The following is a 113,618-nucleotide window of genomic DNA, read 5'->3' as shown; positions in this document are numbered from 1 at the left end:
CGCCGCCGGCGACCCGGCGCCAGGCGTCGGCGAAGTCGGCGTTGCCGGTGAAGAGCCGGTAGGTCGCGGGGTCGACGGCCGCGAGGTTGTAGACCTTGTTCTCCAGCGGCACGTTGGCCAGCGAGATGACGTCGACGGACTCGACGCCCTCGAGGTCGCGCACCCGCTGCACGACCTCCTCGCTCAGCGTCCCCTTGCCGGAGACGAGCACGTCGGCCACGGTCACCGGTCCGCGGCGCTTGCCCGGCGGCGCGACGGCGTACGCCGGGTCGGCCGCGTCGGGGGCGGGCGTGCCGGCCGCGCTCGGGGCGGCCCCGGCGGAGGGCGCGTCGCCCGACGCGCCGTCGGTGGCCGACGGCGTCGCGTCGCCCTCGCCCGCCCCGCCGGAGCACGCGGTCGCCACGAGCACGGCCGCCACCGCGACCGCGCTCCAGGCACGCCTCGTCCGCATCTCCATCCCTCCCGCCCAGAAGGGTAGATCGGGGCACCGAACGGCGGGCTGGTTCGGGCCCACCCGTCCCAGCAGGCGGCCCAGCACGCGGCCCAGCAGGCGACTCAGCGCAGGACGCGCGCGGCGATCCAGGCGATGTCGTCGGCGGTGGCCCCGGCGGGCGCGCTGGGCTGCATGACGTGGCTGAGCACCACCCGGACGACCATGTCGATCGCGGCGTCGAGGCGGTCGGGACCCAGCGGCACGGCGTACGGCGCGATCCGCTCGCGGATGACGTCCTTGGCCGCGACGAGCAGCGACTGCGCGTGGGTCGTCAGCAGCGGCAGCAGCTCGGTGTCGGCACCGTGGGTCGCCGAGACCACCGCGTGCAGGAGGGGGTTGCCGTGGGCGAGGTCGAGCACCCGCCGCGACGCCTCGCGGATCGCGTCGACGATGTCGTCGGGGTGGGCGTCGAAGGCGAGCTGGACGACCCCGAGGAACCGGTCGAGCTCGCGCAGGATCATCGCCTCGGCCAGGCCGGGCTTGGTGCCCAGCTCGTTGTAGACCGTCTGGCGGCTCACGCCGACGGCGTCGGCCAGCTTGGCCATGGTGACCTGCGACCAGCCGACCTCGCTGGTCATCCGGACCGCGGTGTCGACGATGCGCTCGCGCGTCGAGAGCCCGCCGGTCTCGATCCGCTGGTCCACGCCGACCAGCGTAGGCACGGCGGGGCCGGACGCGTCAGTCGACGAGCGAGAGGGCGAGCACCGGGCAGGCCTGGGTGGCGGCGTGCACGTGGGCGCGGTCGGCCTCCGGCACCTCCTCGCGGAGCACCGAGACGGTCTCGTCACCGTCGTCGGTCTCGACGACCTCGAACCAGTCCGAGGCCATGGCCTCGCACATCCCGAGGCCCTCGCACCTCTCCCGGTCGACCACGATCCGCGGCACGTCACGCCACCTCGCGCTGGGAGTCGGTGAGGGGGACGAAGTCGACCTTCTCCCGCACCCCGCAGTCGGGGCAGCACCAGTCGTCGGGGATGTCCTTCCAGGCGGTCCCGGCGGCGAAGCCCTCGAGCTCGTTGCCGACCTCGACCTCGTAGGTGTGGCCGCAGCCGGGGCAGCGCGCCGCGAGCACCTCCTCGGCGGCCAGCGCCGCGGCGGCTGCGGCGGCGGCGTCCTCGCGGGCGATCCGCTCGGCCTCGAGCACGGCGGCCGGCCGGGGGTAGCGGGCCAGGTACCTCTCCCGCTTCGACGGCTGGACGTTGGCCAGCGTCACGTCGCCCCCGAAGTGGTCGACGACCCGCTGGTCCATCGCCTTGCGGAACAGCGGCGGCACCAGGGCGAGCACGATCATGCCGGCGTACCCGGTGGGGAGCACGGGGCTCTCCTCGAAGTCGCGCAGCGTCTGGTAGCGGCGGGTGGGGTTGGCGTGGTGGTCGCTGTGGCGCTGCAGGTGGTAGAGCAGCACGTTGGTGGCGATGTTGTTTGAGTTCCACGAGTGCGAGGGGTCGACCCGCTCGTAGCGCTGGCGGTCACCACGGCCGACCTTCTGGCGCAGCATCCCGTAGTGCTCCATGTAGTTGACGACCTCGAGCAGCGAGAAGCCGATGACCGCCTGCAGCACCAGGTAGGGCAGGATCCCGACGCCCAGCCAGGCGACGAGCCCGCCGAAGAGCACGGCCGACATCAGCCAGGCGTTGAGCACGTCGTTACCGAGGTGGAAGGGGTGGGTCTTCTTGCGGGCGTACCGCTTCTGCTCCAGGTGCCAGGCGCTCTTCAGCGAGCCGGCCACGGTGCGCGGCCAGAAGGCGTAGAAGGTCTCGCCGAGGCGGGAGGACGCCGGGTCCTCGGGGGTCGCGACGCGCACGTGGTGGCCGCGGTTGTGCTCGATGTAGAAGTGGCCGTAGAAGCTCTGGGCCAGCGCGATCTTCGACAGCCAGCGCTCGTTGGCCTCGCGCTTGTGGCCGAGCTCGTGGGCGGTGTTGATGCCGATGCCCCCGATGCAGCCGATGGAGACGGCCAGGCCGATCTTGTCGAGCGTGGTCAGCTCGCCCAGGCCGAACGGCGCGCCGTTGGCCACCACGTAGAACGCCCCGACGAACCCGACGTACTGGATCGGCAGGAACAGGTAGGTGATCCAGCGGTAGTAGCGGTCCTTCTCGAGCGCCTCGATCGCGTCGTCGGGCGGGTTGGTGCGGTCGAGGCCGGCGACGAGGTCGATGGCCGGGACGATGCCGAGGATGACGATCGGCCCGATCCAGAACCACACCCCCCACCCCGTGAGCGCCCACATGCCGAAGGCGATGAAGGCCAGGGACGGGACGACCAGGCCGATGAGCCAGAGGTAGCGCTTGCCGTCGCGCCAGGCCTCCGTCGAGCCCTCGGGCACGGTGCTGTGCGGGATCTGCTCCGTCGGGTGCTGGGGTGCGTTCGTCATGGCCGACCTCCTCTGCGGTTGACAAGAAGGTAGGGGATGTAAAGCGCCTTGACAAGACCTCCGCGTTTGTAAAGTCAGCGCGTCCGACGGGCCAGGTCGACGAGCTCGGCCAGCTGCTCGGCGCCCGCGGCCGCGCTGCCCTCGGCCCGGCGCAGCTCGTCGAGGCGGGCGTCGAGGTCGTCGAGGCTGACGCCCCGCTCGGCGTACGGCGACGCGTCCTCGAGCAGCTGCGCGAGGTCGGCCGCCGCCGTGGCCAGGGCCAGGTCGTCCGACGGCTCGGCCCCGGGGTCGGCGGCGACCAGCTCGGCCCGGGCCTCCTGCGGCTCGGCCTCCTCGGTGCCCGGTCCGGTGGGCCGCCACAGCACGGTCGCCTCGCCGATGCGCGTGCCGGGCTCGACGCCGTCGGCCAGCCGCACCTCGTACAGCGCGGTCGCGTGGTGACCCGCGCCCAGCTCGCCGGCGTCGACGCCGAGGTCGGTGAAGTCCTCGTCGGCGAGGTCGCGGTTCTCGTAGCCGACCAGCCGGTAGGACGACACGAGCCCGGGGTCGAAGGCGACCTGCGCCCGCGCCTCCGCGGCGACGGGCACCAGGGTCGTGGTGAGCTCGGTCCCGAAGAGGCGCTCGGCCTCCTCGTAGGTGTCGACGTAGGAGTAGAACCCGTCGCCGGTGTCGGCGAGCTGCTCCATCATGTGGTCGTCGTAGTTCCCCATCCCGAAGCCGACCGTGACCAGCGCGATGCCCTCGCGGCCCTGCTCGGCGATGGTCTCGGCGATCGAGCCCGGCCCCGTGGAGCCGATGTTGGCCACGCCGTCGGAGCAGAGCACCACCAGGTTGGTCTCGTCGGGGTCGAAGGCCTCGCGGGCCGTGCGGTAGCCCTCGCGCAGGCCCGCCTCGAGGTTGGTGCCGCCCCCGGGGGTCAGCTCCTCGACCGCGCCCAGGACCGCCTCGCGGTCCCGCACCGGCGTGGGCCCGAGGATCGGCACGGCGCCGTCGTCGAAGGAGACCACCGCGACGGTGTCGTCGGGGCGGAGCTCGTCGGCCATCAGCGCCAGGGACGACTGGACCAGGCCGAGCCGGTCGCGCACGTCCATCGAGCCCGACCGGTCCACGACCAGGGTCACGTTGACCGGTGGCCGGTCGTCCGGGTCGACGTCGCGGGCCCGGACGCCGACCCGCACGACCTGGGTCCCGTCGTCCAGGGTCGGCGCCAGGCCGGTCTCGGCCGTGACGCCGAGGTCGCCCCGGGTCGGCGCCGGGTCGTCGTAGGAGAGGGAGTTGACCCACTCCTCGGGCCGCACCGCGGCCGCGGGGACGGCGTACCCGTCGGCGAGCAGGCTGCGGGCCACGCCGATGGACCCGGTGTCGACGTCGAGGGCGAAGGTCGACCGGGAGTCCTCCGCGGTCGGCACGAACCCGTTGCTCCCGGCCTCGACGAAGGTGTTGTCCTCGTCGGGCGCGGGCACCTCGGTCGGCTCCACCGGCGGGACGAGCGGCTGGGACTCGTCCGCCGCGCTCGGGGCCGGGGCGCCCGCCGCGGCGTCGCCGTCGGTCTCGCCGTCGGTCTCGCCGTCGTAGGACTCGTACCAGGACTCGGGGTCGGATCCGGAGCCCTCGTCGCCGCCGGCGCAGGCGGCGAGGGCGAGGGGCGAGGTCACCGCGAGCACGGTGAGCAGGGGCAGCAGGCGTCGGGGGCGGCGAGCGGGTCGCGGGCGCTGGGTCATGCGGGCTGGGACGGGCGCCGGCGGAGTCCGGTTCCCGGTCCTGACCGGGCCGGGTGATGATGTGCGCATGCCGGACCGGCCCAGCGTGACGTCGTACGACGACGCGCCCCACCCCGACGAGGTCCGCGAGCGACCCCTGGCGCTCCGGGTGCTCCGGCGGCTGCGGGGGCCGATCGTGCTCGTGCCGCTGCTCGCCGCGCTGCTGGTGGCGGCCGGTGTCGGTGCGGGCAAGCTGTTCGAGGAGGTGCCCGAACGGGCCACCCCCGACCGCGAGGTCACGTGCTGGGACGGCGTCGTCCGGCCCACCGGGGCGTGCCCCGAGCCGGCGGGGCGGGCCGGGCTGAAGTGGGTCTTCCCGGCCCTGCGCCCGACCGAGCAGGGCTGCACCCAGGTCCGCCGCCCCAACCGCCCGCTGGAGCTGCGCTGCACCACCAGCTTCGACCAGCGGCCGGTGACGCTGACCTACGCCGTGCTCGCCTCGACCGAGTCGGGCCATGCCTTCTTGACCAAGCGGTGGGGCGAGCCCACCGAGGACGCCGACGGCGACCGGCTCGTGTGGAGCCCCGAGGAGCCGGTCGAGGGCGACGACGGCGACCCGGCGCAGTGGACCACGACCGTCGGCTACGCCGAGCACCCGTTCGCGGTCACGGTCACCTCGACCGACCGCGACGTGCGCGACGAGGCGCTCGACGAGCTGGTGCGCTTCCGCGACGCCGCCGACGTCCGCTACGTGTCCTGACCCGACCGCAGGACGCCGGGCGGCGGCCTCACTCCTGGCGGTCGCCCCGGATCGCGGCGGCGACGGCCTTCGGCACGTTGGGGTCGAAGACCGAGGGGATGATGAAGGTCGGGTTGAGCTCGTGGTCGCCGACGCTGTGGGCGATCGCGTCGGCAGCGCGCAGCAGCATGTCGACGGTGATCTCGTGGGCCCGGGCGTCGAGCAGCCCGCGGAACACGCCCGGGAAGGCGAGCACGTTGTTGATCTGGTTGGGGTAGTCGGAGCGGCCCGAGGCCACGACGGCGGCGTGCTTGCCGGCCTCACCGGGGTCGACCTCGGGGTCGGGGTTGGCCAGGGCGAAGACCACGGCCCGGTCGGCCATGTCGGAGATCCACTCCGGCTGCAGGATGCCGGGCGCGCTGACCCCGATGAACACGTCGGCACCGCCATCGGCGGCCAGCGCGTCGTGCAGGGACCCGGTGACCTTGCGCGGGTTGGTCGCCTCGGCCAGCTCGCGGTGGGCGGGCGAGATGCCGTCGAGGTCGGGCACCAGCGCGCCGGCGCGGTCGACGACCACGACGTCGGTCACGCCCGCGGCGACGAGCAGGGTCACGATGGCGGTGCCGGCGGCACCGGCCCCGGAGAGGACGACGCGCGCGTCCTCGAGCCGCTTGTCGACGACGCGCAGGGCGTTGGTCAGGGCGGCGAGCACCACGATCGCCGTCCCGTGCTGGTCGTCGTGGAAGACCGGGATGTCGAGCCGCTCGCGCAGCCGCTGCTCGATCTCGAAGCAGCGGGGGGCGGCGATGTCCTCGAGGTTGATGCCGCCGAACCCCGGCGCGATCATCTCCACGGCCTTGACGATCTCGTCGGTGTCCTGGGTGGCCAGGCAGATCGGCCAGGCGTCGATATCGGCGAACCGCTTGAACAGCGCCGCCTTGCCCTCCATCACCGGCAGTGCCGCGCCGGGACCGATGTTGCCCAGGCCGAGCACGGCCGAGCCGTCGGTGACCACGGCCACCGAGTTGCCCTTGATGGTCAGGCGGCGGACGTCCTCGGGGTTGTCGTGGATCGCCATGCTGACCCGGCCCACGCCCGGGGTGTAGGCCATCGAGAGGTCGTCGCGGTTCTTCAGCGGCACCTTGGAGCCGACCTCGATCTTGCCGCCGAGGTGCAGCAGGAACGTGCGGTCGGAGACCTTGTAGACCTCCACGCCCTCGACCTCGTCGACGGCCTGGCGCAGCGCCTGGGCGTGGTCGGCGTCGCCCGCGGAGCAGGTGACGTCGAGGACGAGCCGGCTGTGGCTGGACTCGGCCACGTCGATGGCGGTGACGATGCCGCCGGCCTGGGCGATGGCGGTGGCCACCTGGCCCACGACGCCGTGGTCGGGCGCCGTGTGCAGGCGCATGGTGATCGAGTACGACGACGTGGTGGCGGTGCGGGACACGACGGCCACCTTGTCACCGCCCCCGGGTTACAGGCGAGTAACGGTCGTTGCGGTCGCAGGCGGAGCCGGTCCGGGGCCGTGGTCTGCGGGGCGCTCGCCCGGGCCCGGTCCCGCCTCAGACGCCGAGGTGGTCGAGCAGGTTCTTGGAGAACCGGTCCCCCATCTGCGCGGTCACGCCGCGCATCGCGGTGCGCACCGCGGGGCCCGAGACCCTGGGCAGCGGCAGGTCGACGCAGATCTCCAGGCTGATGGCCAGCAGCACGCCCTGGTCGTGGTCGGCCAGGTCGTACCAGCCGTGCACGCCGGCCCGCTCCTTCGCGCCCCGCGGCGGGTCGTGGTCGAACTCGATGCGCTTGCCCTCGTCGAGGGTCATCCGCTCGGTGAACGTGGCCGAGAACCCGCGGCCGAGCACCTGCAGGCCGCTCATGTGCCAGACCCAGTGGTCAGCACCGTCGGTGGTGATGGAGGAGATGAACGGCGTCAGCCGGGCGACGAGGTCGGGGTCGGTGAGCACGTCCCAGACGCGGGCGCGCTCGACCGGCACGACCGCCTCGGCGGTGGTGGAGGAGGTGAAGGTGGCCACGACGGCCCGGTGCCCAGCGCCCGGTTGGCGAGTCAGCCGGGCCTCAGGCCTTCAGGGCCTTCTCGATGTCGCCGGAGATCTTCTCGGGCTTGGTCGTCGGGGAGTAGCGGTCGATGACCTGCCCGTCCTTGCCGACGAGGTACTTGGTGAAGTTCCACTTGATCTTGCTGCCGAGCAGGCCGCCCTTCTCCCCGCGCAGCCACTGGTAGACCGGGTGGGCGCCGTCGCCGTTGACCTCGACCTTGCTCATCATCGGGAAGGTGACGCCGTAGTTCTTCTGGCAGAACGCGCCGATCTCGTCCTCCGACCCGGGCTCCTGCCCGCCGAACTGGTCGCACGGGAAGCCGACCACGACGAGCCCCTGGTCGGCGTACTGCTCGTGGAGCTTCTGCAGGCCCTCGTACTGCGGCGTGAACCCGCACTGCGAGGCGGTGTTGACCACGAGGACCACCTTGCCGGCGTACGCCGCGAAGTCGACGTCCTGCCCGTCGAGCGAGGTGGCGTGGAAGTCCTGGAGCGTCGTCATGCCCCCGATTCTGGCAGGCGGGCCCTCACCTGTGCGGGTTGCTCGTACCCGACGGGGTTGGCGTGGCCGTCGAGCTCGACCCGCACCGACCGCGCGCCGGTGTCGATGACGACCGCGTCGAGCTCGCGGACGCTCACCTCCCCCACCACGAGGTACGTCGCCTCGTCGACCTCCTCGAGCCGGCCGCCGGGCCGGGCGCGGGTGACGTCCTCCAGCGCGACCAGGCGCAGCGGGCCGCCGCCGCGGCGGCGCACGACGAGGACGAGGGCGAGCAGCAGCACCACGTCGGCGAACCCGGTGAGCACGAGGAGCAGCCCGGTGCCCTGGGCGCCCTCGACGAGGTAGCGCCGCGGGTCGCCCGGGACCACCCGGACCTCCACGGTGCCGTCGTCGACCGCGCGGGCGAAGGCCGGCTGCTCCAGGGCGGCCCGCCAGGTCGCCTGGTCGGGGTCGACGTCGGGCGCGAAGCGGAAGTCGACGAGCCCCCCGGGGCCCGGGGCGTCCTCGGTGGCGGTGACCTCGGCCACCACGTCGACGCCGGCGACGCGGACCTGGCGGTCGGTCCAGGCGCCGTGCACCAGCGGCAGGTTGACCAGGGCGAGCAGCGCGACGACGACCACCACCGCCACCCGGCGCGAGCGGCGCGGGTCGGCTACCCGCGCCACGGCCGCCAGCCGTCGACGTACGCGATCTCGGCCAGGGGGCGGCGGCTGCGCTCGCGACGGTCGCGGTCGGCGTCGCGCTCGTCGACCTCCGCCGGGTCGCCGGGCACCCCGACGGCGATGCCCGCCACGAGCCGCACCGAGTCGGGGACGCCGAGGGCGGCCGCGGCCGCCTCGTGGTCGAACCCGGCGAACTGGTGGGTGTGCAGGCCCATCGCCCGGGCCTGCAGGGTCACGTGGGCCACGGCCTGGCCGAGGTCGTGCCGGGCGACCTCGGGGCTCTTGACGTCGACGACCTCGCAGCCGGCGACCAGCACGAGCGAGGCCCGCGGCACCCAGCCGCTGTTGCCGCGCGAGAGGTGGGGCAGCAAGGCGGCATGGGCCGCGCTGCCGCGGGGGGCGACGACGAACCGCCACGGCTGGCTGTTGCCGGCGCTGGGCGCCCACCGGGCCGCCTCCAGCAGCAGGGCGACCTCGTCGTCGGTCAGCGTGTGGGCGGCGTCGTACACGCTCGGGCTCCAGCGCGAGCGCAGCGGCTCGGCCAGGCCCTGGGCGTCGGGCATCGGGGCGTGGGACACCTGGCCATCCTGTCCCACCCCGCGGCAGCCGGTCCGCGACTACCGTCTCGTCATGGCCCACCACCGCCTCGGCCTCCTGGCCGCCCTCGTGCTGGCGCTCGGCGGCTGCAGCCTGGCCGGGGAGGGTGACGCCCGCGCCGGCCGGGCCGCCGAGGGGGCCGGCGGGGGCGACCCCGAGCGGGCCGTCGACCGCACCCAGGAACGGTCGCGGGACGTCCGCGAGCCCGACCCCGAGCTGCGCGCGGGCCAGGAGTGGGCCGAGAGCACGCCGGCCCGGCGGATGGTCGTCGAGGCCGTGCGGCAGCTGCGGGCCACCGACCGCGTCCGCATGCAGGTCGACGGCTCCAACAGCTACGGCCGCGGCACGGGCGCCGACGTCCGCTTCGACGGCGAGCGGTGCGCGGGCACCCTCACCCTCGACCAGGACCCGGAGCTCGAGATCGTCGAGGACCGCGACACCTGGCTCACCCGGACCACGGCACCGGGGTGGGAGGCGCTGCTGCGCCGCACCGAGCCGGACCTCACCGACGGCGAGAGGGCGGCGGCCGCCGAGCCGCTCGTCGACCGATGGGTGCTCGGCGTGCGGGAACGTCGCTACTGCGACCTCCGCGAGTCGGTCATGCCCCGGGCCGACCAGGTGACCGAGAAGGGCCTGCAGGTCGACATGGGCACCGAGCGCGGCATCGCCGTCTTCCTGCGCGGCGGCCGGGCCGTCATCGACCTGCGCCCGCCGCACGTCCTGCTCGAGCTGGAGGACGACGAGGCCACCGTCACCTTCAGCGAGCACGGCGCGGGCGACCCGATCCGCCTGCCTCCGGCCGACGAACGCCTCGACCTGCGCGACGCCGGGCCCGCGGCCTGACGTCGGGCCCGGGTCCGGTCAGGGCCAGGTGGTGCCGGTCGCGGCCGCGACGTACGTGGTGAAGCGGCGCCGGGCCGCCGGGTCGGGCCGGCGCTGCACGGGGTACGTCGTGGGCCGGGGCGCCCGGTCGTGCCAGAAGTGGTGGGTGCCGGTCGAGTCGGGGCGGGTGGCCACCAGCCAGACGGCGGTGTCGGCGCCGGACCGGGCGTCGCGCAGCAGCGGACCCATCACCTTGTCGAAGCCCGGGAGGCTGTCGGTGACGCCCGGGGTTGCCGCCCAGCCGGGGTGGCAGCTCTCGACGCGCACGTCGCCGCCGCGCAGCCGGTCGTTCCAGGCGTCGGCCAGCTCGATCTGCATCCGCTTGGTGCGCGCGTAGGCGTAGGTCCCGTGGTAGGGGCCCTCGCAGTACTCGATCTCCTCCGCCGTGGAGCGCAGCCCGGCCGAGTAGGCGCCGCCCGAGCTCATCCACACCACGCTGCCCCGGCCGGCGTCGAGCCGGTCGAGCAGCAGCTCGGTCATCAGGTGCGGCCCGAGGACGTGGACCGCGAGGCCGGTCTCGTGGCCCTGGGCGGTCTCGCTGCGCTCCTGCTCCAGCACCCCCGCGTTGTGCACGAGGCCGCGCAGGGCGTCGACCCGGACGGCCAGGTCGGCGCACCAGGCCCGGACGGCGTCGAGGTCGCCGACGTCGCAGACCTCCTCGACGAGCTCGGCCGTCGGGCGGGCGGCGCGCACCTCGCGCACCACGCGGGCGACCTTGTCGGGGTTGCGGCCCAGCACGTGCACGACCGCCCCGAGCTCGGCGAACATGGTGACCATGGCCTCCCCGAGGCCGCTGGTCGCGCCCGTGACGACCACGTGCTCGCCGGCCAGGCAGCCGGGCTCGGGGTCGGCGGGCCACCAGCGGCGGCGCAGCGCGGGACCGACCTTGGTGTAGCCGAGCACCAGCGAGCGGTCGAGGGCGCCGTCGAGGACCCGAGTCAGGAGCGGGGCGCGCATGGCGCGAATCTAGGGACCAGCGGGGTCCCACGAGAGGTCCTGAGGGGTGAACCGTCCCCCGCTCTCCCCCCACGGTCGAGCGGGGGACGGCCCGACAACTCTAACGGAGCGGCAGGCCCCCGGGTCACCCTCTGCACGTTCAACGTTTGCGCAAGAAGGCGCGTCGCGGCTGGAACGTTCCGACCCCCGGGGGTATGTGGGTCGAGCTGCCTCCCGAAGGGGCAATCCTCCCGTTGCGCTCCACGCCGACCGGCACGCCACTACCGTCGATCCATCGTGCTCGGGACCCACTCCCGTTCGGAAGGATCGGAAGAGACAAACCGTGACCAGGTCTACGGCCTCCACCGGCGGCCAATCCCGCCGGGCGCTGCTGCGTGCCGCCGCAGTCGCCGGGTTGGCGGCCGCGGCGTCGTCCTGCAGCTCACCGAACGAGCCCGCACCCGGCACACCCCGGCCGAGCGCCGCCGGCGGCGAGCGGGCGACCGGGGGCCGACCGGCGCAGGTCACCCCACCCAACATCGTGGTCGTGCTCGTCGACGACCTGGGATGGGACAGCCTCGGGTGCTACGGCAACGACTTCGTGGACACACCAGCCATCGACGCCTTGGCCGCCTCTGGTGTGCGCTTCACCCAGGCCTACTCGGCCGCGCCCGTCTGCTCACCCACCCGTGCGGCGCTCGTGACCGGTCTGTACCCCGCCCGCACCGGCATCACCGACTACCTGCGTCCGGTTGATGCCCTCACTGACGCCTTCCTGCCCCCTGACGTGCCGACCCTGCCGGACCTCGTCCGTCCGCAGGGGTACACCACCGGCCTGATCGGCAAGTGGCACCTCACCGAGCGGTACGACGAGCCCCTGAATCGCCGAACGGGCGGGCCCGCCGCGCACGGTTTCGACGACGTTCGGCTGACGGAGGAGCAGTACATCGACGTGGGTGACTACGTCGCGCCGTACGCCTTCATGCCATCGGTCCCTGCCAAGCCCGGGGAGCACCTCACCGACCGCCTCGCGCGCGAGGCGGTCGACTTCATCGACGACCACGCCGACGAGCCGTTCGTCCTGCTGCTCTCGGACTACGCGGTCCACGACGACCTCGTTGCTCGGCCTGACCTGCTGGCCAAGTACGAGGCCCGGACCGGGGTGGGCCGCCCCGGTCGCGACCCCGCCTATGCCGCCATGGTCGAGGGCGTCGACGCCCAGGTCGCCCGCGTGGTCCGAGCGCTTCGCCGCCGCGGGATCGCGGAGCGGACCCTGGTGATGGTGACTGCCGACAACGGGGCCCAGGACAGGGCAGCCAACCGACCTTTGCGCGGGGGCAAGGGCGAGCTCTACGAGGGCGGCATCCGGGTCCCTCTCGTGGTGGCCTGGGCATCGGTGCCCGGCTCGACCACTGCGGAGAGCGAAGGACGAGTGGATGCCACCGTGGTAAGCACCGTGGACCTGCTCCCCACCATCTTGGCGGTGACAGGCCGGCCCGAGTCACCCGCGGGGCTCGACGGGCTCAACGCAGCCGGGCTGCTGCCCGGCGGGGACGGCTCGGTGGCGTCGCGCGACGCACTGTTCTGGCTCTACCCACATCACATCGGGGGCACCCACCCCCATGCCGCCGTTCGGTCGGGGGGCCTCAAGCTGGTGGAGCAGCTACGTGACGGCTCGGTCGAGCTCTACGACCTCGACCGCGACCCCGGTGAGCGCGTCGATCTCGCGTCAGCTCGTCCGAGCGACGTCGACCGGCTCCGGGGCATGCTCGACCGCCATGTCGTCGACGTCGGGCTGCTGCCGGGCCCTCCCGCCTCGGACACCCCGTCGGCCGTGACGACGTGGGAGTCGGGGCGGGTCCTCCGCGTCCCCGACGGGTCGGTGGTGGGGGGCGCCCGGGTGGAGGGCGGGCGCCTCGTGGTCCCTGCCTCAGGAGCGACGGTGCTGGTGCGCTCGACGCAGGCGGTCGCCGCACGACCGTGGTCGGTCCTGTCGACCGCTCCCTCCCTCGGCCGCGGCGGCAGCTCGGTGATGCTCGGGCTGGCGGTCGACGCCGGCAACCACGTGCTGTTCCACTATGACCACACCAAGCGGTCTGTCGGCTGGGACCTCCGTGTCGACGGAGTGGTCCTCAACCTCGGCAAAGAACCGCTCGCGGGACTGGACGGCACCCTGGACCTCTCCGGACCCGGTGCGCGGATGGGTCTCAGCGGCCGGGGCGCGCGCCTCGCCGCGTGGGCCGACCAAGGCCGAGGTGCGGGCTGGGAGTTCCTCTTCCTCGTCGACATCGCGCGATCGCCCCTCGACCTCTCCAATTTGCGCACCCGGCGTCGGCTCCGGCACGCCGTGGCGTTTGACGCCGACGCCAGGCCGACGGTCCTCGGTGAGCTGCTGGTCGGTGCGTTGCGCTGAAAGCAGGCTCAGGGCCGGTCGAGCCTGATGATGGCGATCTGCGGCGCGCCAAATCCCGCCGGGACACCTCCACTGACGGCCACCACGGTCCCGCCATCAGGCGCGAGCGCGACGTACCGGGGCGTGAACGGGAGCGACAAGCGGTCTCGTACCTTCCGCTCCATGGTGTCGACCAGGACGACCCGGTCCCGACCGGCGACGACGGCGGTCCGGGGTGCATCCGCCTCGGTCGCGAACACGACCTCGGCGCCCGTCCTCGCGCCCAGGGTCATGGTGCTCGCGATGAAGGCCCCGCCGCCAGTGCCGCGTTCGTAGACCGTGACCGTGGTGTTGCTCCGGGGCAACCACAGGTCACCCGTGGCCGGATCGGTCCGCACCAAGCCGTTCGACCGCGGCGGCGGCACGCTGTCGCGGCTCACCACCCGCCCGTCGCCGACGTCGACGGTCACGAGGCCGGACGTGGTGGTCACGTAGGCGTAGAGCCCGTCCGCCTGAACCTGCACACCCGTCGGGTCGGCGCCGAGCTCGACCTCGGCGACCCGCCGCATCTGTCCGGGGTCACTCACGTCGAGGACGGTCAACCGCCCGTCGGTTCCGGACGCGTCCGATCCCCCGTCCGGGACCACCGCGCGGCGCCCACCGTCCAGGAGGTGGACGAGGCGGGTCTGGGCCGGGCCCTCGACCCGACCGAGCTCGACCATCGTCGTGGTGTCGACGGCGACGACCTCCCTGCTCACCGGCAGGAACAAGATGGCGCCGTCGGCGGACAACCGCATCGGCCCGACGTTGGGCAGGGCCAGTCGTCCGATGACCGAACCGGCACCGTCGGTGTCGAGCTTGACGACGGAGTCGGCGCACTGCACGTAGAGGATGGATCCGGTCGTGCCCGCGACGACTTCTTCAGGGTCGGTGCAGACGGAGATCCGGCGCACAGCGCCGGTCTGGTTGTCGACCACGGCGATGTCCGAGACACCGTCGTCCTCGTTCGGGACGAAGGTCCGTCGACCGTCGGACGACACGATCGGACGGGTGGGCTCGCCGAACAGCGCTACGTCGAGAGTCGCCTCCCCGGCCACGGGGCCACTGGATCCGTCAGGGCCGGTCCCCGCTGGAGGCGCCTCCGTGGTCGGGGCGCCCGCTGGCCCGCCCGACGTGACCTCCGTTGGCGCCGCGATCGCTGTCTGCGCAGCACTCTCCTCCGGGGCGTCCGCGCCCCCGCTCGCCAAGACGACGGCCCCGCCGATCGCGAGGAGCACGGCGACCACGGCGCCCGCCATCACGCGGGATGACGTACGTCGTGGAGCGCCTGGCTCGGTCTGGAACGCCGGCACGGTGGTCGGGACGGTCGTCGGCGCCGCCGGAGCGACGGTGGGGGGCGCGAGCGACTTCTTGATCGTCGTGTCGGCGGTGGAGGGCCCGAGCGATCGACGTCCCGGCTCGCGCAGGAGACCGCGCAGCTCGTAGGCAACCTCCCCCGCCTGCGGGCGAGCCTGTGGGTTGCTGCGGAGCATGCGGACCAGCAGATCGGTCATGGGCCCGGCGCGCCGAGGAGCCGGCGCCTCTTCGTTGAGCAGCCGCACCAAGATGCTGGCGAGGCTCGGTGAGTCGAGGGCGAAGGGCGCGTCCCCTTCGATGGCGGCGTATGCCGTCGCGGCGAGCGACCAGACGTCGCTCGCCGGGGTCGCGCCCTCGCCGCGGGCGACCTCGGGCGGGAGGAAGGCCACTGTGCCCACCAGGTCACCGGCACGCGTCAGGGCGGTGTCTCCCTGGGCGCGGGCGATGCCGAAGTCAGTCAGGAAGACGGCACCGTCACGGCCGATCATGATGTTGCCCGGCTTGACGTCCCGGTGCAGGACGCCGGCCCGGTGCGCGGCTGCCAGCGCGTCGGCGACGTCGGCGGTGGTGCGGGCGACCTCGGTCCAGTCCAGACAGCCCGTTCGTTGCACACGTTCGGCCAACGACTCGCCGTCCACGTACCGCATGATCAGGTGCGGCTGTCCATCCACCCGGACGAGGTCGTAGAGGGTGACGATGGAGCGGTGGTCGAGCCTGGCCAGGACTCGCGCCTCGCGCAGCATGCGCTCGACCATCTCGACGTCCGCCAGTCCGCCGGTGACGGTGCGGAGACGCTTGACCGCGACCTGCCGACCGAGGTCGAGGTCGGTCGCCAGCCAGACATCACCCATGCCGCCCGAGCCGAGCGGGCGCTCGCGTCGGTAGCGGCCGGCGAGCACGTCATCCACGTCACGTCTCCGATCTACCGCGCGATCGTAGGTCGGCGACGGCCGTGGCGTCCTGCGTTCTCGTGAGCCCGACACCCGCCGCGACCCGGACGCACGACAGCCCGGACCGTGTGGTCCGGGCTGTCGGGTGGTGTGCGCGAGGGGGGATTTGAACCCCCACGCCCTTTCGGACACTGGCACCTGAAGCCAGCGCGTCTGCCGTTCCGCCACTCGCGCAAGTAGCCCGTGGAGACTATCCCAGCGGGTCGGCGGGGCCAAAACCGGTGGGTCGCCACCGGGACCGCCGGGCGCGTGGGCCACGCCACGAGGTGGTCAGGACCGCGGGCGGGTTGCGCGGCCCACCCCGAGGGGATCGCTACGATCGAGCGAACCTCCGGTCGACCGACCGGCGGTCGCCATGCCTTCACCCACGCACGACCCAGCCAGACCACACCGCAGGACCAAGACGAGCGGCGCCGACCCGGTGCCACCCAGCCGAGGACGAGGAGGTGCGCACGATGGGCGGGTTGCAGCGCTTCGAGCGGCGCCTCGAGTCGATGATCTCCGGCGCCTTCGCCAAGACGTTCCGCAGTGCCGTGCAGCCGGTGGAGATCGCCGCCGCCCTCGAGCGCGAGGTCGACAACAACGCCCAGGTGCTCTCGCGCGAGCGCCGGCTGGTGCCCAACAGCTTCCACGTCGAGCTCTCGGGCACCGACCTGGACCGGCTGGCGCCGTACGACTCGACGCTGGTGCGCGAGCTGTCCGACCAGGTGCAGGAGCACGCCCGCACCCAGGGCTACGTCTTCCCCGGCCCGGTGCGGATCGCCCTCGAGGCCACCGACGACCTCACCACCGGCCGCTTCCGCATCCGCAGCCGCGCCGAGGCCAAGGTCGTCGGCACCGCCACCCACACCCAGGTACGCCGGGCGGTGGCGATGATCGAGGTCAACGGCAGCCACCACCCGCTGCCGCCGCCGGGCCTCGTCGTGGGCCGCGGCACCGACGCCGACCTGCGCATCAACGACCCCGGCATCAGCCGCCGCCACCTGGAGTTCATGGTGACCGCGGGCCGCGAGGGCGAGGACCCCGTCGTCGAGGTGCACGACCTCGGGTCGACCAACGGCATCGCCGTCGACGGCCGCAAGGTGCCGCGGGCGGTGCTGCGCGAGGGCTCGCAGGTCCGGGTCGGCACCACCACCATGACCGTGCACATCGTGCGCGACGACCTGCACGGGTCGGGCGCCCAGGAGGCCACCGGTGTCTGAGCTGACCTTCTTCCTGATCCGCATCGCCTACCTGGCGATCCTATGGATCTTCGTCCTGGCCGCGATCTCGGTCATCCGCTCCGACATGTTCGGGGCGCGGGTGCCCGAGGCGCAGCGCGCCGTGCCCGGCCCGGCGCCGAGCCGCCAGCCCAAGCAGAAGGCGTCCAAGCGGCGCGGGGTGCCGACCCGGGTCGTGGTGACCCAGGGCAGCAGCACGGGCGCGACGGCCGCGCTCGACCAGGCCCCGATCCTCATCGGCCGCGGCAGCGACGCCGCGATCCGCCTCGACGACGACTACGCCTCCACTCGCCACGCCCGCATCGCGGCCAGCGGCGACCAGTGGTTCGTCGAGGACCTCGGCTCCACCAACGGCACCTACATCGGCAACGTCCGCATCACCCAGCCGACCACGATCACGATGGGCACCCAGGTCCGCATCGGCAAGACCGTGCTGGAGCTGCAGAAGTGACGGCCGACCGCACGCCGACGATGGCCACCTCGGCGCCGGCCACCTCCGCCGGGCTGCGGCTGTTCTACTCCGCCATCTCCGACGTGGGCCGGGTCCGCAAGGACAACCAGGACTCCGGGTACGCCGGCCCGTGGCTGCTCACCGTGTGCGACGGCGTCGGCGGGGCGGCCCGCGGCGACATCGCCTCCTCCACCGCGGTCTCCGAGCTGCGCTCCCTCGACGCCGCGCCCCCCGAGCCCGCCGGCGCCGCCACCACGGCCCCGCCCGCCACCGCGGCCGACCTCAACGACACCGAGTCGACCGGGACTGCCGCCACTGCGGGCGCCGCCGGCGTCGAGCCGACCCGTGAGGTCGCCCTCGACGCCACCAACCCCCGCGGTCGTGCGGTCGACGCCACCGCGCCCGCCCCGGGCAGCGGGCCGGAGCCGGCGATCCTCGACCGGGTCGCCTCGGCGCTGCACGCCGCCCACGAGCAGATCGGTCGCCTCGTCGACGCCGACCCGGCGATCAACGGCACCTCGACCACGGCCACGGTCGCGGCGTTCGACGGCCGCCGGCTCGGGATCGGCCACGTCGGCGACAGCCGGGCCTACCTGTTCCGCGACAACGAGATCAGCCAGCTCACCACCGACCACACGTTCGTGCAGAGCCTCATCGACGAGGGCCGCATCACCGAGGCCGAGGCCCGCACCCACCCCCACCGCAACCTCATCCTCAAGGCCCTCGACGGCGTCCACGAGGCCGAGCCCGACCTGTCCACCATCGAGCTGGTGGCCGGCGACCGGCTGCTGCTGTGCAGCGACGGGGCCTGCGGCGTCCTCGACGACGGGCGGCTCGCCGACATCCTCTCGATGGGCTCGCCCGACTTCGCCGCCGTGGAGCTGGTGCGGGCCAGCCTCGAGGCCGGCAGCTCCGACAACGTCACCTGCATCGTCGCCGACGTCGTCACCGCCGACGCGGCCGCCGCCGACCCGGCGTACGCCGAGCTCGAGCCGATGCTCGTCGGCGCGGCCGCCGAGCTCAAGCGCAAGAGCCCCCGCGGCCTGTTCCGTGGCCACCGCTCCGGTGACACGGGCGAGCTCGAGCCGATCGAGGCCGAGATCCCCGACGAGCTGCCGTTCGCGGTGGCCTCCGACCCGCTGGTGCCGGTCGACCCCGAGGCCGCCCGCTACGCCCCCCGGGCCCGGCCGCGCTACACCTGGCTGCGCCGCGCGATGGTGGTGCTCATCGTGCTCGGCCTGCTCTGGATCGGCGCGGCCGCCGCCTGGTCCTACGTCCAGCGGCAGTACTACATCGGCGAGGCCGACGGCGTCGTGGTCATCAACCGCGGCCTCGACGCCTCCCTGCCCGGCCTCGACCTGTCCGAGGTCGTCGTGGTCACCACGATCAGCGTCGACGACCTCGAGGAGTACGACCGCGACCTGGTGCAGGACGGCATCCCCGTCGACGGCCTGGCCGAGGCCCGCGACCGCGTCGAGGAGCTGGCGACCAAGCGGGTCGCCGGCACCGCCGGCGACGGTTTCGCCACCGACGACCCCGTCGCGCCCGGAGCGGGCACCGAGACCGGCTGAGGAGGCCCCGTGACGACCACCCCGGGCGCCGCCGCGCCCCAGTCCGCCCTGATGGGCTTCGTGCACCGCCGCCGCCGTGGCGCCGAGCTGTTCCTGCTCGTCATCGCCCTCGCCGTCGGCGTGGGCGGGTACGCCGCCGTCGGCCTCGGCGTCGAGGGCCAGGTGCCGGCCGACATCGTCGGGTACGGCGGCTGGCTGGCCGCCCTCATGGCCGGCGCCCACGTCGTGGTGCGGTTCGTGGCGCCGTACGCCGACCCGGTGCTGCTGCCCGTGGTGGTCGCCCTCAACGGCCTGGGCCTCGCGGTCATCCACCGCCTCGACCTGACCGACGACACCACGTTCGCCCGCCAGCAGCTGACCTGGATGACCCTGGGCGTGGTGCTGTTCGCGGTCGTGCTCGTCGTGCTGCGCGACCACCGCACGCTGAGCCGCTTCACCTACACCTCGGGCCTGGGCGCCATCGTGCTGCTGCTCCTCCCGCTGGTCCCGGGTCTCGGCACGACCATCAACGGGGCCCGCATCTGGATCCGCCTCGGCCCGTTCAGCTTCCAGCCGGGCGAGGTGGCCAAGGTGATGCTGGTGGTCGCCTTCGCGGGCTACCTCGTCCAGCACCGCGACGCCCTGGCCCTGGCCGGGCGCCGGCTGCTGCTCGTCGACCTGCCGCGCGGCCGCGACCTCGGCCCGATCATGGCCATGTGGCTGATCAGCCTGGGCATCCTGGTCTTCCAGCGCGACCTCGGCTCCAGCCTGCTGTTCTTCGGCCTCTTCCTCGTCATGCTGTACGTCGCCACCGAGCGGCCGGGGTGGTTGGTCGTCGGCGGCCTGCTGTTCGCGGGCGGCGCGGCCCTGGCCTACCGGATGTTCGGGCACGTGCGCACCCGCGTCGACACCTGGCTGCACCCCTTCGACTACTACGACGGTCCCCCGGGCCAGAACAGCTACCAGCTCGTCGAGGGCATGTTCGGCATGGGCTGGGGCGGCCTGATCGGGCGCGGCTTCGGCGAGGGCGACCCGACCCGCATCCCCTACGCCGAGTCCGACTTCATCATGGCCGCCATCGGCGAGGAGCTCGGCCTGACCGGGGTCCTCGCGGTGCTCCTGATGTACGGCGTGGTGGTCGAGCGCGCGCTGCGCACCGCGGTGATCTCGCGCGACAACTTCGGCAAGCTGATGGCCGTCGGGCTGGCCAGCGTCTTCGCGCTGCAGCTGTTCGTGGTCATCGGCGGCGTCACCCGCCTCATCCCGCTGACCGGCCTGACGACGTCGTTCCTGTCCTACGGCGGGTCCTCGCTCGTGGCGAGCTGGGTCGTCGTCGCGCTGCTGCTGCGCATCTCCGACCAGGCCCGGCGCCCCGCGCCGGTGCTGGTGAAGGTCGACGAGGAGCAGGAGGCCGAGGAGTCGACCCAGGTGATCAAGCTGTGAGACCTGCTCGTCCGACCCGCCGACCACACCGAGCCCCGCCAGGAGGTGCCACCGCGTGAACAAGCCGATCCGCAGCGTCGCGATCTTCTGCCTGTTCCTGTTCCTGGCCCTCATGCTCAACGCGACCTACCTGCAGTTCTGGTCCGCGCAAAGCCTCGACGACCGGCCCGAGAACCGCCGGGTCAGCGAGGCCGCCTACTCCAGCGCCCGCGGCCCGATCCTGGTCGGGCGCACCCCGATCGCGGAGTCCGAGCCGGTCGACGACGAGTACCAGTACCTGCGCACCTACGAGCGCCCGCTGCTCTACGCCCCCGTCACCGGCTACTTCTCCTTCGGCTCCAGCAGCGGCATCGAGCGGTCCCAGAACGAGGTGCTCTCGGGCGAGGACCCGCGGCTGTTCATCGGCAGCCTGGTCGACCTGCTGTCCAACAAGGCGCCGCGGGGCGGGTCGGTCCAGCTGACCCTCGACCCCGACGCCCAGCAGGCCGCCTACGACGGCCTCACCGGGCTCACCGACGGCGTCGAGGGCGCCGTGGTGGCCCTCGAGCCCGGGACCGGCAAGATCCTGGCGATGGTCTCGGCGCCGACGTACGACCCCAACAAGCTCTCGACGCACGACTTCGCCGCTCGCGACGAGACCTTCCAGCGGCTCGAGGACGACGAGCGCCAGCCGCTGGTCAACCGGGCCATCCAGACCCGGCTCTTCCCCGGCTCGACCTTCAAGCTGGTCACCGCGGCCGCCGCGCTGGAGTCGGGCCAGTACCAGGGCGCCGACGCCCAGGTGCCGGGCGGCAACACCTACCAGCTGCCGCAGACCAGCGGCGACTCCGGTGAGATCGACAACGAGGGTCGCTACTGCCCCGACCCGCTGACCCTGCGCCTGGCCATGGAGCAGTCGTGCAACACGACCTTCGCCAAGCTGGCCGTCAACGTCGGCGCCGAGGCGATGCTGCGCCAGGCCGAGAAGTTCGGGTTCAACAGCGACTACCTCGACGACCTGCCCAACCAGGCCCGCTCGGTGTTCCCGACCGAGATGAACCCGCCGCAGACCGGGCAGTCCGGCATCGGCCAGTACGACGTCCAGGCCACGCCCCTGCAGATGGCCATGGTCGCCGCCGGCATCGCCAACGACGGCGTCGTCATGCGGCCCTACCTGGTCAACGAGGTCCAGTCGGCCGACTTCGACGCCCAGCAGACCGACCCCGAGGAGCTCAGCCAGGCGGTCTCGCAGAGCACCGCCGACGCGATCACCGAGGCCATGGTCTCCACCGTCGACGAGGGCACGGCCGAGCCGGCGCAGATCCAGGACGTCCGGGTCGCCGGCAAGACCGGCACCGCGCAGCGCGGGGTGCCGGGCGAGCCGCCGTACGGCTGGTTCGTCTCGTTCGCACCGGCCGACGACCCCCAGGTCGCGGTGGCGGTGATGATCCAGGAGGCCCCCGGCCGGGAGATCGCCGGCGGTGCCCTCGGCGGGCCGATCGCCAAGGCCGTGATGGAGGCGGTGCTGCAGTGAGCCCGACCGCGCCCACGACCCCGCCCGTCCGACCCGAGACCGAGAGGAGCGCACGATGACCGACTTCGCCGACGACGGCGGGCGCTACCGCCTCGACTCCCGCATCGCCACCGGCGGGATGGGCGAGGTGTGGCGCGCCACCGACACCACGCTGGGCCGCCAGGTGGCGGTCAAGCTGCTCAAGGCCGAGTACGCCGACGACGCGACGTTCCGCGCCCGGTTCGAGACCGAGGCCCGGCACGCCGCGGCCCTGCACCACCCGGGCATCGCGGCCGTCTTCGACTTCGGCGAGCGGGCCGCGACCGACGGCTCGGGCACCCCGCGCCCCTACCTGGTGATGGAGCTGGTCGAGGGCCAGCCGCTGTCGTCGCTGATCGGCGCCAACAGCGGGGGCCGCGACCTCGACCCGCGGGCGCTGCGCGACCTGTTGATCCAGACCGGCGAGGCCCTCGGCGCCGCCCACCGCGCCGGCATCGTGCACCGCGACGTCAAGCCCGCCAACCTGATGGTCACCCCCGACGGCCGGGTCAAGGTCACCGACTTCGGCATCGCCCGGGCCGCCGACGGCGTCGGCATCACCCGCACCGGCGCGGTGATGGGCACCCCGCAGTACCTCTCCCCCGAGCAGGCCGAGGGCCGCCCGGCCACCGCGGCCTCCGACGTCTACGCCCTCGGCATCGTGGCCTTCGAGTGCCTGGCCGGCTACCGGCCCTTCGACAAGGAGTCCTCGGTGGCCACCGCGCTCGCCCACGTGCGCGAGCCGGTGCCGCAGCTGCCGTCCTCGGTCGAGCCCGACCTCGCCTCGGTCATCACCCGCGCGCTGTCGAAGGACCCCGCCGAGCGGTACGCCGACGGCGCGGCCTTCGCGGCCGCGTTGCGCGACCCGGCCACCGCGGCGATCCAGCGGCCGCGGGTCGTGCCCGCCCCGGTCCCCGTGCCCGACGCCGGGTCGACCCAGGTGCTCCCCGCGACGCCGTACGAGCCGGTCGACGCGGTCGTCCCACCGCCGGCGACGCCGGTCGAGGAGCGCAACCGGCGCCGCAACCCGTGGCCGGTCGTGCTGGTGGTGCTGCTGCTCGTCGCGCTCGCCGTGGTGCTGACGCTGCTGCTGACCGGCGGTGACGGCGAGGAGCCCACCGACGGCGCCACGACGCCCAGCGCGACCACGCCCACGCAGACCGAGACCACGCCCTCGGAGACGACGACGACCGAGGAGGGCCCGGCGACCGTCCGGCTCGACCCGGGCGACTTCGTCGACCGGCCGGTCGACGACGTCGAGGCCGACCTGCGGGACCGGGGCTTCGACGTCGAGCTCGACGCGGTCGAGAACGACGACCCCGACAGCAACGGCCTCGTCACGGGCATCGACCCGAGCGGCGACGTGGAGGAGGGGTCGCTCATCACGGTGACCTACCTCGACGACGCGCCGGAGGAGACCACCGAGCCGGAGCCGTCGGAGACGCCGAGCGAGACCCCGACCGAGGAGACCCCGACCGAGCCGGCACCGGGCGACGGTGGACCCGGAGGGGGCGGACCCGACGGCAGCGGACCACCCGGACAGGAGCAGACCCCGTGAGCGAGCACGGCGACGGCTCCAGCCGGCCCACGGTCGGCGGGCGCTACGAGCTCGGCGAGCTGCTGGGCCGCGGCGGCATGGCGGAGGTCCGCAAGGGCACCGACACCCGGCTCGGGCGCATCGTGGCCGTCAAGCGGCTGCGCACCGACCTGGCCAGCGACGCGACGTTCCAGGCCCGCTTCCGGCGCGAGGCCCAGTCCTCGGCCTCGCTCAACCACCCGGCGATCGTCGCGGTCTACGACACCGGCGAGGAGGAGGCCACCGACGGGTCGGGCGTGGCCCAGCCCTACATCGTCATGGAGCACGTCGCCGGCCGCACGCTGCGCGACATCCTGCGCGAGGGTCGCAAGATCCTGCCCGAGCGGGCCCTGGAGATCACCAGCGGCGTCCTGTCGGCGCTCGACTACAGCCACCGCGCGGGCATCATCCACCGCGACATCAAGCCCGGCAACGTGATGCTGACCCCCACCGGCGACGTCAAGGTCATGGACTTCGGCATCGCCCGCGCGATGAGCGACGCCGCCAACTCGATGACCCAGACCGCCGCGGTCGTCGGCACCGCGCAGTACCTCTCCCCCGAGCAGGCCCGCGGCGAGCAGGTCGACTCCCGCTCCGACGTCTACTCCGCCGGTTGCCTGCTCTACGAGCTGCTGACCGGCCGGCCGCCGTTCGTGGGTGACAGCCCCGTCGCGGTCGCCTACCAGCACGTGCGCGAGCAGCCGGCGCCGCCGTCGGACCACGACACCGACCTGCCGCCCGAGGTCGACGCCATCGTGATGAAGGCGCTGGCCAAGCGCCTCGAGGACCGCTACCAGTCCGCCGGCGCGATGCGCACCGACATCGAGCGCTACCTGGCCGGACGCCCGGTCGAGGCCGTCGTCCCGACCCCGCCGCCCGAGCCCGTGGCCCGGCCGGTCGCGGCCCCCGTCCCGGTGGCCACCCCGCCACGCCGGCCGGAGCCGGCCGACCTGCCGCCCGCCGACGACAACCCGCGCACCGGGCTGTGGGTGGTGCTCGGGCTGCTGGTCATCGCCCTGCTCGTGGCCGGGTGGTTCCTGGTCAAGGACTCCCTGTTCCCCGAGTCGCCCGAGCGCACCGCCGTGCCCGAGGTGGTGGGCCTGACCGAGCAGCAGGCCCGCGACGAGATCGCCGACGTGGGGCTCGCGCCCGAGGTGACCTACGAGAACAGCGACACCGTCGCCGTCGACCGGGTCATCGAGCAGGACCCCGAGTCCGGCTTCGTCGACCCGGGTTCGACCATCACCGTGACCGTCTCCATCGGCAGCGCCGACGTGCCGGTGCCCTCGGTGGTCGGCAGTCCCCTCGGCGACGCCACCCGTGAGCTGCGCGCCCAGGACTTCCGGGTGCGCGCCCGGGAGGAGGAGAGCGACCTGCCCGAGCGCCAGGTGCTGCGCCAGGAGCCCGCCCCCGGCACCGAGGTGGCCAAGAACGCCGTCATCACGCTGTTCTACTCCGACGGCCCCGAGCAGGTGCCCGATGTCGTGGGGCTCGGCGAGCAGCGGGCCCGCCGCGCCATCGAGCAGGCCGGCTTCGTCGCCGACGTGCGGCCCGACACCACCTCGACCGAGCGGGCGGGCCGGGTCACCGACCAGTCGCAGGAGCCCGGCACGACGCTGCCCAAGGACAGCACGGTGACGATCTTCGTCTCGGTCTACACCCCGCCTCCGACCACGGCGCCGCCCACGACGCCCGTGCCCACCACGCCGGTGCCGACCGACCCGGTGCCGACCGACCCGCTGCCCACGGACCCGCTGCCCACGACCCCGCCCGCGGGGCGGCGCGAGCACTGAGCCGCCCGGGCCGCCCGGGCCGCCCGGGCCGCCCGGGCCGCCCGGGCCGCCCGGGCCGCCCGGGCCGCCCGGGCCGCCCGGGCCGGCCGGGCCGGCCGGGCCGGCCGGGTCAGCTGGGTCAGCTGGTGCGCGGCTCGGCGACCTCGAGGTCGAGCAGGCCGTCGTACGCCGGCGCCTCGACCTCGTCCTCGGTCAGGTCCCAGCCGACGCCGACCTCGGGCCGGAGCGCGTCGTAGCGGAAGCCCGCCACGTCGGCGTCGTCGTCGAGGGCGGCCACGAGGGCGTCGGGGTCGCCCACGGCCTGGATCGTGTAGGGCTCGGGGTAGGGCACGCCCTGGAGCTGGACCTGGCTGCCCGAGCACTGGATGCCGGTCGTGGTCACCAGCCGCTGGCCCTGCAGCGTCACCGCCGCCGCGCCGCCGGCCCACAGCGCGTTGACCACGGCCTGGAGGTCCTGCTGGTGCACCACCATGAGGTCGACGTCGGCCTGGGCGTCGGGCCGGCCCACGGCCTCCTCGATCTGCTCCTCGGGCGCGTCGGACATCACGATCGTCACGCCCTCGCCGCTGACCGGCTCGAGCCCCGCCGGGCCGCGCAGCCGCTCGGCGCGCCGGCGCTCCTTGCGGACCGCGGCGTCGTCGACCTGCTCGGTGAGCTGCTCGACCTCGGCGCCGAGCCGGTCGGCCCGGGCCTGCAGGTCCTGGTAGCTGCGCGAGGCGCCCTCGGTGAGGCTGGCCAGCGAGGTGTAGCGCCCGGGTCGCAGGTCGGTGCCCTGGCTGTTGGTGCCCGAGACGACGAACAGGGCCCCGCACACCAGCACCACCGCGGGGGTGCCGAAGCGCCACCCCGCCGAGCGCCGCGGCCGGTCGGGGACGGCCGGCTCGGGCGTGGTCACGGGGTCCTCGGCCGCAGGCGGGGACGACGCGGTTCGGTCCGTGGGATCCACGCCGACTAAGGTAACCCGCGACCCAGCGACCGGAGGACCAAGGATCAACGTGGCCAAGCTCAAGGCGAAGCAGGAGACCTTCAACCCCGACCGGGGGCCGGTGCTCAGCGTCCGTTCGGTCCTCGCGCTGGTGCTGGTCGTCGCCGGCATCGCGTGGATGACCTACTACTACATCGCGGTCCGCGACCCCGACGGCATCGGGCCCGAGCCGGCCACCGGTCCCGGCTTCATGCGCGACCTCGCCAACTGGAACTACCTCATCGGCTTCGGCGCGGTCCTCCTCGGCCTCGCCGCCTCGGCCCACCCCTCGACCCCGCTGGGCCGCGGCCGCGGCGTCGTGGTCGGCATGCTCGGCTGCTTCCTCATCGGCCTGGCCTGGATCTGCGTGTTCTACGCCATCGCCAACGACACCTCCTCCGTGCCGGTCTTCAACGACCTCGGCCAGAAGAACCTCTTCGTCGGCATCGCGTTCATGGCGGTCGGCTTCACCTTCGCGACCCGCTGGGAGTAGCCCGACCCGCGCCCCGTCGTACGACGACCGGCCCGATCCCGCTCCTGGGGTCGGGCCGGTGTCGTGCGCGGGCCCACGCGCGCCGTCGACGACGATCCACAGGCTTGTCCACACCTGTGGAGCGAATGACACCCGTGTAGTTCTCCACACCGCCGTCCACAGCTGTGGACGGCGCGGGGTCAGGCGAGGACGGCGCTGCGCAGGATGACGGCGAGCGCGACGAGCGCGGTGACGCCGCCGATGGCCGACCACTGGGCCAGCGACCGCCGGGTGCCGCGTGGGGCGTAGACGATCACCGCGGTGACCGCGGCCCCGCCGACGAGGCCGCCGAGGTGGCCCTGCCAGGAGATGTTGGGCAGGGCGAAGGTGATGAGCACGTTGACGGCGAGCAGGCCGGCGATGCTGCGCAGGTCGGCGCCGACCTTGTGGACGAGCACCGCGATGGCCCCGAACAGGCCGAAGATCGCGCCCGAGGCACCGAGGGTCAGCGAGCCCGGGCCCGTCAGCCAGTAGACGGTGGCCGACCCGGTGAGCAGCGCGAGCGCGTAGACGGCGAGGAACCGGGCCCGGCCCAGCGCGGCCTCGACCTGCGGGCCGAGGATGTAGAGGGAGAACATGTTGGCCGCGATGTGCCAGACCTGCACGTGGGTGAACCCGTTGGTCACCAGCTGCCAGTAGGCGCCGTCGGCCACGCCCGGCAGGTAGAAGCTGCCGCAGACCGAGGAGGGCAGCTCGGTGAAGCCGGTGCGGGTGAAGCAGCCCCCGACCGGGCTGATCGCCAGCTGGTCGACGAGCCGGCTGGTGCGCCCGCCGGTGGCGAGGATGGCCAGCCACACGGCGACGTTGAGCCCGATGATGACGTAGGACGTCAGCGCGGGGTTGGCCGAGCGGCGGCCGCCGTAGGTGGCGACTCCCTGCCGGGTCGCCCGGGCGCCCTCGTTGACGCAGGAGGGGCACTGGAAGCCGACCGCCGCGTCACGCATGCAGTCGGTGCAGATCGGTCGGTCGCAGCGCTGGCAGCGGATGCCCGCCTCGCGCCCGGCGTGGCGGTAGCACACCATCGCGCCGGGCGCGGGGACGGACATCGCTCAGGCTCCGACGATCTCGACGGTCTCGATGACGACCGGCTCGACCGGACGGTCGCCCGCACCGGTCGGGGTGGCCGCGATGGCGTCGACCACGTCGCGCGAGGCCTGGTCGGCCACCTCGCCGAAGATGGTGTGCTTGCGGTTGAGCCACGGGGTGGCGCCCACGGTGATGAAGAACTGCGAGCCGTTGGTGCCGGGGCCCGCGTTGGCCATGGCGAGCAGGTAGGGCTTGTCGAAGACGAGCTCGGGGTGGATCTCGTCCTTGAACTGGTAGCCCGGGCCGCCGGTGCCGGTGCCGAGCGGGCACCCGCCCTGGATCATGAAGCCCGAGATGACCCGGTGGAAGCCGAGGCCGTCGTAGAACTTGCCGGTGCGGCCGTCGGGGGTGGAGTAGTCCTTGGTGCCCTGGGCGAGCCCGGTGAAGTTGTCCACCGTCTCGGGCGCGTGGTGGGGGAACAGGGTGATGGTGATGTCACCCCGGTTGGTCTTGAGGATGGCCTGCTGGTCCGCCATGACTGCCTTTCGCGCAGAGGGGTCGACGCGCGCCGCCGGGGTCCCGGCGCCGCGGTCCGAGCACCACGATCCTGCCAGAGGGGCCTCACCCGAGTCGGGGTGGCTGGGCCACCGGGCGCGTGGTTGGGTGGAGCCGGACAGACCCCCGCAGGCCGCGAGGCCAGGAGAGAGAGGCTCGCAGATGGGACTCCGCAAGAAGAAGTCGATCGTCGACCAGGCGCGCGACCAGGCCGGTGACTACGTCGACGCCCTGCGCCCCCACGTCGAGTCGGCCCTGGAGCAGGCCAAGGACTTCGTCCAGGACACCGCGCTCCCCGCGCTGACCGACGCCAAGGACAAGGCCGTCCCCGCGATCAACGACGCCCGCGCCAAGGCGGTGCCGGCCCTCGTCGACGCCAAGGACCGTGCCGTCCCGGTGCTCCAGGACGCCCGCGACAAGGCCACCCCGGTGCTGCACGACGCTCGCGCCAAGGCCGCCCCGGTCCTGGCCAGCGGCGCGGCGATCGCCGGTGAGCGCGCGACGAGCGCCAAGCAGCTCGCCGAGGGCAAGGTCGCCGAGCTGCGCGGCCAGAAGCCCAAGAAGCGCAGCAAGATCAAGACCCTCGTGCTCGTCGCCGTCGCGGCTGGTGGCGTCGCCTTCGTGGCCAAGAAGCTGCAGGGCGGCGGCCAGGACAACTGGCAGTCGTCGTACACCCCGAAGCCGGCGCCGGCCCCGACCGCCGCCGCCACCCCGGCCTCGACGCCGACGTCGGCCCCGACCCCGTCGGCCCCGCAGGCCGGTGCCGACGACCACGCCGGCGCCGCGCCCGACGAGGCCATCGCCGACCTCAGCGAGGCCCCGCACCCGGTGACGTCGCCCGACGAGCCCGCCGAGGTCGTCGACGTCGACCCCGACGACACCAAGTGACGCCGCGGGTCACTGACCCGCGCGACCCGAGCAGCTAGCGGCCGCCCCGAGGAGCGATCTCCTCGGGGCGGTGCTCGTTGACCCACGCGTCGATCTGCTCCCACCAGCCGTAGAGCCAGTCGATGCGCTCGTCGCGGTCCTCGGGGATCTCCGCGCGGGGCACGTCCCACCACCGCATCACCAGGCGCTTGTCCATCGGCAGCGCCCGCCAGAGGTCCTTGACGGTCAGCAGGTGGTCGAGGCCGGTGTGCGCGACCATGACCACGTCGGCGTCGGGCGCGGCGTCGAGGGCGGCGAGCAGGCCACCCGGCTTGGGCGCCAGCACCGAGGTCATCGCCTCGGCGCGGGCGGCCATCGCCGTCAGCCCCAGCTTGTGGAGCCGGGCGATCGCCTTCTCGCGGCGCGCGAGGGTGAAGTTGCCGCCCTCGGGGAAGATCACGAACGCGTCGTTCTCGTCGAGGCCGGTGGCCAGCGCGCGGATGTGCGACTCGAGGTCCTCCCCCGCACCCGGGTGCGGCGAGATGAACCGCGCCGGGATGCGGTTGAGCAGGACGTCGATCGCGGGGTCCCAGGCCAGGGTGTCCTTGAGGACGACCCGCGGTTCCCGGGCGTACCAGCTCATCAACGCGTGGATGAGGGTGAAGGAGTCGCCGGGTCCGGCGTGCCGGCAGGCGACGACCAGCGGGCGGCCGGGGTGGGCGTCGGGGTCGGGGCCGTCGGTCTCGATGCGCAGGCGGAGCACCCGCTGGGCCTCGCGGAACAGGATCCGCAGGGTGGCCTGGACGAGGTCGTAGTGGCGCCGCTCCCACCGCGGGGTCCGCAGGCGCAGCCCGAACCCCGACGCCACCCACCACAGCAGGAGCACCACGAGCAGCACCGCCTCGGCCGTCGCGTAGACCACGACCATCCACAGCAGCCGCAGGGCCCGCCAGCGCCCCGGCAGCACGGGCGAGAGTGCCGCGGCCACGAGCAGCCAGATCGGCAGGGTCAGCCACAGCAGCACGACGAGGACCAGGACCAGCGGCGCGACGACCAGCCGGCGCAGCAGCCGCACGCCGAGGCCGGGTCGCAGGCCGGCCGCCGCGACGCTCACGCCGGGTCCAGCAGCTCGTCGAGGTACGCCGCCGCGGCGGCGTGGGTCTGCTCGATGCGGCGCTCCACGCTGCCGAAGTCGCGGGAAGCCCAGATGCTGTCGTCCTTCTCCGAGGTGCCGCGGGCCGGGAGCACGTGGCACTCGACCCCGGGCGGCAGCTCGGCGAGCTCGCGGACGAACCGGTGCCGGCGGGCCACCTCGAAGGCCACCCGGGCCACCTCCCACGGCTTCCTCGGCACGGCGAGCGGCCGGTCGAGCCGGCCGACCTGCAGCACGAACACGCGGGTGGCCCCCAGCTCGACGGCCCGGCCCAGCGGGACGGAGTTGACGATGCCGCCGTCGAGGTAGTGCTCGCCGTCGACCTCGGCGGGCGGCAGCAGGCCGGGCACCGCGGCGCTGGCCACCACCGCGTCGACCACCCGGCCCGTGGTGAACCAGTGCTCGGCGGAGCGCTCGATGCTGGCCGCGCACACCTGGAGCGGCACCGCGAGCTCCTCGAACCGCACCTCGCCGAGCTCGGCCCGCAGCCGCTTGGCGAGCGGGCCCGCGCTGTAGAGGTGGGTGCCGGTGCTGACCGCGCGGCGCACCGTGCGCAGCGGGTTGTCGCCGAGCAGCTCACGGCCGTTGCTGGCGGCCTCGCTCCACAGCTCGAGCAGCCGCGGCACCACCGAGACGTCGGGCTGGCGGGCCACCAGGGCGCCGTTCATCGCCCCGATGCTGGTGCCGAGCACCAGGTCGGGGGTGACGTCTCGCTCGAACAGCGCCCGCAGCATGCCGACCTCGACGGCGCCCAGCACGCCCCCGCCGCCGAGGACGAACGCCGTGGTCACGCCGGGCCCCGGGTCACGGGGTGGCGGGTTCGGCGGCCCACTCGCGGCGCACGCGGGCGGTGGCGCGGTGCTCGGCCCAGAACGACAGCAGCGGCACCGTGCCGCACAGCAGCGTCACCGCGGTGAACGGGATGTCCCAGTCGGCCCGGCGCGAGAGCCAGAAGGCGGCGAAGAGGAAGATCATGTAGAGCCAGCCGTGCGCCACGCCGAGGTAGCTGGTGATCCACTCACCGAGCTGCTGGGGGTCGGTGCCGTCGCCCGCGAGGTACTTCAGCGGGACGCCGACCAGGATGAGCACGACGAGCAGGACGCCGACGATCGTGGCCATCACCCGGTAGGCGGCCAGCGGCGTGCGGATCTCCGGGCTCACACGCCCGACGCTACCCGGTCGCCGACGACGGGCTCCTCGCGGGACTCCTGCACGAAGCGCCACCAGACCAGCCCGGCGAAGCCCCCGAAGACCCACCACTCCACGGCGTACAGGAAGTTCTGCGCGCCGGTGAAGGTGGTGACGCCGGGCAGCTCGGCGAGCTCGGCGGCGGGCAGGCCGTCGATGCCGTCGCGGCTGATGACGTAAGCGCTGTAGAGGTCGTCGTCGACCCGCTGGACGAGGTCGGCGATGCGCAGCTGGGGGAGCACGTCGTCGGTGGGGTCGTCGTCGACGGCGCCGGTCTGGCCGTCGGGCGGCTGCAGCCAGCCGGCCACCTCGGCCCGACCCTGCGGCGGCGCGGGCGCGTCGGCCCGGTCGGGCACCCACCCCGTCACCACGGGCACGGCGGAGCCGGGCTCGACCTCGAGCGGCGTGACGACCCACAGCCCGCGCTCGCCGGCGCGCGGCCGGCCCTCGACGAGGACCGTGCCCTGGTCGAGCCAGGTGCCGGACAGGGTGACGGGCTGGCCGACGCTCTCGCCCGGGAAGCCGTCGTCGGGGCCCATCAGGTCGGTCAGCGGCACGGGGTCGGCCTGGGTGAGGTCGACCGCGGCCGCCTGGCGCTCGGCGCGCCAGACCTGCAGCTGCCACCAGCCGAGCAGCGCCGCGGCGGTGACGAGCACCAGCGCCAGGACGTGCGCGGCGAGCAACCGGGAGGTCAGCCGTGTGCGCACCCCTCCAGGGTACGGACGTGCCGCGGGCCCCCCGGCACGCCCGGGCCTGGCACCATGCTCGGCGTGATCCACCACCTCAACTGCGGGTCGTTCGCACCCTTCGTCGTGGGCCCGATGGTGACCCACGTGCTGCTGGTCGAGCGGCCCGGGGGCCTGCTCCTGGTCGACAGCGGGTTCGGCACCGCCGACCTGGCCGACCCGGGCCGGCTGGGTCGGGCCTTCCGGGCCGTGATGCGCCCCCGGCTGCTGGAGCAGGAGACGGCGCTGGCCCAGGTGCGGGCGCTCGGCTTCGCCGCGGAGGACGTGACCGACATCGTGCTCACCCACCTCGACCTCGACCACGTCGGCGGCGTCGGAGACTTCCCGCACGCCACCGTGCACGTGCACGCCGACGAGCTGGCCGCGGCCCGCGACCCGCGCGGCATGGAGCACGGCCGCTACCTCGAGGTCCAGTGGCGCGACGCGCGGTTCGAGACCCACCAGGCTGCGGAGGGCGAGGACTGGTTCGGCTTCGGCTCGGTCACCGTGCTCGGCGACGACGTGCTGCTCGTGCCGCTGGCCGGCCACAGCCGCGGCCACAGCATCGTCGCGGTCCGCGACCCCGAGGTGGCCGACGGCTGGGTCGTGCACGCCGGCGACGCCTACTTCCACCGCGACGACCTGGTGACCCCGCCCGCCACGCCGCGGGTGCTGCGGGTCGTGCAGAAGCTGCTGGCCCAGGACGACGCCGTCCGGGTCGCCAACCAGGAACGGCTCCGCGAGCTCGTCGCCGCCGACCACCCCGGCCTGACGGTCTTCAGCGCCCACGACCCCGTCGAGCTGGCCCGCTTGCAGGACCCCCACCAGGGTTGATCCCGCGTCGGGGGTCGGGGGTCGGGCTAGGGGCCGCAGACGGCGAAGGGCAGCCGGCGCTCGCGGGCGAGGTCGGCAGCGGCCGCCCGGTCCCGCAGCCGGAAGCCGATGCGGCCGGTGCTGGGGTCGGCCACCGGGTCGTCGTACGCCGCCTCGAACTCCTCCGCCGGCAGGTCGGCGGCGAGGCGGGCGCGGACGAAGACGTCGCCGCGGCCGGTGCCGAGGCGGGCGCTGGCCAGCCGGGCGCCCAGGGTGACCGAGAACGGCCCGAGCTCCTGCAGGTCGTCGAGCAGCGCAGCCGGGGTCGGGGCGAGGTCGCCGGCGGCGTCGCCGAAGGCCTCCTCCCGGTCGACGCACGTCGTCGAGAGGTAGGTCGCCGCCGCGACCGGACCGACGAGCGAGCGCAGCACCGGGTCGGCGGCCAGGCTCTCCTCCGGCTCGCGGACCGCCCCCAGCGCGGCGACGTGGGCCGCGGGCACGACGACCGACCCGCTGAGGGGTCCGTCGGGCGCGTCGGAGGCGTCCTGCACCGGCGCCATGTCGAGGTCGTCGCGGAACGCGAGGACGTAGCCCTCGCCGGCCGGCCCGTCGAAGTGCGCCTCCCACGACACGTCGTCCTGGGAGAAGCCGTAGCGCTCGAGGTAGCCGGAGCCGACGAGCATCCCCTGGGTCAGCAGGGGCGCGCGGGTCGCCGCCTGCTGGGCGAAGCGGGTGAGCACGGCCGGGTCGGAGGCACTGCTGAGCTCGCCGAAGCCGAGCTGGAAGCGCGCCTGGTCGAAGTCGGTGACCTCGAGCACGGTCGCGTCGTCGGGCACGAGCGGCAGCACGGCGGCGGCCGGCTCCAGCTCGGGGTCGTACGCCGGCGCGCTGGTCGGGGTGGTCGACGGGCCGACGACGACGGGGTCGTCGTCGCCGCAGCCGGCGAGCAGGACCAGCCCCAGCACCAGGCCCAGCGACGCAGTCCCGGCCCGGGTGCCGGCGTGCCGCCTCAGAGCACCCGCCACTCCACCTCGCCCCCGCCGAGCTCGAGCACCGAGGCCAGCAGGGCCAGGCGGCGCGCACGTTCGGCCGGGTCCTGCGACATCACGTGCACGGAGGTCATGAAGCGCTCCAGGACGTCGGGCAGGTCGCCCGCGGCCCCGGCCAGCGCGTCGAGGTCACCGGCCCGGCCCGCGAGGCGCTCGGTGGTGGCGCGCACGGCGGCGGCCAGCTCCTGCTCCTCGGGACCCTCGGCGTCGAGGCCCGGGGCGGTCTCGGCGGGCACGATGCGCTGCGCGCGGCTCAGGGCGGCCGCGACCGCGGGGCCCTCGGGCCGCTCGAGGAACGCGGTCAGCTCGGTGAGCAGCTGGTCGGCGCGCTGCGGCCGGTCGACCGCCCCGCGGACGGCCCCGACGACGCGCTGGTCGCCGCCGGTCTCGTGCAGCTGCTGCTCGACCCGGCTGCGGATCATCTCCGCGGCCTTCTCGACGACGTCGGGGGCCACCTCGACACCCTGGGCCCGCAGCTGCTCGGCCGCCAGCTCGACGCCCTGGGAGACGCTGACCGCGGCCAGCCCGGGCAGCTCGCGCAGCACCCGGATGATGCCGTTGGCCGCCCGGCGCACCCCGAACGGGTCGGTGGTGCCCGTCGGCGCCGCGTCGATGGCGTACATGCTGACGACCAGGTCGAAGCGGTCGGCCAGCGACAGCACGGCGCCGGCGAGGCTCTGCGGCAGCGCGGCCCCGGCCGATCGCGGCATCTCCATCTCGGCCAGCGCGTCGGCGACCTCGGCGGTCTCGCCGGCCTGGAGGGCGTACTCGCGGGCCATGGTGCCGGCCAGCGACGACAGCTCGACGACGAGCTGGGTGGCCAGGTCGAACTTGGCCAGCTCGCCCGCCCGTCGGACCGTGCCGGTGGCCGTCTCGTCGAGCCCCGCGGTGCCGGCGAGCTGCTCGCCGAGGGCGGCGATGCGGCGCGCCCGCTGGTCGATCGAGCCGAGCCGCTCCTCGAAGATCAGCTGCTCGAGGCGGGCCCGGTGGTCGGCCGGGGGCACCTTGAGGTCGGCGCGCCAGAAGAACGCGGCGTCCTCGTAGCGGGCACGGATGACGTCCTCGTTGCCCGCGCGGACCCGGTCGACGTCGACGGGGCCGTTGGCGAAGGTGATGAAGTGCGGCAGCAGCGTGCCGTCGGCCGCCGAGACCGCCAGGTAGCGCTGGTGCTTGCGCATCACGGTGCGCAGCACGGGGTCGGGCAGCTCGAGGAAGCGGCTCTCGAACGAGCCGAGCACCGGGGTCGGCGCCTCGACGATGTCGGTGATCTCGTCGACCAGGCCGGCCTCGGCGTCGACGTCGACCTGACCCGAGACGGTGGCCGCGAGCTCGTGGGCGGCGGCGACGACCTGCGCCCGCCGCTCGTCGCGGTCGAGGGTGATGCCGTGCTCGGCCAGCCAGGCGGCGTACCCGGTGGCGGAGGGGACGCGCGGCTCGGGCTCGGCGGCCGAGCGGAGCACCCGCGTCGTGCCGCCGGCGACGAGGGTGGAGACGGTGACCGGCACGACCTGGTCGCCGAGCAGCGCGACGATCCAGCGGATCGGGCGGGAGTAGCTCAGCTCCGGGTCACCCCAGCGCATGTTGGTCTCGGCGCGCAGCGCCCGGACCGCGCCGTCGACGAGGTCGCGGACGACCTCCGGCGCACTGCGCCCGGCGATGGTGGTGTGCACGACGACGTAGTCGACGCCGTCGACGTCGGTGGTCTCGACCTGGTCGAGCTCGGCGCCCTTGGAGCGCAGGAAGCCCAGCAGCGCCTTGGTCGGCTCGCCGTCGGCGTACGCCGCAGCGGCCTTGGGGCCGCGGACGGTCTGCGTGCGGTCGTCCTCGCGGTCGCCGACGCCGGCCACGGAGACGACGATGCGGCGCGGCGTGGCCTGGACGCTGACCTCGCCGTGGGCGATGGAGGAGGCGCCGAGGACCTTCTCGACCTGCTCGCGCACGGTCGCGCTGCCGAGCAGGACGTCGCGGTGCGGCAGCTCCTCGAGGCCGATCTCGAGCAGCAGGTCGTGGGTGCCGCTGACCTCGCCGAGCGGCTGCGGCTCGGCGGGCACCTGGGCCGGGGTGGTGCCCAGGGGGTACTCGAGCTCCTCGCGGCGGGCCAGCCACAGCGCGGAGACCTCGCGCGTCAGGCGGCGCATCAGGCCGAAGGACCGTGCCCGCTCGGTGGTGCTGACCGCGCCGCGGGCGTCGAGGACGTTGAAGGTGTGGCTGCACTTGAGCACGTAGCTGTACGCCGGGACCGGCAGGCCCAGGTCGAGCAGCTGCTGGGCCTCGGTGGCGTAGGACTGGAAGAGCGTCCGGTTGAGCTCGACGTCGGCGTCGTCGAGGTAGTAGCGGCTCATCTCGTACTCCGACTGGAGGTAGATGTCGCCGTAGGACATCGTGTCGGTGTACTGGATGTCCTTGAAGTGGCGGATGCCCTGCAGGCCCATCACGAGCCGCTCGAGGCCGTAGGTCAGCTCGACCGCGACCGGGTCGAGCGGGAGGCCGCCGGCCTGCTGGAAGTAGGTGAACTGGGTGATCTCGAGCCCGTCGAGCCAGACCTCCCAGCCCAGGCCCCACGCGCCGAGCGCCGGCGAGGCCCAGTTGTCCTCGATGAAGCGCAAGTCGTGGGCGTGCACGTCGACGCCGATGGCGGCCAGGCTCTCGAGGTAGAGCTCCTGGGGGTCGGCCGGGGCGGGCTTGAGGATGACCTGGAACTGGGTGTGGGTCTGCAGCCGGTTGGGATTCTCCCCGTAGCGGGCGTCGTCGGGCCGCACGCTGGGCTCGACGTAGGCCACGTTCCACGGCTCCGGACCGAGCACCCGCAGCGCCGTGGCCGGGTTGCCCGTGCCGGCGCCGACCTCGGTGTTGAACGGCTGCGCGACGTACGCGCCCCGGCTGGCCCAGAAGGACTGCAGGGCGAGGATGACGTCCTGCATGGTCCGGGCCGGGGCGGCGGGCGTGGGGTCGGGGCTGGCGGTCGGGGCGCTCATGGTCTCCGTGCTCGGGGTGCTGCGTGGGGGCTGCATGGTCTCGGGTGCCCAGCATCCTAGGTCCGCGCGGCCCCGCGCTCCTCGGCAGCCTCGCGACGACGAACCACACCGGTGTAGTTCTCCACACCTGTGGACTCGCTTGTGGAGGAGCCCCCGTACGCTCACCAGCGACACGGGGTGCCCGCCGCCGGCGGGCTGAGAACACACCCGCAGGACCTGGTCCAGGTAGTGCTGGCGGAGGGATGTCGACATGGAGCTGTCCGAGCAGGTCGTGCTGGTCTCGGGTGGGGGACGCGGCCTCGGGTCGTACGTCGCCCGGGCGTTCCTGCGGGAGGGGGCGCGGGTCGTCGTGGGCTACCGGCGCAGCGAGGCCGGCGCGCGCGAGGTCGCGGCACTGGCGCCCGACCGGGCCGTGGCGCTGCCGGCCGACGTGACGTCGCGCGCGCAGGTGCGCGACCAGGTGCGCCGGGCGGCGGAGGCCCTGGGCGGGCCGGTGACCACGGTGGTCAGCAACGCGCTGCCCGACTACTCGTTCAACGGCGACGGGCGCGCCAGGGCCGACAGCGTGCGCTGGGCCGACCTCGCCGCCCAGGTCGAGGGCGCGGTGCGGGGCACCCTGCACTGCGTCCAGGAGTGCCTGCCCGGGATGCGCGCGGCCGGGGAGGGCGTGGTGGTGACCATCGGGTCCAACCTGGTCCACCACCCGGTCGTGCCCTACCACGACTACACCGCGGCCAAGGCCGCCCTGCTGGGGCTCACCCGCACCCTCGCGGCCGACCTCGGCCCCGAGGGCGTGCGCGTCAACATGGTCGCCGGTGGCCTGCTGCGCACCACCGACGCCAGCGCGGCCACGCCGCCCGAGGTCTTCGACGCGATCGCCGCCCAGACCCCGCTCCGGCGGGTCGTCGCGCCCGAGGAGCTGGCCGACGCCGTCGTCGCCCTGGCCTCGCCGTGGTGCCGGGCGGTCACCGGGCAGGAGCTCGTCGTCGACGGCGGCCTCGTCATGCGGTGAGGACGGTCATCCCGTCGCGCTCGAGGTCCTTGCGGTCGACGTCGTCGACCGCGTCGAGCAGGAGCACGTCGACGTCGGCCGGCCGGGCGAAGCGCACCGTCGACTCCGTCCCGACCTTGGACCGGTCGGCGAGCACCACCACCTGGCGTGCCGCGCGCACCAGGGCGCGCTTGGTGGCCGCCTCGTCGTGGTCGGGGGTGGTGAACCCGTGCTCGGCCGAGACGCCGTTGGTGCCCAGGAAGGCCACGTCGGCCCGGATCCGGCCGAGTGCCTCCACGGTGTCGACCCCCACCGCGGCCTGGGTGGTCGTCCGGACCCGGCCGGGCAGCAGGTGCAGCTCCACCTGCGGGAGCTGGGCCAGCCGGGCCGCGATGGGGACGCCGTGGGTGTAGACGGTCAGCGCGTGGTCGGCCGGCAGCAGGGCCGCGAGGCGCGCGGTCGTCGTCCCCGCGTCGAGGAGCACGGTGCTGCCCGGTGGGGGCAGCAGGTCGAGCGCCGCGCGGGCGATGGCCGACTTCTCCTCCGGGCGCGCCTGGTCGCGCTCGGCCAGTGCGGCCTCGATCGCGGGCAGGGCCCCGGCCGGGACCGCCCCTCCGTGCACCCGCCGCACCAGGCCCACGCGCTCGAGCGCGGAGAGGTCGCGCCGGACGGTCTCGGTGGTCACGCCGTAGGTCTCGGCGAGCGCGACCACCGAGACGCGGCCGTGCTGGGTGACCAGCTCGGCCATCGCGTGCTGGCGTTCCTCGGCGTACACCTTGTCCTCCGTCCGTCGATCTCGTCCGGTCAGCGGCAGAGTGTGCCGGGCCGGCCCGGCAGCACCGTCAGGCGGGCTGCACCTGGCCGAGGACCTCGAGCACCTCGTCGGCCGTCTCGGCCCGCTCGAGCCGGGCGACCTGGTCGGCGTCGGCGAAGACCTTGGCGATCCGGCCGAGCAGCGCGAGGTGGTCCTTGCCGGCGCCGGCGATGCCGACGGCGAAGCGGACCGGCTTGCCGCCCCAGTCGACCGGCTCGTCGTAGCGCACGAAGGACAGGCCCGTGCGGTGGATGGCGCCCTTGGCCTCGTTGGTGCCGTGCGGGATGGCGAGCAGGTTGCCCATCGCGGTCGAGACCGACGTCTCGCGCTCGTGCATGGCGTCGACGTACGACGCCTCGACGGCGCCCGAGGACACCAGCAGCGCCCCGGCCTCGCTGATGGCGCCGGCCCGGTCGCGCGCGGTGCCGTGCAGCACCACGTCGCTCGCGGTGAGCACGCCCGCGCGCTCGGCGTCGTCCGTGGCCGGCGACGGCGCCGCAGTGGCGGGGGTGGCGCCCGCGGAGGACGGGTCGCGGTCGATCATGGCGACGATCTCGTCGTACTGCGGGCTGGCCATGAAGTTCTCGACCGAGACGTGGATCGCCGAGGGGGCCTTCTGGCGGGCCCGGTCGGTGAGGTCCTGGTGGGTGACCACGAGGTCCGGCTCGTCGGTGAGGTTGGAGATGGCCTTGTTGACCACGCTCACCTCGGGGTGGCCGGCCTCCTTGATCTTGGTGCGGAGCACCGAGGCGCCCATGGCCGAGGACCCCATGCCGGCGTCGCAGGCGAAGACGATCGAGCGGATCGGGCCGCCCCTGCCGGTGCCGGCGGTGCCGGACAGGGCACCGGCGACCGAGGACCGCTTGCCCTTCATCTGCTCCATCGAGGAGGTCGCACCGGCGAGGTCACCGTCGTCGCCCTTGTCGGTCTTGAGCAGCAGGGAGGCGACGGCGAAGGTGACCGCGGCCGAGCCGAGGACCGCGAGGGTGACGCCGAGGTAGGAGTCGCGGGCGGTCTGGGCGTAGACGGCGAAGATCGAGCCCGGCGCAGCGGGGGCGCGCAGGCCCACGTCGAAGGCGACGTTGATCGCGACGCCGGTCATGCCGCCGGCGATCATGGCGATGAGCAGCTTGGGCTTCATCAGAACGTAGGGGAAGTAGATCTCGTGGATGCCGCCGAAGAAGTGGATGATCGCGGCGCCCGGGGCGGTGGCCTTGGCGATGCCCTTGCCGAAGAGGGTGAAGGCGAGCAGCAGCCCGAGGCCCGGGCCGGGATTGGCCTCGAGGAGGAAGAGCACCGACTTGCCCTGCTCGGCGGCCTCGGACAGGCCCAGCGGCGTCAGGGCGCCGTGGTTGATGGCGTTGTTGAGGAAGAAGACCTTGGCGGGCTCGATGAGGACCGAGGTGAGCGGCAGCAGGTTGTTGTCGACGAGCGTCTCGACGATGGAGCTGGCCGCGTCCATGACCTCGTTGACGACCGGTGCGACGACCCAGAAGCCGAGGATGCCGAGGCCGAAGGCCACGAACCCGGCCGAGAACATGTTGACGAGCATCTCGAAACCGGCCTTGACCTTGCCCTCCCACAGGCTGTCGACCTTCTTCATCACCCAGCCCGCGAGCGGGCCCATGATCATCGCGCCGATGAACATGTGGACCTGGCCGAGCTCGGCGTAGTCCTCGGGGGCGTTGCCCGCGGCGACCCAGTCGGCCAGGGCGTCGGCGTTGAAGTTGGCGATGAGGAGGTCCGAGCCCGCGATCGCACCCATGACCGCGAAGCCGGCCACGACCGCGCCGCGGTCACCGTGCACCATCCGGCCGCCCGTCGCGGCGATGAGGATCGGCAGCGCGTAGTGGATGACCGGGCCGACCATCGTGGCCAGGTCGGCGTTGGGGATCCAACCCACGTCGATGAAGAGCGCCGTCAGCAGTCCCCAGGCGATCAGGGCCGGGATGTTCGGCATGATCATGTTGGACATCGCGGTACCGAACTTCTGCACCCGGACCCGGGCCGACGTCCGGGTCGTCCCGCCGCCTGCGCCGGCCTGCTCGGCCCGCTCGGTCGTCGTGGTCGCCATCGAGAGCTCCTCTCCACCCGGCCCCCGCCGTGCCGGTGTGACGTGCGTCATGTGGGGATCTTTATATGCCCCCGTTTGGAGGCGGTCAAGGGTCTGAATCCACACGTGCGCAGGAGAAGTCAACGGATTCCGGTGGTACGTTGCCGTGAGAGACGCCACAACGCCGCCGCGCGCGGCCCGCACCCCGGAGGACTGACCGAATGAAGGCCCTGCGCTTCTACGCACCCGAGGACGTCCGGCTCGAGGACGTCCCCGAGCCCGACTGCGGCCCCCGCGAGGTCAAGCTGCGCGTGCGCAACTGCTCCACCTGCGGCACCGACGTCAAGATCTTCCACAACGGCCACCAGAACCTGACGCCGCCGCGCACGCTCGGCCACGAGGTCGCCGGCGAGGTCGTCGAGGTCGGCGCCGACGTCAACGCGACGTACGGCTCGTCCTGGCAGGTCGGCGACCGCGTGCAGGTCATCGCCGCCGTGCCGTGCGGCGAGTGCCACGAGTGCCGCAAGGGCTGGATGGAGGTCTGCCAGAACCAGACGTCCGTCGGCTACCAGTACGACGGCGGCTTCGCCGAGTTCATGGTCGTGCCCGAGCAGGTGCTCAAGGTCGACGGCATGAACGCCATCCCCGAGGGCGTCGGGTACGACGAGGCCTCGGCCGCCGAGCCGTTCGCCTGCGCGATCAACGCCCAGGAGCAGCTCGGCATCGAGGAGGGCGACTTCACCGTCGTCTTCGGTGCCGGCCCGATCGGCTGCATGCACATCCGCATCGCCCGCGGCGTCCACAAGGTCGGCACCGTCGTGCTGGTCGACATCAACGCCGAGCGGCTGAAGATGTCGGCCGACGCCGTCTCCCCCGACCACGTCATCAACGCGGGCGAGGAGGACGTGGTCGCCAAGGTGATGGAGCTGACCGGCGGTCGCGGGGCCGACGTCATCATCACCGCCACCCCGGCCAACGTCACCCAGGAGCAGGCCATCTCGATGGCCGCCCGCCAGGGCCGCATCTCCTTCTTCGGCGGCCTGCCCAAGAACGACCCCTTCATCAAGGCCGACTCCAACCTCGTCCACTACCGCCAGCTGCACGTGCACGGCGCCAACGGCTCCTCCCCCGCCCACAACAAGCGGGCGCTGGAGTACATCGCCACCGGGCAGGTCCCGGTCAAGGACCTCATCACCGCCCACGTCCCCCTCGACGACGTGCTCGACGCCTTCGCCCTCGTCAAGGCCGGCGAGGCCATCAAGGTCACGGTCGAGCCCTGACCGACGGAGGAGGAGGTCAGGGCGTGGCGACCGGGAGGTCGAGCGGCTACTGGATCTCCGACGGCCTCACCATCGGCTCGGCGTCGGGGTGCGACGTCCGGCTCGACGGCCTCGCCCCGCGGCACGCCACGGTCCGCTCGGCCCCGGGCGACGAGTACGTCGTCGTGCTGCACGAGCCGGGACACGTGCACGGTGCCCGGGTCGGGGGCCGCACGGTGCTGCGCACCGGGTCGCGCGTCGAGCTCGGACCGCACGTGCTGGTCTACCACCGCGAGGAGTACGCCGACCACGGCCGTCCCCACGGCGGGCGGCTCGGGGGCGAGCTCGGCCGTCAGCTGCCGCAGGGCGAGCCGGGTCGCTAGACCAGGCCGGCCAGGGCGCGGGCCCACACCCGGGCGTGCGCCCGCGCCGGCCCGGAGGCGCCCTCGGGCAGCGGCAGGTGCACCGTCGTCCCGGGGTAGACGAAGCGGGGGTCGGCCAGGAACTCCGCCGGGGTCATCCCGACCCCGTCCGGGCACCCCCGGAGGCTGTCGCGGACGTCGACGGCGCCGTACGGGTCCTCCTCGTCGGTGTGGTCGACGGCACCGTCGGGGCCGACGTAGACGACCCGGCCGCGGAGGGCCTTGTCGGGCGGGACGACCTGGCCCGGCGAGGGGTCGGAGCACCAGATGCGGTCGTAGACGCCGTCGTCGGCGACGACGAAGGTGTCGAAGCCCTCCTCCCCGAAGACGTTGTCGACCCCCGGGCCGGGGTAGACCACGTCGTCGCCCTCGTCGCCGGTCACGTTGATCGCCTCCCCGTCGGAGGGGAACTCCAGGCAGACCAGGCGCTGCGAGCTCGGCTGGAAGCCGGGGCAGGAGTCGTCACCCGGGCCGGCGTCGAGCACGTCATCGCCCTCGTGGCCGTCGAGGTGGTCGCGCCCGGGGCCGCCGAGGACCAGGTCGTTGCCCCCGCCGCCCTCGGCGTGGTCGTCACCCGCTCCCCCGAGGACCAGGTCGACCTCCGTGCCGCCGTGCACCTGGTCGTCACCCGGGCCCCCGTCGACCTGGTCGGACCCGGCGTCGCCGAAGACGCGCCGGTCGTCGCCGCTGCCGCCCGTGACGACGTCGTCGCCGCGCGACCCACGCACGGTGAGGTCGTCACCCGGGCCGCCGTCGACGAGGTCGTCGTCGGGACCGCCGTCGACGACGTCGCGGTCCTCCCCGCCACGCAACGTGTCGGTGCCCGTCCCCCCGGCCAGGACGTCGACGGCCGGGCCTCCGTCGGCGACGTCGGGGCCCTCACCGGCCAGGAGGGTGTCGGGACCGGGGCCCCCGGTGAGGCGGTCGGCCCCCGCCCCGCCGTCACCGCGGTCGGCGCCGGGCCCGAGGACGAGGAGGTCGCGCCCGGGACCCCCGGACACCCGGTCGCCGCCCGGACCGGCGTACGCCGCGTCGGCGCCCCGGCCGAGGTCGATCCGGTCGGCCCCGCCGCGGGCCTGCACCCGGTCGCGGCCTCCGCCGGTGGACACCTGGTCGGCGCCGGCGGTGGCCCGCACCCGGTCGGCGCGAGGGGTGCCCTGGAAGCGCTGCGCCTCCGCGGCCACCGGGAGCAGGACCAGCGACGCCACGACCACGACCAGCGCGCGCGAGCGCGCACGGCGCGACCGCGCCACCCCGAGAGCCATGGGCGTCACGGTACGGCGCTCCGGCCCCGGCCGGGCCGACACCGGGCAAACCGGAGGGGTGGCGCGGCCGGCGGGTGCTCGTCGTGCCGGTCGAGGGACGCACGGGCCACGGCGTGAAGGCAGCAGACTGCAGGCCTACCTGCGGTTCGTTCGTGTGGAGCCTAGGGGACTCGAACCCCTAACCCCCTGCTTGCAAAGCAGGTGCGCTACCAATTGCGCCAAGGCCCCGGTCGGGAGGGTCAGCGAGACCTGGTGACGGCGTCGGTGGCCTCGGCCCACAGGGCCTGCTCGGCGCGGCCCTCGCTGACCTTGCGCCGGGCGACGACGGCGCCGGCCGCGGCGAGGGCGATCAGGGCGAGCTTCTTCATCGGTGCGCCTCCGGGTCGACGAACGTCGTGGTGCGTGGGCCTAACAGGACTTGAACCTGTGACCTCTTCCTTATCAGGGAAGCGCTCTAACCGTCTGAGCTATAGGCCCGGGGTGCTGCTGCGTGCTGCCCTCGCGGGCTGTGGAACTCTATCCCAGCCCGGCGAGCGGCTCCCAATCGAGGTGGTGGATCAGGCGTTGTCCTCGGCCAGGGTGACCTCGATGCCGCCGAGCAGCGCGGCGGACATGTTGTAGAGGAACGCGCCGAGGGTGGCGATGGCGGTGATCAGCACGACGTCGACCGCGGCCACCAGCATGGTGAAGCCCAGCACCCGGTCGGTGCCGACGTAGTCACGGATGTCGAAGGGCGCGCTGCCGGGCTCGGTGACGACCTCGTTGATGGAGCTGTTGATCGACTCCCACACGCCGGCGGCGCCGATGACCTGCCAGATCATCGCGACCGCGACGACGGTGACGACGCCGAAGGCGATGGAGAGCAGGAACGCGGTCTTCATCACCGACCACGGGTCGATGCGGGTCAGCCGCAGCCGCGCGCGACGCGGGCCGCGCGGGCGGGCCTTGCCCTGGGGGGCCGGCGGGGTCGAGGTGCTCGTCGCCGCGGCGCCACCGCGGCGGCTGTCGGTGGCCGCCGAGGTGGCCTGGGCCAGCTTGGCCTGGATGCGCTCGGCCAGTCCGGGACGGACGGCGGTGTCACCGGCGTCGGCCGACGGCGGGGCCGTCGGCCGCTTGCCGAGGTCGGGCCCGGAGGAGCCGGCGGCGGTCGGGGGCCGGGTGGACGGGGGCGGGCCGGTCGGCCGCGACGGCGAGCCGGTTCCCTTCGCCGTGCCTCGGGCCGGCGTCGCGGGGGGTGCGGGCCGATCGCTCATCAGCGCTCATCCTCACCAGGGTCGGGAGCGGCCACGTCGGTCGTCGCCTCGTCGGCGATTGTGTCATCCGCTACCACATCGGCCGAAACCTCCGCGTCCGCGACACCCTCCTCGGCGGCCACCTCCTCGACGACCTTGGCCTCGACCGACCGCGCCACGACGCTCACCGTGTCGTTGCCCTTGGGCGAGACGAACTTGACGCCCTGGGCCGAGCGGCCGAGGGGACGGAAGTCGGCGTTGATGGGGCTGCGGACGACCTGGCCGCTGGCGGTGATCGACATGACCTCGTCGCCGTCCTCGACGATGAAGGCGCCCACGAGACCACCGCGGTCGGCGTTGGTCAGGCCCATGGCCCGCACGCCCTTGGTGCCGCGGTTGGTCAGGCGGTACTCGCTGATGCGGGTGCGCTTGGCGAACCCGCCGTCGGTCATGGTGAAGACGTACTGGACGTGGACGCCGTCGCTCTCCTCGGCGTCCTCGGCCGCGGCCTGGGCGGCGCGGATCACCGACATCGAGAGCACCGAATCGTCCTCGGCCGTCGCCATGCCCGTGACGCCGGAGGTGGCCCGGCCCATCGGCCGCAGTTGGCCGTCGTCGGCCCGGAACCGGACGGCCTGGCCCCGCCGCGAGACGAGCAGGATCTCGTCGTCGGCCCCGACCAGCTCGGCGCCGATCAGCTCGTCGTCGTCCTCGCGGAAGTTGATGGCGATGACGCCGGCCTGGCGCGGGGAGTTGTAGTCGCCCAGGCGGGTCTTCTTGACCAGCCCGTTGCGGGTCGCCAGCACCAGGTAGGGCATCTGGTCGTAGTCGCGGATCGCCAGCACCTGGGCGATCTCCTCGTCGGGCTGGAAGCTCAGCAGGCCGGCGACGTGCCCGCCCTTGGCGTCGCGCGAGGCCTCGGGCAGGTTGTAGGCCTTGGTGCGGTAGACCCGGCCGGCGTTGGTGAAGAACAGCAGCCAGTGGTGGTTGGTGGTCGCGATGAAGTGCTCGACCACGTCGTCGCCGCGCAGGCTCGCGCCGCGCACGCCCTTGCCGCCGCGCTTCTGGGTCCGGTACGCCGCGCGCTGGGTGCGCTTGGCGTAGCCGCCGCGGGTGATGGAGACGACGAGCTCCTCGTCGGGGATCAGGTCCTCCATCGACAGGTCGCCGTCGGCCGCGATGATCTGGGTGCGCCGGTCGTTGCCGTACTTCTCCACGATGCCCCGGAGCTCCTCGACCACGATCGAGCGCTGCCGCTCGGGCTTGGCCAGGATGTCCTCGAGGTCGGCGATCTCGACCTCGATCTCGGCGAGCTGGTCGATGATCTTCTGCCGCTCGAGGGCGGCGAGCTGGCGCAGCTGCATGTCGAGGATCGCGCGGGCCTGGATCTCGTCGATCTCCAGCAGCTCCATCAGGCCGGTGCGCGCGACCTCGGCGCTGGCGCTGGCGCGGATCAGCGCGATGACGTCGTCGAGGGCGTCGAGCGCCTTGACCAGGCCGCGCAGGATGTGGGCCCGCTCCTCGGCACGCCGGAGGCGGAACGCGGTCCGCCGCTGGATGACCTCGATCTGGTGGGCGACCCAGTGGCTGATGAACTGGTCGATCGTCAAGGTGCGCGGCACCCCGTCGACCAGGGCCAGCATGTTGGCGCTGAAGTTGGTCTGCAGCTCGGTGTGCTTGAGCAGGTTGTTGAGCACGACGCGGGCCACGGCGTCGCGCTTGAGGACGACGACGAGCCGCTGGCCGGTGCGCGAGGAGGAGTCGTCGCGCACGTCGGCGATGCCCTGGACCCTGCCGGTGTCGGCGAGGTCGGCGATCTTCAGGGCCAGGTTGTCGGGGTTGACCATGTAGGGCAGCTCGGTGACGACCAGGCACACGCGGCCCTTGGCGTCCTCGTCGATCTCGATCACCGCGCGCTGGGTGACCGAGCCGCGACCGGTGCGGTAGGTCTGCTCGATGCCCTGCCGGCCGACGATGAGCGCGGCGTTGGGGAAGTCGGGGCCCTTGATCCGCTCGATCAGTGCGTCCTGCAGCTCCTCGCGGGTGGCATCGGGGTGCTCCAGCGACCAGATCGCGCCCTCGGCGACCTCGCGCAGGTTGTGCGGCGGGATGTTGGTCGCCATGCCGACCGCGATGCCGGCCGAGCCGTTGACCAGCAGGTTGGGGAACCGCGACGGCAGGATCGAGGGCTCCTGGGACCGACCGTCGTAGTTGGGGCCGAAGTCGACGGTGTCCTCTTCGATGTCGCGGACCATCTCCATGGCCAGCGGCGCCATCCGGCACTCGGTGTAGCGCATGGCCGCGGCCGGGTCGTTGCCCGGGGAGCCGAAGTTGCCCTGGCCGTGGATCAGCGGCGCGCGCATCACCCACGGCTGGGCCAGGCGCACGAGGGTGTCGTAGATCGCCGAGTCACCGTGGGGGTGGTAGTTGCCCATGACCTCGCCGACGACGCGGGCGCACTTGGAGAACCCGCGGTCGGGGCGGTAGCCGCCGTCGAACATCGCGTAGAGCACCCGGCGGTGCACCGGCTTGAGCCCGTCGCGCACGTCGGGCAGCGCGCGGCCGACGATGACGGCCATCGCGTAGTCGATGTAGGAGCGCTTCATCGACTCCTGGAGGTCGATGGCCTGGATCCGGTCGCCGCCGTCGCCACCGTCACCGGCGTCGACGTAGCTGCTGTTCTGCTCGGTCATGCTGTCTCCTGCTGGGCTCGGTCGTACGACGGGGGGCGCGGCTCACACGTCGCGACTCAGATGTCGAGGAAGCGGACGTCCTTGGCGTTGCGCTGGATGAAGGAGCGGCGCTGCTCGACGTCCTCGCCCATGAGGATCGAGAAGATCTCGTCGGCCTGCGCGGCGTCCTCGAGGGTGACCTGCAGCAGCAGCCGCTGGTCGGGGTCCATCGTGGTCTCCCACAGCTCGTCGGCGTTCATCTCGCCGAGACCCTTGTAGCGCTGGACCGGGTTGTCCTTGGGCAGCTTCTTGCCTGCCTCGAGGCCGGCGGCCATCATCGCGTCGCGCTCGGCGTCGGAGTAGACGAACTCGTGCTCGGCCGGCTTGTTCCAGCGCAGCCGGTACAGCGGCGGCTGGGCCATGAAGACGTGGCCCGCGTCGATGAGCGGCCGCATGAAGCGGAAGAGCAGCGTGAGCAGGAGCGTGTTGATGTGGTGGCCGTCGACGTCGGCGTCGGCCATCAGCACGACCTTGTGGTAGCGCAGCTTGTCGTTGTCGAACTCGTCCTGGATGCCGGTGCCCAGGGCCGAGATGATCGCCTGGACCTCCTGGTTGCCCAGCACCTTGTCGATGCGGGCCTTCTCGACGTTCAGGATCTTGCCGCGGATCGGGAGGATGGCCTGGACGCGCGGGTCGCGGCCCGACTTGGCCGAGCCGCCGGCGGAGTCACCCTCGACGATGAACACCTCGCACTCGGCGGGGTTGGTCGACTGGCAGTCGGCGAGCTTGCCGGGCAGGCCGCTCTTGCCGAGCAGGCCCTTGCGGTCGCGCGCCAGGTCGCGGGCCTTGCGGGCGGCGATGCGGGCCTGCGCGGCGGACTGGGCCTTGCGGACGATCTCCTTGCCCTCGGCCGGGTTGGCCTCGAACCAGGCGCCGAGCTGGTCGTTGACGATGCGCTGGGTGAAGCCCTTGGCCTCGGTGTTGCCGAGCTTGCCCTTGGTCTGGCCCTCGAACTGCGGCTCGGCGAGCTTGATCGAGATGATCGCGGTGAGGCCCTCGCGGATGTCGTCGCCCTTGACGCGGTCCTCGGGCTTCTTCATCAGCCCCCAGTCCTCGCCGCGGCTGTTGACGATCGAGGTGAGCGCCGCGCGGAAGCCCTCCTCGTGGGTGCCGCCCTCGGCGGTGTTGATGGTGTTGGCGAAGGTGTGCACCGACTCGGCGAAGGTGGTGTTCCACTGCATCGCGACCTCGAGGCTCATGTGGTTCTCGACGTCGTCGGGCGTCTCGGCCTCGAAGGCGATGATCGAGGGGTTGGCCGGCTGCTTGGTCCGGTTGAGGTGCGCGACGAAGTCGACCAGGCCGCGGTCGTAGCGGAACACCTGCTCCAGGCCCTTGCCGCTGGCCTTGATGTCGTCGTCGGCGTCGCCCGGCGTGCCGCCGTCGTCGGACGAGGTGGGGTCGGTCACCGCGTCAGCGATCTCCTCGGCCTGCGGCCGCTCGTCGCGCACGACGATCTCGAGGCCCTTGTTGAGGAAGGCGTACTCGCGGAAGCGGGTCGTGATCGTCTCGAGGGAGTACGTCGTGGTCTCGAAGATGTCGGGACTGGCCCACCAGGTGATGGTGGTACCGGTGCGCTCGCCGGGCTCCAGGGCGCGCACCTGCTCCAGCTCGCCGTCGGGGACGCCGAGGGAGAACGTCTGGCGCCACAGGTGCCCGCGGTTCTTCACCTCGGCCACGACCTTGCTCGACAGCGCGTTGACCACCGAGACGCCGACGCCGTGCAGGCCGCCGGAGACCTTGTAGCCGCCGCCGCCGAACTTGCCGCCCGCGTGCAGCACGGTCAGGGCCAGCGTCAGCGCCGGCAGCTCCTGGCCGGCTGCGGTGTCGGTGGGGATCCCGCGCCCGTTGTCCTCGACCCGGACCGCGCCCTCCTCGGTCAGGGTCACCACGATCCGGTCGCAGTGCCCGGCCAGCGCCTCGTCGACCGCGTTGTCCACGATCTCCCAGATCAGGTGGTGCAGGCCGCGCTCGCCGGTGGAGCCGATGTACATGCCCGGGCGCTTGCGGACCGCCTCGAGCCCCTCGAGCACCTGGATCGACGAGGCGCCGTACTCGGTGTCGACCGCCGAGCTGCGCAGTCCGGAAGCCTGCTCGGGGGCCTCGTCAGCCGCCGGGTCGGCCGCCGGGTCGGCGGGCTGCGGGGTGTCGTCGTCGGGGCTGGGGGTGGGAGCCTGGTCGGGCACGCGTGGACCTCTTCGGGACGGGTCCGGTCGGAGTGGCCGGAACATGACGAAGGTCGCGCCGGGTGGGCCGCGACCTCGGCCTCCATGATAGCCGTCCACGGCCCGCATTTCACGGTGCGTGCCCCGCCGACACGGGCACTCGGCATCCCACGACCCCCCTGAGCGGGCCGTAGGGCCGTCTCGGAGCGCCGCGCAGGGGTATGTCCTAGGGCCGGTACGGCGCCGACCCGCTGCGAGCGGCTCGCGAGCCCGTCCGTCCCGACCGGTCGCTCGGGAGGTGTACGACGTCGCCGACGGCGACATGATGAGGTCCGCCCCGGTCGACCAGGAGGTCCCATGAACCCGTTCCGCGATCGCCATCGGCGCCGCAAGAAGCGTGACTGCGCGGACTGCGGCGACCTCGGCCTGAGCAGCTGCGACTGCAGCCCCTTCCTGCTCTCCCCGCTGCTGCTCCTGCTCCGCGTGCTGCCGGGCGCGTTCCGGACCAGTGCCGTCGACCCGTACGTCGCCCGCCCCGGCGGTCCCCTCGCGCGCGTCGCCGCCCGACTGGTGCGCTCCTACCAGCTCAACGTGTCCGTGCCGCGCGCCCGGCCCGTGTGCTCGATGACCCCGACCTGCTCGCGCTACGCCCTGCAGGCGTTCTCGCGCCACGGTGCCTGGCGCGGCGGCCTCCTCGTCGTGCGTCGGCTGCGACGCTGCGGCTCCGGCGAGCGGTTCGACCCGGTCCCGCGCTGACCCGAGGTCCCGGGTGGACGAGCCCGTGACTCCTGGCACGGAACTCCCACATCTGGGCGGGAGATCCGTGCCAGAAGTGGCAGTTTCTCCGGTTAAGCGGAGGTTTTGCCGCCTCCGGCTCAGCCGTAGGTGTCGCGAGGGCCGCGGCTGTCGCGGGTGGAGCGGGCGCCCTTCTTCCACGTCGGCAGGTGCGGGCCGAGCACCTCGACGAGGGTGACGGTGCCCTCGCCGAGGTCCTCGTTGAGGCGGCGCAGGATCGCCGGCAGCAGCAGCTTGAGCTGCGTGGCCCAGGCCGTGGAGTCGGTGCGCACCACCAGGCGGCCGTCGGCGAACGACTCCGGCGTGCAGTGCGCGGCCACGTCGTCGCCCACCAGCTCGGGCCAGCGGGCGAAGACGCCCCGCACCCGCAGCTCCAGCTCCCAGCCGTGGCGGTCGACCAGCTTGCCCACCTCGCCGCCGAGCAGCTGGGGGTCGCGCTCGTCGGGGTGGGCGCCGGAGAGGCGGCCGCCGGTGGTCCCGGCCCCCGCTCCCCCCGTCGTACGACGCCCGCCGCCGCGCCGGGGTCGCCGGGCGGCCGGCGTGGTGCCGGCCGTGGCCCGGACGGCCTGCCGGGCCAGGTCGAGCCCGTCGTCGCGGTGCGGTTCGTCCCGCGGGGTCGGCGGGGTCGGTGCGGCGCTCGGGTCGTCACTCGACACGGCGCACCTCCCCTCCCGCGACGCTGAACCGGGCGCCGGCGAGGGCCGCCGGCACGTCCTCGGGCACGGCGGCGGTGACCAGGACCTGCTCGGCGTCGGCGACGAGCGCGGCCAGCTGGGTGCGCCGCTCGGCGTCGAGCTCGGCGAAGACGTCGTCCAGCACCAGGATCGGGTCGTCGCCGTCGGCCCGCAGGAGGTCGTAGGACGCGAGCCGGAGCGCGAGCGCGAACGACCAGCTCTCGCCGTGCGAGGCGTAGCCCTTGACCGGGAGGCGGGCCGCAGCGTCGGGTCCGTCCTCGGGGTCGCCGCCGCCGGGGTCGGCGGGCCGGCCCAGGGAGAGCAGGAGGTCGTCGCGGTGCGGGCCGACGAGGCACACTCCGCGGTCGAGCTCGTCGCCGCGGCGACGCCCGAGCTCGGCGAGCAGGGCCTCGGCCAGCTCTCCGCGGTCGGGGCCGGCGGGGTGGGCGAGCACGGAGGCGGGCAGCTCGAAGGACGGCTTGTAGGCGATGTCGGCGTCGTCGCGCCCGGCCCCCCGGGCGACGGTCGCGTAGGCCGCGCCGACGTACGGGCGGAGCAGCTCGACGAGGGCGAGACGCTCGGCGAGCAGCTCGGCTCCGACCCGCGCGAGGTGGGCGTCCCAGACGTCGAGGGTCGAGAGCGCCGCGTCCTGGGAGGACGACCCGCGGCGGGCGTGCCCGGCGGTCTTGAGCAGGGTCGCGCGCTGCTTGAGCACCCGCTCGAGGTCGCTGACCGTGCCGGCCAGCCGCGGGGTCCGCAGGACCAGGAGGTCGTCGAGGAACCGCCGCCGGTCGCCCGGGTCGCCCTTGACCAGCACGAGGTCCTCGGGCGAGAAGACCACGGTGCGGACGAGGCCGACGAGCTCACGCACCCGCGGCAATGTCGACTTGTTGATTCGTCCCTTGTTCGACTTGCCGACATTGATCTCGACCTCGAGCACGGCCGTCCGGCCGTCCTTGACGACCGCCGCCCGCACCACGGCCTGCTGCCGGCCGGCGCGCACGAGCGGCCCGTCGCCCGCGACCCGGTGCGAGGAGAGCCGCGAGAGGTAGTCGACCGCCTCGACGAGGTTGGTCTTGCCCTGCCCGTTGCGCCCGACGAACGCGGTCACCCCCGGCCCGAGCGGGACGTCGACATGGGCGTAGGACCGGAAGTCCTGCAGGGCGAGGTGGGAGACGTGCACCCCGTGGTGCTCCTGTCGTGTGCGGCGATGACGGACCGCCGAGCGTACGGCGCCTCCCCTATCCTGCCGCCATGAGCGAAGACCCGTTGGCCAAGCGCCCGAGCGACCAGCCCCCGCCCGCCCCGCCGGCCTACGGGCAACCCCCCGCCGGCCAGCCCGGCGGCTACGGCCAGCAGCCCCCCTACGGCGGCCAGCAGCCCGGCGGCTACGGCCAGCAGCCCGGGTACGGCCAGCCGGCGTACGGCGGCGGACCGGTCGGCCCGTTCTACGTCGCGACCCCGCAGGGCGAGCAGGGCCCGGTCGAGGTCGGCCAGCTCGCCCAGATGGCCGTGCAGGGCCAGGTCAAGGGCGAGACGATGCTGCGCACCGACGACGGCTGGGTGCAGGCCAAGGCGGTGCCGGGCCTGTTCTCGCAGAAGGAGTGGCTGACCACCCTCATCCTGTCGCTGCTGCTCGGCGGCCTCGGCGTCGACCGGTTCTACCTCGGTTACACCGGGTTGGGCGTCGCCAAGCTCGTCACCCTCGGCGGCTGCGGGATCTGGTCGCTGATCGACCTGATCCTGGTCGCGCTGCGCAAGCTGCCCGACGCGGACGGCCGACCGCTGGCCTGAGGCCCCGGCCCCACCCCGACCACGACGACGGACCCCCGGCCCCACCGCGAGGTGGGCACCGGGGGTCCGCTGCGTCGGGGCTCGTGCCGGGCGCCGCCGGCCGGGCGTGCCTCAGGCGGTGGCGTCGCCGCCGGGGGGCGGCGGGGTGCGCACGGCGTGACCGCCGAACTGGTTGCGCATGGCCGCGATCGCCTTCATCGCCGGGCTGTCGTCCTGGCGGGAGGTGAAGCGGGCGAAGAGCGAGGCCGCGATCACGTGCATCGGGACGGCGTTGTCGATCGCGGCCTCGACGGTCCAGCGGCCCTCGCCGGAGTCGTCGGCGTACCCGGCGAGCTGGTCGAGGTGCTCGTCCTCGTCGAGGGCGGCGACGAGGAGGTCGAGGAGCCAGGAGCGGATCACGGTGCCGCCGCGCCAGGAGTTGAAGACCTCGGCCACGTTGTCGACGTTGTCGACCTTCTCCAGCAGCTCCCAGCCCTCGGCGTAGGCCTGCATCATCGCGTACTCGATGCCGTTGTGGACCATCTTGGCGAAGTGGCCGGCGCCGGGCTTCTTGCCGGCGTGGACGAACCCGAACTCGCCGTCGGGCCGCAGCGCGTCGAAGGCGGGCTGGGCCTTGGCCACGTCGTCGTCGGCGCCGCCGACCATGAGCGCGTAGCCGTTCTCGAGGCCCCACACGCCGCCGGAGGTGCCGCAGTCGACGAAGCCGATGCCGCGCTCGGCGAGCATGGCGGCGTTGGCCTCGTCGTCGGTCCAGCGGGAGTTGCCGCCGTCGATGACGAGGTCGCCCTCCGAGAGCAGCTCGGCCAGGGCGTGGATGGTGCTGCTGGTGGGGTCGCCGGCCGGGACCATCACCCACACGACGCGCGGCGCGTCGCCCGGGAGCGCCTCGACCATCGCCTCGAGGCTGTCGGCGTCGGCGAGGTCGGGGTTGCGGTCGTAGCCGACGACGGTCAGGCCGGCGTTGCGCATGCGGGTGCGCATGTTGCCGCCCATCTTCCCGAGTCCGACGAGTCCGAGGTGCATGGGGGTTGCCTCCTGCTGGGGCCCGCTGGGGCCGGGGTGTGGGTCTGGTGGCGGTGGTCGCGGCGGCGCGCTGCCCCGTCGACCGGGGCCAGGAGCCGGGGTCAGGACAAGAGTCGCCGGGGCATCAAGAGGTAGCGGAACCCGGGGTCGCTCGCCCCGTCGTCGGCCGCCACGCCGCTGAGGACCACCGGCTTGGAGGCCTGGGTGAAGGCGAGCTCGACGACCGGCTGGTCGATCGCCCCGAGGCCGTCGAGGAGGAACTGCGGGTTGAAGCCGGTCGTGATGTCCTCGCCCTCGATCGTGGCGGGGACCGACTCCGAGGCCTGCGCCTCGTCACCCGACCCAGCGTCGAGGGTGAGCACGCCGTCGCTGAAGCGCAGCTGCACCGCGGTGTTGCGCTCGGCCACGAGCGAGACGCGCTTGACCGACTCGATCAGTGCAGCCTTGTCGACCTGGGCGGTGGTGAGCTTCTCGGCCGGGAAGAGGCTGCGGACCTTGGGGAACTCGCCGTCGAGCAGCCGGGTCGTGGTCCGGCGCACGCCGCCCGGCCCGACGCCCTCGAAGCCGATGAGGCCCTCGCCGGTGCCGCCCGCCGCGAGCGCGATCGTGACCTCGCTGCCGGAGGTCAGCGACTTGGCGGTGTCACCGAGCACGCGGGCCGGCACCAGGGCGGCCAGCGACTCGTCCGGGGTGCCGGGGTCCCACGCGAGCTCGCGGTGGGAGAGCCGGAAGCGGTCGGTGGCCAGCAGCGAGATCGAGGAGCCGTCGATCTCCAGCCGCACGCCCGTGAGCACCGGCAGCATGTCGTCGCGGCCCGCGGCGGTGACGGCCTGCGAGACGGCGTGGGCGAAGACGTCGCTCTGCACCGTGCCGGTGGCCTGGGGCATCGAGGGGATCGTCGGGTAGTCCTCGACCGGCATCGTCTGCAGGCTGAAGCGGGCCGAGCCGCAGGTCAGGGAGACCCGGGCGCCGTCGATCACCATCTCGACCGGCTTGGCGGGCAGGCTGCGGCAGATGTCGGCCAGCAGCCGGCCGCTGACCAGGGCGCGCCCCTCGTCGGCGACCTCGGCGCTCAGCGTCGCCCGCGCCGAGGTCTCGTAGTCGAAGGTCGACAGCACGAGGCCGTCGTCGCTGGCCTCGATGAGCAGACCGGCGAGGACGGGGGCGCTGGGGCGGACCGGCAGGGTCCGGGCGGCCCAGGCCACGGCATCGGCCAGGACGTCTCGTTCGACGCGGAACTTCACGGCTGGTCCTTCATCTCACGGGAGTGGGTGCGGAGCCCGGGGGCGGGCCGCACGGCGGGATCGCATCCTGCCACGCGGGGGTGGTCCTCCACAGGGGGAGGCCCGGACGGAGTTCCACGGTTCGTCGTCGCTCTGGAGTCTGGTCGTAGTCACAGGAGCTGTGGAATGTGTGGAGGACCGGCGTCGGTGCTGGTCAGCGGGTCTCCACACCGGTGGATGAGCCTGTGGACGGCGGCCGGGTCGTCCGGTTCGGGCTGTGGATCGATGCCGACCTGGGGATGACAGGTGCTGGTTCGTCCCCAGATCCTCCCCGTGTAGTTCGTACGTCGGGTCGGGGCGCGTCCACAGGCGGAGAGTCCTCCGACCGGTGCGCGGCGCGAGGCGGCTCAGGCCTGGCGCGCCTGCATCTTGACCCGGTTGGTGAGCTCGCTGACCTGGTTGAAGACCGCCCGCCGCTCGCCGAGGAGCTGGTTGATCTTGCGCTCGGCGTACATGACGGTCGTGTGGTCGCGGTTGCCGAACTGGGCGCCGATCTTGGGCAGCGACATGTCGGTGAGCTCACGGCACAGGTACATCGCGATCTGCCGCGCGAGGACCAGGTGGCGGCCCCGGCTGGGCCCGGTGATCTCCTCGATCGGCAGCCCGAAGTAGGCCGAGGTCTGGGCGATGATGAGCGCCGAGGTGATCTCCGGCTCGCCGCCCTCGGGGATCAGGTCCTTCAGGACGATCTCGGCCAGCGTCATGTCGACCGGCTGGCGGTTGAGGTTGGCGAACGCGGTGACCCGGATCAGCGCGCCCTCGAGCTCGCGGATGTTGGTCTGGATCTTCGAGGCGATGAACTCGAGCACGTCCGGCGGGGCGGTGAGGCGGTCCATGGCCGCCTTCTTGCGCAGGATGGCGATCCGGGTCTCGAGGTCTGGGGGCTGCACGTCGGTGATGAGGCCCCACTCGAACCGGTTGCGCAGCCGGTCTTCCAGCGCCTCGAGGCGCTTGGGAGCCCGGTCGGAGGTCAGCACGATCTGCTTGTTGGCGTTGTGCAGCGCGTTGAAGGTGTGGAAGAACTCCTCCTGCGTCTGCGTCTTGCCCTCGAGGAACTGGATGTCGTCGATGAGCAGGACGTCGACCTCGCGGTAGCGGCGCTTGAACCGGTCGAGCCGGTCGTCGCGGATCGCGTTGATGAACTCGTTGGTGAACTCCTCGCTGGAGACGTAGCGCACCTTGGCCCCGGTGAACAGGCTGCGCACGTAGTGGCCGATCGCGTGGAGCAGGTGGGTCTTGCCCAGCCCGGACTCGCCGTAGACCAGGAGCGGGTTGTAGGCGCGACCCGGTGCCTCGGCGACCGCGACGGCCGCAGCGTGGGGGAATCGGTTGGACGAGCCGATGACGAAGGTCTCGAAGGTGTACTTCGGGTTGAGCCGCGTCTCGAGCGCCGACTTGGCCTGGTCACCCTGGCCGGGCGCGCCCCCGACCGCCGGGAAGGCGGTGGTGGACCCCTCGCTGCCGGCGGGCAGGTCGGCCGAGAGCAGATTTGTCGACACATCGATCTGTTGATCTGTCGCTTCGTCCGTGGTTGTCACCGGCGCGTCCTCGGTGGGCACGACGCGGCCCAGCTCCGGCTCCACCGTCACCGCGACCCGGATCTCCAGGCCGAGTCGGTCGGTGAGCGCGTCCTCGAGCTGGGCCCGGAGGCGGCCCTCGAGCTGGGAGCGGGTGAAGTCGTCCGGCACGGCCACGATCGCGGTCGACTCGTGCAGGTGCACCGGCCGACTCAGCTTGAGCCAGGCCTGCTGGTGGGCCTGGAGCTCGGTGACCACCGCACGCCAGGCGGTCTCGAGCTCGGGGGTCCCGGGCTGGTCGGGGCGGTCGGCTCGGTCGGGCCCGTGGTCGTCCACTGGTGCGTCGCTCCGCTTCTGGGGTCCGGGGCCGCCGTGGGCCCCTCGGTGGGTGGTCCGAGCCCCGGCCGGCCGGGGGACGGGTCCGTCCCGGCGACTGTTCCACAGCTTTGTCCACAGCCTGTGAATGGGGGTCCCGGGAGGGGACGAGGTGCGGCGGGGAACCGGCCAGGGCCCGGCCCGCATCGCGTCGGTGCAGGTCAGCGGCACGCGTAGGAGCAGCGGCCACCGAGACGGCGACGTCGGGCGGTTCGGGTCCGGGGTCGGAGGGGAAGCCCGGTGGCGGGCACGCTAGTCGGGCGCGAGGCACGACGACAAGACGTCATCCACAGGCCGTGGACGGGGCGCGACGGTTTGACCGGCTTCTCGGGCAGCGCGTACCGTTCCAAGGTCGCACGGGGTCCGGTGCTGCACTGTGTCGCGTCCCGCGGGGCTCGCACGGGCGCCCGGCACGGCCCCACGGCGACCCGGACTGTACCTCTCCGCGCACCCGGTGTGCGGGACCCGCCAACGAAGGAATGCCGTGAGCAAGCGCACCTACCAGCCCAACAACCGTCGCCGTCACAAGACCCACGGGTTCCGGCTCCGCATGCGCACGCGCGCCGGCCGCGCCATCCTGTCGGGGCGCCGCCGCAAGGGCCGCAAGAGCCTGGCCGTCTGAGCCGGCCTCGGCGCCGGCCCAGGCCCGCGGTCGACGATGCTCGCCGCGCGACACCGACTCACCGAGGCCGCCGGGTTCCGTGAGGTGAGCCGCCGTGGGCGGCGCGCCGCCGCGGCGACCGTGGTCGTGCACGCGCGCCCCGAGGCGGGCGATGGCCCGAGGGCCGGGTTCGTCGTCGGACGCACCGTGGGTGGGGCCGTCGTGCGCAACCGGGTACGCCGCCGGCTGCGCCACCTCGTGGCGGGCCGGATCGAGGCCTGGCCGGGCGGCACGACGGTCGTGGTCCGGGCTCTCCCGGCCGCGGCGGTTGCGTCGTACGCCACCCTGGAGAGCGACCTCGACGCCTGCCTGCGTCGGGTGCTGCCCCGGGAGGCCGCGTGAAGCACGTGCTCGTCCTGCTGCTGCGGGCCTACCGCCTGCTCATCAGCCCGCTGTACGGCCAGGTGTGCCGCTACTACCCCTCGTGCTCGGCGTACGCCCTCGAGGCCGTGCAGGTGCACGGCAGCGTCCGCGGCTCGTGGCTCGCGGTGCGCCGGCTCGCCCGGTGCCACCCGTGGGCCGCCGGCGGCGTCGACAAGGTGCCGCCGCGGCGCGGTTCGGTCGTCGCCGAGCCGGCTGCACCCCTCTCCCCCGACCACGACGCCGTGTCCTGCGGTGCGCCGACCCACCACCAAGGAGCCTGAGCCCGTGGGCATCTTCTCCGACCTCGGCAGCTTCGTCATGCAGCCGCTGTACTACGCCATCTCGGGCATCATGCTCGGCTGGCACGAGCTGCTCAGCCTCGTGCTCGACCCGGAGGGCGGGCTCGGCTGGGCGTTGTCCATCGTGGGCCTGACGCTGGTCATCCGGGTGCTGCTGATCCCGCTGTTCGTCAAGCAGATCAAGTCGCAGCGCAACATGCAGCTCATCCAGCCCAAGGTCAAGGAGCTGCAGAAGAAGTACGGCCACGACCGGCAGCGTCTCGGCGAGGAGACGATGAAGCTCTACAAGGACGCGGGCACCAACCCGTTCGCGTCCTGCCTGCCGCTGCTGCTGCAGATGCCGATCTTCTTCGCCCTCTTCCGCATCCTCGACCAGGCCTCCAAGAACGGCGAGGGCCGCGGGTTCCTCACCGACGCCCGGGCCCAGGACTTCGCCGACTCGCTCATCTTCGGCAAGATCCCGATCTCCGAGTCCTTCTGGCAGGCGAGGGTCTGGGGACCTGACGGTGACTGGACCGTCATGATCTTCTCGGTCTTCCTGGTCATCGCGATGACCGCGACCACCTTCACGACCCAGCGCCAGCTGATGAGCAAGAACATGCCGGCCGATGCGCTGACCGGTCCCTACGCGCAGCAGCAGAAGGTCCTGCTCTACGTCCTGCCGCTGGTCTTCGGCATCTCGGGCGTCGCGTTCCCGATCGGCGTCCTGCTGTACTGGACGACCTCCAACCTGTGGACGATGGGGCAGCAGTTCTACGTCATCCGCAACAACCCCGCGCCCGGCACGCCGGCCTTCGACGCCAAGGTGAAGCGCGACGCCGCCAAGGGCAAGGGCCCGGCGGTCGAGAGCGGGACGAGCGGCGGCGCCACGGCCGCCGTCCTGGACGACGAGCGACGCCCAGCCACCCGCCAGCAGCCCAAGCGCCAGACCAAGGCGCAGCGCCAGGCTGCTGCGCGCAAGGCCGCCACTCCCCCGGACGAGGCCGTGCCCTCCCTGGAGAAGAAGCCGACGCCCCGAGCCGCGGCACCCACGACCAAGCAACCCACCAAGAAGCAGCGAGGAGGCCGCCGGTGAGCACCGAGCCGGACCTGACCAACGTGGACAACCCCGAGTCGGCCGAGGTCGCCGACCGTCCGGAGCAGGCCGCCGACGGGTCGTCCGTGCCCCCCGTCGAGAGCGGCGAGGACCAGGCGCCCGCGGGTGAGGGCGACCACGTCGACCTGCTCGAGCAGGAGGGCGACATCGCCGCCGACTACCTCGAGGAGCTGCTCGACATCGCCGACCTCGACGGTGACCTGGACATGGACGTCGAGGGCGACCGGGCGGCGGTCTCGATCGTGGGGGCCGACCTGAACCAGCTCGTCGGCGACAAGGGTCAGGTGCTCGAAGCCCTGCAGGAGCTGACCCGGCTCGCCGTCTACCGCGAGACCGGCGTCCGGTCTCGGCTGATGCTCGACGTCTCGGGGTTCCGAGCCGACCGTCGCACGCGGCTCGAGGAGATCGCCCGCGAGACGGTGGCCGAGGTGCGGGCCAGCGGCGAGCGCCGTTCGCTCGACGCGATGTCTCCGTTCGAGCGCAAGGTCGTGCACGACGCCGTGGCCGCCGCCGGTCTGTCGTCGGAGTCCGAGGGTGTCGAGCCGCGCCGCTTCGTCGTGGTGCTGCCGGAGTAGCCCGTGTCCGACGTTTCACGTGAAACATCGGCCGAGACGCCCCCCGCGCCCCCGTCGGCGCGGGGGGCTTTCGGTTCCCGCCTCGACCTCGCCGAGCGGTACGCCGCGCGGTTGGCCAGTGACGGCCTGGTGCGCGGCGTCATCGGTCCCCGCGAGGTCCCTCGCGTGTGGTCGCGCCACCTCGTGAACTCGGCGCTGCTGGGTGAGCTCGTCCCCCACGGCGCCTCGGTCGCCGACGTGGGGTCTGGAGCCGGCCTGCCCGGCGTCCCGCTCGCCATCGCCCGCCCCGACCTGACCGTGACGTTGATCGAGCCGTTGCTCAGGCGCACCCGGTTCCTCGAGGAGGTCGTCGACGACCTGGAGCTGGACAACGTCGTCGTGCGACGCGGACGGGCCGAGGAGCTGCACACGGCCACCGACCTCCGTCCGGGCTTCGACGTCGTGACGGCGCGCGCGGTCGCGCCCCTGGGCCGCCTCGTCGGTTGGTGCCTTCCCCTGGTCGCGCCGGCCGGGGCGCTGACGGTGCTCAAGGGGTCCTCCCTGGACGAGGAGCTCCAGGAGGCGCAGGCCGTGCTCCGCCACTGGGGGGCCACCGACCCGGCCGTCACTCCCCTGGGTGACGACGGCGAGGACCGGACCTGGGCGGTCACGGTCCGCTGGACCGACCCGTCTCGTGCGTCGTGGCCCGCTCGGCCGGCGGCGGCCGCTCGTGGTGGCCGCCGGCGGCGGCGCTGACCTCCCCCCGGCGTCCCCACTTCGTCCCCGGCCCTGCCGATCTGGCAGAGTCGTCCCGCGCTCGATCCGCTTGTTTCACGTGAAACGGAGTTCCCCGTGACCGTCCCGCCGAGGCCGTCGTCCTCTGCCCCACGCACCGCAGGCGACCTCGCCGACCTGAGCGACGCCTATGACGCCGAGGCCACGCCCCTCGCCCGGGCCGCGCAGCACAGCCTGCTGGCCCGTCAGTCCCGGCAGGCGACCCGGGCCACCGAGGCCGTGCCGCGTCCCCGTGCGACCCGGGTGATGGTGGTCGCGAACCAGAAGGGTGGCGTCGGCAAGACGACGTCCACGGTGAACGTCGCGGCGGCGCTCGCGCAGCTGGGCCAGCGGGTGCTCGTCGTCGACCTGGACCCTCAGGGCAACGCCTCGACCGCCCTCAGCATCGACCACCACCGCGGCGTCCCGTCGACCTACGACGCCCTCGTCGAGGGTCGACCGCTCGCCGAGGTGGCGCAGCCGTGCGCCGACCTGCCCGAGCTCCACGTGGTGCCCGCGACCATCGACCTCGCCGGGGCCGAGATCGAGCTCGTGAGCGTGGTCGCCCGCGAGGGCCGCTTGCGCAAGGCCATCCACGGCCACCCGCGGGTCGCGCCGACGCCCGGGGGTCCGGACGACCGCTTCGACTACGTCCTCATCGACTGCCCGCCCTCGCTGGGCCTGCTGACCCTGAACGCCCTGGTCGCCGGTGACGAGATGATGATCCCGATCCAGGCGGAGTACTACGCACTGGAGGGCCTGGGCCAGCTGCTCGAGACCGTCGAGATGGTCAAGGCCCACCTCAACCCCGGTCTCGACGTGAGCACCATCCTCCTCACCATGTACGACGCCCGCACCCGCCTCGCCGCCGGCGTGGCCGAGGAGGTGCGGGGCCACTTCGGCGACCAGGTGCTCCGCACGGCCATCCCGCGGTCGGTCCGGGTGTCCGAGGCGCCGTCGTACGGCCAGACGGTGATGACCTACGACCCCGGCTCGCCGGGCGCGCTGTCCTACTTCGAGGCAGCTCGCGAGATCGCCACGAAGGGGGCCCGCGCATGAGCACCCCGTCCGGAACCAAGCGCGGTCTCGGCCGCGGTCTCGGCTCGCTGATCCCCACGGCGCCCACACCGCCCGCACCGGCGTCCGGCGCCGGGGCCGGCCGCGACGCACCGGGGCTGGACACCTCGGCCGACGCTCCCGCGGCGGTCACCGAGCCGGTGCTGGTCGCGGGCGCCTACTTCGCCGAGCTGGCGCCCGGGTCGATCCGGCCCAACGCCGTGCAGCCCCGCCAGGTCTTCGACGAGGACGCCATGGCCGAGCTCGTCCACTCGGTGCGCGAGGTCGGGTTGCTGCAGCCGATCGTCGTCCGCGCCACCGGCGACGGTGAGTACGAGCTCATCATGGGGGAGCGGCGGTGGCGCGCCGCCCAGGCCGCGGGCCTAGAGGCCGTCCCGGCCATCGTGCGGCAGACCGACGACGTCGACATGCTGCGCGACGCGCTCCTGGAGAACCTCCACCGCAGCCAGCTCAACCCGCTCGAGGAGGCGGCGGCCTACGCCCAGCTCCTGGAGGACTTCGGCTGCACCCACGAGGAGCTCGCTGAGCGCATCGGCCGGTCTCGACCGCAGATCAGCAACACGATCCGGCTGATGCGGTTGAGCCCCTCGGTGCAGCGACGCGTGGCCGCCGGCGTGCTCTCGGCCGGGCACGCGCGGAGCCTGCTGTCCGTCGACGACCCGGAGGTGCAGGACCGGCTGGCCCAGCGCGTCGTCGCCGAGGGCATCAGCGTCCGCGCCCTGGAGGAGATCGTCGCCGTCCAGGGAGCGGCGGGGGAGGGCCGTCCGCGCCAGGTGCGCCGCAAGCCGGTGGCACCGGGGTTGAACGACCTCGCCGAGCGCCTCTCCGACCGTCTCGAGACCCGCGTGAAGGTCGAGCTCGGGCAGCGCAAGGGCAAGATCACCGTCGAGTTCGCCTCGCTGGACGACCTGCGCCGCATCGTCGACATCATGGACCCGCGCAACCGGGACGACCGGCCTATCTAGTCGATTCGTCGACGTGTCGATGTGTCGACAAAGGCCCAAAGCCATTTGTCGACCAAGAACTAGGCCGGTTCGCCCTGGTCCCGCTCGGCCCGGCGGGCCGCCCGCACCCGCTTCTCCTCGGCGTCGAGGCGCTCTGCCTCCTCAGGGGTGGGCGCGCTCCCGCCGTACGACGCGGGCAGCCACCACGAGCCCGGGGGCTGCTCGGCGGCGGGGTAGGTGCGGATCGTCTCGTCGAGCAGCGAGCGCATCACCCGGTGCAGGTCGGCGGTCTCGGCGACCGGGTCCTCGCCGGTCGGGTGCAGCGGCGGGGCGACGCGCACGGCGATGGTCTTGCCACGGGAGAAGTCGCGCGGGTGGCCCTTGGTCATCATCCGCTGCGTGCCCCACAGGATAACCGGCACGAGCGGCACGCCCGCGGCCGCGGCGATGCGCACCGCGCCGGTCTTGAACTCCTTGAGCTCGAACGAGCGGGAGATGGTCGCCTCGGGGAAGATCCCGACGGCCTCGCCCGCCCGGAGGTGCTCCAGGGCGGTCTGCAGGGACTGCTCGCCGGCGCCCCGGTCGACCTCGATGTGGTGCAGCGAGCGCATCAGCGGGCCGGTGTACTTGTGGTCGAACAGCTCGCGCTTGGCCATGAACCGCACCTTGCGGCCCGACGGGTTGGCCGCGAGCCCGCCGTAGATGAAGTCGACGTAGCCGATGTGGTTGACCGCGAGCAGGACGCCTCCCGTGCGCGGCACGTGCTCGGTGCCGCTCATCTGGAACCGCTGCCCGAGCAGGCGGAACGCCGTCTTGGCGGCGACGATGATCGGCGGGTAGGTGAGGTCGCGCATGTCCGGTGGGCTCCAGGGTTCGAGGTCGAGCGGGCGGCGTACGGCGGGGCGGAGGCGTCTCAGCTGCGGCGGGTGGCGAGGAAGTCGGCGATCCGGCCGATCGCGTCCTCGAGCTGCCCGACGTCGGGCAGGGTCACCAGCCGGAAGTGGTCGGTCCGCGGCCAGTTGAAGCCGGTGCCGTGGGTGACCAGGATCTTCTTGGCCCGCAGGAGGTCGATGACGAAGGCCTGGTCGTCGTCGATGGGGTACATCTCGGGGTCGAGCCGCGGGAAGCAGTACAGGGCGCCCTGCGGACGGACGTTGGTGACGCCCGGGATCTGGTTGAGCAGCCGGTCGGCCAGCATGATCTGGTCGTAGAGCCGACCGCCGGGGACGATCAGCTCCTCGATGGACTGGTAGCCCCCGAGCGCGGTCTGGATGGCGTGCTGGCCCGGCACGTTGGCGCACATGCGCATGTTGGCGATGAGGGTGAGGCCCTCGAGGAAGTCCTGGGCGATCTCCTGGGGCCCGGAGATCATCACCCAGCCCGCGCGGTAGCCGCAGACCCGGTAGGCCTTGGAGAGCCCGCTGAAGGTCAGGCACAGCACGTCGTCGCCGGCGCTGGCCGCCGCGTGGTGGTGCACCGCGTCGTCGAAGATGATCTTCTCGTAGATCTCGTCGGCGAAGACCACGAGCTCGTGGCGGCGGGCGATGTCGACGAGCCCGTCGACGACCTGCTTGCTGTAGACCGCGCCCGTGGGGTTGTTGGGGTTGATGATGACGATGGCCTGGGTGTGCTCGGTGATCTTGGCCTCGACGTCGGCCAGGTCGGGCGCCCACCCGTTGGTCTCGTCGCACAGGTAGTGCACCGGGGTGCCGCCGGAGAGCGAGACCGCGCCGGTCCACAGCGGGTAGTCGGGTGCGGGCACGAGGATCTCGTTGCCCTCGTCGACGAAGGCCTGGAGCACCATCGAGATCAGCTCGGAGACGCCGTTGCCGATGAAGACGTCGTCGACGGCGGTCTCGCGCAGGCCGCGCTGCTGGTAGTACTGCGCCACCGCGGTGCGCGCGGAGAAGATGCCCTGGCTCTCGCTGTAACCCTGGGCCTGCGCGAGGTGCCGGGTCACGTCGGCGAGGATCGCCTCGGGGGCCTCGAAGCCGAACGGGGCGGTGTTGCCGATGTTGAGCCGCAGGATCCGGTGGCCCTCGGCCTCCAGCCGCTGGGCCTCGACGAGGATCGGTCCCCGCACGTCGTACCGGACGTCGTGCAGCTTCTTGCTCTGACGGATCTGGCGCACCGATCCATCCTCGCAGGTCACCCGTGCGGGCTACCCTCGGATTCCATGACGCGCCGGACCGTCCGGCTCACCCCGGACCTGCTGACCGACCTCGGGGAGGCCGGCGTGCCGTGCCGCAGCTGTGTGCGGTGGGAGGTCGACCCGGTCCGCCGCGGTTGCCTGCACGACAACGCCGACGCCGCGGCGGAGAAGGACGCCTGGCTGTCCCTGGTCCTGCGCGAGTGGGGCTCCTGCGGCCGGGTCGCACTCGTCGACGACCAACCGGTCGGGTACGTCGTCTACGCGCCGCCGGCGTTCGTGCCGGGCGCCGACGGCCACCCGACCGCGCCGGTCAGCCCCGACGCGGTGCTGATGACCACGGCGTACGTCGCCCCGGGCCACGACGGCGGTGGGCTCGGCCGGGTGCTGGTGCGGGCGATGGCGCGCGACCTGGTCGAGCGCGGTGGGGTCCGCGCCGTCGAGGCCTTCGGCTCGACCCGGGGGGCGCCGTGCCTGCTGCCGGTCGACTTCCTCTCGCGCACCGGCTTCCGCACGCACCGCTCCCACCCCACGACGCCGCGGATGCGGATGGACCTGCGCTCGGCGCTGAGCTGGCGCGACGAGGTCGAGGTCGCGCTGGAGAGGCTGCTCGGCGCCGTCCGACCGGGTCGGGCGCCGTCGCCGGTGCACCGGACGCACGAGACCCCCGACGCCGGGTGACGTCGGGGGCCTCGGTGCTGCTGTGGTGGTCGACCGGGTCAGGCCGTGAACTCCTCGAGCTCCTTGAGCAGCGCCGCCTTCGGGCGGGCGCCGACGATGCTGCGCACGACCTCGCCACCCTGGTAGACGTTGATCGTCGGGATGCCGGTGACGCGGTAGGACGAGGGCGTCACGGGGTTCTCGTCGACGTTCATCTTCAAGAACGTGATCTTGTCGCCGTGGGCGGTGGCGATCTCGTCGAGGATCGGGGCGACCTGGCGGCACGGGCCGCACCACTCGGCCCAGAAGTCGACGAGCACGGGCTTGTCGGACTGGAGGACCTGCGTGTCGAACTCGGCGTCGGTCACGGCGGAGATGTTGGCCATGGTGCTTCCCTTCGGGTTGGTCTGGGGGCTGCGGAGGAGGAGATGGAGGGGGAACGCCGGGCGCGGCCCGGGTGTTCCCGGGGCGCTCGGGGCGTCAGAGGACGGCGGCCTCGGCGTCGGCGCGCTCCTGCGCCTCGGCACCGGTGGAGGCCAGCTGGTGGTCGAGCTCGGCGAGGTAGCGCTCGGCGTCGAGGGCGGCGGCGCACCCGGTGCCGGCAGCGGTGATGGCCTGCCGGTAGATGTGGTCGACCAGGTCGCCCGCGGCGAAGACGCCGGGGATGTTGGTGCCGGTGCTGGGGTGGGAGGCGATGACGTAGCCCTCGTCGTCGAGGTCGACCTGCCCGTGCAGCAGCTCCGAGCGGGGGTCGTGCCCGATGGCGATGAACAGGCCGGTCGCGTCGAGCGCACGCGTCTCGCCGGTGACGGTGTCCTTGAGCGTCAGCGACTCGAGCTTGTCCTCGCCGTTGATGGTGTCGACCACGGAGTTCCACACGATCTCGAGCTTGGCGTCGGCGAAGGCCCGCTCCTGCATGATCTTGGAGGCCCGCAGCTCGTCACGGCGCACGATGAGGGAGACCTTGGACCCGAACCGGGTCAGGAACGTGGCCTCCTCGATGGCCGAGTCGCCACCGCCGACCACGGCGATGTGCTGCTCGCGGAAGAAGAAGCCGTCGCAGGTGGCGCACCAGGAGACGCCGCGCCCGGACAGGGTGTCCTCGTTGGGCAGGCCGAGCTTGCGGTAGCCCGAGCCCATGGCCAGGATCACCGCGCGGGCGGTGTAGGTGTCGGTGGCGGTCTTGACGACCTTGACGTCACCGGTCAGGTCGACCTCGACGACGTCGTCGGGCACGAGTTCGGCGCCGAAGCGGCGGGCCTGCTCCTTCATCTCGTCCATCAGGGCCGGGCCCATGATGCCGTCGCGGAAGCCGGGGAAGTTCTCGACCTCGGTGGTGTTCATCAGGGCGCCGCCCGCCGTCACCGAGCCCTCGAAGACGAGGGGCTCGAGGCTGGCCCGGGCGGCGTACACGGCGGCGGTGTAGCCCGAGGGGCCCGAGCCGATGATGATGACGTCGCGGGGCGCGGTGGCGCTGTCCGACATGCTGGGTCGCTCCTTGGGGCTGGCGGGTGTCGTGCGGTGGTGCTCGGTCCAACGCATCGTAGGCGAGCGACATTCCGCGGCCCGCGGGCGCGGCCGGTGGCGCGCCGCGCCAGGGACGGTTACGGCGCGGCGATCGAGACCGACCGCAGGGGAGCGCCGCTGCCGCACTGGAGCAGGTCGACGGTCTGGGTGCCGCCCACGGGTGGCCGGAAGGCCACGACGGCCGGGCGACCGTCGTAGAGGACGGCGACGAGCGTGCCCTCGCCCCAGTCGGCCGGCGGGCAGACGAACCCCGGCGCCTGGCTCAGGGACCGGCCGTCGAGCTCCGAGCCGGGGCGCCCGGGCACGGCGCCCGGCGCGTCGCGCAGGGCCACGACCGCCTCGGGGAAGGTCGCCGCCTCGAGCCGGGGGAGGGAGTCGGGCGCCGCCGCGGGCGGCGGCGGAGCGGAGTCGGCCGCCGAGGGACCCTCGGCGCCCTCCTGCTGGGCCTCACCGCCGGCACTGCCCGAGGAGGCCGTGCCGTCCTCGTCACCGCTCCCCGGGTCCACCACCTGGCCGAGCCCGATGCCGAGCACGACGACCGCCGCGGCCGCTCCGAGCAGGCCCACGACGCGACGTCGACGACGGCGCGCCGCCAGGTCGACCACCTCGCCGCCGGACGGGCGCGGGGGCGGGGGCGGTGGGCCGAGGTGGGGCGCCGGCGGGCCGACGTACGGCGGCGGGGGGACGACGGCCGCGCCCGTCCGCTCGACGTCGCGCTCGACGTCGCGCTCGACGTCGCGCTCGGCGTCGAGGCCGGCCAGCGTCGCGTCGAGCCGGGCCGCGACGTCGGCGGGCACGGGCCCGTCGTGGCGCGCCTGGGCCAACAGGCGGCGCACGGCCTCCTGCTCGCGCGGGTCGGCCTCGGGCTCGTGGTCGGTCATCGGTCCTTCTGCAGGGTGGGTCCGGGTGTCTCGGCGGGTCGGGCGCCTCAGGCGGGTGGACCGCGGGACGGCGGCAGGGGTGGGACGTGCCCAGCGGGCGGTCGGTTCCCCGGAGGGGCGGCCGGCTGCTCGGCGTCGGGCAGCAGGTCGGCGAGCAACGACGCGAGACGGGTGCGTCCACGCGAGCAGCGGGACTTCACGGTGCCGACGGCGCAGTCGAGGACGAGCGCGGCCTCCGCGACGGGGTAGCCCTCCATGTCGACGAGCACGAGCGCCGCTCGCTGCTCCGCGGGCAGCTGGGCGAGGGCGTCGAGGACGCGGCGGCGACGCTCCCCGACCACCGCCACGTCGGCCGGGTCGACGGGCTCGGCGCCGCCCGCCGCGGCCGTCACCAGGGCACCCCGACCCGCGTGGTCGTCGAGGTCGTCGGGCAGGGCCTCGGCGCGCCGGACCTTGGCCGCCCGCAGGCGGTCGAGGCAGGCGTTGACGACGACCCGGTGCAGCCAGGTGGTCACCTGCGCCTCGCCGCGGAACGAGGCGGCGCGGCGGTAGGCCGCGACCATGCCGTCCTGGAGGCCGTCGGCCGCGTCGTCGGGGTTGCCCGTGGTGCGCAGGGCGACCGCCCACAGCCGGTCGCGGTGGCGCCCGAACAGCTCCCCGAACGCCGCCGGCTCACCCGCGACGTGGGCGTTTAGGAGCTCGGCGTCGCTGCGGGGGTCACCGTGCCGGTCGCCGTGCCGGTCACCGTGCTGGTCGATCACTCGCCCCGCACCACCGCGTCGGCGACCGTGCCCCGGTGGCGACCGTCGTCGTCGCGGGGGAGCGCGGTGAACCAGACGACCACGAACGACCCGGAGGCGCCGTCGGTCGACAGCACCAGCCGCTCGCCGTCGGCGGTGCCCTGTGCGGTCGGGGCGACGCCGTCGACGGCGGCGGCCGAGGCGGGTCGCTCGTCGAGGACGAAGACCGACACCGAGGACGGGGTGCGCTCGAGGGTCAGCTCGACCTGGTCGACCCGGTGGGAGCCCCCGAGGTCGAGCACGAGGCCGACGCCGGTCTTGAGGCCGGGGGGCGGCCCGAGCTGGTCGACGTACCCCTGGGTGCTCCAGGTGGTGGCGGGGTCACCGTCGACCGCCAGGGGTGCGTCGGCGTCGTTCTCGGTGGGCGGGTCACCGAGCGGGTCGAAGGCCGCGGCCGTGACTCCCGCGAGCGGCGGGCCGGGCACGGTGGCCGCCACGGCCCGGGCGCTGCCGCGGCTGCGGTCGGACCCGTCGGGACCGTCGGCCCCGTCGGCGCCGGAGCCACCGCCTCCGCGGACGTTGAGGAACACCACGACCGCCACCGCGACCAGGGCCAGCACGGCCAGCAGCACCGCGGTGCGCAAGAACCCCCGGCCGGGGACCCCGCCCTCCTCGCCCTCGGTCGGTGCGGTCGCCGGCAGGCCCGTCGACGCACCGGTGCCGGTGTCCCAGGGCCAGAACTCCCCGGTGCGCGAGGTCGCCTCGCTCCGCCGCTCGGCCGGTGGCCGGGGCACCCGGGCGGGCTCGGGGGCGAAGAGCGGGCGCTCGGGCGGGTTGTCGAAGGGCGGCGGGGGCGGGGCGGGCTCGGTGCGGCGCTCCAGCCACGACACGTCCTCGTCGGGGTCCTCGCCCCAGACCGGCAGCCCGGCCTCGGTGGGCCGGTCGACCTCGGTGACCGGCTCCGGTTCGCGTTCGGGCTCGGGTTCCGGCTCGGGCTCCGGGTCGGGCTCCGGGTCGGGCTCCGGGTCCGGCTCCGGCGGCGGGGTCGCGGCGCGGGCGAGGTCGTGGGGGCGCAGCTCGGGCACGGGCGGCAGCACGACCTGCGGCTCCTCGGGCATCTCCGGCACCCCGGCGAGCAGCGCCTCCGGCATCCCGGCCGGGTCGCCGACGTACTCGAGGAGGAAGTCGGCGACGCCCCGGGCGGTGTCCAGGCCGAGGCCGGCGAGCTCGCGGTGCTGGGTGCCGGGGTGGAGCACCTCGTCGCAGAACAGGTCGAGGGACCGCGGGATGCCGGCCCGCACCTGGCGTGGCCGCAGGACCTCTCCGTGCGTGCGGGGCGCGGCGGCCACCGCGGAGGCGGACGGGCCCGCCCAGCGGGCGGTGAGGGCGCAGTAGAGGAGGCCGGCGAGGTCCTCGACGTCGCGGAGGCGGGCGGGACCCGGGTCGGGTCCGACCGGGTCGAGCCCGTGCAGCACCGCGTCGACGCACAGGCCGATGACCCGGACGCCGCCCGCGCGGTCGACCAGGACGTTCTCGGGAGTCAGGCGGCCGTGGGCGACGCCGGCCGCGTGCGCCGCCGCCACCGAGTCGGCGACCTGGGCGACCAGCCACGCCGCCTGCCGGTGGCCGAGGGTCGTGCGGCCGGCGACGACGACGTCGAGGGAGGCGCCCCAGCCCCACTCGTTGACGACGTAGCACTCCTCCGCGGTGCACTCGGCGTCGAGGACCCGCAGCACCCGCCGGTCGGGCACGGTCGCGGAGCGGCGCGCGGCCTCCATCAGCCCCGGCACGCGGTCGTCGTCGCCGCGGATGACGTGCACCGCGACGTGGCGCTCGAGCACGGGGTCGTGGGCCCGCCAGAACCGACCCCCGTCGCTCTCGACGAGCAGGTCGACCAGCCGGTAGCGACCGCCCAGCACGTCACCGGGTCGGGTGGCGTGCGGCACCGGGCTCGTCTCCTCGGGGTGGGCGGGACGCGGGCCCCCATCGTAGGCCGGACCGGTCGCCCCGTGCTGGCCCCTCGCCGGACTCGGCTAGCGTCCGAGGCGGCGGGTGACGGTGCGGACCACGTCGGTGACCTCCTGCAGCCGGACGAGCCGGGCCGCGACGAGGAAGACGACCCCCGCGACCCCCACGACGCCCGCGGCGCGCACCAGCGAGAGCAGCAGGGTGTCGTCGTCGCCGAGGGCGCGCAGGCCGACCCCGGCGCCGGCGGCCGCCGCGGCGGTCAGGCCCACGGCGAGGGCGAGCCGCGCGAGGTAGCCCAGCAGGCCGGCGCCGCCGAGGCCGCCGAGTCGGCGCGACAGCACCGCGTAGGAGATGGCCGCGCCCACGGCGTACGACGACGCGTAGGCGAGCACGAGGGCGGGGGAGGTGCCGGCGGCGTCGGCGCGCCGCACCAGCACCAGGGCGGCGGTGATGTTGGTGGCCGCGACGGCGCACTGGACGAAGAAGACGGTGCGGGTGCGCTCGAGGGCGTAGAAGCCGCGCAGCACGAGGTAGTGGACGGTGAACACGACCAGGCCGGGCCCGAACAGCGACAGCGAGGCGACGTAGTTGTCGTAGTCGGCCGCCGCGGCGCCGTACCCCCAGATGACGCGGGCCAGGTCGTGGGCGGCCAGCGGCAGGACCGCGGCGAACGGCACGACCACGGCGAGCGCGGTGCGCAGCGCCGAGCCCAGGGTCGAGGCGAGGCGGGTCGTGTCGCCCGCCGAGGCGTGCCGGGACAGCTGGGGCAGGATCGCGGTCGCGAGGGAGACCGTGATGACCGAGTGCGGCACCATCACGATGAGGAACGTCGAGGCGTAGACGGTGTAGCCGGTGCCGTCGCCCCCGCCGTCGGCCGTGCCGCCCGAGGCCAGCGCGACCACGACGGTGTAGGCGACCTGGTTGACCACGACGAACAGCACGGTCCAGATGCCCAGGCGCAGGGTGTGGCCCAGGCCGGTGCCGCGGAAGTCGAAGCGTGGCCGGAAGGTGAAGCCCGCCGCACGCAGGTAGGGCACCAGGATCAGCAGCTGGGCCGCGATGCCGACGGTCGAGCCGAGGCCGAGGAGCAGCTCCTGGCCGCTGCTGAACGGCCCGTCGGTCTCGGCGCCGCGGGCGGGGCCGAACGTGGTGAGGTAGACGACGAGCACGCCGACGGAGATCACGTTGTTGGCGATCGGCGCCCACATCATCGGGCCGAAGCGGCCGCGGGAGTTCAGGATCTGACCGACGAGCACGAACATGCCGTAGAAGAAGACCTGCGGCAGGCACAGCCGGGCGAAGTCGACGATCGAGGCGAGGTGCCGGGCCCGGTCGGGCTCGTCCCACCGGTCGCTGAGGTAGAGCGACATCAGCTGCGGCGCGAAGACCACCAGGGCCACCGTGACCAGGCCCAGGAACAGCGCGGCCAGCGTGACGACCCGGTTGGTGTAGGCCTCGCCGCCGTCGGGGTCCTGCGCCATCGCCCGCACCAGCTGCGGCACGAGCACGGCGTTGAAGACGCCGCCCGCCAGCAGGATGTAGAGCATGTTGGGCACGGTGTTGGCGATCGTGAAGATGTCGGCGTGCAGGGTCGCGCCGAGCGCGGCCGCCAGCAGCGCCGAGCGCACGAACCCGCTCATCCGGGAGACCACCGTGCCCGCGGCCATCACCGCGCTGCTGGTGAGCACCGAGCGCTGCTCGTCGGCCGCGGCGCGGTCGGGATCGGAGTCGGGGCCGGCCACCGTCGGGACCTCGGCCGTGGCGAGCGGGTCGGCGGGCGTGGTCGGGTCGGCCGGGTCGGCGGCGGCCTCGGGTCCGGTCGGCCCCACCGGCGCACCGGGCGCCCGGTGCGTGGGCTGGGCGGGTGGCAGCGGTTCCGCGGGCCCGGGGTGGGGCGCCGCGTGCTTGCCCGGGCTCATCCGGCCTCGAACGAGGGTCGACCCTCGGCCGCGGACCCGCCCGCGCCCGCCGTCGTACGTCGCCCGGCGCCGGCCTCGCCGCGACGCGCGGCCTGGACCCGGCGGACCAGCCGCACGGCGATGGCCAGGAACAGCAGGCCGCCACCGGTGCCGAGGATCAGCCAGATGACCCCGCTGACCTGCGTCGAGCGGACCGGCAGGTCGTCGGTGGACCCGAGCGGGGTGCCGTCGACGGCGACCGCCTCGAGGCGGACGCGGTGGACGGTGTTGGACGTCGTGCGCGCGCCGATGCGGATCGACTGGCGCGAGCCCGGGGCCAGCACGACGGGTTCGGGCACGGTGAAGGTGATCCCGTCGTCGGAGACCGCGCGCACCCCGACGGTGACCCGCTGGTCGAGGTCGTTGGTCAAGGTGGCCTGGAAGGAGCCGGTCTCGCCGGCGAGCGTGATGCCGGGCGAGGAGGTCACCGTGACGTCGGCCAGCCGCTCGTCGACCCAGCGGCGGGAGCGGTCGGTGACGAGGCGGCCGTAGCCCTGGGTCTTGCGCACGGCGTAGGACAGCCCGGTCAGGGCCTCCTCGGTGATGGTGCCGCCGATGCCGGTGTTGTCGACGAGGAGGTTCTGCAGGGTGTCGCCGGCCCGGACGAGCCCGTCGACCTCGTCGACGAGCGGCTCGTCGAGCTGCAGGGCCTCCTGGGTCTCGGTGTAGGTGAGGTCGTCGGGGTCGACGGCGACCGGCTGGGCGCCGGGGGTGCTCGCCGCCTCGGCCTCGGCGAGGGTGCCGAGGTCGAGCCACGGCACGTCGAGGGCGGCCCAGAAGGTGCCGGGGTCGGCCAGCGACCACCCCACCGGCAGGACCGCGACCAGGGGCGGGCGGTCGGGGTCGATGGCGCGGACGGCGGCCTCGGCCAGGAAGCGCTGGCGGATCGCGACGGACGTCAGGGGAGCGCCGGGGCCGGGCCCGCCGTCGGCCACGCCCGAGGAGGTCACGTCGACCCGGTGCCCGTCGGCGTCGACGACGGCCGGGGCGTCGGGCCCGAGCATCCGGTCGGTGACGAGCAGGCGGGTCTCGGGCGAGGCGGCCCGGATGGCGGCGGCGTCGAGGTAGCCGCTGGGGGAGGTCATCACCGGCTCGGTCGGCGTGATGTCGCCGAGGACCGCGCTGCGCTGGGCCAGCGCGAGCTCGAGGAGCCGCGGCTGGTGCTCGAGCAGCGCCGGGACGTCGACGTTGCCGTAGGGCAGGGTGAGCACCTGGTTGCCCGGCAGCACCTGGCGGAGCCGGTCGAGCCAGGCCGAGGCGGCCACGGCCGACTCCTCCTGCGGTTCGCCGGCGCCCTCGCCCGGCGCCTCCGCGTCACCGTCGCCAGCCCCGTCGCCGGCCTCGTCACCGGCCTCGTCACCGGCATCGGGGGCCCCCTCGGACGGCGACCCCGTCTCGTCGGGGCCGGGGGTGCCGGTGCCGCTGCCGGTGGGTCCGAGGTCGCGGCCGCGGTTGCCGCGCGCGAGGTGCGCGACGGCGTCGACGACCGCCGGGTCGACGACCCAGGTCAGCGGGGCGGGGCTCGCCGCACCGAGCTCGAGGAGGCGGGTGAGCCGACCGGTGGGGCCGAGCACGCGGGTCCACGTCGCCACGTCGTCGACCGAGCCGTCGGCGGCGTACCGGACGGGCTGGGTGAGCGGCAGCACCACGGCCGTGGGCAGCGGGGTGTCGTCGTAGCGGCGCGGCACCCAGGGCAGGAAGGTGCGGGCGCGGCCGACCGCGTTGCCGTCGTCGGGCTCCGACGCGCTCGACCCCAGGGCGTGGACACCGAACCAGTAGGAGCCGGGAGTGGTCGTGACGACCGACTCCGCCGGCAGCTCGATGGAGTAGCGCGCGGTGGCCCCGGCGGGCAGCAGCTCGACCTCGCCGGGCGAGCCGACCTCGGTCTTGCGGTAGCCGACGAGGTCGTCGGGCTCGGTGTCGGCCGCCGCGGCCAGCTCGTCGGGGGAGCGCAGCGGCGCGAAGTCGGAGCCGTCGCCGACGAGGGCGAAGAGCCGGATGCTCGACCAGTCCTCGTCGGTGCGGTTGGTGACGGTGCCGGTGACCCGGATCGGGCCGGACGCGGGCAGCGAGCCCGGTGAGAGGTCGTCGATGGTGACGGCGAGGGGGTCGGGCTCCGCGTCCTCCGGGTCGGGCGTGGTCTGCGACCCGCCGTCCGGCACCCCGGGGTCGACCGTGCCGAACCCGTCACCCGGCTCCGGCGAGGGCGCCGAGGGCGCCGAGGGCACCGGACCGGCGGCGCCCGCGGTCGGGGCGGGTGCGGAGCCGAGGAGCGCGAGCCCGAGGACACCGCACGCGGCCGCGAGGGCGCGCGCGTGCTTCCGGGGTCCGACCACCCGCCGAGGGTATCCGGGTCGCCCGTGTGGTCCGTGCGTCCCTAGACTCGCCCGAGTGTCCGACCGCACCCCCGAGCCGCTCTCGATCGTCGAGGTGCAGCGCCGGGTGGGCGCCGAGCTCGACCGCCTCGCCCCCGTGATCGACGGCCTCGGCGCCGTCTTCGCCGACGCCGGCCACGAGCTGCACCTGGTCGGCGGGCCGGTGCGCGACGCGATGCTCGGTCGCTCCCACCACGACCTCGACCTCACCACCTCCGCCCGGCCCGACGAGACCGAGCGGCTGCTCAAGGGCTGGGGCGACGCGCTGTGGGACATGGGCCGCGACTTCGGCACCATCGGCGCCCGCAAGGGGGACTGGCAGGTCGAGGTGACGACCTACCGCTCCGAGACCTACGACCCGTCCTCGCGCAACCCGACCGTGGAGTACGGCGACAGCCTGGCCGGCGACCTCGGCCGACGCGACTTCACCGTCAACGCGATGGCGGTCTCGCTGCCCGGGCGCGCCTTCGAGGACCCCTGGGGCGGCGTGGTCGACCTCGCCCACCGGGTGCTCCGCACGCCCGGGCGCCCCGAGGACTCCTTCGGCGACGACCCGCTGCGGATGATGCGCGCGGCCCGCTTCGCGGCCCAGCTCGGGTTCACCGTCGCGCCGGAGGTCGTGGCGGCGATGACCGCGATGGCCGAGCGCATCGACATCATCAGCGCCGAGCGGGTCCGTGACGAGCTGGTCAAGCTGCTGTGCGCGCCGTACCCGCGGCTCGGGCTGACGCTCCTCGTCGACACCGGCCTGGCCGAGCGCGTGCTGCCCGAGCTGCCGGCCCTGCGTCTGGAGCGCGACGAGCACCACCGGCACAAGGACGTCTACGAGCACACGCTCACCGTCCTCGAGCAGGCCATCGACCTGGAGGACCGGCTCGGCGGTGGCCCCGACCTGGTCTCGCGGCTGGCCGCGCTGCTCCACGACGTCGGCAAGCCCCGCACCCGCCGGCTCCTCGACGACGGCACCGTGACCTTCCACCACCACGACGTCGTCGGCGCCAAGCTGACGACCAAGCGGATGCGGGCCCTGCGCTTCAGCAACGACGAGGTCGACGCGGTGAGCCGGCTCGTCGAGCTGCACCTGCGCTTCCACGGGTACGGCGACGGCGAGTGGACCGACTCCGCCGTGCGGCGCTACGTGCGTGACGCGGGCGACCAGCTCGAGCGGCTGCACGTGCTCACCCGCGCCGACTGCACCACCCGCAACCGGCGCAAGGCCGACCGCCTGCGCCGCACCTACGACGACCTCGAGTCCCGCATCGCCCGGCTCGCCGAGGAGGAGGAGCTGGCCTCGATCCGGCCCGACCTCGACGGCAACCAGATCATGCAGACGCTCGGCATCGGCCCGGGCCGGGAGGTCGGCCAGGCCTACCAGTTCCTCCTCGAGCTGCGCCTCGACCGGGGCCCCCTCGACGAGGACGCCGCCCGTGCCGCCCTGCTCGCCTGGTGGGCCGAGCGGTCCGCCTGAGCGCCGTCCGACTGGGCGCCGTCCGCCGCGGGCCGGCCCAGGGGCGCGGATCGTCCCATGAGCCCCACTTGCCCCACGGCCCACGCGGGGCGGCCAGCGCTGTGGCGCCGGTCACGGCGCTGTTGAACATCGTTCAGTAGCGTCTGCGCGCATGAGCGAGAGCGCCAAGACCCAGGACCACCCCTACGAGGAGCTCGAGGCCAGCATCGACGTCGACGCGCCGCCGGCCCAGGTGTGGGCGCTGGTGAGCGACATCCCCCGGATGGCGTCGTGGAGCCCGCAGGTCGTGCGCTCGACGGTCAAGGGAGGCACGGTCCGGCGGGGCGCGAGGTTCAGCAACCTCAACCGCCAGGGCCCGCTGTTCTGGCCGACCAAGGGCAAGGTCGTCCGGTTCGAGCCGCACCGCGACTTCGCCTTCCGGATCGCCGAGAACCGCACCATCTGGTCCTTCGAGCTCGCCGACAACGGCCGCGGCGGCACCACCGTCACCCAGCGCCGCGAGCTGCCCGACGGCATCTCCACCCTCTCGATCGTGCTCACCAAGACCGTCCTCGGCGGCGTCGAGGGCTTCACCCGGCGCCTGGAGCGGGGGATGCGCGAGACGCTCGACCGGATCAAGGCCGAGGCCGAGGCGGCGGTCCGCGCCTGACCCCCGACCCCCGACTCACGACGGCGTACGACGACGGCCGGAGCTCCTGGGTGGAGCCCCGGCCGTCGTGGTCCTACGCACCGGTCACTGGTAGGTGACGAACCCCCCGACCGCGGCCTGGCCCCGCAGGCGCCGGACCTCGATCCGGTGGGTGCCGGAGCCGAGGCCCCGCAGGCGGACCGGGTTGTCCAGGGTCAGCCGGGAGCCACCCTCGAACGAGATCGAGCGGACCTTGCGGCCGTCGACGTAGATCGCGCCCGTGCCGCCACGCGGCGACCGGCCGAGGTAGACGTCGACGGAGCCGCCCCGGACGGTGGTGCGCACCGCGTCCGTGCCGCGGGTCGAGCGCCGCGTCAGGCAGTAGGTCCCGCCGATGGCGGCCTGCGACCGGACGACCGTGAAGTCACCCACGCGCGTCGTGCCCCGGGCGCCGCAGGCGGTGTGGCGCAGCACCCGCACCGTGAGGGTCCGCACCGCCACGTTGCCGGCCTCGTCGACGACGTAGAGCGTGACCGTCTTGACGCCCGGCGTGGCGTAGCGCAGCGGCAGCGTCGGGCCCTGGGCGTCAACGGCCCCGCCCTCGCCGACGCGGTCCCAGAAGTACCGCAACCTGCCCGACGCCGTCCGGTCGTCGGTCGAGCCGGCGGCCGACAAGGTCGACGTGCGGCCGGTGAGCACCGGGGTGGGCCGGACCGTGGTGCGGATGGTCGGCTTGGTGGTGTCGCCGGCGGGCGGGGTGGTGACGGTCACGGTCGTGCTCGCCGTGTCGGTCAGGCCCTCGGCGTCGGAGACCGTCACGGTCGCGGTGTAGGTGCCGGCCTTGGTGAAGGTCCGGGTGACCTCGGCACCCTCGGCGTCCTTGACCTCGTCGCCGTCGGTGTCCCAGCTGTAGGTCAGGTTGCCCGGGGTCTCCTTGTCGGTGCTCCCCGCGGCCGACAGCGTGACCTGCTGGCCGACGGTCGCGGTCGACGGCGTGGCCGTGGCCGTGGCGGTCGGCTTGGTGTTGGCCTTGGGCGTCTCGGGCACGGCGCCGTAGTTGAACGCGCCGCAGCCCGTGCCGAGCTTGAAGGTCACGTCACCGGTGAGGTTGCTCGCCGCGGCTGCGTCGGTGCCCTCGAGCCGGTCGACCTTGAACGACAGGCAGTCGTAGGCGAACTCCCAGTTCGTCGAGGTCGTGCTCGGGTCGGTGTAGTTGTCCACGTGCGGCGTGGCCGTGGCGTCGGTGTACCTCGACCGGGCGGCCGCCGTGGTGAAGGCGGCGTCGTCGAGCTCCGGCGTCTGCGAGCCCGGGGTGGGCGTGGAGTCGATCGGCGACTGCGCCGGCGGGTCGTCGGTGCCGGCGTTGCCGTAGCCGTGCGCCTCGTCGGTGTAGGCCAGGTAGAGGCCGGCCTCGAACGCGGCCGCCCCGCGGTCGGCCTCGCCGCGACCGTCGAAGTCGAAGCTGGACCGGTCCCGCATCTCCAGGTAGTAGGCGTGGTCCTGCTCGGACTGGGCGCCGGCCTGGAGGTACTTCCAGCCCAGGGTGCAGCGGCCGCCCGTGCTCAGGCTCTCGCGGCACCCGCCGTTGAAGACGGCAGTGTCGCTCGGCCCGCCGGACGTCTCGAAGTCGCTCCTCCACAGGGTCGTGCTGACGCCGCCGGTGGTCGCGACGACCTCCATGTCGTCGATGAACCAGCCCGGCCGGGCCAGGCCAGGGTCGGTGGCGTAGCTCAGGCGGACCGTGCCCTTGTCCTTGCCGACCAGGTCGGAGATGTCGAAGGAGTCGGCGACGAAGACCGGCGCGGGCGTGTTGCCCAGCTTGCGGTCGGTGACCTCGGTGCCGGCGGCGTAGGAGCCGCTGGTCCCGGTGATCCCGTTGTCGTACGTCGCCTGGCAGCCGTTGGAGTTGGGGTTGCCCGCGAGCGGGTCGGTGTTGGAGGTCGTGTAGCCCTCCTGCGAGGCGTGCGAGGTGTAGGTCTCGCCGCCGTCGCTGGTGGTGAGCACGAACCCGTGGTCGAAGTCCCACTCGATGTCCCAGCGCGACTTCATCTTGAGGCTGAGCGTGGTGCCGGCCGGCAGGTTCTCCAGGCCGGGGATGGACACGTCGAAGTTGCGCCCGGAGGTCGGGGAGCAGCCGAAGTCGTTGCCCGAGCCCGACCACCACAGGTGGTCGGCGCTGGCCTTGGCGCCGGTGTCGAACGCAGCCGCGTCGAGGAGCGTGCGGCCGGGCAGCTTGGCGACGTACATCTCGGAGTTCTGCACGCGGCCGTCGGCACCCTCGACGAGGGTGTAGGGCGTGCCGTCGGGGGTCCGCCAGGTGATCCGGTCGATGTCCTGCTTGGAGTTCCTCCAGTCCTTGACGACGGTCTCCTGGCCCGCGGGGAGCACCCGGGGCACGACCCAGCCGAGCTCCTGGCGGGCGTAGGCGTCCATGTTCTGCGACTTGTCGGTCGCCATCAGGTTCCAGTCGCCGTAGGTCTCGCGGCTGCCGGTGGAGTAGAAGTCGGGCAGCCCGAGGGAGTGGCCGTACTCGTGGCTGATGACCGAGGCCTTGTCGATCGCGGTCTCGGGGTTGACGTTGTAGGGGCCGACCCGGACGAAGACCTTGAGGGTGTCGGGCCCGGGGGTCGTGGTCTTCTCGGTGTAGGTGGTGTCGGTCCACCACAGCGGGCGACCCTCGAGGTCCTTGAGCTGGTCGTCGGTCGCGAAGCCGGGCAGCCCGGTCGCGGCGTCGGTGTACTCACCCTCGAGCGAGGAGCTGTGCGGCCAGATGTTGTCGTAGGGCAGCGTGTCGGACTGCGCGTCGCTGCACGCCCCGAGCTGGCTCGCGCCGTTGCCGCCGCACCCGGCGAAGACGACCATGAAGAAGTCGACGACGCCGTCCTTGTCGGTGTCGAAGTCGCTGTAGTCGACCTCGGGGTCGGCCAGCGCGGCCGCGTCGTGGACGAGCTTGCCGGTCGGGCCGCAGCCGGAGTCGATGTTCTGCAGCGCGCCGACGCCGGCCAGCGAGCCGATGACCGCCGAGCCGTTGGAGTCAGCGCCGTAGAACTGGGTCTGGCCCGGCAGGTTGTAGATCCCGTTGGTGATGCGGGCGGGGTAGAGCGGGGTGCCCTTCACGTCGATCGGCAGGTCGGAGACGGTGACACCGGTGCAGGTCTGGCCCAGCACCGTCTTCTGCAGGTCGAAGCCGGGACCGTAGGTGAAGTCGGCCGTGGCCTTGCCGGCCGAGGGCACGGTGCCCTCGGGGTAGAGCTGGCCGAGCGACATCTCCTGGAACAGGTTGTACGTCGAGCCGGCGCCCTCCTCGCGGGAGTTGATCTTCGCCGCGAGGGCCTCGCCGGTGTGGTTGGCCTGGTAGGCGCGGTCGGTGTACTGCACCGGGACGATCGGGAAGGGCCGGTCGCCGTACCGGGCGGTGTCGTAGACGCTGCTCGGCGGGATGACCTTGGGGCCGTGCGCGACGGCCGCGGGGACGTCCTGGCCCGCTGCCGACAGGGTCGCCGTCGTCGACAGGTCGCGCCAGACCACCTCGTCGTCCTGGGTCGTGGTGGCGGCCCGGCTCTCCAGCACCAGCGTGGCCTGGCCGGGGGCGCCGGTCGCGGCGTTGGCCGCGGGCACGGCCGGGAGCTCCCAGGTGACGGCCTGGCCGCCGCTGGCGACCGCGGCCGTGCCGGCCGAGGGCGTGGCCTTCTCGATCGTCGAGCCCTTCGGCGGGGCGGCGACGGCGACCGTGACCGCCGCCACCGGCGTCGTGCCGGTGTTGGTGACGGTGATGGTCGAGGGGTACTCCTCCCCGGGCTTGACCCAGCCGACGGAGGAGACGAAGGAGTTCTGCAGGGCCAGGCCGGTGGCGGCGGCCGCGAGCGGCACGGCCCCGGCGCCGGCGTCGGTCGTGGTGGGTCCGCCGGTGAGCGCACGCACGTCGAGGGCGCGCAGCGCGAGGGTGGTCACCGCGGCCGCGTCGGCACCGCGGGTGGCCGCGGCGGGGACGGCGGTGCGGAAGGACCCGGTGTCGTCGGTGGTGACGTCCTGGCCGGCCAGCTCGGCGCCGGTGGCGTCGACGAGCGCGAGACGGAAGCGCGAGGCCACGCCCCGGTCGCCGGCGGCGGCGTCGGCCGCGCGGACCGTGCCGGAGGCGACGAAGGGCTGGCCGGCCTTCGTCGTCCGGTCGAGGGGGTCGAAGTCGACCGCGAGCTGGCCCGGGACGGTGCGAGGCGCCGAGGCGGCCTGGCCGAGGGCACCCCGGGCCAGCGAGGTGGCCGCGGAGGCGGCCCCCGCCGTCGGTGCGACGGCGAGCGGTGCGACGGCCAGCCCGAGCAGCGTGACGGCGGTGACCGTCACGGCGCGGGCACGCCGGGTGGTGGGAAGCGGTGACATGTCGTCCTCCGGCTGAGGGCCGCGGATGGCGGCCGGACAGGCTGGGCAACGACGAGATTTGCCACCGGGTCACGGGCTCGGACCCGGCTTCACGGTTCCTGCACGCCGATCTGGCCCGACCGGCATACCCGGGGGGGACATGATGGGGCCAGGCGGGCATGGCCCGTCCGGACCACCGCTTGACCTTGACCCAGGGGCAGGCGCCACGGTCGGGACCGCCGGCGGACAGGCCGCCGGCCACGAGGGGGTCGCGGGGCGTGGGACGCACGAGGTTGATGTCGATCGGCGACGCCGCCCGGGCCACCGGGCTGAGCCCCAAGGCCCTGCGCCTGTACGACGAGTCGGGGCTGCTGCCGCCGGCCGAGGTCGACCCCGTCACCGGCTACCGCTGGTACGCCGAGTCCCAGCTCGACCGGGCTCGGCTGGTCGCGCGGCTCCGGCTCGCCGGGATGCCGCTCGCCCGGATCCGGGTGGTCGCCGACCTGGCCGGGCGGTCGCGCCCGGCCGCGGCCGCCGCGCTGGTGTCGTGGTGGCGGCAGGCCGAGGCCGACCTGGTCGCGACCCGCGCGCTCGTCGCGTCCCTCGTGCACGACCTGCACCGGGAGGAACCCATGACCGCACCGACCCCACCCACCACCCGTCCCACGTCCCTGGCCGTCGACGTCGCGTCCTACGTCGAGCGGGGTGGCCGCGAGCACGCGTGCGACGCCGTGCGCACCGAGGGCGGCGTCCTCGCCGTCGCCGACGGCGTCGGTGACGCCCCCGGCGTGGCCGCCGACGTGCTCGCCGCCCTCGCGGGCGACACCCTCGACGCGCTCGACGCCTCCGTCACCCGGGCCGCCATCCTCGTCGCCGAGCGGTACGCCGACCGGCCCGGCGCGGCGACCACCGTCACCGCCGCCGTGGTCAGCGGCGACCAGGCCCTGCTCGTCCACGTCGGCGACTCCCGCGCCCACCTGGTGCGTGCCGGCCGTCTCGAGCGGCTCACGCGTGACCACACCGTGGTCCAGACCCTCGTCGACGAGGGTCGGCTCACGCCCGAGGAGGCCCGCCTCGACGACCGTCGGGTCGTGCTCCACCGGGCCGTCGCCGGCGACCGGCCTGCCGCCCCCGACCTCGCGGTGCACGCCCTGCAGCCGGGCGACCGGCTCGTGCTGACCACCGACGGCGTCCACGGCGTGCTCGAGCCCGCCGTGCTCACCGACCTGGTCACCACGGGCACGCCGGCCGAGGTCGTGCGCGCGGTCGCGGGCGCCGTACGGGCCGCGGGGGAGCCGGACAACCACGCCTGCGTGGTCGCCGACCTGCACTGAGCCCGCGCCGACCCCACCGACGCGAGACGGGCGGGCACCCCGGTGGGGTGCCCGCCCGTCAGCGGTGGTGCGTCAGTGCGAGGAGGTCACTCGTCGCCGGCGATGAAGGCCTCGACGCGGCGGCGGCCCTCGTCGTCGGGCAGCTGCACCGGCGGGGACTTCATCAGGTAGGACGAGGCGCTGATGATCGGGCCGCCGATGCCGCGGTCCTTGGCGATCTTGCAGGCGCGCAGGGCGTCGATGATGATGCCGGCCGAGTTGGGGGAGTCCCAGACCTCGAGCTTGTACTCCAGGTTGAGCGGGACGTCGCCGAAGGCGCGACCCTCGAGGCGGACGTAGGCCCACTTGCGGTCGTCGAGCCACTGGACGTAGTCGGACGGGCCGATGTGGACGTTGCGGTCGTGGACCTTGCCGGCCAGCTCGCCCTCGAGGTTGGAGGTGACGGCCTGGGTCTTGGAGATCTTCTTCGACTCCAGGCGCTCGCGCTCGAGCATGTTCTTGAAGTCCATGTTGCCGCCGACGTTGAGCTGGTAGGTGCGGTCCAGCGTCACGCCGCGGTCCTCGAACAGGCGGGCCATCACGCGGTGGGTGATGGTGGCGCCGATCTGGCTCTTGATGTCGTCGCCGACGATCGGGACGCCGGCGTCCTCGAACTTCTTGGCCCACACCGGGTCGGAGGCGATGAAGACGGGCAGCGCGTTGACGAAGCCGACGCCGGCGTCGATGGCGCACTGGGCGTAGAACTTGTCGGCCTCCTCCGAGCCCACCGGGAGGTAGGAGACCATCACGTCGACCTCGGCGTCCTTGAGGACCTGGACGACGTCGACCGGCTCCTGGCCGGACTCCTCGATGGTCTGCCGGTAGTACTTGCCGAGGCCGTCGAGCGTCGGGCCGCGCTGGACCTCGATGCCGAGGGTCGGCACGTCGGCGATCTTGATCGTGTTGTTCTCCGAGGCGTTGATGGCCTCCGAGAGGTCCTTGCCGACCTTCTTGTCGTCGACGTCGAACGCGGCGACGAACTCGACGTCGCTGACGTGGTACTCACCGAACGCGACGTGCATCAGGCCCGGCACGGCGCCCGACGGGTCGGCGTCCCGGTAGTAGTGGACACCCTGGACCAGGGAGGAGGCGCAGTTGCCGACGCCCACGATTGCTACTCGGACCGAACCCATGGGATTCCTCTCAGTGAACTGCACCGGGAGCGGTGCGTGGTGCCGCCGGTCGTGGCGGGCTTGGGATGTGGATGGTGTGGATGGTGCGGGTGGTCGGGCCGTCCGGGGAGGGACGGCCCGGGCCGGCCCCCCTCGACGTGCTAGGAGGTGCCCGGCGTCGCAGGTGGCGGCGTCGCCGCCCGGTTGCGCTCGGCGTTGATGAGGTCGGAGAGCCACTGGACCTCGCGCTCGGCCGACTCGACGCCGTGGCGCTGCAGCTCCGCGGAGTAGCGGTCGACCTCCTTCTCGGTCATCGACAGCTCGCGCTGCACCCGGTCGAGGCGCTCTTGGAGCCGGCTGCGCCGGCCCTCGAGCACCCGCAGCCGGATCTCCATGTCGGTGCGACCGAAGAAGGCGAAGCGGATGCCGAAGTTGTCGTCCTCCCAGGCCGCGGGCCCGATGTCGGCCATCAGCCGCTCGAACTCCGCGGTGCCCGCCGGGGTCACCCGGTAGACGATCTTCGGTCGCCGCGACGTGGGGGTCAGCGCCGGGGGCAGCTCCTCGATGAGGTTGCCCTTCAGCATCTTCTTCAGGGTCGGGTAGAGCGAGCCGTAGGACAGCACCCGGCTCCACCCGAGCATCAGGTTGAGCCGCTTGCGCAGCTCGTAGCCGTGCATGGGTCCCTCGTGCAGCAGTCCGAGGACTGCGAGCTCGATGGACTCTGCGCGACGTGCCATGCGACATATCGTAGCGATATATCCGCAGACTAGAAATCCTCGACATCTCACCCCGATGGGTCAGCGACGCCGAGCGAGCGGACTCGGCCGTTGCGGGGTGCGCCCGTACGCTGTGGGGCGGCCCGAGTGCGGCCGGCGCGGCGTCGTGTGCCGTGGCCGGCTCGGTGGTAGGCGCGGTCACCAGGCCGGCCACCCACCCGGGCCGCGGCTGTACCCGAGACCGAGGAGGCGACCAGTGGCAGGCAAGCGGAGGGCGGCGGGAGACCCGTCGACGCCCGAGCGGCTGCGCGGCCGGATGACCCGGAACCCGCGGAGCCAGCGACCGCGCCCGAGCCGCGGCCGGCGGCTGCGCACCTGGGCCCTGCGGCTCGGCGTGGCCTTCGTCGTGCTGGCGCTGCTCGGCGTGGCGGGCTTCGTGTGGCTCTACAAGTCCGTCGACATCCCCGAGGCCAACGCCGAGTTCCTCACCAACGCCTCGATCGTCTACTACGACGGCGGGAAGGACGAGCTCGGGCGCTACGCGATCCAGAACCGCGACTCGATCCCGCTCGGCGAGATGCCCGACACGCTCAAGGAGGCGGTGGTCGCGGCGGAGGACCAGAGCTTCTACTCCAACAACGGCATCGACACCAAGGGCATCGCCCGCGCGCTGTTCAACAACGTCAAGGGCGGCTCGACCCAGGGTGCGTCGACGATCACCCAGCAGTACGTGAAGATCCTCTACCTGACCCAGGAGCGCTCCTACGAGCGCAAGGTCAAGGAGGCCATCCTCTCCCTGAAGATCCAGCGCGAGTTCAGCAAGGACGAGGTCCTCGCGGGCTACCTCAACACCATCTACTTCGGTCGGGGCGCGTACGGCGTGCAGGCCGCCGCCCAGGCCTACTTCCGGGTCCCGGTGGCCGAGCTCGACCTGCGCCAGTCGGCGGTGCTCGCCAGCGTGCTCAACGACCCCAACGACCTCGACCCCGCCGACGGGCGCGAGGCCCGGCAGGCCCTCAAGGGCCGCTACCAGTACGTCTTGGACTCGATGGCCGCCACCGGCAAGGTCACCGACGCCGAGGCGGCCGAGGCGGCCAAGCGGTTGCCGAAGTTCCCCAAGCAGGCGGCCGAGAGCACCTACGGGGGCCAGCGCGGCCACATGCTCACCCTCATCAAGGACCAGGTCCTCGGCCTGACCAACGCCGACACCGGCGAGCGCTTCACCGAGGAGGAGGTCGACGGCGGCGGCCTGCGCATCGAGACCACCATCGACAAGTCGATGATGTCGGCCATGGAGCGGGGCGTGGAGGAGATCCGTCCCACCGAGGCCACCGACACCTTCACCAAGCCCCAGGCCCTGCACGTCGGTGCCGCCACGGTGCAGCCGGGCACGGGGGCGCTGAAGGCGTTCTACGGCGGCCAGGACTACCTCAAGTCGCAGCTCAACTGGGCGGTCGCGGGCGGCCAGGCCGGGTCGACGTTCAAGCCCTTCGCGGTCGCGGCGGCGCTCAAGGACGGCTTCTCCCTCGACGACCGGTTCGACGGCAACTCCCCGATCGAGATCGGCGACACCGAGTTCGAGAACCAGGGCGACCGTGACTACGGCAGCGCGGTCACCTTGACCGCGGCCACCCAGGACTCGATCAACACCGCGTTCATCGACCTCACCGACTCCATGTCCGACGGCCCGCAGAAGATCATCGACACCGCCGAGGCCATGGGCATCCCGCCCGAGAAGGCCCGGCCGCGCAACACCGGCATCCCCAACAACACCCGGGGCCTGGAGCCCAACACCGGGGTCGCGCTCGGCTCGCAGACCGTGAGCCCGGTCAACATGGCCACGGGCTACGCCACGATCGCCAACGAGGGCGTGTTCAACCCCGTCTACGTCATCGACAAGGTCACCGACCGCAACGGCACCGTCCTCTACCAGCACAAGGTCACCGAGAAGCGGGCGCTCAGCGCCGACATCGCCTCCGACGTCTCCTACGCCATGCAGCAGGTCGTCTCCGGGGGGTCCGGTGACCTCGCGCAGCTCGACGACGGCCGGCCGACCGCCGGCAAGACCGGCACCGCGACCAACGACGAGGGCGACGTCGTCTCGTCCTGGTTCGCCGGGTTCACCCCGCAGCTGGCCACCGCGGTCGTCTACGTCCGCGGCACCGGCGTCGGCAAGCTCGACGGGTGGCTGCCCTACTCGGCCGAGGTGGGCCGCGACGGCTACTTCGGCGGCAACTACCCCGCCCGCACCTTCAACGCGATCATGAACGGCGAGCTCGAGGGCGCCGACGTCGAGGAGTTCCCCGACCCGGCGTTCGTCGACGGCGAGGCACCCGACACCTACGACCCGCCCTACGTGCCGCCGCCGCCGGCCCAGACCCGCGAGCCCGACCGCGACGACGGTCCGCGCGAGGAGCCGACGAGGAAGCCGACCAAGCAGCCGACCAAGCAGCCCACGCAGGAGCCGCCGGCGCCGACCACGCCGCCGCCCCCGCCGAGCCCCGAGCCGACCCTCCCGAGCGTGCCGCCGAGCCCGCAGCCCTCCGACCCCAACCCGTCGCCGTCCCAGGGTCCCGCCCGCACCGAGGCGTCCGGCACCGCGAGCGGGCGCCGCGGGTGACCCACGTCCACCCCACCCGCGAGGACGGGGTGGTCCGGGGTCTCAGCGAGGTCGTCGGCGGGCCCGTCGGCGACCACGCCGGGCCGCCCGCGCACCCTCCGGCCGGCCGTGCGGCGGGGGGTGGGCCACGGGTCACGGTGCTCGGCGTCCTGCTCGCCGCGACCGCGCTGACCTTCGCCCTGGGGCTGGTGTCCAAGGCCGCCTGCGCGGGGCAGGACTGGTCGACGACCGACCCGAGCCGCTACACCCACGTCTGCGTCTCCGAGGTCCCCGACGCCTGGACCGGCGAGGGCCTGGCCGAGCTGGCGTGGCCGTGGAGCGGCGACGCGCAGACCCGGCAGCGCTACCCGGTCACCCAGGAGCCCGCCCTCGTGGGCCTGTGGACCTACGCCACGGCCCGCGCCACCCACCTGCTGGCCGGCGCGCCCGACGTCGAGGACCGGTACGCCGCCGCGCCCGGTGACCTCGCGAGCGAGCCCGACGTGGTGGCCGAGCGGCAGGTGTTCGCCGCGGTCAACGCCGTGGGCCTGGCCGGGTCGGCGCTGCTGGCCACCCTGGCGCTGTGGGCGTCCCGGCGCCGGCGGCCCTGGGACGCCGCCGTGCTCGCCGCCGCCCCCGTGCTCGCGCTCGCCGGGTTCGTCTCCTTCGACCTGCTCCCGGTCGTCGCGGTCGCCGGGGCGCTGTGGGCGTGGTCGCGCAACCGCCTGGTCGTGGCCGGGGTGCTCGTGGGTCTCGGCGCCGCGGCCGGCGTGTGGCCGGTGCTGGTGCTGGCGGCGTACGCCCTGCTGTGCCTGCGCGACCGTCGACCGGCCCTGCTCCTGCCGCCCCTGGTCACCGCGGTCGGGGTGTGGGCGCTGGCCAACGCGCCGGCCTTCGTCAGCGGTCGGGCGCAGTGGGAGGTGTTCTGGACCGCGGCCTGGCGGCGCACCGCCGACCAGGGGTCGCTGTGGTTCGTGCTGGACGACGTCGCCGGTCTCGACCAGGCCCTCGTGCGGGGGCTGGCGTGGGGCCTGGTCGGGTCGTGGTGGGCGGGCGTCCTCGCCCTGGTGCTCCTCGCGCCCGAGCGGCCGCGGCTCAGCCAGGTCGCGCTGCTGCTCGTGGCCGGGGTGCTCGTCCTCGGCCCGACCTACGAGCCCGAGCAGGCGCTGTGGCTGCTGCCTCTGGCGGCCCTGGCCCACCCGCGCTGGCGTGACCTGCTGGTGTGGCAGGCCTGCGAGGCGGCCTACCTCGCGTTGCTCTGGTGGTGGCGCGGCGGGCTGCTCTCGCCCGGCAGCGGCGGCTCGGCCGGCTTCTACTGGCTCGCGATCGCGGTGCACCTCCTCGGCACGCTCTGGCTGGTCGCCGCGGTCGCGCGGACGGTGTGGTCACCGCGCCGCGACGTGGTGCGGGCGACCGAGGGCCTGCCGGCTCAGGTCACCTCGACGCGGTCGACGCGCGTGGTGGTGTAGCGCACCCGCACGTCGACCTCCTCGCCGACGGCCGGCACCCGTGCGCCGGCCGGCAGGAAGAGCATCGAGGCCTGCATGTGGGGCGGCTCGGCGAAGAGCCGCTGCTTGCCGTCGATGGAGAACGGCGAGCGCACGAACCCGACGGCGTCGAGGCCGCCCCGGGCCAGCGTGGCCGCGCGCGAGCGGAGGGAGGAGTCGCCCGTGGGCGCCTCCAGGCCGATGCCGTGGGCGGTGCCGCCGCTGACCACGAGCAGGTGACCGTCCTTGGGCGCGGTGCGCGACCGGTAGCCGAACGCGTCACCGCGGGCGACCTCGTGCACGTCGAGCACGGTCGCGGTCACCCGCAGCGCGCCGCGGTCGCCCAGCCACAGGCCGGTGCCGGAGCGCGGCCGCACGGTGAAGTCGGGGAAGGACGTCCGCAGCTGCTCGAGCTCGTCGTCGGTCAGGTGGCTGACCCACACCGTGTCGAGCCCGTCGATGCCCGAGCCGACCGCGTCGTTGATGCGCCGGCGCACCTCGCCGAGGTGGGAGCCCTGGGCCAGCGGCAGGTGCAGGGCCAGGCCCTCCACGCGCGGCCGCAGGCGGCGTACGGGCTCGGCGGCGTCCCACAGGCCGCGGGCGGAGAACCCGTGGCGCTGCATCGAGGTGAGCAGCTCCAGCACCACCCGGGCGCCGGGGTGGCGGGCCAGCAGCGCCTCGAGGTCCTCGACCCGGCCGACGGTGTGCACCACCCGGGCCGCGAGGGCGGGGTCGAGGTCGGGCACGAACGACCGCCACGGCGTCAGCACCAGCAGCGAGCCGTCGAAGCGGGTGGCGACCTCGGGCAGCTCCTCGTAGGTGCCGACGGCGATGGTGTCGACGCCGAGCCACTGGCTGCGCCGGGCGAGCCGGCCGGGGGTGAGGCCGTAGCCGTTGCCCTTGACCACCGGCACCAGGCCGGGGTGGGCGTCGGCGTAGGCGCGGAGGTGGTCGCGCCAGCGGGGACCGTCGACGGTCAGGGTCAGGCCCACGACGTCACCTCCTGCCCATGTAGACGGTGAAGGCCTTGTAGAGGGCCTTGCTGAGGGGGAGGTCCCACTCGCCGGCGAGCTCGACGGCCTCGCCGCCGGTGCCGACCTTGAACTGGATGAGCCCGGCGTGGCCGTCGTCGGCGTCGAGGGTCTCGGTGATGCCGCGCAGGTCGTAGACGTCGGCGCCCGCGGCGATCGCATCGCGCAGCATCGCCCACTGCACCGCGTTGGACCCGCGGACCTCGCGCTTGTCGGTGGAGGAGGCGCCGTAGGAGTACCAGGCGTGGCCGCCCACCCGGACCGCGATGGTGGTGGCGACCAGGTCGCCCTCGTGGTGGGCGTTCCACAGCCGGATCCGCTCGGGCGCCTCGGCGCCGAGCGCGGTGAGCATCGTGCGGAAGTAGCCGAGCGGGCGCGGGGTGAAGCGGTCGCGCTCGGCGGTGTGGACGTAGAGCGCGTGGAAGGCCTCGAGCGCGGGAGCACCCGCCTCGGTCACGGCCTCGGCACCGGGGAGGCTGGTGACCTCGACGCCCGCTTTGGCCGCCTTCTTGATGTTGCGGCGCCACAGCTGGTTCATGCCCGCCAGCACCTCGTCCTCGCTGCGGGCGGAGCCGTCGGGGTGGCGCAGCGGGACCTGGAAGACGTGGCGGGGCTGGCCGGCGGCGAACCCGCCCTCGACGGCCTGCGGCCGCCAGCCGAGCTCGTGCAGCCGGCTGACCACCCGAGCCCCGGCCGGGTCGCGCTCGGTGGGCGCGACGTCGTCGAGGCGGCGTACGGCGGGGTCGGCCAGGCCGGCCTTGATGGCGGCGGCGTCCCAGCGGCGGGTCACCACGGGCGGCCCGATGCGCACCCCGAAGGCGCCCTGGGCCTTGAGGTGGCGGGCGAGCGGCTCGAGCAGCGCGCCGAGGTCGGCGGTGTCCCACGGCAGCAGCGGACCCTCGGGCAGGTAGGCCAGGTAGCGCTTGACCTTGGGCAGCTGGCGGTAGAGGACGAGCGCGGCCCCGACCTGGGTGCCGCCGTCGAACCAGCCCAGCGACTCGTGGCGCCACTCCGCCTTCACCGCACCCCACGCGGGGGTCTGCAGGAAGCTGGCGGAGCGGAGGCCGGCCACGAACGCGAGGTGGTCCTCGGCAGAGGTCACGCGGACGTCGTAGCTCACGTCGTCACGTTAGAGCCGCTCGCGCAGCCAGGCGAAGTCGGCCACGTGCTCCGTCGCGCCGCCGGGCGTCTCGCAGACCACCGGCGCGCCGGCGTCGCGCACGACCGCGGCCAGCAGGTCGGGGTCGATCTTGCCCGCCCCGAAGTTGGCGTGCCGGTCGGCGCCGGAGTCGAACTCGTCGCGGCTGTCGTTGCAGTGCACGAGGTCGATGCGGCCCGTGATCGCGCGGACGTCGTCGACGACCGTCTCGAGCGCGTTGCCGCCGGCGTGGGCGTGGCAGGTGTCGAGGCAGAACCCGACCATGTCGGCCTGCTCGGCGGAGCCGATGGCGTCCCAGACCCGGCCGATGCGCTCGAGGTAGCGGGTCATGGCGTTGTCGCCGCCGGCGGTGTTCTCGATGAGCAGGGGCAGCTTGAGGTCGGTCGCCTCGATGGCCTTGCGCCAGTTGTCGAAGCCCTTCTCCGGGTCGTCGCTCTTGCCGACGTGGCCGCCGTGGACGATGAGTCCCTTGGCCCCGACCTCGGCCGCCGCGTCGACGTGCTGCTGGAGCAGCTTGCGGCTGGGGATGCGGATCCGGTTGTTGGTCGTGGCGACGTTGACGATGTAGGGCGCGTGGACGTAGAGGTCGACGCCGGCCGCCTCGGCCGCCGCGCGCAGGCCCTCGGCGCCGCCCGGGTGACGCACCTCGGGGCCCTTGTAGCCCTGCGGGTCGCCGAGGAAGAACTGCACCAGCGGGGCCCGCCGGGCCTGCGCCTCGGCGACGGGGTCGGTCTGCTCGACGTGGGCCCCGATCGCGAATGTCGACTGCTCGCTCATGCCCGCCACCCTAGGGATCGCCACCGACAGCTCTCCGGGGTGGACCGAGCGGACCGCCGCGGTGGTGGGGTGGAGGTGGGTTGACCCGTCGCGGCGGCGGGGAGGGTCCCTACGATTCGTCCAGCGGACCCCGCCGGCCCGGGAGCCCGTACGACCCGCCACCCCCCGGGGAGAGCCTTGTGAGCACCATCCGCATCCAGTCCGTCGACCGCACCTGGACCGCCGCGAGCAGCGACGGCCGCACGTTCCGGATCGGCCGCGACGAGTCCTCCGACATCCCCGCCCTCGACCCCACCGTGTCCCGCCGGCACGCCGAGGTCCGGCCGCTCGGTGACGGCTGGGAGGTCGTCGACCTCGGCAGCTCCCTCGGCACGTGGGTCGACGGGCGCCGCGTCGACCGGGCCACGCTCTCGGGGAGCGTCACGCTCGGCTTCGGCGACCAGGGCCGCTCCTTCACCCTCCGTGTCACCGTCGGCACCGGCACCGCCTCCAACCCGCCGGCCGCCCCGGCGGCGTACGGACCTCCGGGCACGGCGCCGGTGCAGAAGCCCCCCGCCCCCGCGCCCGCCCCGCAGAGCTCGTACGGCGCCCCGCCGGCCTTCCAGCCGGCGTACGCCCCGATGGGTCCCGGTGGCCCGGGCGGTCCCGTGCCGGACCGGGACCAGACGATCGTGACGGGTGCCGGTGGGCTGCTCGGGCCGGGCGGCCCGGGCCTCCTCGTGCGCCGCCGCTCGGGCGGCACCGACCTGCGCTTCCCCGGTGGCGTCCCGGTGCGGGTGGGCCGCGACGCCTCCCTCGAGGTGCACGCCGACGACCAGGCCGTCTCCCGGCTGCACGCAGTCATCGAGCCGCGGCCCGACGGCTGGTGGTGGGTCGACCGGTCCACGTCCGGCACGTTCGTCGACGGCGAGCGGCGCCAGGCGTTCAAGATCGAGGAGCCGACCGAGATCAGCCTGGGCCACCCGACGGCGGGCTTCGACCTCGAGGTCGTCCCGGTCGTCGCCGCGGGCCAGGCCGCGGCCGGCCTGCAGAAGCGCAGGCGCCGCCGCACCCTGCTGCTCGTCGGCGCCGCCGTGCTCGCCCTGGTCGCCACCACCGGCGTCGTCCTCGGCGTCGTGGCGGTGGTGCGCGACGACGACCCGGGCCCCGTGGCCGGCCCCGACCCCACCGGCGGCACCCAGCCCGTCGGCACCGAGGAGGAGCGCCGGGCCGCGCTCGACCGCGCCAAGCGCGCCTCGGTGCTGCTGCAGGCCGTCGACGAGTCCGGCCAGGTCATGTGGTCGGGCTCCGGGTCGGTCGTGAGCGAGGACGGCCTCATCCTCACCAACGCCCACGTCGGCGACCCCGACGCGCCGGGCCAGGGCTCCTCGCAGGAGGACCCGTCCTACCTCGAGGTCTCGCTGCCCTCGGAGGACGACGACGCCCCGGCGACCGCCGCCTACCGGGCGACCCCGATCGTCTCCGACGGCTACCTCGACATCGCGGTGCTGCAGATCGACGCGGACCTCGAGGGCAACCCGGTCGACACCGCCGACCTCGAGCTGCCGCAGCCGCTCCCGCTCGGCGACAGCGACGACCTGCGCACCGGCGACCGGATCGTCGCCCTCGGCTACCCCGCCATCGGCAACGTGCAGGCCCAGGGCGACCGGCCGCTCACCGTCACCGAGGGCGTCGTGTCGACGTTCCAGGCCGACGACGCCGCCGGCATCGAGCGGGCCGCGATCGACAGCGACGTGCGCCTGGGCTCGGGCAACTCCGGCGGGGCCTCGATCAACGAGGCCGGCGAGATCATCGGCCTCAACACCCGCGTCATCACCGCTGCCTCCGACTCCGCCGGCTCCATCACCCAGGGCTCGGCGCTCATCGTGCCGGTCAACCTGGCCGGCGACGTGCTCGAGATCGCCGAGCAGGGCGGCGACCCCGACTACGTCTCGCCGTACCTCGACTCCCTGCCCGACGACCCGGGCCTGCCGCCGGAGGCGACCGTGACCTCCAACGGGTGGGTGCGCGCCGAGGACGCCGGCAGCTGCGAGGGCACCAGCAGCGAGGCGTCCCCGGCCCAGCTGTCCGGCGTCGCGCCCGGTGACACGCTCGCGGCGGAGTTCACCGCCGAGGGCCTGCCCCAGGGCCTGCCGATCACCGTCGACTTCTTCCTCGAGGACGGCACCCGCCTCGACTCGTTGTCGGAGACGTGGGACGGCACGGCCGACGCCATCTGCCTGTCCGCGCCGCTGCTGCTCGAGCAGGAGGTCCCCAACGTGACCGCGGTGTTCTCCCTCGGCCAGGACGGCCAGGTCGGCGCGGTCAACCCCGTCGTCATCCAGGCCGGCTGAGCCCGCGCTCCCGAGCCGCCGCCGGATTGGGGCGGCGCCGTCGGCCGCTGCTAACCTCTCCTGTCCGCGTCGCGCGCCCACCGACGGGCGTCACCGGCCGGACGTTGTACAGCCCTCCTGCCACGGAGAGACCGTGGCCGCTCTAGTCCAGAGGAGGTGGAGACCGCTGTGCGTTCCTATGAAGTGATGGTCATCCTCGACCCGAGTCTCGAGGAGCGAACGGTCGCCCCGTCGCTCGACAAGTACCTCAACGTCATCCGCAAGGACGGCGGCACCGTCGACAACGTCGACGTCTGGGGTCGGCGCCGTCTCGCCTACGAGATCAAGAAGAACGCCGAAGGCATCTACGCGGTGATCTCGCTGCAGGCCCAGCCCGACACGGTCAAGGAGTTCGACCGCCAGCTCGGCCTGAACGAGTCGATCCTCCGCACCAAGGTGCTGCGTCCCGACGCTCACTGAGCGCCGGGCCGACCCGGCCCGCCCGGGCCGTGACGGCGTCGCCCCCTGTGGACGACGCCGTCGGCCCTACCGGAGTGTCGGTGGCTCGCGCCACCATGGGCCCCGACACCCGGCGGACCCCCGCACGACGTACCCCTAGGAGACCCACATGGCCGGCGAGACCATCATCACCGTGGTCGGCAACCTGACCGACGACCCGGAGCTGCGGTTCACGCCGTCCGGTGCGGCGGTGGCCAACTTCACTGTCGCCTCCACCCCGCGGACGCTGAACAAGCAGACCAACGAGTGGGAGGACGGCGAGGCGATGTTCCTGCGCTGCTCCATCTGGCGCCAGGCGGCGGAGAACGTCGCCGAGTCGCTCCAGAAGGGCGCCCGGGTGATCGTCAACGGCCGCATGCGGGCCCGCACCTGGGAGGACCGCGAGGGCAACAAGCGGACCTCCTTCGAGGTCGACGTCGACGAGATCGGCCCCTCGCTCCGCTTCGCGACCGCCAAGGTCGTCCGCGCCGGCCGCGGTGGCGGCGGCGGGGGCGGCGGCTACTCCGGCGGTGGCAGCTCGGGCGGCGGCGGGGGCTACTCCGGCGGTGGCGGGGGCGGCGGCCAGCAGGCCGACGACCCGTGGGCCACCCCGGCGCCCCAGCAGGGCGGTGGCGGCGGACGACCGGCGGCCAACGACCCGTGGGCCACCCCGGGCGGCTCCGACGAGCCCCCGTTCTGATCGACCAGCACCACCCGTTCCACCGGATCCACCAGGTCCACCTGCACCACTCGCACATCACCTACCCATGCCGACCTCGCGTCGGGCTTCGATGAAAGGGAGCACCACCATGGCCAAGGCAGTCGTGCGCAAGCCGAAGAAGAAGGTTTGCCAGTTCTGCAAGGAGAAGGCGACCGGCGTCGACTACAAGGACGCCACCCTCCTCCGCAAGTTCATCTCCGACCGCGGCAAGATCCGCGCCCGGCGTGTCACCGGCAACTGCGTGCAGCACCAGCGCGACGTCGCCATCGCGGTGAAGAACGCCCGCGAGGTCGCCCTGCTGCCCTACACCTCCACCGGTCGCTGAGAGGGGACGACGAGATGAAGCTCATCCTCACCCAGGAGGTCGACGGCCTCGGTTCGCCGGGCGACGTCGTCGAGGTCAAGGACGGCTACGGCCGCAACTACCTCATCCCCCGCAACGTCGCGGTCCGCTGGACCCGCGGCGGCCAGAAGCAGGTCGACTCGATCAAGGCCGCCCGGGCCAGCCGCTCGGTGCGCGACCTCGACCACGCCCAGCAGCTCAAGGGCAAGCTCGAGGGCACCTCGGTCGACGTCAAGGTCCGCGCCGGTGAGTCCGGCCGCCTGTTCGGCACCGTCACCATCACCGACATCGCCGGCGCCCTCGCCGACGCCGCCGGTGAGTCGGTCGACAAGCGCACCATCGTCGTGCCGCAGCCGATCAAGTCGCTCGGCAACCACACCGTGACCGTCAAGCTGCACGACGAGGTCGCCGCCACGGTCGCCCTCAACGTGATCCCCGCCTGACGCACACGTCCAGCACGGCTCACCACGGCCGCCCCCGGGTCCTCCCGGCGGGCGGCCGTCGTGCATCCGGGGGTCGGTCAGGGTCCTGGGGGCCCGTGCGACGTCATCCGTTCCGGTCCCGCGAGCCGCCGGGGTGGATGACGTCCACCTCGGCCGCCGCCCAGGGCCGGCCCGCGTGCACGAGCAGCAGCACCAGCACGACCGTCGGCACGAGCCCGACCAGCGTGGTCGCGAGCGGCGCGAGACCGTCGATGCCGCCGCCGAAGACGAGCACGGGCAGCACGACGACCGCGGCGAGGGCGAGCACCACGGTCGACCACCAGCCGGCGGCGCCGCGGTCGCCGGCGGCCAGCGCCACCCGGGACAGGGCGAGCGCGAGCACCAGGTAGCACCCGAAGCGGGGCAGGTCAACGGCCCAGGCGAGCGACTCGTCGGCGTCCTCGACCGCGCTCGCGACCCCCGGCACCCACAGCGGCACCGAGGTGACCAGGGCGAGCACGGCCAGCGCGATCGCCGACGACCGCAGCTCGAACCCCGGCGGGAGGGCCCGCAGCCCCACCAGGACCAGCACCCAGCCGAGCGGGTCGGCCAGCACGTCGTACCCCCCGAGGCGGGCGAAGAGCAGGTGCAGCAGCACCCCGCAGGCGACGGCCTGGAGCGGGCGCATCCGCAGGGGCCGGGCTTCCTCGCTCACGCGGCCAGCGTAGGGCCGGTGCGCAGCCAGGCGTCGCCGCGGGCGCGGCGCAGCAAGGTGACCAGGCGCCCGGTCATGAACACCCCGGCGAACAGCGCCCACACCGCGACCAGCCCGGCCCCGCCCACCGCCACCGCGAGCAGGGTGACCGGGGCGTAGACGAGCGCGACGAGGAGGCCCGCGGCGGCGAGGTAGCGCCCGTCGCCCGCGCCGATGAGCACCCCGTCGAGGACGAACACCACGCCCGCGACCGGCTGCCCGAGGGCCGCGACGAGCAGCACGGGGAGCAGCAGCCCGGGCAGGTCGGGGTCGTCGGTGAACAGCGGCCCGAGCAGCGGGGCCGACGCCGCCAGCAGCGCCCCGGTGACGATGCCGCTCGCCCAGCCCCAGGTGACCATCCGCCGGGTCAGGGCCCGGGTGCCCTCGACGTCGCCCGCCCCGAGGGCCCGCCCGGTGATGGCCTGGGCGGCGATGGCGATCGCGTCGAGGACGAAGGCGAGGAAGCCCCACAGCGTCATCGCCAGCTGGTGGGTCGCGATCTCGTCGGCCTGGTCGCCGCGGCCGGCGGCGCCGAGCGCGACGGCGTACGTCGTGACGAGCAGGGCGGCCCGCAGGGTCAGCGTGCGCACGACCAGCGGTACGCCGGCCCGGGCGGCCGAGCGGACGCCACCGGCGTCGGGGCGCAGCGGCGCACCGTGGCGGCGGGCCCCGCGGACCACGACGGCGGTCAGGGCGGCCGCGGAGAGCACCTGGGCGACCACCGAGCCCCACGCCGACCCGGCGATGCCGATGCCGTCGAAGGACCCGACGCCGTGGACGAGCACGACGTTGAGGACGGCGTTGAGCAGGTTGCCGGCGACCGCGACCACGAGCGGGGTCCGGGTGTCCTGCAGGCCGCGCAGCACCCCGGTGGCGGCGAGCATGACGAGCAGCGGAGGCACGCCGAGCAGGGCGATGCGCAGGTAGGTCTCGGCGTACCCCGCCACCTCGCCCCCCACGCCGAACGCCGCCACCAGCGGCCCGGTCAGCGGCACCCCGACGAGGGTGACCAGCACGCCGATCCCGACCGCGAGCCAGACGCCGTCGAGGCCGAGCGCGAGCGCCCCGCGCAGGTCGTCGGCGCCGAGGCGGCGGGCGACGCCCGCGGTGGTGCCGTAGGCGAGGAAGACGCACAAGCCGACGGCGGTCTGCAGCACGGTCGCCGCGACCCCGAGACCGGCCAGCTCGGCGGTGCCGAGGTGGCCCACGACCGCGGCGTCGGTGAGCAGGAACAGGGGTTCGGCGACCAGGGCCAGGAACGCCGGGCCGGCCAGCCGGAGGATCTCGCGGTCGGGCGGGCGCACTCCTACCACGCTAGTGCGGCGGCCGGTGGAAAAAGTCGGCGGATCTGTGGATGAGCGGGGCGGCGGACGCGTTTGTCGACAAACCGCCAGGACACGCCGAGGTGACACGCCGGTGAACAGGATCCGCGACGGACAAATTTTGCTCCACACCCCGGCCGAGTCCATCGTCGCAGGTCAGAGGGGTCTTGCCGCCGACCGCCGGTCGTCGTTCCACAGGGTCGTCCCCAGTCTGTGCACACCGCAGCGCGTGTCGTCCACGGGTCTCCACCGGTTGTCCACAGGTGGCTGTGGACGAGGTCCTGTCGCGACCCCCAGACCGGCGCATAGATTCGCCGTCCGGCGAGGCGGAGGACCGGTCTGAAGCGGTCCACGGCAGTCCTGGGGGTGGTGACCCCTAGCGTCGCCCCCGTCCCACCAGACCCACCCGTCCCCGCCACCCCACGGAGCCCTCGTTGAGCCTGACCGAGCACGACGACCGCGTCCCCGAGCCGCCGTACGACGGCCCCGGCGACCCCTGGGGCGACGGGCCGATGCCCTACGAGCCGGGCAACGCCCCGCGCTCGCCCGGTGACCGCACGCCGCCGCAGGACATGGCGGCCGAGCAGTCGGTGCTCGGCTCGATGCTGATCTCCAAGGACGCGGTGGCCGAGGTCTCCGAGGTGCTCCGCGGCGCGGACTTCTACCGGCCGAGCCACGAGGTCATCCACGAGGCGATCATCGACCTCTTCGGCCGGGGCGAGCCGGTCGACATGATCACCGTGGCCGCCGAGCTCCAGCGCCGCGGCGAGCTGGCCAAGATCGGCGGCGCGTCCTACCTGCACACGCTCGCGGCCAACGTGCCGATCGCCGCCAACGCCGAGTTCTACGCCCACATCGTCCACGAGAAGGCGATCCTGCGGCGGCTGGTCGACGCCGGCACCCGCATCGCCCAGTTCGGCTACGCCGGCGAGGGCCAGGTCGACGACATCGTCGACCGCGCCCAGGCCGAGATCTACCAGATCACCGACAAGCGCAGCAGCGAGGACTACGCCCCGCTGAGCGACATCATGGAGGGCGTCCTCGACGAGATCGAGGCCATCTCCAACCGCGAGGCCGGCCTGTACGGCGTGCCCACCGGCTTCGCCGACCTCGACGAGCTGACCAACGGCCTCCACTCCGGCCAGATGATCATCGTCGCGGCCCGTCCCGCCATGGGGAAGTCGACGCTGGCCCTCGACTTCTGCCGCGCCGCGTCGATCTCGCACAACCTCACCAGCGCGTTCTTCAGCCTGGAGATGACGCGCTCGGAGATCACGATGCGCCTGCTCTCGGCCGAGGCCAAGATCCCGCTCAACCACATCCGCAACGGCAACATGCGCGAGGAGGACTGGGACAAGCTGGCCCGCCACATGGGCAAGGTCTCCTCCGCGCCGATGTTCATCGACGACAGCCCCAACATGACGATGATGGAGATCCGGGCCAAGGCGCGCCGGCTCAAGCAGCGCCACGACCTCAAGCTCATCGTCATCGACTACCTCCAGCTGATGACCTCCGGCCGCAAGGTCGAGTCCCGCCAGCTCGAGGTCTCGGAGTTCTCCCGGCAGATCAAGCTGCTGGCCAAGGAGCTCGAGCTGCCGATCATCGCTCTCTCCCAGCTCAACCGTGGCCCCGAGCAGCGCGGCGACAAGCGCCCGATGATGAGCGACCTGCGCGAGTCGGGCTCGATCGAGCAGGACGCCGACATGGTGATCCTGCTCCACCGCGACGACGTCTACGAGAAGGAGTCGACCCGCCCCGGCGAGGCCGACCTGATCGTGGCCAAGCACCGCAACGGCGCCACCCGCGACATCACCGTGGCCTTCCAGGGCCACTACTCACGCTTCGTCGACATGGCGCACTGACCCGTCCCCTCGGACGACCTCGTGGCGGGCTGGACCTCGACGATGCCGGAGGTCCGGACGGTCTCGCCCACGGCCCGCAGCGCAGGACCATGGGGTGACCGAGGGGCGGCCCCTCCGCAGGGTACGCCTGCAGGGTGGTGACGCGCCGCGCCGACGGACGCGCAGGGTAGGCCCCATGACCGCCCTACGGCTCACCGTCGACGGCGCCGAGCGCCACCTCGACGTCGACACCAGGACCACGCTCCTCGACGCGCTGCGCGAGCGCCTCGAGGTCACCTCGCCGAAGAAGGGGTGCGACCACGGGCAGTGCGGGTCGTGCACCGTGCTGCTCGACGGGCGCCGCAGCCTGTCGTGCCTCACGCTCGCCGTGGCCCAGGACGGCGCGGAGGTCGTCACGGCCGCGGGTCTCGGGTCGCCCGACGCGCTGCACCCGGTGCAGCAGGCGTTCCTCGACCACGACGGCTACCAGTGCGGCTACTGCACGCCCGGGCAGGTCTGCTCGGCCGTGGGCATGCTCGCGGAGGCCGCGCAGGGCCACCCCAGCCACGCCACCGACGACCTCGAGGCCGACCCCGAGCTCACCGACGCCGAGGTCCGGGAGCGGATGAGCGGCAACCTCTGCCGCTGCGGGGCGTACGCCGGCATCCTGGCCGCGGTCCAGCAGGCGGCAGGCGCGGCCCGGGCGGAGGAGCGGGCATGAGGGAGCTGGCCTACGTCCGCGCGACCAGCCCCGACGAGGCGGTCGCGGCGGTGGCAGGCGACCCGCAGGCGCGGTTCCTCGGCGGCGGGACCAACCTCGTCGACCACCTCAAGCTCGGCATCGCCACACCCGGCACGCTCGTCGACGTGAGCCGGCTCGCGCTGGCCGAGGTCGAGGGGACCGCCGACGGGCTGCGGGTCGGGGCCGGGGTGCGCAACAGCGACCTGGCCGCCCACCCGGTGGTCCGCCGGGACTTCCCGGTGCTGGCCCGCTCGCTGCTGGCCGGCGCGTCCGGGCAGATCCGCAACCAGGCCACGACCGCCGGCAACCTGCTCCAGCGCACCCGCTGCGTCTACTTCCAGGACGCGAGCACGCCCTGCAACAAGCGCGAGCCCGGGTCCGGGTGCTCGGCCGTCGGTGGCCACGACCGCTACAACGCCGTGCTCGGGGCCAGCGAGGCCTGCGTGACCGTGCACCCCTCCGACCTGGCCGTGGGCCTGGCCGTCCTCGACGCCGAGGTCGTGGTGCTCGGGCCTGACGGCGAGCGCCGGCTGCCCTACGACGAGCTGCACCGCCTCCCCGGCCACCACCCCGAGCACGACACGACGCTGGCCCACGGCGAGCTCGTCACCGCCGTCGAGCTGCGCCGCTCGCCGGTGGCCCGCCGGTCGACGTACGAGAAGGTGCGCGAGCGGGCGTCGTACGCGTTCGCGCTGGTCTCGGTCGCGGCGGGCCTCGAGCTGGCCGACGACGGCACGGTCAGCGACGTGCGGGTCGCCTGGGGCGGGGTCGCCCACAAGCCGTGGCGGGCCCGCGTGGTCGAGGACGCCCTGCGCGGCGAGCCGCTCGAGGAGGAGCGGGTGCGCGACGTGGTCGCCGAGGAGCTCCGCGACGCCACCACCACGACCGGCACCGCGGGCAAGCCGGCCATGCTCGCCGGCGTCACCGCCCGCGCGCTGACCCGGCTCGCCGCCCCCGGGCCCCAGGTCGAGGAGGCCGGCCGATGAGCACCGCCGAGCCGATCACCCCCCGCGCCGTCGGCGCCGGCCACGCCCGCGTCGACGGGCCGCTCAAGGTCACCGGCCACGCGCTGTACGCCGTCGAGCACGGCTCCGACGAGGGCGTGACCGACCCGCTCACCGCCTGGGTCGTGGGTGCGCCCGTGGCGCGCGGCCGCGTCGTCCGCGTCGACGCGGCCGAGGCGCTGGCCCACGCCGGCGTCGTCGCCGTCCTCGACCACGAGACGGCGCCGCGGCTGACCGAGACCGGCGACGCCGAGCTGGCGATCCTCCAGGACGACCGCGTCCACTTCCGCGGCCAGGTCGTCGCGCTCGTGCTGGCCGAGACCTCCGAGGCGGCCCGCGAGGGCGCCCGGCTGGTGCGGGTGCACGTCGCGGAGGAGGCGCACGTCGCCGACCTCGACGAGGGCGTCGACGCCGGGGAGGCCTACGCCCCCGAGCAGGCCAACGCCGGCCACGAGACCGACTGGGCCGACGGCGACCTCGAGGCCGCCCGCGGCGCCGCGTCCGTCGTGGTCGACCAGACCTACGCGACCCCGCACGAGCACAACAACCCGATGGAGCCGCACGCGGCGGCCGCGCACTGGGACGGCGAGCGGCTGACCCTGTGGGACTCCACCCAGGGCGTCCACCCCGTCGCCGGCACGCTCGCCCCCCTGCTCGGGCTCGACCAGGAGCGGGTGCGGGTCCGCGCGCCGTACGTCGGCGGCGGGTTCGGCAGCAAGGGCCTGCCCCACCCGCCGGAGGTCGCGGCCGCGCTGGCCGCGCTCTCGCAGCCGGGTCGCTGGGTGCGCCTGGCGATCACCCGGCAGCAGGTCTTCTCCCTCACCGGCTACCGCACCCAGACCCGGTCGCGGGTCCGGCTCTCGGCCGAGCCCGACGGCCGGCTCCTGGCCGTCGAGCACGACGCGCTCAGCCAGACCTCCCGGGCCAAGGAGTTCGTCGAGCAGACCGCCACGGCGGCCCGGATGATGTACGCCGCGCCCGCCCGTCGCACGACCCACCGGGTCGTCCCGCTCGACGTGGCCGTGCCCTCGTGGATGCGCGCGCCCGGCGAGATGCCCGGGATGTTCGCCCACGAGGTCGCGATGGACGAGCTCGCGGTGGCCTGCGGCGTCGACCCGGTGGACCTCCGGGTGCGCAACGAGCCCGACCGCGACCCCGAGACCGGCAAGCCGTGGAACGACCGCCGGCTGGTCGAGTGCCTGCAGCGCGGGGCCGAGCGGTTCGGCTGGGCCGGGCGCCCGGCCGAGCCGCGGGCCACCGTCGACGGCGACTGGCTGGTCGGCACCGGGGTCGCCGCGGCGACGTACCCGACCCTGTGGAACCCCGACAACGCCGCGCGCATCGAGTCGCGCGCCGGCGGCCGGTACGCCGTGGGCATCGGCGCCGTCGACATCGGCACCGGCGCCCGCACCGTGCTCCGGCAGGTCGCCGCCGACGCGCTCGGGGTCGACGTCGAGGCGGTCGACCTCGCGCTCGGCGACACCTCGCTGCCCATGGCCACCGTGGCCGGCGGCTCGGCCGGCACCGCGTCGTGGGGGACCGCGATCGTGCAGGCGGCGCAGCAGTTCCGGGCCGACCACGGACCCGACCCGGCGCCGGGCCTGCACACCGTCTCGACCACCGAGGGCTACCCCGACACCGAGGGCCACGCGCTGCACTCCTTCGGCGCGGTCTTCGCCGAGGTGCGCGTCGACCGCTGGACCGGCGAGCCGCGCTGCACCCGGCTGCACGGCACCTACTCCGTGGGCCGCGTGGTCAACCCGGTCCTCGCCCGCTCCCAGCTGCACGGCGGCCTCGTGATGGGGCTCTCGGCCGCGCTGCACGAGGACGGCGTGCGCGACCCGCGCTTCGGCCACACCGTCACCCAGGACCTCGCGACCTACCACGTCGCCGCCCACGCCGACGTGCCGCCGGACCTCTCGGCGGAGTGGCTGGAGGAGAGCGACCTGCTGGCCACGCCGTTCGGCGGCCGGGGCGTCGGCGAGATCGGCATCGTGGGCACCGCGGCGGCGATCGCCAACGCGGCCTGGCACGCCACCGGGGTCCGGGTGCGTGACCTGCCGGCCACCCCGGCGACGTTCGTGGGTGGGGTGCGGGGCTAGGTCGGGTCGGGTGCGCCGGCTGCGGGGGCCTCGAGGCTCGTCGCCGGCGCTCCGCGCACCTCGGCCACCGTCGAGGTGAGGCCGTCGAAGGTCATCGCGGTGACGGCGGCAGCGAGGCGGTCGGGAGTGATGGGGCCGCCGGGGCGGTACCACTCGACGAGGGAGTTGACCGTGCCGAAGAGCAGCCGGCTGATCACCTCGGGGTCGAGGTCGGCGCGCAGGTCTCCGGCGGCGACGGCCTCGCGCACCAGGACGGCGAGCTTCTCGTCGATGACGCGGCGGCGGCGCAGCGCGTCCTGCTCGACGGGGCTGTTGCCGCGCACCCGCAGCAGCAGGGTGACCGCCGGCAGGTGGGCGGCCAGGATCCGCACCGACTCCTCCACCGTGGCCCGCAGGCGCTGGTAGGCGGTGGCGTCGTCCTCGGCGTGCTCGGCCGCGGCGTCGATGGCCGCGCTCAGCCCGTCGAGGGCCTCGTCGAGCGCGGCGGCCAGCAGGTCCTCCTTGCTGGAGACGTGGTGGAAGACCGCCGACTTGGAGATGCCGAGGTCGCGGGCCAGGTCGGCGACGCTCGTGGCGTCGTACCCGCGCTCGTTGAACAGGGCGATGGCGCGCCGCAGCACGGTCTCCTGGTCGTAGCCGGGCCGGCCGCGCCGGGCCGGCGCGCCGGCGGACTCGCTCACCCGTCGACGACCACGGTGCCGGAGGTGGCGGTGAGGGCGGCGTACGCCTCGACGAGCCGGGCGGTGACCGGTCCGCGCGCGCCGTCGCCGATGCGCCGGCCGTCGACCGCGACGACGGGGGCGAGCCCGCCCATCGTGCCGGTCACGAAGACCTCGTCGGCGGTGTGGAGCTGGGTGGTGGAGAAGTCGCCGACCACGGTCGGGACGCCGAGGTCGTCGCACAGCCGCAGCACGGTGGCGCGGGTGATGCCCTCGGGGCAGGCGCGGGTGGTCGGGGTGCGCAGCACGCCGCCGGTGACGAAGAAGACGTGGGTCGCGTTGGTCTCCGCCACGAACCCGGCGTCGTCGAGCATCAGCGCGTCGTCGGCGCCCGCGAGTGTCGCCTCGACCTTGGCCAGGATCGAGGTCAGCAGGTTGTTGTGGTGGATCTTGGGGTCGAGCGAGTCGGGCCGGTGGCGGCGCACGGACGAGGTGGCCAGGGTGATGCCGGTGTCGTCGTAGACCGGCGACTTGAACTCCGCGAGCACGACGAGCGTCGGGCCCGACTGGTTGAGCCGCGGGTCCATGCCGCTGGTGACCTTGACCCCGCGGGTGAGCGTGAGCCGGACGTGCACGTCGTCGCGCATCCCGTTGGCGGCGAGGGTGGCCCTGATCCGGTCGGTGATCTCCTCGTCGGAGGGGATCTCGGTGAAGGCCAGGGCCTTCGCCGAGCGGCGCAGCCGGGCCAGGTGCTCGTCGAGGGCGAAGATGCGGCCGTCGTGCAGCCGCAGGCCCTCCCACACGCCGTCGCCGCCCTGCACCACCGAGTCGAACGGCGACAGGCCGGGCTCGTCGCGGTGGCGCAGCACGCCGTTGACGGAGTAGACGAGGTCGTCGTTGCGGGGGTCGTAGCTCTGCTTCACGGGGTCCTTCGGGTCGGGTCAGGCGTGCAGGCGGTACGGCGCGAGCGCGTCGTAGCAGGGCCGGCAGCGCTCGAGCAGCGGCTGCAGGTGGTCGGGCAGGGAGTCGCCGGCCCCGGGGGACTCGGCGCCGAACCCGGTGGAGGCCTCGACGCCGGCGTACCAGTGCGGAGCCCACACGCCGTCGGTCTCCCGCGGACCGGCCGGCCACGTCAGCATCGCCTCGTCGAAGGCCACGTCGAGGACGGCGCACAGCGCGCCCAGGGTGGCCCGCGGGTCGCGCAGCACGTCGGCGGCGTCGACCACCGGGCCGCCGTACCGCTCGAAGAGCTCGACCTGCTGCGGCAGCCCGAGGTCCTCCAGGGTGGGCGCCTCGCGCACCTTGGCGTACGACGTCAGCACCCGCTCCGGGTCGCGCACCAGGAACGCGTGCTGGAGCCCCCCGAGCGCGCCGCGGTCGATGCCCGGCAGCAGGTGGTGGGTCATGTGCTTCTGGTACTGCAGCGGGGTGCCGACCGCGCCCGCGGTGAGCTCGGCGCACACCGCGCGCCAGTCGGTCGGCTGGGAGGCGATGACCTCGTCGCGGCCGGGGTGGTCGAGGCCGGTGGTGGTCAGGTAGGCGGCGTACAACGGCTCGTCGACGACGGTGCAGTCGGCGCGGTTGCCCCAGCTGCGCATCATCGCGGTGGACAGGTTGCGCGGGCCGGACCACATCGCGATCCGACGCACCCCCTGCCCGGTCGTCACCACGGGGCGACCCTACGGGGCGGGCTCCCCGGTGTCGTCGGCGTGCGCGATGTGCGAGAGCTGCGGCCAGACCAGCACGAGCAGGACCGCCGACCCGGCGAAGGCGAACCAGAACGGCGTGGTCACCGAGCCCACCTGGGCGAGCACGCCGCCGACGCCCGCGCCCACCACGAGCCCGCCGAAGACCGCGACCCGGTAGGCCGCACCGACCCGTCCCTGCAGCTCGGTCGGCACCGCCCGCTGCCGCACGGTCGTCGAGGTGGTGCCCCACACGAAGGCGTGGGCGCCGAAGACGAAGAAGACCGGCAGGGCGACCCAGGCCGAGGTCGTCAGGGCGAGCGCTGCGTGAGTGAGGGTCTCGATGACCAGGCCCACGCGCATCACGTCACCGAGGCTCAGGTGCCGGGTGATCCAGCCGTAGGACACGATGCCCAGCAGCCCGCCGGCGGCGGTGACGGTGGTGACCAGGCCGAAGCCGACCTCGCCGAGGCCGAGCCGCTCGGTGGCGTAGAGGACGAGCACCGACCAGGCGGCGCCGTAGGTGACGTTGAAGACGAGGATGACGATCGCCAGGGTGCGGACGGCGGCGTGGTGCCACAGCCAGCGCAGGCCCTCGGCGATCTCGTGGCGCACCGAGGTGCCGGTCGGCCCCGACCGTCCGGCGCGCGGCGCGGTCGGCGCGGCCACCCGCGCGACGAGCACGGCCCCGAGGAGCACGAGCACGGCCTGGGCGCCGAAGGCCCACGCCGCCCCGGCGGCGAACAGGGCCGCCCCCAGGGGCGGGCCGGCCAGCTGGTTGACCGTGAGGAACCCGGTCTGCAGCCGGGCGTTGGCCACGGCGAGGTCGTCGCGGGCCACCAGCATCGGCAGCAGCGCGGCCGAGGCGTTGTCGGCGAAGGTCTCCGCGGTGCCCAGGGCGAGCAGCGCGACCAGCACCACGGCGATGGAGACGGTGTCGGTGAGGATCGAGGCGGTCAGCACCACCAGGACGGCCACCCGCACCAGGTCGACGGCCACCACGATGCGCCGCCGGTCGACCCGGTCGGTGACGACGCCGGCGTGCAGGCCGACGAGCAGGGCGGGTGCCCAGACCGCGGCCGCGGCCATCGAGACCAGGAACGCCGAGTCGGTCTGCGCGGCGACCAGCAGCGGGCCGGCGGCGACGGCGATGCCGTCGCCGAGGTTGGAGGTCCACGACGAGGCGAGCAGCCACCGGAACGGGGTGCCGAGGCGCCGCGGCGCGACGACGTCGACGACCCGTCCGCGCCTGCCCACCGTCACGCCCACGGTCGCGGGACGCTACCCCGCGAGCAGCTGCTCCAACAACGCCTCGGCCTCGGGGCCGCGGGCGACCTCGTCGTCGGCGGGCGCCGCGGGCGGCGCGACCTCCTCGCCGACGTCGCTGAGCTCGAGGTCGTAGGTGCCGTCGAGCTGGATGCCGGGGGGTGCCTGCACGTCGATGGCCAGCCGGCGCACCACGTCGTCGGGCCCGACCCAGGCCTCCACCGCGAGGTCGGAGCGCGCGCCCTCCCCGGTCAGGGCGAAGGCCGTGCGGAACGCCTCGGCGTCCTCGCCCGCGGCCGTCTCGGCCTCGGCGTAGGTGGTGGTCCAGGCGTACCTGCGGGTCTCGACGCCGTCGACCTCCTCCGTGCCCTCCTCGGTGGCCTCGGCGCCGCTGCGGGTCACGTAGACGACGCCGAGGAGGTCCTCGGGGGTGAAGGTCTCGTCCTCGGCCAGCTGGGTCGCGTCGCCCTCGAGGTAGGTCGCGCCGTCGGGGAAGGCGGGCACGCCGGTGCCCTCGGCCGCGACCCACAGCGACTCGCCGTCGGAGAGGATCGTCACCTCCTGGGTCGCGCCGTCCTGGTCGACCGCGATGGTGGTCTCGGAGACCGGCACGTCGTAGTCGATGCGGCCGTCGGTGCTGAACCGCAGCTCCTGGGTGGCGATCTCCAGCTCGGCCGAGGACGCGATGGTGAAGCGCCGGGTCGCCACTGTCGCGTCGGCGGCCGCCTCGAGCACCTCGGCAGGCGCGCGGTCGTCGGGCTCCTGCTCGGGCTCCTGCTCGGTCGCGCTGGTGCTCGCGCTGGGCTCCGGTGCGGTGCTGCCGGCCGTCCCGCCGCCGCCGCCACCGCCTCCGTCGTCGTCGCCCTCTCCCAGGATCGCCCCGCAGCCGGAGAGGGCCAGGCAGGAGGTGAGGGCCAGGGCGGACAGCCGGGTGCGCAGGGCCGTGGTGGTGACGGCCCTGGTGGCGGTCGTGGTGGCGGTCGTCAGCGTGGTCATCCCCGACCTGTGCCCGCCCGCGGCGCGTCCGAACCGGCCCCTAGGCTCGGCAGGTGCCCGCCGACCACCCGCCGCTCGACCGGGCGGGGCTGGTGCGCGGCGTACGACTGGGGGTGCCGTACGCCCTCGTCAGCTTCGCGCTGTCGCTGTCGTTCGGGGTGCTGGCGGTGCAGGCCGGGTTCACCGTGCTGCAGGCCATCGTGACCTCGGGCCTGGTCTTCGCCGGCTCGGCGCAGTTCGCGGCCCTGTCGATCCTGGCCGGCGGCGGCAGCCCGGCCGCCGCGCTGTCGGCCGCGACCCTCATGCACTCGCGGTTCCTGGCCATGGGCGTGGCGCTCGCGCCGTCGCTGCCCGGCGGGCCCGTTCGCCGCGCCGTCGAGGGCCAGGCCGTCGTCGACTCCTCCTGGGCCCTGGCCAACCGTGGCGACGGGACCTTCGACCGGGCCCTCATGCTCGGCACCACCGCCCCGCAGTACGTCGCCTGGCTGCTCGGCACCGTCGTCGGCGCGCTCGCGGGCGACCTCCTCGGCGACGTCGAGCGCTACGGCCTCGACGCGCTCTTCCCGACGTTCTTCGTCGGCATCCTGCTGGCCGAGCTGCGCCGGCCCCGCGCCCGGGTCGCCGCCGCGCTGGGCGCGGTCGTGGCGCTGGCCCTGGTGCCGGTCGCGCCCGCCGGCGTCCCCGTGCTCGCCGCCGCGGCGGCCGCGCTCGTCGGCCTCGGCGTCGACCCCGGCGGAGCCCGGCGCACGGACGACCGGGCGGGGGAGGGCGGATGAGGCTCAGCGAGGGCCAGGTCTGGCTGCTCATCGCCGCCCTGGTCGCCATCACCGCCCTGACCAAGGCCGTCGGTCCCGCGCTCGTCGGCGGTCGCGAGCTCCCCCGTTGGGCGGGCGGCGTCATCGGCGCCATGGCCCCGGCCCTGCTGGCCGCGCTCGTGGTCACCGCGGTGCTCTCCGACGGCCCGCGATTGACCGTCGGCGCCGACACCGTCGGCGTCGCCGTGGCCACCCTGCTGCTCGTCCTCCGCGTCCCCCTCGTCGCGGCCGCCACCGTGGCCGTGGTCGTCACGGCCGTGCTCCGCGCCGTCACCTGAGGGGGCGGGCCGGTCAGCCCGGATACTGCGTCACCCCGTCAACCTCGGGCGGGTCACGCCACGTTGATGGGGTGACGCACTATCCCCGGCCCAGCGACTTCTCGTAGCGGTGGACGGCGAGGAGGGCGGGGGCGGAGCCGGGGACGACGGCGGCGACCTGCTCGGGGCCGCGGTCGAGCCAGCCGCGGCGGGCGTAGAAGCGGCGGGCGCGGTCGTTGGGGGCCAGGACGGTGAGCCAGGCCGTGGCGTGGCCGGCGGCGGCGATCCGGTCCTCGGCGGCCGCGAGCAGCGTGTCGGCGACGCCGGTGCCGCGCGCGGGCGCGGCGACCATGAGCTGGTGCACCTCGTCGTCGCGCACGGCGACGAGGCCGAGGAGCGCGCCGGCCCGCTCGGCCACCACGGTCCCGGGCAGCAGCTCGCGCACCCAGCCCTCGACGTACGCCGGGCCACGCGCGGCGAGCAGCGCAGGCGGCAGGTGGTCGCGGTGCGCGTCGTGCCAGGCGTCGTGCAGCAGGACCGCGAGGTGGGCGAGGTCGGCCGGCGTGGCCGGGCGCAGCACGGGTCCGGCGGTCACCGGGACACCCTGCGGGACCCCGGCACGGGTGTCCAGGCTCACATACGTACAGAATGTACGGAAGTGGTCGGGTCGTCCTACCGTCGGACCATGCGCCGCCCCGTCCTCCCCGCCGTCGTGGCGGTCCTGCTCGTCCTGGTCACCCTGCCGCTGGCCCTCGGGGCCGGGCCGGCCACCGCCGCCGACCGCGTCCGCGACCGGGCCCGCGACCGCCAGGTCGTCAGCCGCGAGGTCGTCTTCGAGGTCGACAACACCACCTCCGGCACCCTGACCTCGCTCGGCTGCCCGCTGCAGCCCGACCGCCGCGAGCACCGGGTGCGCGCCACGATCGTCGGCCCGCGCCACGTCGTCGTCGGCCGCGGCGGCGTCGAGACCTTCCACCTGCTGGTCCACGACGCCGGCACCGGAGGGTGGTTCTGGAACCTGCGCGGCACCCCCACCTACGACTACGCCGGCCAGCTGGCCCGCCAGGGCGAGACGTCGGTCGTGCTCGACCGGCTCGGCTACGACCGCAGCCCGCTGCCCGGCCGCGCCACCTGCCTGGCCGCGCAGGCGGAGGTGCTGCACCAGGTCGTCCAGCACTTGTACGCCGGCACCTACGCCAAGCCGGGCCGCCCGCGCGAGAACACCCAGAACGCCGCGCACGTCGTCACCCACGGCCACGGCACCGGCGCGACCATCACCCAGCTCGAGGCGGCGCGCTACCGCGACGTCGACGGCGTCGTGCTGATGTCGCCCACCTCGACGAGCCCGACCACCGCCGCGCTCCGCGTGCTCCAGCAGCAGTCGCTGACCTGCCTGGGCGGCGCCGGCTCGGCGGCGTACGGCGCCTCGGCGGCGGAGTTCCGCCGGCTGCTGTTCGCCTCGGCGCCGGCGGCGGTGCAGCGCGCCGCCGCCGCCCGCCGCAACCCGACGCCCTGCGGCGACGTGGCCAGCCTGGCCCAGACGGTCCTCGAGGCCGGCTCGGCCCGCCTGCACGCCCCGGCCCTGGTGCTCACCGGCTCGCGCGACGGCCGCAACCGGGCCGCCGCCGCGGTGGCCTCCGACGACCGGGTCGTGCGGCGCACGGTCGCCGGCGCGGGCTCGGCGCTCCCGCTGGAGCGCCAGGCCCCCGCCGTACGACGCGAGGTGCTGAGGTTCGTCCGCTCGCTGTGAGCGGGCCCCGGCCCGGCCGGGTCAGACCTCGAACTCCCCGAGGCGGTCCCACTCCTCCGGCTGGTCCTGCCAGTTGCGGATCTGCGGGGTCTCCACGACGTACTGCGGGAGCTCGGCCTGGGCCTTCTTGAAGTGCTCGGAGGTCACGTGGGCCTCGGCGGTGCCGTCCTCGAACGCCTCGATGAGGACGTATTCGGTCGGGTCGTCGAGGCTGCGCGACCAGTCGAAGAACCTGTTGCCGGGCTCGGCGCGGGTGGCCTCGGTGAACTCCCGCGAGAGCTCGGGCCAGGCGTCGGCGTGCTCGGGTTTGATCTTCCACTTCACCACGATGAGGATCATGCGCCCGACCCTGCCAGCGGCCCCGGGGAGCGACCACCCCCCGTCGACGTCAGCCGACCACGTCAGCCGACCCGCTCGAGCTCCTCGCCCGGCCGGTCGGGCCGCCACCCGGGCGGTCCGAGGAGGTGGCCGAGCCGGTGCCGCCAGCAGGTCGCGGAGCGGACGTCGCGCCAGATCGCCGCGTAGTCGCCGTACTGGAGCGCGAAGATGTTGTAGGTCTCGACCGGCTTGGTCAGGCCGTACGTCGGCCGCTGCCGCTCCTCGACGAACGTGCCGAACACCCGGTCCCAGACGATGAGCATCCCGCCGAAGTTCGCATCGAGGTACTCCGGGTCGGAGCCGTGGTGGACGCGGTGGTGCGACGGCGTGTTGAGGACGAGCTCGATCGGCCGGGGCAGCTTGCCGACCAGCTCGGTGTGCACGAAGAACTGGAAGACCAGGTTGACGCCGAAGGCGACGTAGATGGTCCACGGCGCGAAGCCCAGGAAGGGCAGCGGCAGCCAGAAGAAGAACTCGAACCACGGGTTCCACTTCTGGCGCAGCGCGGTGGCGAAGTTCATGTGCTCGCTGGAGTGGTGGGCCTGGTGCGCGGCCCAGCCGATGTTGACGCGGTGCACGAAGCGGTGCGAGCAGTAGAACGACAGGTCGATGACGACCACGAGCAGCACCCAGTACCACCACGTGCCGGTCGGGAGCGTCCAGGGCGCGAGGTGGGCGAAGACGACGGTGTAGACGACGAACGACCCCACCTTGAGCGCCAGGCTGAAGACCAGCGAGATCGCGCCCATGGCCAGGGAGGCCTGGGTGTCGCGGCGCTCGTAGCCGGTGAGCGGGCGACCGTCCTCCTCGTCGTGGTCGAGCCACCGCAGCGCGGCCAGCTCGAGCAGGATCGTGAGCGCGAAGAACGGCAGGGCGTAGGTGACCGGGTTCCCGAGCGGGTCGAGCAGGTCGTGCACGGCGGCCTCCCTTGATATGACTTCGGAGTAACTTACCCACGGATCAGTTCGCAGCGCAAGAGATCGCGCCGATCCGCCCTAGGGTGTGCGCGTGCAGGTGGAGGGCAGGGTGCGGACCGGGACCAAGGGCGTCCCGCGCCTGGACCGCGAGGCCCAGATCGTCGCGGTCGCCTGCCGCCGCTTCGGCGAGCAGGGGTACGCCGGCACCTCGGTCGCCGACGTCGCGCTGGCCGCCGGCATCTCCAAGCCGCTGATCTACCAGTACTTCGGCTCCAAGGACGGCCTGTACGTCGTCGCCCTGCGCGAGGCGGCCGCCGTGCTCGTCGCCGAGATCGAGCGCACGGCCGCGCTGGGCGCGGTCGGGATCGAGCGGGCGGTGCTGACCCTCGACGGGATGTTCCGGGTGCTCGAGCCCCAGCCCTGGTTGTGGCGGCTGGTCTTCGACCCCAGCGCGCCGCGCACCGGCGAGGTCGCCGAGGTGCTGGCCGAGCACGAGGAGCGGCTCGTGGTCCTCGGCACCGACGGCGTCCGCGACCTGCTCGAGCTGGTCGGCAACGACGACCCCGACGACCTCTCCGCCCTGCGCGCGGTCTGGGAGAACGCCTTCCGCACCCTGGTCGGCTGGTGGCTCGACCACCCCGGCACCACGCCCGAGGAGATGAC

The 113,618-nt window shown here is 73.8% G+C and carries 103 protein-coding genes, 3 tRNA genes and 1 riboswitch (2 of these 107 cut by a window edge); of the genes, 45 read left to right on the top strand and 61 right to left on the bottom strand.

Features of this window, described 5'->3' with window-relative positions; genetic code table 11:
• The 5 genes from FJQ57_RS10020 to FJQ57_RS10000 all read right to left on the bottom strand — a co-directional run.
• Positions 1–451, bottom strand: the 5' portion of a protein-coding gene (locus FJQ57_RS10020; RefSeq protein WP_139979763.1) for a M15 family metallopeptidase. Its footprint begins 776 nt before the window's first position; 451 of the gene's 1,227 nt are visible here — the first part of the coding sequence; its start codon is at positions 449–451; its stop codon lies off the left edge, out of view.
• A gap of 104 nt (positions 452–555) precedes the next feature.
• Positions 556–1,137 (bottom strand): TetR/AcrR family transcriptional regulator, encoded by a 582-nt coding sequence (locus FJQ57_RS10015; protein ID WP_246081725.1) that lies wholly within the window; start codon positions 1,135–1,137, stop codon positions 556–558.
• Positions 1,138–1,171: 34 nt separating this feature from the next.
• The gene (locus tag FJQ57_RS10010) at positions 1,172–1,378 is read right to left on the bottom strand and encodes a ferredoxin (protein ID WP_139979761.1); all 207 of its coding nucleotides are present in this window, start codon (positions 1,376–1,378) and stop codon (positions 1,172–1,174) included.
• A gap of 1 nt (position 1,379) precedes the next feature.
• Complete coding sequence (locus FJQ57_RS23710) at positions 1,380–2,867, bottom strand: fatty acid desaturase (protein ID WP_139979759.1); 1,488 nt, start codon at positions 2,865–2,867, stop codon at positions 1,380–1,382.
• A gap of 74 nt (positions 2,868–2,941) precedes the next feature.
• Positions 2,942–4,588: a vWA domain-containing protein gene (locus FJQ57_RS10000; RefSeq protein WP_139979757.1), complete on the bottom strand. Its 1,647-nt coding sequence runs from the start codon at positions 4,586–4,588 to the stop codon at positions 2,942–2,944.
• 67 nt (positions 4,589–4,655) lie between these two features.
• Between FJQ57_RS10000 and FJQ57_RS09995 the strand changes: the two genes are divergently transcribed.
• A complete protein-coding gene (locus FJQ57_RS09995) occupies positions 4,656–5,327 on the top strand; it encodes a hypothetical protein (RefSeq protein WP_139979755.1) in 672 nt (223 codons plus the stop codon).
• Positions 5,328–5,355: 28 nt separating this feature from the next.
• Here the strand turns inward: FJQ57_RS09995 and FJQ57_RS09990 are convergent, their stop codons facing one another.
• From FJQ57_RS09990 to FJQ57_RS09970, 5 genes are all read right to left on the bottom strand, one after another.
• Positions 5,356–6,714 carry an NAD-dependent malic enzyme gene (locus FJQ57_RS09990; RefSeq protein ID WP_139980590.1) on the bottom strand — a complete coding sequence of 453 codons (1,359 nt, stop codon included), beginning with the start codon at positions 6,712–6,714 and terminating at the stop codon, positions 5,356–5,358.
• A gap of 154 nt (positions 6,715–6,868) precedes the next feature.
• Positions 6,869–7,336, bottom strand: a complete 468-nt coding sequence (locus FJQ57_RS09985) for an SRPBCC family protein (RefSeq protein WP_170219363.1) — start codon at positions 7,334–7,336, stop codon at positions 6,869–6,871.
• A 43-nt stretch (positions 7,337–7,379) separates the two neighbouring features.
• Positions 7,380–7,862 (bottom strand): glutathione peroxidase, encoded by a 483-nt coding sequence (locus FJQ57_RS09980; protein WP_139979752.1) that lies wholly within the window; start codon positions 7,860–7,862, stop codon positions 7,380–7,382.
• Positions 7,859–8,527: a hypothetical protein gene (locus tag FJQ57_RS22440; RefSeq protein ID WP_170219362.1), complete on the bottom strand. Its 669-nt coding sequence runs from the start codon at positions 8,525–8,527 to the stop codon at positions 7,859–7,861. The genes FJQ57_RS09980 and FJQ57_RS22440 overlap by 4 nt, the downstream gene beginning before the upstream one ends.
• Positions 8,515–9,102, bottom strand: a complete 588-nt coding sequence (locus FJQ57_RS09970; protein WP_246081724.1) for a nitroreductase family protein — start codon at positions 9,100–9,102, stop codon at positions 8,515–8,517. Before FJQ57_RS09970 ends, FJQ57_RS22440 begins: the two co-directional genes overlap by 13 nt.
• A gap of 52 nt (positions 9,103–9,154) precedes the next feature.
• Here FJQ57_RS09970 and FJQ57_RS09965 point away from each other — a divergent pair, with 52 nt between their 5' ends.
• On the top strand, positions 9,155–9,964 hold the full coding sequence (locus FJQ57_RS09965) for a hypothetical protein (RefSeq protein ID WP_139979750.1): 810 nt from the start codon (positions 9,155–9,157) through the stop codon (positions 9,962–9,964).
• 18 nt (positions 9,965–9,982) lie between these two features.
• On the opposite strand, the gene FJQ57_RS09960 is transcribed toward FJQ57_RS09965, so the two are convergent.
• On the bottom strand, positions 9,983–10,960 hold the full coding sequence (locus FJQ57_RS09960; RefSeq protein ID WP_139979748.1) for an SDR family NAD(P)-dependent oxidoreductase: 978 nt from the start codon (positions 10,958–10,960) through the stop codon (positions 9,983–9,985).
• Between the two features lie 46 nt (positions 10,961–11,006).
• Between FJQ57_RS09960 and FJQ57_RS09955 the strand changes: the two genes are divergently transcribed.
• On the top strand, positions 11,007–13,352 hold the full coding sequence (locus tag FJQ57_RS09955) for a sulfatase-like hydrolase/transferase (protein ID WP_139979746.1): 2,346 nt from the start codon (positions 11,007–11,009) through the stop codon (positions 13,350–13,352).
• A gap of 8 nt (positions 13,353–13,360) precedes the next feature.
• Here FJQ57_RS09955 and FJQ57_RS09950 read toward each other — a convergent pair whose 3' ends face one another.
• On the bottom strand, positions 13,361–15,595 hold the full coding sequence (locus FJQ57_RS09950) for a serine/threonine-protein kinase (RefSeq protein WP_139979744.1): 2,235 nt from the start codon (positions 15,593–15,595) through the stop codon (positions 13,361–13,363).
• 133 nt (positions 15,596–15,728) lie between these two features.
• Positions 15,729–15,811: transfer RNA gene (locus FJQ57_RS09945), tRNA-Leu, on the bottom strand.
• Positions 15,812–16,092: 281 nt separating this feature from the next.
• On the opposite strand from FJQ57_RS09945, the gene FJQ57_RS09940 reads away from it, so the two are divergent.
• From FJQ57_RS09940 to pknB, 7 genes are read left to right on the top strand one after another with little or no spacing between them, the layout of a single operon-like run.
• Positions 16,093–16,839: an FHA domain-containing protein gene (locus tag FJQ57_RS09940; RefSeq protein ID WP_139980588.1), complete on the top strand. Its 747-nt coding sequence runs from the start codon at positions 16,093–16,095 to the stop codon at positions 16,837–16,839.
• On the top strand, positions 16,832–17,308 hold the full coding sequence (locus FJQ57_RS09935; RefSeq protein WP_139979742.1) for an FHA domain-containing protein FhaB/FipA: 477 nt from the start codon (positions 16,832–16,834) through the stop codon (positions 17,306–17,308). The genes FJQ57_RS09940 and FJQ57_RS09935 overlap by 8 nt, the downstream gene beginning before the upstream one ends.
• A gap of 20 nt (positions 17,309–17,328) precedes the next feature.
• Positions 17,329–18,879, top strand: coding sequence for a PP2C family protein-serine/threonine phosphatase (locus FJQ57_RS22930; protein ID WP_246081769.1), 1,551 nt, complete (start codon positions 17,329–17,331; stop codon positions 18,877–18,879).
• A 51-nt stretch (positions 18,880–18,930) separates the two neighbouring features.
• Complete coding sequence (locus tag FJQ57_RS09925) at positions 18,931–20,301, top strand: FtsW/RodA/SpoVE family cell cycle protein (protein ID WP_139980587.1); 1,371 nt, start codon at positions 18,931–18,933, stop codon at positions 20,299–20,301.
• A gap of 55 nt (positions 20,302–20,356) precedes the next feature.
• Positions 20,357–21,814, top strand: a complete 1,458-nt coding sequence (locus FJQ57_RS09920) for a peptidoglycan D,D-transpeptidase FtsI family protein (protein ID WP_139979740.1) — start codon at positions 20,357–20,359, stop codon at positions 21,812–21,814.
• A gap of 55 nt (positions 21,815–21,869) precedes the next feature.
• A complete protein-coding gene (locus FJQ57_RS09915) occupies positions 21,870–23,390 on the top strand; it encodes a protein kinase domain-containing protein (protein ID WP_139979738.1) in 1,521 nt (506 codons plus the stop codon).
• On the top strand, positions 23,387–25,201 hold the full coding sequence (gene pknB / locus FJQ57_RS09910; protein WP_139979736.1) for a Stk1 family PASTA domain-containing Ser/Thr kinase: 1,815 nt from the start codon (positions 23,387–23,389) through the stop codon (positions 25,199–25,201). Before FJQ57_RS09915 ends, pknB begins: the two co-directional genes overlap by 4 nt.
• A 118-nt stretch (positions 25,202–25,319) precedes the next feature.
• On the opposite strand, the gene FJQ57_RS09905 is transcribed toward pknB, so the two are convergent.
• Positions 25,320–26,096 (bottom strand): DUF881 domain-containing protein, encoded by a 777-nt coding sequence (locus FJQ57_RS09905; protein WP_246081723.1) that lies wholly within the window; start codon positions 26,094–26,096, stop codon positions 25,320–25,322.
• Between the two features lie 100 nt (positions 26,097–26,196).
• On the opposite strand from FJQ57_RS09905, the gene FJQ57_RS09900 reads away from it, so the two are divergent.
• Entirely contained in the window at positions 26,197–26,658 is a 462-nt protein-coding gene (locus FJQ57_RS09900; RefSeq protein WP_139979734.1) for a cell division protein CrgA, read from the top strand.
• A gap of 179 nt (positions 26,659–26,837) precedes the next feature.
• Here the strand turns inward: FJQ57_RS09900 and FJQ57_RS09895 are convergent, their stop codons facing one another.
• Together FJQ57_RS09895 and FJQ57_RS09890 are read right to left on the bottom strand one after the other, a co-directional pair.
• The gene (locus FJQ57_RS09895) at positions 26,838–27,743 is read right to left on the bottom strand and encodes a rhomboid family intramembrane serine protease (RefSeq protein WP_246081722.1); all 906 of its coding nucleotides are present in this window, start codon (positions 27,741–27,743) and stop codon (positions 26,838–26,840) included.
• Between the two features lie 3 nt (positions 27,744–27,746).
• Positions 27,747–28,259, bottom strand: a complete 513-nt coding sequence (locus FJQ57_RS09890; protein ID WP_139979732.1) for a peptidylprolyl isomerase — start codon at positions 28,257–28,259, stop codon at positions 27,747–27,749.
• Between the two features lie 181 nt (positions 28,260–28,440).
• Here FJQ57_RS09890 and FJQ57_RS09885 point away from each other — a divergent pair, with 181 nt between their 5' ends.
• Entirely contained in the window at positions 28,441–29,166 is a 726-nt protein-coding gene (locus FJQ57_RS09885) for a hypothetical protein (protein WP_139979730.1), read from the top strand.
• Between the two features lie 34 nt (positions 29,167–29,200).
• On the opposite strand, the gene FJQ57_RS09880 is transcribed toward FJQ57_RS09885, so the two are convergent.
• Genes FJQ57_RS09880 through FJQ57_RS09865 form a run of 4 tightly spaced genes read right to left on the bottom strand, consistent with a single transcriptional unit; the run spans position 29,201 to position 32,193 of the window.
• Positions 29,201–30,259, bottom strand: a complete 1,059-nt coding sequence (locus FJQ57_RS09880; protein WP_246081721.1) for a 1-acyl-sn-glycerol-3-phosphate acyltransferase — start codon at positions 30,257–30,259, stop codon at positions 29,201–29,203.
• Entirely contained in the window at positions 30,256–31,089 is an 834-nt protein-coding gene (locus tag FJQ57_RS09875; RefSeq protein ID WP_139979728.1) for a patatin-like phospholipase family protein, read from the bottom strand. Before FJQ57_RS09875 ends, FJQ57_RS09880 begins: the two co-directional genes overlap by 4 nt.
• Positions 31,090–31,102: 13 nt before the next feature.
• Entirely contained in the window at positions 31,103–31,459 is a 357-nt protein-coding gene (locus FJQ57_RS09870) for a DUF3817 domain-containing protein (RefSeq protein WP_246081720.1), read from the bottom strand.
• Positions 31,456–32,193, bottom strand: a complete 738-nt coding sequence (locus FJQ57_RS09865; RefSeq protein WP_170219360.1) for an SURF1 family protein — start codon at positions 32,191–32,193, stop codon at positions 31,456–31,458. Before FJQ57_RS09865 ends, FJQ57_RS09870 begins: the two co-directional genes overlap by 4 nt.
• Positions 32,194–32,256: 63 nt before the next feature.
• Here FJQ57_RS09865 and FJQ57_RS09860 point away from each other — a divergent pair, with 63 nt between their 5' ends.
• On the top strand, positions 32,257–33,045 hold the full coding sequence (locus FJQ57_RS09860) for an MBL fold metallo-hydrolase (protein ID WP_211348843.1): 789 nt from the start codon (positions 32,257–32,259) through the stop codon (positions 33,043–33,045).
• Between the two features lie 26 nt (positions 33,046–33,071).
• Here the strand turns inward: FJQ57_RS09860 and FJQ57_RS22430 are convergent, their stop codons facing one another.
• Positions 33,072–33,989 carry a hypothetical protein gene (locus tag FJQ57_RS22430; RefSeq protein ID WP_170219359.1) on the bottom strand — a complete coding sequence of 306 codons (918 nt, stop codon included), beginning with the start codon at positions 33,987–33,989 and terminating at the stop codon, positions 33,072–33,074.
• Positions 33,990–34,033: 44 nt separating this feature from the next.
• Entirely contained in the window at positions 34,034–37,048 is a 3,015-nt protein-coding gene (locus tag FJQ57_RS09850) for a glycine--tRNA ligase (protein ID WP_211348842.1), read from the bottom strand.
• A gap of 163 nt (positions 37,049–37,211) precedes the next feature.
• A riboswitch (TPP riboswitch) is annotated at positions 37,212–37,308 on the top strand.
• On the opposite strand from FJQ57_RS09850, the gene FJQ57_RS09845 reads away from it, so the two are divergent.
• A complete protein-coding gene (locus FJQ57_RS09845) occupies positions 37,299–38,060 on the top strand; it encodes a 3-oxoacyl-ACP reductase (RefSeq protein WP_139979722.1) in 762 nt (253 codons plus the stop codon). It overlaps the preceding riboswitch by 10 nt.
• Here FJQ57_RS09845 and FJQ57_RS09840 read toward each other — a convergent pair.
• Both FJQ57_RS09840 and FJQ57_RS09835 read right to left on the bottom strand, forming a co-directional pair.
• Positions 38,050–38,814 (bottom strand): DeoR/GlpR family DNA-binding transcription regulator, encoded by a 765-nt coding sequence (locus FJQ57_RS09840; RefSeq protein ID WP_139979720.1) that lies wholly within the window; start codon positions 38,812–38,814, stop codon positions 38,050–38,052. The two genes, FJQ57_RS09845 and FJQ57_RS09840, sit on opposite strands and share 11 nt — an antisense overlap.
• 67 nt (positions 38,815–38,881) lie before the next feature.
• Positions 38,882–40,927: a PTS mannitol transporter subunit IICBA gene (locus FJQ57_RS09835; RefSeq protein ID WP_139979718.1), complete on the bottom strand. Its 2,046-nt coding sequence runs from the start codon at positions 40,925–40,927 to the stop codon at positions 38,882–38,884.
• 200 nt (positions 40,928–41,127) lie between these two features.
• Here FJQ57_RS09835 and FJQ57_RS09830 point away from each other — a divergent pair, with 200 nt between their 5' ends.
• Positions 41,128–42,186 carry a zinc-dependent dehydrogenase gene (locus FJQ57_RS09830; RefSeq protein ID WP_139979716.1) on the top strand — a complete coding sequence of 353 codons (1,059 nt, stop codon included), beginning with the start codon at positions 41,128–41,130 and terminating at the stop codon, positions 42,184–42,186.
• A 23-nt stretch (positions 42,187–42,209) separates the two neighbouring features.
• Entirely contained in the window at positions 42,210–42,548 is a 339-nt protein-coding gene (locus tag FJQ57_RS09825) for an FHA domain-containing protein (protein WP_139979714.1), read from the top strand.
• Here the strand turns inward: FJQ57_RS09825 and FJQ57_RS09820 are convergent.
• The 7 genes from FJQ57_RS09820 to gyrB form a co-directional block, all read right to left on the bottom strand.
• Entirely contained in the window at positions 42,545–43,852 is a 1,308-nt protein-coding gene (locus FJQ57_RS09820; RefSeq protein WP_139979712.1) for a calcium-binding protein, read from the bottom strand. The two genes, FJQ57_RS09825 and FJQ57_RS09820, sit on opposite strands and share 4 nt — an antisense overlap.
• Positions 43,853–44,007: 155 nt before the next feature.
• Positions 44,008–44,080: transfer RNA gene (locus FJQ57_RS09815), tRNA-Ala, on the bottom strand.
• 11 nt (positions 44,081–44,091) lie between these two features.
• Positions 44,092–44,220, bottom strand: coding sequence for a DLW-39 family protein (locus FJQ57_RS22925; RefSeq protein ID WP_211348841.1), 129 nt, complete (start codon positions 44,218–44,220; stop codon positions 44,092–44,094).
• 35 nt (positions 44,221–44,255) lie between these two features.
• Positions 44,256–44,329: transfer RNA gene (locus FJQ57_RS09810), tRNA-Ile, on the bottom strand.
• A gap of 80 nt (positions 44,330–44,409) precedes the next feature.
• The gene (locus FJQ57_RS09805; protein WP_139979710.1) at positions 44,410–45,105 is read right to left on the bottom strand and encodes a DUF3566 domain-containing protein; all 696 of its coding nucleotides are present in this window, start codon (positions 45,103–45,105) and stop codon (positions 44,410–44,412) included.
• Positions 45,105–47,777, bottom strand: coding sequence for a DNA gyrase subunit A (gene gyrA / locus FJQ57_RS09800; RefSeq protein WP_139979708.1), 2,673 nt, complete (start codon positions 47,775–47,777; stop codon positions 45,105–45,107). The genes FJQ57_RS09805 and gyrA overlap by 1 nt, the downstream gene beginning before the upstream one ends.
• 56 nt (positions 47,778–47,833) lie before the next feature.
• Positions 47,834–50,044, bottom strand: coding sequence for a DNA topoisomerase (ATP-hydrolyzing) subunit B (gene gyrB, locus FJQ57_RS09795; protein ID WP_139979706.1), 2,211 nt, complete (start codon positions 50,042–50,044; stop codon positions 47,834–47,836).
• A 291-nt stretch (positions 50,045–50,335) separates the two neighbouring features.
• Here gyrB and yidD (FJQ57_RS09790) point away from each other — a divergent pair, with 291 nt between their 5' ends.
• Positions 50,336–50,734: a membrane protein insertion efficiency factor YidD gene (gene yidD / locus FJQ57_RS09790; protein ID WP_139979704.1), complete on the top strand. Its 399-nt coding sequence runs from the start codon at positions 50,336–50,338 to the stop codon at positions 50,732–50,734.
• A 119-nt stretch (positions 50,735–50,853) separates the two neighbouring features.
• Here the strand turns inward: yidD (FJQ57_RS09790) and FJQ57_RS09785 are convergent, their stop codons facing one another.
• Together FJQ57_RS09785 and recF are read right to left on the bottom strand one after the other, a co-directional pair.
• Positions 50,854–51,429, bottom strand: a complete 576-nt coding sequence (locus tag FJQ57_RS09785) for a DciA family protein (RefSeq protein ID WP_139979702.1) — start codon at positions 51,427–51,429, stop codon at positions 50,854–50,856.
• Positions 51,419–52,630, bottom strand: a complete 1,212-nt coding sequence (recF, locus tag FJQ57_RS09780) for a DNA replication/repair protein RecF (RefSeq protein ID WP_139979700.1) — start codon at positions 52,628–52,630, stop codon at positions 51,419–51,421. The genes FJQ57_RS09785 and recF overlap by 11 nt, the downstream gene beginning before the upstream one ends.
• A 71-nt stretch (positions 52,631–52,701) precedes the next feature.
• On the opposite strand from recF, the gene FJQ57_RS09775 reads away from it, so the two are divergent.
• A complete protein-coding gene (locus FJQ57_RS09775; RefSeq protein WP_139979699.1) occupies positions 52,702–53,241 on the top strand; it encodes an NINE protein in 540 nt (179 codons plus the stop codon).
• A 111-nt stretch (positions 53,242–53,352) separates the two neighbouring features.
• On the opposite strand, the gene gnd is transcribed toward FJQ57_RS09775, so the two are convergent.
• The 3 genes from gnd to dnaA form a co-directional block, all read right to left on the bottom strand.
• Positions 53,353–54,264, bottom strand: a complete 912-nt coding sequence (gene gnd, locus FJQ57_RS09770) for a phosphogluconate dehydrogenase (NAD(+)-dependent, decarboxylating) (protein WP_139979697.1) — start codon at positions 54,262–54,264, stop codon at positions 53,353–53,355.
• 101 nt (positions 54,265–54,365) lie between these two features.
• Complete coding sequence (gene dnaN, locus FJQ57_RS09765; protein ID WP_139979695.1) at positions 54,366–55,508, bottom strand: DNA polymerase III subunit beta; 1,143 nt, start codon at positions 55,506–55,508, stop codon at positions 54,366–54,368.
• Positions 55,509–55,894: 386 nt separating this feature from the next.
• Positions 55,895–57,400 (bottom strand): chromosomal replication initiator protein DnaA, encoded by a 1,506-nt coding sequence (gene dnaA, locus FJQ57_RS09760; RefSeq protein ID WP_139979693.1) that lies wholly within the window; start codon positions 57,398–57,400, stop codon positions 55,895–55,897.
• A 523-nt stretch (positions 57,401–57,923) separates the two neighbouring features.
• Here dnaA and rpmH point away from each other — a divergent pair.
• The 8 genes from rpmH (at position 57,924) to FJQ57_RS09720 (ending at position 63,228) form a co-directional block, all read left to right on the top strand.
• Positions 57,924–58,061, top strand: coding sequence for a 50S ribosomal protein L34 (gene rpmH / locus FJQ57_RS09755; protein WP_139979691.1), 138 nt, complete (start codon positions 57,924–57,926; stop codon positions 58,059–58,061).
• A 36-nt stretch (positions 58,062–58,097) separates the two neighbouring features.
• Positions 58,098–58,442: a ribonuclease P protein component gene (rnpA, locus tag FJQ57_RS09750; protein WP_139979690.1), complete on the top strand. Its 345-nt coding sequence runs from the start codon at positions 58,098–58,100 to the stop codon at positions 58,440–58,442.
• The gene (yidD, locus tag FJQ57_RS09745) at positions 58,439–58,744 is read left to right on the top strand and encodes a membrane protein insertion efficiency factor YidD (RefSeq protein ID WP_139979688.1); all 306 of its coding nucleotides are present in this window, start codon (positions 58,439–58,441) and stop codon (positions 58,742–58,744) included. Before rnpA ends, yidD (FJQ57_RS09745) begins: the two co-directional genes overlap by 4 nt.
• 37 nt (positions 58,745–58,781) lie before the next feature.
• Positions 58,782–59,837 carry a membrane protein insertase YidC gene (yidC, locus tag FJQ57_RS09740; protein WP_425465420.1) on the top strand — a complete coding sequence of 352 codons (1,056 nt, stop codon included), beginning with the start codon at positions 58,782–58,784 and terminating at the stop codon, positions 59,835–59,837.
• Positions 59,834–60,433 (top strand): Jag family protein, encoded by a 600-nt coding sequence (locus tag FJQ57_RS09735; protein ID WP_211348840.1) that lies wholly within the window; start codon positions 59,834–59,836, stop codon positions 60,431–60,433. The genes yidC and FJQ57_RS09735 overlap by 4 nt, the downstream gene beginning before the upstream one ends.
• A gap of 3 nt (positions 60,434–60,436) precedes the next feature.
• Positions 60,437–61,168 carry a 16S rRNA (guanine(527)-N(7))-methyltransferase RsmG gene (gene rsmG / locus FJQ57_RS09730; protein ID WP_139979684.1) on the top strand — a complete coding sequence of 244 codons (732 nt, stop codon included), beginning with the start codon at positions 60,437–60,439 and terminating at the stop codon, positions 61,166–61,168.
• Positions 61,169–61,264: 96 nt separating this feature from the next.
• The gene (locus FJQ57_RS09725; protein ID WP_211348839.1) at positions 61,265–62,245 is read left to right on the top strand and encodes a ParA family protein; all 981 of its coding nucleotides are present in this window, start codon (positions 61,265–61,267) and stop codon (positions 62,243–62,245) included.
• On the top strand, positions 62,242–63,228 hold the full coding sequence (locus tag FJQ57_RS09720; RefSeq protein WP_139979682.1) for a ParB/RepB/Spo0J family partition protein: 987 nt from the start codon (positions 62,242–62,244) through the stop codon (positions 63,226–63,228). The genes FJQ57_RS09725 and FJQ57_RS09720 overlap by 4 nt, the downstream gene beginning before the upstream one ends.
• Before the next feature lie 59 nt (positions 63,229–63,287).
• Here the strand turns inward: FJQ57_RS09720 and FJQ57_RS09715 are convergent, their stop codons facing one another.
• Complete coding sequence (locus FJQ57_RS09715; RefSeq protein WP_139979680.1) at positions 63,288–64,061, bottom strand: lysophospholipid acyltransferase family protein; 774 nt, start codon at positions 64,059–64,061, stop codon at positions 63,288–63,290.
• 59 nt (positions 64,062–64,120) lie between these two features.
• Positions 64,121–65,338, bottom strand: a complete 1,218-nt coding sequence (locus tag FJQ57_RS09710) for a pyridoxal phosphate-dependent aminotransferase (protein WP_139979678.1) — start codon at positions 65,336–65,338, stop codon at positions 64,121–64,123.
• A gap of 45 nt (positions 65,339–65,383) precedes the next feature.
• Between FJQ57_RS09710 and FJQ57_RS09705 the strand changes: the two genes are divergently transcribed.
• Positions 65,384–66,037 carry a GNAT family N-acetyltransferase gene (locus FJQ57_RS09705; protein WP_139979676.1) on the top strand — a complete coding sequence of 218 codons (654 nt, stop codon included), beginning with the start codon at positions 65,384–65,386 and terminating at the stop codon, positions 66,035–66,037.
• A 38-nt stretch (positions 66,038–66,075) separates the two neighbouring features.
• On the opposite strand, the gene trxA is transcribed toward FJQ57_RS09705, so the two are convergent.
• From trxA to FJQ57_RS09670, 7 genes are all read right to left on the bottom strand, one after another.
• Positions 66,076–66,402, bottom strand: a complete 327-nt coding sequence (gene trxA, locus FJQ57_RS09700) for a thioredoxin (RefSeq protein WP_139979674.1) — start codon at positions 66,400–66,402, stop codon at positions 66,076–66,078.
• 94 nt (positions 66,403–66,496) lie between these two features.
• Positions 66,497–67,501, bottom strand: coding sequence for a thioredoxin-disulfide reductase (trxB, locus tag FJQ57_RS09695; RefSeq protein ID WP_139979673.1), 1,005 nt, complete (start codon positions 67,499–67,501; stop codon positions 66,497–66,499).
• Between the two features lie 119 nt (positions 67,502–67,620).
• Positions 67,621–68,424: a hypothetical protein gene (locus tag FJQ57_RS09690; RefSeq protein WP_139979671.1), complete on the bottom strand. Its 804-nt coding sequence runs from the start codon at positions 68,422–68,424 to the stop codon at positions 67,621–67,623.
• Positions 68,425–68,471: 47 nt separating this feature from the next.
• Positions 68,472–69,185, bottom strand: a complete 714-nt coding sequence (gene sigM, locus FJQ57_RS09685) for an RNA polymerase sigma factor SigM (RefSeq protein ID WP_139979669.1) — start codon at positions 69,183–69,185, stop codon at positions 68,472–68,474.
• Positions 69,182–71,110 (bottom strand): hypothetical protein, encoded by a 1,929-nt coding sequence (locus FJQ57_RS09680; protein WP_139979667.1) that lies wholly within the window; start codon positions 71,108–71,110, stop codon positions 69,182–69,184. The genes sigM and FJQ57_RS09680 overlap by 4 nt, the downstream gene beginning before the upstream one ends.
• Before the next feature lie 87 nt (positions 71,111–71,197).
• Entirely contained in the window at positions 71,198–72,961 is a 1,764-nt protein-coding gene (gene murJ / locus FJQ57_RS09675) for a murein biosynthesis integral membrane protein MurJ (protein ID WP_246081717.1), read from the bottom strand.
• 86 nt (positions 72,962–73,047) lie between these two features.
• Positions 73,048–75,426, bottom strand: coding sequence for a DUF6049 family protein (locus tag FJQ57_RS09670; RefSeq protein ID WP_139979665.1), 2,379 nt, complete (start codon positions 75,424–75,426; stop codon positions 73,048–73,050).
• Positions 75,427–75,481: 55 nt separating this feature from the next.
• On the opposite strand from FJQ57_RS09670, the gene FJQ57_RS09665 reads away from it, so the two are divergent.
• Together FJQ57_RS09665 and FJQ57_RS09660 are read left to right on the top strand one after the other, a co-directional pair.
• Complete coding sequence (locus FJQ57_RS09665) at positions 75,482–76,933, top strand: CCA tRNA nucleotidyltransferase (RefSeq protein WP_139979663.1); 1,452 nt, start codon at positions 75,482–75,484, stop codon at positions 76,931–76,933.
• A gap of 151 nt (positions 76,934–77,084) precedes the next feature.
• Positions 77,085–77,582 (top strand): SRPBCC family protein, encoded by a 498-nt coding sequence (locus FJQ57_RS09660; RefSeq protein ID WP_139979661.1) that lies wholly within the window; start codon positions 77,085–77,087, stop codon positions 77,580–77,582.
• Positions 77,583–77,666: 84 nt separating this feature from the next.
• Here the strand turns inward: FJQ57_RS09660 and FJQ57_RS09655 are convergent, their stop codons facing one another.
• Complete coding sequence (locus tag FJQ57_RS09655; RefSeq protein ID WP_139979659.1) at positions 77,667–81,938, bottom strand: PKD domain-containing protein; 4,272 nt, start codon at positions 81,936–81,938, stop codon at positions 77,667–77,669.
• 275 nt (positions 81,939–82,213) lie between these two features.
• On the opposite strand from FJQ57_RS09655, the gene FJQ57_RS09650 reads away from it, so the two are divergent.
• Positions 82,214–83,251 (top strand): MerR family transcriptional regulator, encoded by a 1,038-nt coding sequence (locus FJQ57_RS09650; protein WP_139979657.1) that lies wholly within the window; start codon positions 82,214–82,216, stop codon positions 83,249–83,251.
• 86 nt (positions 83,252–83,337) lie between these two features.
• Here FJQ57_RS09650 and FJQ57_RS09645 read toward each other — a convergent pair whose 3' ends face one another.
• Together FJQ57_RS09645 and FJQ57_RS09640 are read right to left on the bottom strand one after the other, a co-directional pair.
• A complete protein-coding gene (locus FJQ57_RS09645) occupies positions 83,338–84,423 on the bottom strand; it encodes an inositol-3-phosphate synthase (RefSeq protein WP_139979655.1) in 1,086 nt (361 codons plus the stop codon).
• A gap of 140 nt (positions 84,424–84,563) precedes the next feature.
• A complete protein-coding gene (locus FJQ57_RS09640; protein WP_139979653.1) occupies positions 84,564–85,139 on the bottom strand; it encodes a PadR family transcriptional regulator in 576 nt (191 codons plus the stop codon).
• A 235-nt stretch (positions 85,140–85,374) separates the two neighbouring features.
• Between FJQ57_RS09640 and FJQ57_RS09635 the strand changes: the two genes are divergently transcribed.
• Together FJQ57_RS09635 and FJQ57_RS09630 are read left to right on the top strand one after the other, a co-directional pair.
• Positions 85,375–87,738 (top strand): transglycosylase domain-containing protein, encoded by a 2,364-nt coding sequence (locus tag FJQ57_RS09635; RefSeq protein WP_170219358.1) that lies wholly within the window; start codon positions 85,375–85,377, stop codon positions 87,736–87,738.
• Positions 87,735–89,186: a glycosyltransferase 87 family protein gene (locus tag FJQ57_RS09630; protein WP_170219357.1), complete on the top strand. Its 1,452-nt coding sequence runs from the start codon at positions 87,735–87,737 to the stop codon at positions 89,184–89,186. Before FJQ57_RS09635 ends, FJQ57_RS09630 begins: the two co-directional genes overlap by 4 nt.
• Here FJQ57_RS09630 and FJQ57_RS09625 read toward each other — a convergent pair.
• The 3 genes from FJQ57_RS09625 to FJQ57_RS09615 are packed head-to-tail and all read right to left on the bottom strand — an operon-like array spanning position 89,147 to position 92,171.
• Entirely contained in the window at positions 89,147–90,196 is a 1,050-nt protein-coding gene (locus tag FJQ57_RS09625) for an alanine racemase (protein ID WP_139979647.1), read from the bottom strand. The genes FJQ57_RS09630 and FJQ57_RS09625 overlap by 40 nt on opposite strands.
• A 4-nt stretch (positions 90,197–90,200) precedes the next feature.
• The gene (locus FJQ57_RS09620; protein ID WP_139979645.1) at positions 90,201–91,355 is read right to left on the bottom strand and encodes a lipid II:glycine glycyltransferase FemX; all 1,155 of its coding nucleotides are present in this window, start codon (positions 91,353–91,355) and stop codon (positions 90,201–90,203) included.
• Positions 91,356–91,364: 9 nt separating this feature from the next.
• A complete protein-coding gene (locus FJQ57_RS09615) occupies positions 91,365–92,171 on the bottom strand; it encodes a deoxyribonuclease IV (RefSeq protein WP_139979643.1) in 807 nt (268 codons plus the stop codon).
• Between the two features lie 179 nt (positions 92,172–92,350).
• Here FJQ57_RS09615 and FJQ57_RS09610 point away from each other — a divergent pair, with 179 nt between their 5' ends.
• The 5 genes from FJQ57_RS09610 (at position 92,351) to rplI (ending at position 96,488) form a co-directional block, all read left to right on the top strand.
• Complete coding sequence (locus tag FJQ57_RS09610) at positions 92,351–94,504, top strand: FHA domain-containing protein (protein WP_170219356.1); 2,154 nt, start codon at positions 92,351–92,353, stop codon at positions 94,502–94,504.
• Positions 94,505–94,672: 168 nt separating this feature from the next.
• A complete protein-coding gene (rpsF, locus tag FJQ57_RS09605; protein WP_139979640.1) occupies positions 94,673–94,963 on the top strand; it encodes a 30S ribosomal protein S6 in 291 nt (96 codons plus the stop codon).
• Between the two features lie 148 nt (positions 94,964–95,111).
• A complete protein-coding gene (locus FJQ57_RS09600; protein WP_139979638.1) occupies positions 95,112–95,681 on the top strand; it encodes a single-stranded DNA-binding protein in 570 nt (189 codons plus the stop codon).
• A 109-nt stretch (positions 95,682–95,790) separates the two neighbouring features.
• Complete coding sequence (gene rpsR, locus FJQ57_RS09595) at positions 95,791–96,027, top strand: 30S ribosomal protein S18 (protein WP_139979636.1); 237 nt, start codon at positions 95,791–95,793, stop codon at positions 96,025–96,027.
• A gap of 14 nt (positions 96,028–96,041) precedes the next feature.
• Positions 96,042–96,488: a 50S ribosomal protein L9 gene (gene rplI / locus FJQ57_RS09590; RefSeq protein ID WP_139979634.1), complete on the top strand. Its 447-nt coding sequence runs from the start codon at positions 96,042–96,044 to the stop codon at positions 96,486–96,488.
• A 103-nt stretch (positions 96,489–96,591) separates the two neighbouring features.
• Here rplI and FJQ57_RS09585 read toward each other — a convergent pair whose 3' ends face one another.
• Positions 96,592–97,182, bottom strand: coding sequence for a hypothetical protein (locus tag FJQ57_RS09585; RefSeq protein ID WP_139979632.1), 591 nt, complete (start codon positions 97,180–97,182; stop codon positions 96,592–96,594).
• Positions 97,179–98,525, bottom strand: a complete 1,347-nt coding sequence (locus FJQ57_RS09580; RefSeq protein WP_246081716.1) for an MATE family efflux transporter — start codon at positions 98,523–98,525, stop codon at positions 97,179–97,181. The genes FJQ57_RS09585 and FJQ57_RS09580 overlap by 4 nt, the downstream gene beginning before the upstream one ends.
• A 530-nt stretch (positions 98,526–99,055) precedes the next feature.
• Here FJQ57_RS09580 and dnaB point away from each other — a divergent pair.
• From dnaB to FJQ57_RS09560, 4 genes are all read left to right on the top strand, one after another.
• The gene (gene dnaB / locus FJQ57_RS09575) at positions 99,056–100,405 is read left to right on the top strand and encodes a replicative DNA helicase (protein WP_139980575.1); all 1,350 of its coding nucleotides are present in this window, start codon (positions 99,056–99,058) and stop codon (positions 100,403–100,405) included.
• 175 nt (positions 100,406–100,580) lie between these two features.
• Positions 100,581–101,105: a 2Fe-2S iron-sulfur cluster-binding protein gene (locus tag FJQ57_RS09570; protein ID WP_139979629.1), complete on the top strand. Its 525-nt coding sequence runs from the start codon at positions 100,581–100,583 to the stop codon at positions 101,103–101,105.
• The gene (locus FJQ57_RS09565) at positions 101,102–102,112 is read left to right on the top strand and encodes an FAD binding domain-containing protein (protein WP_139979627.1); all 1,011 of its coding nucleotides are present in this window, start codon (positions 101,102–101,104) and stop codon (positions 102,110–102,112) included. Before FJQ57_RS09570 ends, FJQ57_RS09565 begins: the two co-directional genes overlap by 4 nt.
• Entirely contained in the window at positions 102,109–104,232 is a 2,124-nt protein-coding gene (locus FJQ57_RS09560; RefSeq protein WP_139979625.1) for a xanthine dehydrogenase family protein molybdopterin-binding subunit, read from the top strand. The genes FJQ57_RS09565 and FJQ57_RS09560 overlap by 4 nt, the downstream gene beginning before the upstream one ends.
• On the opposite strand, the gene FJQ57_RS09555 is transcribed toward FJQ57_RS09560, so the two are convergent.
• The 5 genes from FJQ57_RS09555 to FJQ57_RS09535 are packed head-to-tail and all read right to left on the bottom strand — an operon-like array spanning position 104,229 to position 108,838.
• The gene (locus FJQ57_RS09555) at positions 104,229–104,912 is read right to left on the bottom strand and encodes a TetR/AcrR family transcriptional regulator (protein WP_139979623.1); all 684 of its coding nucleotides are present in this window, start codon (positions 104,910–104,912) and stop codon (positions 104,229–104,231) included. The two genes, FJQ57_RS09560 and FJQ57_RS09555, sit on opposite strands and share 4 nt — an antisense overlap.
• Positions 104,909–105,814, bottom strand: a complete 906-nt coding sequence (locus FJQ57_RS09550; protein ID WP_139979622.1) for an aminotransferase class IV — start codon at positions 105,812–105,814, stop codon at positions 104,909–104,911. The genes FJQ57_RS09555 and FJQ57_RS09550 overlap by 4 nt, the downstream gene beginning before the upstream one ends.
• A gap of 18 nt (positions 105,815–105,832) precedes the next feature.
• Positions 105,833–106,561, bottom strand: coding sequence for a sulfotransferase-like domain-containing protein (locus FJQ57_RS09545; protein WP_246081715.1), 729 nt, complete (start codon positions 106,559–106,561; stop codon positions 105,833–105,835).
• 9 nt (positions 106,562–106,570) lie between these two features.
• Positions 106,571–107,845 carry an MFS transporter gene (locus FJQ57_RS09540; RefSeq protein WP_246081714.1) on the bottom strand — a complete coding sequence of 425 codons (1,275 nt, stop codon included), beginning with the start codon at positions 107,843–107,845 and terminating at the stop codon, positions 106,571–106,573.
• Between the two features lie 12 nt (positions 107,846–107,857).
• The gene (locus FJQ57_RS09535; RefSeq protein WP_139979620.1) at positions 107,858–108,838 is read right to left on the bottom strand and encodes a LolA-like protein; all 981 of its coding nucleotides are present in this window, start codon (positions 108,836–108,838) and stop codon (positions 107,858–107,860) included.
• 53 nt (positions 108,839–108,891) lie between these two features.
• Between FJQ57_RS09535 and FJQ57_RS09530 the strand changes: the two genes are divergently transcribed.
• Positions 108,892–109,614 carry an AzlC family ABC transporter permease gene (locus FJQ57_RS09530; protein WP_246081713.1) on the top strand — a complete coding sequence of 241 codons (723 nt, stop codon included), beginning with the start codon at positions 108,892–108,894 and terminating at the stop codon, positions 109,612–109,614.
• Complete coding sequence (locus FJQ57_RS09525) at positions 109,611–109,931, top strand: AzlD domain-containing protein (RefSeq protein WP_139979618.1); 321 nt, start codon at positions 109,611–109,613, stop codon at positions 109,929–109,931. Before FJQ57_RS09530 ends, FJQ57_RS09525 begins: the two co-directional genes overlap by 4 nt.
• A 79-nt stretch (positions 109,932–110,010) precedes the next feature.
• On the opposite strand, the gene FJQ57_RS22425 is transcribed toward FJQ57_RS09525, so the two are convergent.
• The gene (locus FJQ57_RS22425) at positions 110,011–110,505 is read right to left on the bottom strand and encodes a GNAT family N-acetyltransferase (protein WP_170219355.1); all 495 of its coding nucleotides are present in this window, start codon (positions 110,503–110,505) and stop codon (positions 110,011–110,013) included.
• Positions 110,506–110,595: 90 nt separating this feature from the next.
• Between FJQ57_RS22425 and FJQ57_RS22420 the strand changes: the two genes are divergently transcribed.
• Positions 110,596–111,660: an alpha/beta hydrolase gene (locus FJQ57_RS22420; protein ID WP_170219354.1), complete on the top strand. Its 1,065-nt coding sequence runs from the start codon at positions 110,596–110,598 to the stop codon at positions 111,658–111,660.
• Between the two features lie 21 nt (positions 111,661–111,681).
• On the opposite strand, the gene FJQ57_RS09515 is transcribed toward FJQ57_RS22420, so the two are convergent.
• A complete protein-coding gene (locus FJQ57_RS09515) occupies positions 111,682–111,999 on the bottom strand; it encodes a putative quinol monooxygenase (RefSeq protein WP_139979614.1) in 318 nt (105 codons plus the stop codon).
• A gap of 62 nt (positions 112,000–112,061) precedes the next feature.
• The gene (locus FJQ57_RS09510; protein ID WP_139979613.1) at positions 112,062–112,955 is read right to left on the bottom strand and encodes a sterol desaturase family protein; all 894 of its coding nucleotides are present in this window, start codon (positions 112,953–112,955) and stop codon (positions 112,062–112,064) included.
• Between the two features lie 109 nt (positions 112,956–113,064).
• Between FJQ57_RS09510 and FJQ57_RS09505 the strand changes: the two genes are divergently transcribed.
• Positions 113,065–113,618 carry the 5' portion of a TetR/AcrR family transcriptional regulator gene (locus FJQ57_RS09505; protein ID WP_139979611.1) on the top strand. Its footprint extends 46 nt past the window's final position, so only the first 554 of its 600 coding nucleotides appear in the window; it begins with the start codon at positions 113,065–113,067; its stop codon lies beyond the right edge, outside the window.

It is taken from the genome of Nocardioides litoris, assembly GCF_006346315.1.
Classification (GTDB): Bacteria; Actinomycetota; Actinomycetes; order Propionibacteriales; family Nocardioidaceae; genus Nocardioides; species Nocardioides litoris.
This window is presented reverse-complemented; position numbering and strand designations above follow the sequence as displayed.

What these genes read in the sequence shown, in the direction of transcription:
- FJQ57_RS23710 (WP_139979759.1), bottom strand. Translation starts at nt 2,867, where the DNA reads ATGACGAACGCACCCCAGCACCCGACGGAGCAGATCCCGCACAGCACC.
- FJQ57_RS10000 (WP_139979757.1), bottom strand. Translation starts at nt 4,588, where the DNA reads ATGACCCAGCGCCCGCGACCCGCTCGCCGCCCCCGACGCCTGCTGCCC.
- FJQ57_RS09995 (WP_139979755.1), top strand. Translation starts at nt 4,656, where the DNA reads ATGCCGGACCGGCCCAGCGTGACGTCGTACGACGACGCGCCCCACCCC.
- FJQ57_RS09990 (WP_139980590.1), bottom strand. Translation starts at nt 6,714, where the DNA reads ATGCGCCTGCACACGGCGCCCGACCACGGCGTCGTGGGCCAGGTGGCC.
- FJQ57_RS09980 (WP_139979752.1), bottom strand. Translation starts at nt 7,862, where the DNA reads ATGACGACGCTCCAGGACTTCCACGCCACCTCGCTCGACGGGCAGGAC.
- FJQ57_RS09965 (WP_139979750.1), top strand. Translation starts at nt 9,155, where the DNA reads ATGGCCCACCACCGCCTCGGCCTCCTGGCCGCCCTCGTGCTGGCGCTC.
- FJQ57_RS09960 (WP_139979748.1), bottom strand. Translation starts at nt 10,960, where the DNA reads ATGCGCGCCCCGCTCCTGACTCGGGTCCTCGACGGCGCCCTCGACCGC.
- FJQ57_RS09940 (WP_139980588.1), top strand. Translation starts at nt 16,093, where the DNA reads ATGGGCGGGTTGCAGCGCTTCGAGCGGCGCCTCGAGTCGATGATCTCC.
- FJQ57_RS22930 (WP_246081769.1), top strand. Translation starts at nt 17,329, where the DNA reads ATGGCCACCTCGGCGCCGGCCACCTCCGCCGGGCTGCGGCTGTTCTAC.
- FJQ57_RS09925 (WP_139980587.1), top strand. Translation starts at nt 18,931, where the DNA reads ATGGGCTTCGTGCACCGCCGCCGCCGTGGCGCCGAGCTGTTCCTGCTC.
- FJQ57_RS09915 (WP_139979738.1), top strand. Translation starts at nt 21,870, where the DNA reads ATGACCGACTTCGCCGACGACGGCGGGCGCTACCGCCTCGACTCCCGC.
- FJQ57_RS09895 (WP_246081722.1), bottom strand. Translation starts at nt 27,743, where the DNA reads ATGTCCGTCCCCGCGCCCGGCGCGATGGTGTGCTACCGCCACGCCGGG.
- FJQ57_RS09890 (WP_139979732.1), bottom strand. Translation starts at nt 28,259, where the DNA reads ATGGCGGACCAGCAGGCCATCCTCAAGACCAACCGGGGTGACATCACC.
- FJQ57_RS09885 (WP_139979730.1), top strand. Translation starts at nt 28,441, where the DNA reads ATGGGACTCCGCAAGAAGAAGTCGATCGTCGACCAGGCGCGCGACCAG.
- FJQ57_RS09850 (WP_211348842.1), bottom strand. Translation starts at nt 37,048, where the DNA reads ATGAGCGCCCCGACCGCCAGCCCCGACCCCACGCCCGCCGCCCCGGCC.
- FJQ57_RS09845 (WP_139979722.1), top strand. Translation starts at nt 37,299, where the DNA reads ATGGAGCTGTCCGAGCAGGTCGTGCTGGTCTCGGGTGGGGGACGCGGC.
- FJQ57_RS09835 (WP_139979718.1), bottom strand. Translation starts at nt 40,927, where the DNA reads ATGGCGACCACGACGACCGAGCGGGCCGAGCAGGCCGGCGCAGGCGGC.
- FJQ57_RS09830 (WP_139979716.1), top strand. Translation starts at nt 41,128, where the DNA reads ATGAAGGCCCTGCGCTTCTACGCACCCGAGGACGTCCGGCTCGAGGAC.
- FJQ57_RS09820 (WP_139979712.1), bottom strand. Translation starts at nt 43,852, where the DNA reads ATGGCTCTCGGGGTGGCGCGGTCGCGCCGTGCGCGCTCGCGCGCGCTG.
- FJQ57_RS22925 (WP_211348841.1), bottom strand. Translation starts at nt 44,220, where the DNA reads ATGAAGAAGCTCGCCCTGATCGCCCTCGCCGCGGCCGGCGCCGTCGTC.
- FJQ57_RS09805 (WP_139979710.1), bottom strand. Translation starts at nt 45,105, where the DNA reads ATGAGCGATCGGCCCGCACCCCCCGCGACGCCGGCCCGAGGCACGGCG.
- gyrA (WP_139979708.1), bottom strand. Translation starts at nt 47,777, where the DNA reads ATGACCGAGCAGAACAGCAGCTACGTCGACGCCGGTGACGGTGGCGAC.
- gyrB (WP_139979706.1), bottom strand. Translation starts at nt 50,044, where the DNA reads ATGTTCCGGCCACTCCGACCGGACCCGTCCCGAAGAGGTCCACGCGTG.
- yidD (WP_139979704.1), top strand. Translation starts at nt 50,336, where the DNA reads ATGAACCCGTTCCGCGATCGCCATCGGCGCCGCAAGAAGCGTGACTGC.
- FJQ57_RS09775 (WP_139979699.1), top strand. Translation starts at nt 52,702, where the DNA reads ATGAGCGAAGACCCGTTGGCCAAGCGCCCGAGCGACCAGCCCCCGCCC.
- gnd (WP_139979697.1), bottom strand. Translation starts at nt 54,264, where the DNA reads ATGCACCTCGGACTCGTCGGACTCGGGAAGATGGGCGGCAACATGCGC.
- rnpA (WP_139979690.1), top strand. Translation starts at nt 58,098, where the DNA reads ATGCTCGCCGCGCGACACCGACTCACCGAGGCCGCCGGGTTCCGTGAG.
- yidC (WP_425465420.1), top strand. Translation starts at nt 58,782, where the DNA reads ATGCAGCCGCTGTACTACGCCATCTCGGGCATCATGCTCGGCTGGCAC.
- FJQ57_RS09720 (WP_139979682.1), top strand. Translation starts at nt 62,242, where the DNA reads ATGAGCACCCCGTCCGGAACCAAGCGCGGTCTCGGCCGCGGTCTCGGC.
- FJQ57_RS09715 (WP_139979680.1), bottom strand. Translation starts at nt 64,061, where the DNA reads ATGCGCGACCTCACCTACCCGCCGATCATCGTCGCCGCCAAGACGGCG.
- FJQ57_RS09705 (WP_139979676.1), top strand. Translation starts at nt 65,384, where the DNA reads ATGACGCGCCGGACCGTCCGGCTCACCCCGGACCTGCTGACCGACCTC.
- trxA (WP_139979674.1), bottom strand. Translation starts at nt 66,402, where the DNA reads ATGGCCAACATCTCCGCCGTGACCGACGCCGAGTTCGACACGCAGGTC.
- trxB (WP_139979673.1), bottom strand. Translation starts at nt 67,501, where the DNA reads ATGTCGGACAGCGCCACCGCGCCCCGCGACGTCATCATCATCGGCTCG.
- FJQ57_RS09690 (WP_139979671.1), bottom strand. Translation starts at nt 68,424, where the DNA reads ATGACCGACCACGAGCCCGAGGCCGACCCGCGCGAGCAGGAGGCCGTG.
- FJQ57_RS09660 (WP_139979661.1), top strand. Translation starts at nt 77,085, where the DNA reads ATGAGCGAGAGCGCCAAGACCCAGGACCACCCCTACGAGGAGCTCGAG.
- FJQ57_RS09655 (WP_139979659.1), bottom strand. Translation starts at nt 81,938, where the DNA reads ATGTCACCGCTTCCCACCACCCGGCGTGCCCGCGCCGTGACGGTCACC.
- FJQ57_RS09650 (WP_139979657.1), top strand. Translation starts at nt 82,214, where the DNA reads ATGTCGATCGGCGACGCCGCCCGGGCCACCGGGCTGAGCCCCAAGGCC.
- FJQ57_RS09645 (WP_139979655.1), bottom strand. Translation starts at nt 84,423, where the DNA reads ATGGGTTCGGTCCGAGTAGCAATCGTGGGCGTCGGCAACTGCGCCTCC.
- FJQ57_RS09640 (WP_139979653.1), bottom strand. Translation starts at nt 85,139, where the DNA reads ATGGCACGTCGCGCAGAGTCCATCGAGCTCGCAGTCCTCGGACTGCTG.
- FJQ57_RS09615 (WP_139979643.1), bottom strand. Translation starts at nt 92,171, where the DNA reads ATGAGCGAGCAGTCGACATTCGCGATCGGGGCCCACGTCGAGCAGACC.
- FJQ57_RS09600 (WP_139979638.1), top strand. Translation starts at nt 95,112, where the DNA reads ATGGCCGGCGAGACCATCATCACCGTGGTCGGCAACCTGACCGACGAC.
- rpsR (WP_139979636.1), top strand. Translation starts at nt 95,791, where the DNA reads ATGGCCAAGGCAGTCGTGCGCAAGCCGAAGAAGAAGGTTTGCCAGTTC.
- rplI (WP_139979634.1), top strand. Translation starts at nt 96,042, where the DNA reads ATGAAGCTCATCCTCACCCAGGAGGTCGACGGCCTCGGTTCGCCGGGC.
- dnaB (WP_139980575.1), top strand. Translation starts at nt 99,056, where the DNA reads ATGCCCTACGAGCCGGGCAACGCCCCGCGCTCGCCCGGTGACCGCACG.
- FJQ57_RS09570 (WP_139979629.1), top strand. Translation starts at nt 100,581, where the DNA reads ATGACCGCCCTACGGCTCACCGTCGACGGCGCCGAGCGCCACCTCGAC.
- FJQ57_RS09565 (WP_139979627.1), top strand. Translation starts at nt 101,102, where the DNA reads ATGAGGGAGCTGGCCTACGTCCGCGCGACCAGCCCCGACGAGGCGGTC.
- FJQ57_RS09560 (WP_139979625.1), top strand. Translation starts at nt 102,109, where the DNA reads ATGAGCACCGCCGAGCCGATCACCCCCCGCGCCGTCGGCGCCGGCCAC.
- FJQ57_RS09535 (WP_139979620.1), bottom strand. Translation starts at nt 108,838, where the DNA reads ATGACCACGCTGACGACCGCCACCACGACCGCCACCAGGGCCGTCACC.
- FJQ57_RS09525 (WP_139979618.1), top strand. Translation starts at nt 109,611, where the DNA reads ATGAGGCTCAGCGAGGGCCAGGTCTGGCTGCTCATCGCCGCCCTGGTC.
- FJQ57_RS22420 (WP_170219354.1), top strand. Translation starts at nt 110,596, where the DNA reads ATGCGCCGCCCCGTCCTCCCCGCCGTCGTGGCGGTCCTGCTCGTCCTG.
- FJQ57_RS09515 (WP_139979614.1), bottom strand. Translation starts at nt 111,999, where the DNA reads ATGATCCTCATCGTGGTGAAGTGGAAGATCAAACCCGAGCACGCCGAC.